Origin of the sequence: Neobacillus rhizophilus (assembly GCF_018343535.1) — a bacterium.
In the GTDB taxonomy this organism is placed as follows: domain Bacteria; phylum Bacillota; class Bacilli; order Bacillales; family Cytobacillaceae; genus Neobacillus; species Neobacillus rhizophilus.
This window is the reverse complement of the sequence record NZ_JAGYPF010000001.1, coordinates 1,326,443-1,441,065: the sequence shown is the minus strand read 5'-3', so window position 1 is coordinate 1,441,065 and position 114,623 is coordinate 1,326,443. Positions and strand designations below refer to the sequence as shown.

The following is a 114,623-nucleotide window of genomic DNA, read 5'->3' as shown; positions in this document are numbered from 1 at the left end:
GCAATAAATGGATGGATAAGTTCATATAATCGTCAAAATTTGGGTACAAAGCAATATTTCTTAGGAAATATTGTCGAACATTGTGAAATTGAAGGAACTTCCTTTAATGAACAAATGCTTAAAGGGAATAATAAAATCGAAATCGATAAGGAGGGAAAAGCATGGGACAAAGCCGTCAATTCGGGCCGGGAAAAAAAGCACCGAATAATGGTGTTTATATTGAAGTTGGGGATACAGGTGATAACGTAGTCAATCCCAAAAAAATAAAGTTAAAAGCCGGCGACAGATTTCCGGAAAACTCAAATGATGACCGTGTATGGACTTACCAGAGAAAGCCATGATTAATATAAATTTGTTGAAAGAGCTGTCCGGACCGGATGGCTCTTTCAAATTTTACTTTTAAATAAAGGATGAATTATAATATAAGTAATAGGTCAAAAAAGGTCAAAGGATGTGAAAACTCATGGATTTAAACCGAATGACGGAGCGGATGCAGAATGGTTTAATGGATGCTCAAAGTATTGCCATTAAATATAACCACCAAGAAATAGATGAGCCCCATTTGTTTTTAGCGCTTTTAAATCAAGATGACAGTCTTGCTGCATCCGTATTGGAAAGGGTCGGGATTTCCGCTAAAAAAGCAGAAGAAAGTTTGCTTAAGGCACTTGCCAAGAAACCACAGGTCACCGGCAGTGGAATTGAACAGGGAAAGCTTTATATCACAGCCAAACTGCAAAAATTATTGGTAAGTGCTGAAGAATACGCGGCAAAATTCGCTGATGAATATCTATCCATCGAGCATATTCTGCTTGCCGCAGCAAACGCGAACGATACGGAAATTAAAACAATTATTCATTCATTTGGCCGCACCTCGGAAGATCTTTTAAAGGTTATAAAAGAAATAAGGGGGAATCAAAGGGTGACAACACAACATCCTGAAGCGGGATATGATGCTTTAAAAAAATACGGGCGGGATCTTGTAGCAGAAGTAAGAGCCGGGAAAATGGACCCTGTCATTGGCAGAGATACAGAAATAAGAAATGTTATCCGCATTCTTTCAAGGAAAACAAAAAATAATCCCGTTCTAATTGGTGAGCCTGGTGTGGGGAAAACCGCCATTGTTGAAGGATTGGCCCAGCGGATTGTTAGAAAAGATGTACCAGAAGGCTTGAAGGATAAGACTATTTTTGCCTTGGATATGAGTTCTCTGATTGCTGGTGCGAAATTTAGAGGTGAATTCGAAGAAAGATTAAAGGCAGTTTTGAATGAAATTAAAAAAAGTGAAGGGCAAATATTGCTATTTATCGATGAAATCCACACGATTGTAGGTGCGGGAAGAACTGATGGAGCGATGGATGCCGGAAATATGTTAAAACCAATGCTGGCCCGGGGTGAGCTACATTGCATCGGGGCAACCACACTTGATGAGCACCGTAAATATATTGAAAAAGACCCTGCACTTGAACGGAGATTTCAGCAGGTCCTTGTTCAAGAACCGGATGTTGAAGATACAATCTCCATCTTGCGGGGGTTAAAGGAACGGTTTGAAGTACATCATGGGGTGAAAATTCACGACCAGGCCTTGGTCGCTGCTACTACCTTATCTGACCGCTATATTACGGACCGCTTTTTGCCTGATAAAGCAATAGACCTTGTCGATGAAGCCTGTGCGATGATTCGGACCGAAATTGACTCGATGCCAACTGAGCTGGATGAAGTGATCCGCCGGGTGATGCAATTGGAAATAGAAGAAGCTGCGTTAACAAAAGAGCAGGATGAGGTTAGTAAACAAAGACTCCGCTCCTTGCAAAAAGAGTTGGCTGATTTGAAGGAACAGACGAATGCTATGAAGGCGAAGTGGCTTGAGGAAAAACAAACCATTAATAAATTACAGGAAAAACGGGAGCAAATTGAAAAACTTCGCCGCGAGCTGGAGCAGGCAGAAGATAAATATGATTTAAACAAGGCAGCAGAACTTCGTCACGGTCTCATCCCAGCTACGGAGAAAGAGCTATTGGCACTTGAAGAAAAAGCTGAAAGTGACGACCGGCTTCTACGTGAAGAAGTAACTGCAGAAGAGATTTCCAATATTGTTTCAAGATGGACAGGGATTCCGCTTTCCAAGCTTGTCGAAGGTGAGCGGGAAAAGCTATTAAGACTGGAATCAATCCTGCATGAACGGGTCATTGGACAGGATGAAGCAGTAAGTTTAACTGCTGACGCTGTTTTGAGGGCACGCGCAGGGATTAAAGACCCGAACAGACCAATTGGTTCATTTTTGTTTTTAGGACCGACTGGAGTTGGTAAAACAGAACTTGCGAAGGCGCTAGCGGAAAGCTTATTCGATAGTGAAGAACATATGATCCGGATTGATATGTCGGAGTATATGGAGAAGCATGCTGTTTCACGTCTTATTGGTGCACCTCCCGGCTACGTAGGTTACGAGGAAGGCGGCCAATTAACGGAAGCAGTCCGTCGAAAACCGTATTCGGTTATATTGATGGATGAAATTGAAAAGGCGCATCCTGAAGTATTCAATATCCTCCTGCAGGCACTTGATGATGGGCGAATTACAGATTCCCAAGGCCGGGTTGTTGACTTTAAAAATACAGTCATTATTATGACATCCAATATTGGGTCACACATTTTACTTGAACGAAATGAAAATGAACAAGAAATCTCAGAAGGAACGAGAGAAAAAGTGTTGAATCTTCTGAGAGCACACTTCCGGCCGGAATTTTTAAATCGTGTAGACGAAACAATTCTCTTTAAGCCATTGTCTATGGACGATATTAAGAATATTGTCGTCAAGCTTTTAAAAGAGCTTAAGGCAAGGTTAAAAGAGAAACAAATCGATATCACGATTGATGATCAAGCGAAGGAATTCATTGCCGCAAATGGCTTTAATCCTGTATACGGGGCAAGACCGCTGAAACGTTATATTCAGCGAAATCTTGAAACAAAGCTTGCCCGTGATATTATTGCAGGAAAAATTCATGATGGGACAAACGTCGAGATTACAGTTGAAGACGGGGAAGTGGCTTTAAAAATCATTTCATAAAAGCCATCGAATTAAAAAAGGTCCTCCCATTGGGGGAGGACCTTTTTTAAAAAGTCTTAGTGTTTTTCAACAGGTTCATTTGGAATAACTGTCGAAATAATGAAAATTAAAATGGTAATTCCTACAGATAAAATGGCACCAAGCTTGAAATCAAATGCCGCACCGGACATCGAGCTGACTACATATGTAAGCATTTCCGTTAAAAGAAAAGCCCAGAAAAAAGTCCAAAAGAAACGCATATTTTTTCACCTGCCTATTTTAGCTAATAGGAAAGAATAAATTTTATCAAATTTATTCTTTCCTAACGCATTAAGTGCAACTACGCCTCTGTCTTCGCCCTTTAGGGCTCGCCAATCGGCGAGTTTTCTATACATCCAATCTTATATTACCACATGATATGAAATTAATGAAAGGGTTTCTTTAAGCTAATAAGAAAATATAAAATTTCCCCAAATTTTATATTTTCTTAACGCATAAATTCAACTACGCCTCTGACTTCGTCCTAACGGACTCGCCAATCGGCGAGTTTCCATTTACAAATAAACGAGTAATAAAAAATAGGCAATGCCCCATTCATCTTTTGTGAAATGACATACATTATCATGAGGAAATATGGAAAAAGGAGTTTTATCTATGGAATGTCGGAGTTTTCAAATGGATTCCCAATGGAACATTATTTATTATCCTGAAAAGCCTACCGGGTTTGGGGTCTTAGTAATCGGAGATGAACGGCATTTTGTGGACGAGAGTAAAAGCTTTTGGACTCAAAATGAAGGAAAGCAAATCATAATCAACGATTTAAAAGAAAAAGGATACACCATTTTTTCCTCAAATCTTTATGGGCGGAACTGGGGCAGTGATAATGCGGTTGAGCTTGCGCAAAGCCTGTATCAACATGTCATTCGAAGTGAAATTCTTAATCAAAAAATTCATATTTTGGCAGAGGGCATGGGCGCGCTAGTTGCTCTAAAATTAATGGAGAAAATGAAAGACAACATCAGATCGGTTATCCTCCTAAATCCTGTGCTTTCTTTAAAATATCATCTCCAGCAAGAAAAAGAACATAAATTTTTTTATAAAAAATTAATCAGGGAATTAGTTGCAGCCTATCAAACAAATCAGCAAGACCTTGAAAGTGCCATTTCTAAAATGGACGATATTGTAAATCTTAATTACGACTGCCCGATACAAATCATCCATATCTTGGCCGGCGGCAGATCCTATAACCAATCGAAACAATATCAGCAGATCCTCGGACCCTCAAAAATAAATCCAACGTTTATTCTTCTGGAAAAAAAGCAACAGCTAGGTAAAATATGTGCCAAATTTCTAAGCAGCCACGAATCGGTCTTGTGACCATCCCTCCTCAAGTGAAATAATTCCTTATTGAAGAGCATAGGATTCAGTAAGGTAGTTTGGGGAGGGTGATGAAATGGACAAGGCTGTCATTTGGGGCGTTTTCGACTTTGTCAATTTTCACGTTTGTAAAACGTTATTAAATAAAGGCATAGAGGTTACTGGTATCCATTTAGAGGATACAGGCAAAATCCCTTATTTAGATGAAAAAAGGCTTGAAGTGGGGAGAAATGCTAATTTTGACGAGTACTCCTTCTCACAATGGAGGAAAAAAATACAGAACCGATCAGCTGAAAACCAACTGTTTATTTTTTCTATTTATGATCTTTACATGCTTCGGCAAGAACATCTATTATTAAATGTGCAAGTTAGAGAAACAATATTGGATTATCTTAAAAAGTATAATAGAAATATAGAGGTACTTTTTATTTTGCCTATGCAAATGTTGGAAACGAACGAGGAAACTGCTGTTTTAGATTTTCAAAGGCAAATAAAAAATCTGGTGGAAAACTTCAAAATTATTTACCTGCCATCTGCTTACGGACCTTGGCAGCCCAACGCTTTTTTTATTCAACAAGCTATTGTTGCGGCCATTACAGATATAGCTATTTCAATTAATGATAGGGAATGGACTGAAGATGCAGTATATGTTGAAGATGCTGCTGAATCTATACTTGAACTGATTGAAGGAGAGGAATCAGGGGCATTTATTGTGGAAAGCGGTCAGGAGAATTATTGGGATAAATGTGTCACTTATTTAAATATTACGGAACAGTGGGAACAGTCCAAAAGGCGGATAGTGCCGCATCTCTCTGACCATTTTGTGGTAAGAGTACCTGTTAAAAAGATAACTGATTTAACTGAATCACTGAACAGACAAAAGCAGCATACTCAGATGCTGTATCTCAATTATTTTGAAAATGATGGACGATAGGCTCCTTTGTACGGGGGAAGCGAAGAAATTTACTTTTCAATTATTTATTGAACAGGTAGAATAATAATTAACAAGATTTACTAAAAGGTTAGTTTAGTTTAGGTTTGAGAGCTAGGCCGCCGTACGAAGGAGTTGCATTCAATGCTTAGCCGCTTCGGCATCATTTTTTTATGCCTTTTTTTACTAAGTGCTTGCGGGGAAACGAAAGCACAAGGCCACCTGCAAAAGGCTGGTTTATTAGTGCCCGATACCGTAAATGATCAAGTGTGGGCCACGAAAGGCTTTAATGGACTGTTAAAGATTCAATCCAAATTTAATATCGATGTATTTTATAAAGAGGGCATGAATTCAGAGGATAAAGTAGAAAAGGCCGTAAAAGAGTTTGATCAAAAAGGGGTCAATCTCATTTTCGGGCACGGGTCGGAATACGCCGAATATTTTAATAAAATTTCAAAGGATTATCCTAATATTCACTTTGTCAGTTTTAATGGTGATGCCAAAACACCCAACACCACCAGCCTGAACTTCAAGGGGCATGCGATGGGCTTTTTTGGGGGGATGGTTGCAGCCCATATGTCAAAGCAGCATAAAGTCGGAGTCTTGGCCGCCTATGAATGGCAGCCGGAAATCGAAGGGTTTTACCAAGGAGCCATGGCGGAGGATAAAAATACCCATGTAAGTATTGAATATGTCGGCAATTGGGATGATGATAATAAATCCATCCAATTAGTTGATCGAATGCTTGATACCGGTGTGGATGTTGTTTATCCTGCCGGGGATGGGTTTAACGTACCCGTGATAGAAAGAGTAAAAGACCGAGGGCAATATGTGATTGGTTATGTTTCTGAACAATCGGATTTTGGAGAATCGACGGTCTTAACCAGCACGATTCAACAGGTTGATAAATTGTACGTTAAGGTTGCCGAACAGTTTAATAACCAGAAACTAAAGTCGGGGAATCTTTCCTTTGATTTTCAAGATGATGTCATTTCATTAGGCAAATACAGCCCTTTAGTAGACAAGGGTTTTATCCATAAAATGGATAAATATATCGAGACCTATAAAAATTCCGGGAATCTCCCCAAATAATGGATAAAGCTGCCTTTTTGGAAGGCAGCTCTATTTTTTTTTCAAAAGCTGTTCGACAAAGGGATAAATTTTTTGAAATAAGGGCTTTAATCCCCGGGCAGATTCCATTAAAGTATCTACATGCCCCATGATCTCCGTGTAATCAATATTCGGCGGCTGATATGGCTGATGTTGCGGGTGCTGGAAAAGATGGTCATGTTGGACCGTCTCCTGGCCCTGACGCCCCCGTCCATGTCCAAACATTAATGCCGTGAATGGATCTTCCTCCCACTCCTCTTCTTTTCCATCATGGTTAGCTAAACTCTCTAGGTCTTCCGCCTTGTCATTACCAAAATCCCTCAGTTCATTCAGTTCCTGATCGTCCACTGCTAATTTGGCTCCCTTCAAAAATAATTCGTTTAGTATTACCTTATGAATAAACCAATAAATGGAATGTACATTAGCGGAGGGATCCAGGAAGAAACTATTGCTAAACAAAGCACTAATTTGATAAAATTAGTACCAAGTCATAATAATTGATATTAAATGTATTTGGATAAATCCAAAGGAGATGGAAATATGCGAGCAGGCATTGTTGGTATTGGAAGATATTTACCGGAGAAAGTGGTAACCAACTTTGATTTAGAGAAAATGATGGACACCTCTGATGAATGGATTCGCACAAGAACAGGTATTGAAGAGCGGAGAATTGCAACGGATGATGTGAATACTTCAGATATGGCCTTTTTTGCGGCTGAAAAAGCGATTAGTGATGCAGGTATACGTGCGGAAGATCTAGATTTAATCTTAGTAGCAACGGTTACTCCGGATACACCTTTTCCATCAGTAGCTTGTAAAATTCAAGAAAGACTAGGTGCTCATAAAGCTGCTGCAATGGATGTCAGTGCAGCATGTGCAGGTTTTATGTATGGAATTGTGACAGCCAAACAATTTATTGAAAGTGAAGTTTATAAAAATGTCCTTGTTGTTGGTGTCGAAAAGCTTTCAAAAATCACCGACTGGAATGATCGCAATACCGCAGTTCTATTCGGGGACGGAGCGGGTGCAGTGATCATCGGACCGGTTTCGGACAATAGGGGAATCCTTTCCTTTGAACTAGGTGCAGACGGAACAGGAGCAAAGCATTTATATCAAGACGAATACATCATTATGAATGGCCGTGAAGTATTTAAGTTTGCGGTAAGGCAAATGGGTGAAAGCTGTATAAATGTTCTTGAAAAAGCAGGTTTAAAGAAAGAAGACGTTGATTTTCTGATTCCTCATCAAGCCAATATCAGGATTATGGAGGCTTCAAGACAAAGATTGGAGCTGCCTGTCGAAAAAATGTCTAAAACAGTTCATAAATACGGAAATACTTCAGCAGCTTCGATTCCAATTTCGATAGTTGAAGAGTTGGAAGCAGGTAAAATAAAAGATGATGATCTAATCGTGATGGTTGGATTTGGCGGCGGCCTAACATGGGGAGCCATTGCCATCCGCTGGGGAAAATAATCGTAAGTTTAGCTAATAATAGAACAAGGTTTATTTATAGGGAAAAGGAAATCCTAAAAAGGAGATGGAAAAATGAATAAACGCAGGGTAGTTGTGACAGGCGTTGGAGCGGTAACACCACTCGGGAATGATGCTGAAACAACTTGGAAAGGCATAATTGAAGGTAAATCAGGAGTCGGGCCGCTTACCCGCTTAAATGCAGATGAATATCCGGCCAAGGTTGCAGCAGAGGTCAAGGATTTTAATGCGGAAACCTTTATTGACAAAAAAGATGCAAGAAAAATGGATCGTTTTACGCATTATGCAGTAGCGAGTGCATTAATGGCTGTAAAGGATGCGAACTTAACAATAAATGAAGAAAACTCTCACCGTGTCGGAGTCTGGATTGGTTCTGGTATCGGCGGCATGGAAACTTTTGAAAATCAATTTGAGATGTTTCAAAAAAGAGGCTACAAGCGGGTCAGCCCGTTCTTTGTTCCTATGATGATTCCTGACATGGCCACAGGCCAGGTTTCCATCACACTTGGTGCAAGAGGTTTTAATTCGTGTACCGTTACCGCTTGTGCGACAGGGACAAATTCCATTGGGGATGCATTTAAAGTCATTCAACGCGGGGATGCAGATGTCATGGTAACAGGTGGTGCAGAGGCTCCGATTACGAGAATGGCGGTAGCAGGCTTCTGTGCAAATACAGCTTTATCGACAAACCCGGATCCAAAAACGGCCAGCCGTCCATTTGATAAAAACCGTGATGGCTTCGTTATTGGCGAGGGTGCCGGAATCGTTATTCTAGAAGAGTTAGAGCATGCGCTCTCCCGCGGAGCAAAAATATATGCGGAGATTGTTGGTTATGGAGCAACCGGAGATGCCTATCATATCACTGCACCGGCGCCAGGAGGAGAAGGCGGTGCCAGGGCAATGAAAATGGCAATTGAAGATGCCGGGTTGAGTCCGGAGGATATCGACTATATCAACGCTCACGGAACAAGTACTGAATATAACGATAAATTTGAAACAATGGCTGTTAAAAATGTTTTTGGAGAACATTCCTATAAGGTAGCCATGAGTTCAACAAAATCGATGACGGGACATTTACTTGGCGCTGCGGGGGCGGTAGAAGCTATTATTACCGTTAGGGCTATTCAAGAGAGCATTCTTCCGCCAACAATGAATTATGAGACACCAGATCCGGAATGTGACTTGGATTATGTTGTCAATGAAGCAAGACCAAAAGAAATCAACGTTGCCATGAGTAACTCATTAGGATTCGGCGGTCACAACGCAACCATTGTCTTTAAAAAATATCAATAATATGAAATGGGGACCGAGAATATCTTGGTCTCTTTTCTTTTTATGTTACAGCGCCTTTCAACCGAGAACCACCCCTAAAAGCCATCATAAACTATAAATTAGAATGAACACTTAAATGGGGTGCAATAATGGGGATCATCAGAACCGATCAATGGCTTGAAAAAGATTTTGATCGTCCAATAAAAATCTGTGAACGGCTGCTCCCATATTTTAAGGGGCAAAAGGCCAATGAAATATATAATCAGCTGCAAAACTTTGGAATGTACCGGCCATCCTGGAAATCCCGAAATAATGTAAGTGAAATGAAGGAATACAACGCCTGGGATAGGGTGGAAGAATTGTTCAATATCTATATAAAGAAATGGTCAGGCCCGAATATACCCATTTTCCTTTTCCCGTTAAATGAAAGGGGAGGGTTATTTATTAGGAGAGATGAGAGGCGGAAGGCAGGGGTATCTTTCCCTGATAAGATGTTCCTTTTTCTTTCCAGCTACGAAGATTTAAAAGAGGTTGAAGCTCTATTTGTACATGAATATCATCATGTCTGCCGGCTTCGTGCACTTAATAAAGATTTTAAAGAATACACCCTTTTGGACTCCCTTATCATTGAGGGCCTTGCGGAATATGCTGTCTATAAACATTGTGGCAAGGAATATTTAGCAAACTGGTGCCGTATGTATACAGATAGGGAAATCTCTTATTTTTGGGATCGTTATATAAAAAAACAGCTAGATATAAGTAAAAATCAAAAACTCCATGATGAACTTCTATATGGCGGGGGAAGATTTCCGTTGCTACTCGGATATGCTGCAGGATATAATATTATCCGAAAATTCTACGAGAAACAAAATTATTCTACAAAACTAAGTTTTACTCAGCCTGCTTCAAAATATTTAAAAGAGAATGTTGATTTTTCCAGGTAGAGCCTGATTTTTCAGGCTTTTCCCATTTCAGTTAATTTAGAATTGACTAATTAAACAAAAAAGTCTTGCAATTGTAATAGCTCTGTAATAAAATTCTATCTAAATATAACTAATTAACAGAATAATACAAAAAGTAAGAAGGTGTAGCATGAGCGCAAATAAATCATCACTCAAAGAGGCACCAATGCTAGAAGTAAAAAATTTAGAAACTGCTTTCGATATTGACGGGACTTTTTATAATGCTGTCGATAATGTTTCATTTAAGGTTAAACCGAGGCAAATTGTCGGAGTTGTCGGTGAATCAGGCTGCGGTAAATCTGTCATGAGTTTGTCAGTCATGCAGCTCCTTCCTAAAGGGATAGGGAAAATCAAGGCAGGTGAAATCGTTTTTGATGGCATAAATCTTGAAAAAATGACTGAAGCACAAATTAATAAAATTCGCGGAAAAGATATTTCAATGATCTTCCAAGAACCAATGACCTCTCTCAACCCTGTTTTTACAATAGGATATCAGCTTGAAGAGGTTCTTTTTAACCATATGAAAATATCAAAAAAAGAAGCTAGGCAGAAATCTATTGCTTTGTTGAAAAGCGTAGGAATCTCCCGCCCGGAAAAAATCGTTGATGAGTATCCGCATCAGCTTTCAGGCGGTATGAGACAACGCGTTATGATTGCAATCGCGATTGCTTGTCAGCCTAAATTGTTAATTGCTGATGAGCCGACTACAGCCCTTGATGTGACGGTTCAGGCACAAATTCTCGAATTATTGAAAAGCATTCAGGAAGTAAATGATATGTCCGTCATTTTAATTACCCACGATTTGGGTGTGGTTGCCGAGATGTGTGACGAAGTCATCGTTATGTATGCCGGCAAAATTGTTGAACGTACTGATGTTGAAACATTGTTCTATAATCCAAAGCATCCTTATACGACTTTACTTTTGGGAGCGGTTCCAAAAATGGAACAAGAGGAAGAAAGACTTAGCTCCATTCAAGGAATCGTACCTTCTTTAACGAATATGCTTAAGGTCGGCTGCCGGTTTGCGAACCGCTGTCCAAAGGCGATGCCAGAATGTCTGACAACAACCCCAATTCTCGCTGAAACCGATTATGGCCATGAAGTTGCCTGCCTGCTCTACGAAACAAGTAAACCAAGAGAAGGGGTGAGGTAATGAGACCTACTTCTGTACATAACCAAGAAGCATTTTCCTCTCAATCTGAAACACTATTACAAATTCAAAATCTAAAAACCTATTATCCTGTTAAAGGTGGTTTTTTTAAACGGACTGTCGGCCATGTCAAAGCGGTTGATAATATTTCCTTTGAGATTAAAAAAGGGGAAACGCTAGGGCTTGTAGGGGAATCCGGCTGTGGAAAATCCACGGCGGGCAGGACCATTTTAAGACTTCTAAAACCAACGGAAGGTAGTATTCTGTTTGACGGAAAAGACATTACGAAAATTTCCGGAAAACATTTAAGGGAAATCCGTCAAGATATGCAGATGGTATTCCAGGATCCCTACGCTTCTTTGAACCCGATGCAAATGGTAGGGGATATTATTGCCGAACCAATCTATAACTTTCACAAAAAAAGCAAATCTGAATTAAAAAATGAAGTAATGGATTTGTTAGAAAAGGTAGGCTTGCCGCCAGATGCCTATTATAAATATGCGCATGAATTTTCTGGTGGACAGCGCCAGCGGATTGGAATTGCCCGAGCCCTTGCGCTGCGGCCAAAATTGATAATAGCGGATGAACCGGTGTCTGCTTTAGACGTATCCGTGCAATCCCAAGTATTAAATCTATTAAAGGATTTACAGGAAGAATTTGACCTGACTTTTCTTTTTATCGCTCACGATTTAAGTGTTGTCAAACATATGAGTGATCGCATTGGGGTTATGTATTTAGGGAATATGGTAGAGATTTCCGATAAAAATAGCCTTTATGCCGAACCCTTGCACCCATATACCCAGGCATTAATTTCCGCAATACCAAATCCGGATCCACGGCATAAGAAGGAGCGGATCATTTTAACTGGAGATGTGCCAAGCCCAATCAATCCTCCTGCAGGCTGTCCATTCCATCCTCGCTGCCCAATGGCAATGGAGGAATGTTCTAAAAGCAAACCTACATTAAAGGAGGTGAAGCCCTCTCACCGAGTAGCTTGCCACCTTTATTAGTAGAAAAGCGGAAGCGCCTTGACGCTGAAGCTGGACATCTACAAAAGCAGTAAAACTTATTAGGGGGGAAACAAATGAAGAAGAGAAGTATGCTCTGGCTTGCAGCTTTAATGCTCGTGTTATCAGCATTTTTAGCTGCATGCTCCGGCGGCGAAAAAGCTGGTACTAAGAAAGAAGAAAACGGAGGAAAATCCGGTGAAACTGCAGGAAAACCTCAGGATGGCGGGACATTAGTTTATGCTTTGGATTCTTCCTTCAAGGGATTATTAAACTACTCTTTCTACGGCGATGCAGTTGATGATGAAATTCTTCAATTATTTGATGAAAACCTAATCGATTATGATGCGCAATTAAAGGCACAGCCATACATCGCTTCTTGGAAAACCGAAGACAATAAAGTGTTTGATTTTGAAATCAAAAAAGGTGTTAAATGGCACAACGGCGATGAATTATCAGTAAAAGACTGGGAATTTGCCCTATATACTATTGCCGACAAAGATTATGAAGGCCCTCGTTTTGATAACGTAAGAAATATCGTAGGTGCTCAAGATTTCCATGATGGAAAAACTGACAAAATTGAAGGTATTAAAGTCACCGATGATTATCATGTCCAAATTACATTTGACAAAGCCCGTGTCAACAACTTGGATAATCTTTGGACATACCCAATGAACCGTACTGCTTTTAAAGGTGTCGCTGTTAAAGATATGATGAGCGCTGAAGCAGTCCGCACTAAACCAGTGGGTCTTGGACCATACAAGGTAACAAAAATCGTTCCAGGTGAATCTGTTGAAATGGAACGATTTAATGACTATTTTGCTGGCAAGCCTCATATCGACAAAATTGTAGTTAAGGTAATTGACCCATCTCTATCCGTTGGCGAACTAAAAAACGGTACACTTGACATGACTTCATTCCACCCAAGCATTATTGATCAAGTTAAAGCTCTAGATAATGTCAATGCAATAACATATCCTGGCGTTAGCTACTATTATGTTGGTTTCCGCTTAGGTACTTGGGATGGCGAGAAAAACGTCATGAATGAACCAAAATACGCTGACAAAAAGCTTCGTGAAGCGATGTTCTATGCAATTAACCGTGAAGAGTGGGTAAAAGCGTTCTTCTTCGGCGTAGGTAAGCCGGTTAACCGTCCTATCCCAACGAACCACTGGATTGCAGCACCAAACGACCAATTAGAGCAGTACAAATATAATCCGAAGAAAGCAAAAGAATTGCTTGATGAAGCAGGTTATAAGGATGTTAACGGTGATGGTTTCCGTGAAGATCCAAACGGTAAGGAATTTGTTGTGAACTTCTCTCACTATGCAACACAAAACCCTACATTTGAAGCCCGTGCGAAAGCAATGGCTCAATATTGGGAAGCAGTTGGCTTAAAAACGAAGGTTTCCATGGTTGATTTCAACTTGTATTATGATCAACTTGAAAAAGCAGATAAGTCTATGGAAGTATTCTTCGGCGGCTGGTCCACTGGGTCCGATCCAGATCCAACTCCACTATGGGGCTCCAAAGCACTTTGGAACTACCCACGCTGGGTAAATGATGAAAGTGACAAGTTACTAGATGAGGCACTTGACATTAATGTTGTTGGAACAGACACCAACAAGCGTAAGGATCTCTATATTCAATGGCAAAAACTATTTATGAAGGATCTGCCTATTTTACCGATTGCTGAATTAGAAGAAACAATGGCAGTTTCTAAGCGTGTTCAAGGCGTTACATTTGACGTATCAGGTAAGAATCGTCCAAATGAATGGTGGATTAAGCAATAATCACAGCAAATAGACATGCATTAAACTATGTAAATGCATTTTCACATGAATATGTAAGCTATTGATATAAATGGGAAGAGGAAGGGGAGACTTAGGGTCTTTCTTTTCTCTCCCGTTTTAATCAACGGGGCATTGCACCACCGTATTTAACATAGTTATAGACAAGGAGAATGCACATGCTGAAGTACTCATTTCGAAGAATTTTGGGCATGATTCCGATGTTATTCCTCATCTCCATCGTCGTTTTTACTTTAGCAAAATTAATGCCGGGTGACGGCATCAGCGGCGAAATCGACCCACGGAATACAGATCCACAATATATCGCTGAGATGAGGGAAAAATTAGGCTATAATGATCCAATGCCTCAGCAATATTTTCGCTGGATCGATAATTTTGTCCAAGGGGATTTTGGCAAGTCAACACGCTTTAAAATTCCTGTAGCAGATGTTATTTCCGAACGCCTTCCTAATACTCTTATGCTTGGCATTACATCCATACTAATAACTTATATTCTCGCTTTTATTATGGGCTCATATGCAGGCCGAAAACCCTATACATTTGGAGATAATTTTATTGGGGGATTAAACTATTTAGGTTTATCTATTCCATCGTTTATTGCCGGTGTATTTGCGATATACTTATTTTCCTTTACTTTAGGATGGTTTCCTTCCAATGGATCGGTTGACATCGGGGTTACCGATGGTACATTGGAATATTGGTTAAGTCGTCTTCATCATGTATTGCTGCCAGCCATTGTACTTGGTTTATTAAGTACAGCAAGTTATACACAATTTTTACGGAACGATATTATTGAAAACAGCCGCAAGGATTTTGTTCGGACAGCACGCGCTAAAGGGACGCCTGAAAGAAAAATTTATAATGTTCATATTTTAAGGAATTCGATTATTCCTTTGATTACCTTTTTGGGATTTGACCTTGTTGCGATTATTAGCGGTGCCATCATTACGGAAACCATTTTTACATATCCGGGTCTTGGACAGCTGTTCCTCCAATCAGTTGGAACAAGGGATTATCCAGTTTTAATGACGTTGACCATGTTGTTCTCGTTCTTAACACTAATCGGAAACCTAATTGCTGATGTTTTATATGGTGTTGTAGACCCGAGAATCAGATTGGATTAAAGGGGGAGAAAAGATGCAAATCGATACACAAAAGGATACCAATATATCGGCAGCACCCCCGAAAAAAAGCTTATCACCATGGGCAATCGCTAGGAAAAAATTCGTTCAGAATAAACTCGCAATGATTAGTTTCATTTTCTTAGTTATTGTTGGGATTATCTCCTTTTTGGCTCCTTATATCACAACGGCTGATATAACGAGAGTAAATATTGCGGACATGTCCTTAGAGCCTTCGAGTAAGCATTGGCTCGGAACGGACAAATCAGGCCGGGATGTGTTTACCAGACTGATATATGGCGGTAGGATTTCGCTATTGGTTGGATTAAGCTGTACGATATTTGTTATTTTTATTGGGACATTAATTGGCTCTGTAGCAGGTTATTTTGGCGGAGCAGTTGATAACCTATTAATGAGATTTACTGATTTTATCCTAAACTTCCCATTTTTGGTTTTTGTCATTGTTATTAATGCCATTTTCTTTGGGAAAGTAAGCGGCTTATGGGTTTTAATCGCTGTAATTAGTTTCCTTTATTGGGGTGGTATTGCTCGGATTGTCAGAAGTAAAATTCTAGCCGAAAAAGAAAACGAATATATTACAGCGGCCATCTCTATTGGTTGTTCACCGGCAAAAGTAATCGTTAAACATCTTTTACCAAACGTATTATCAACTATCATTGTTCAAGCAACCATTACATTTGCTTCGATGATTGTCATTGAATCGGCACTGAGTTACCTTGGATTTGGTGTACCGCAAGAAACGCCAAGCTGGGGCAATATGCTTAATTCTGCGAATGAACCTGATGTCCTTCAGTACAAGCTCTGGATATGGATGCCGCCAGCACTCATCATTACCATGACCATTCTGTCCATCAACTTTATTGGTGAAGGCCTAAAAGACGCTTTTAACCCTAAATCAAGAAGATAAAAATCTACCATTTAGACATGGTAGATTTTTTTATGAGGCTTTATACCTAATAATATGGAAACAACCGGAGCAAAATGTATATAAAGGAATAATTTAACTGTCGCCTGCCCATACTGATTGACAAACAGTTTCTTGAAGTGAGGGATTATACAATGTTATATCTTCATGATGTATGGGTGAATTGGTTTGAAGGAGAAGAAAACGGTTATAATGTCTGCCACTTCCACGAATGGCGCAAGGATGACGGAGTTGAACTACTTGACCAAGTACCGCTGCTAAAAGTGGAGCCAATTCTTTTTAACTATATTGAAAATGATTTATCTGAATTGCCACAGCAGCTTCTAGATGATATTTACCAAAAAGCATACTTGCGAAAAAACCATGAACGGATCCAACTGGATTACTGCTTTGTGGTAACCGATGGGGTAGGCATTCTTGCTGTTGATACGATTGGCTATAATATTCCTATTCGAAAAAGCCGGTTAATTCCAAGACAGGAACAGCTTGTGTACGAAATGATCAGCAATCATGAACCTAAGGAATTTATATTTTATAATCAATCGAGTAAAAAAGACTTCCATATTCTTTCTCCAGAACCTACGTTAATGCTGGGTTTGACAAGAAAAGAGCGGCAGATAAAGCAGCTTCTGTTTATGGCTTTAGATCAGTTGTTTTCATCGAATAATGAAGCTGAGATTCGTTATTGGTTTACTGAGTGGTGCCCAGAACGCTACCAAACAATCCAAGAACTAAATTTTGCTGATGCCTGGGAACAGCTTTATGAAGAAATCAAATTTGGCTGGTCAAAAAAACACGAAATCTTTTGTGAAAATTTAATAAAGGGACAGCCATTTTTTGAAAAGCTATGGGAAATGGAACACGGTCCAAAGGTAAACTAAAAGCCTGACCCAAAAGGAATATATTTCATTCCTTTTGCGGTTCAGGCTTTTTTTGCTAATAGGAAAGTATAAATTTTCAAAAATTTATACTTTCCTGTCGCATAAATTCAACTACGCCTCATGAACGTCCTATCGGACTCGCCAATCGGCGAGTTTTCATTTATTAGCTATTTGCGCTTTCTTCCAAGGCCCATTGCATTTTCCATTTTCTTCAAGGTTTTGCTAGCAACTTTATTTGCTTTCTCTGCACCAAGGTCTAATATTTCGTCTAATTCAGTTGATTCCATTAATTCATAGTATTTATCTTGGATTGGTTTAAATGCCTTAATAACAACATCGGCCAAATCACCCTTAAAGTCCCCATAACCTTTACCATGGTACATCACTTCAAGTTCAGCAATAGTCATATTTCCTAAGATAGAGTATATGGATAAAAGATTTGAAATACCTGGTTTATTTTCTTTATCATACTTAACAATTCCCTCTGAATCGGTCACAGCACTTTTAATTTTCTTTTCAATTTGTTTTGGGTCATCAAGCAATGCAAGGAATGCTTTTTGATTCGGGTCGGATTTGCTCATTTTCCTAGTCGGGTCCTGCAGGGACATAATACGGGCACCGACCTCCGGAATGCGGACTTCAGGCATCGTGAGAATTTCTCTATATTTTTTATTAAATCTTTCGGCAAGATCACGTGTAAGCTCTAAATGTTGTTTTTGGTCTTCACCTACTGGAACAAGTTCAGCATTATACAATAAAATATCTGCGGCCATTAATGGCGGGTAGGTTAATAAACTTGCAGATACAGCCTCTTTACCTGCAGATTTATCCTTAAATTGGGTCATTCTCTCTAGTTCTCCGATATAGGACACACACTGCATCAACCATCCGGCTTGAGCGTGGGCGGGAACTTCTGATTGGATAAACAATGTCGCTTTTTCCGGATCGATTCCCACTGCGATATACAAGGCTGCCAAGCTGCGGATGTTCTTTCTCAAAGTTGCGGGATCTTGCGGGACAGTTATTGCATGCTGGTCGACTATGCAGAAGTAGCAATTATATTCATTCTGCAGCTCAACGAATTGCTTAAGTGCACCAATATAGTTACCAAGTGTGATTGTTCCACTTGGCTGAATTCCCGAAAATATTGTCTTCATAAATAATCCTCCTAAACAAATATATAAAAAAAGCCATTCATCCCCAAAAATAGGGACGAATGGCTCGCGGTACCACCCTAATTACTCAGTATACTGAGTCACTTTAAAACCCTTTAACGCGGGGAACGTCTACTCCTACTTTTCCTTTTATAAGGCTCAGAAAGAAGCTCCAAAGTCCATTCCGTATTTCTTTGTGTTTGTTTCCACCACCCACAAACTCTCTAAAACAAAGGACGATACGTACTACTCTTTTTCATTGCTTATCTAATATATTCGATTATTTCCCATTATAAATGATTTACATATTTCATTTCAAGCTAGTAAAACATAATAAACAACGAGGGCAATCAGCATAAGAATGCCGTTTACAATAGCATAAAAAAGGAAGGGTTTTTTATCAATTGTTACAAGTTGTGATAAACCAGGAATGTCTTCAAATTTCCGTTTATTAGTCTTAAGCGATTGGGTAAAGTTAAACGACTTGGAAATCGCATCATAAAATCCGCTTTGAATTGTGAAAATAAGCAAAAAGGAAAGGAGCAGTGCAAGTGAGATATAAAAAGATATATTGATATAACTAACAATGGAAATTTCACCGTAAAAAATAAACGATAAAATAAAAATGACAATTTGTGTAAACGCTACCAAAAAGACACTTTTATTAGGGACAATTTTCAATTAAATTCCTCCAAAACACTGTATTAGTAGGGTTTTTTAAATGAAAAAACCTTTATAAATATAAATTATAACATAGTAAATTGTAATTCATACGTAAGAATTGTCTCGAAAATGTAAATTAATTTTCAAAAAGTAATGTACAAGAGAATGAAAATATGTATAATAGAGAATGTAGTAATTTTTCAGAATAATAGAAAAGGGAGGTCTACTAGTGAAGAAATCAAAACTTTCACTACTTCTAGTTTTATCGCTAGTACTTAGCATGTTCCTTGCAGCCTGTTCTGGTGGTACTAAGAACGAGGAAAAAAGCAAGGACGAAGGAAAAACCAAAACTACAGAGGAAAAATTAGCGGCAGATCAAACGCTAAATGTTCTTGAGTCAGCCGAAATTCCAACAATGGATAGTGCTAAAAACCAAGACACCATGGGCGGCATCATGTTGAATGCTGTGAATGAAGGTTTATTCCGCTTGGATGAAAACCAAAAGATCGTTCCAGCCGCAGCTGAGAGCATGCCAAAATATAACGAAGATAAAACTGTAATTACAATCAAGTTGAGAAAAGATGCTAAATGGTCTAATGGCGATCCTGTAACCGCACATGACTTCGTATTTGGATGGCAGCGTGCGCTTGACCCAAAAACTGCTTCTGAATATGGTCCATATTTCATGGAAGACAGAATTAAAAATGCTTCTGAAATCATCGCCAAAGGGGAAAAAGCTACTCCTGAAGATATCAAAACTTTAGGTATTAAAGCTTTAGATGACTATACACTTGAAATCGATTTAGTAAGACCGCTTCCATATATTGAATCGTACCTTGCGTTTTATACATTCTTCCCTCAAAACCAAAAGTATGTTGAGGCACAGGGTGATAAATATGCGACAGATGCTGCACACATTCTTTTTAATGGTCCGTTCAAAATGACAAAATGGGACGGCCCGACAGCAACTGAATGGGCGTTAGAGAAAAACGACACCTATTGGAATGCTAAAAATATTACATTAAAGAAAGTTAACTTTAATGTTTCAAAAGACCCGCAAGCTTCTGCAAATGCTTTTGAAGCGGGGGAAGTAGACGTTACGCCTAAGCTTGCTCAAGCTGCTATTCTTTCACAATATCAAGGATCTGAAGAATTGCTTACTTACACAGAACCATCAGTATTCTGGCTAAAAATGAATCAAAAAAATCCTGCATTCCAGAACTTAAATATTCGTAAGGCTATTGCATTAACAGTTGATAAGAATGCCCTTGTTAAAGACGTATTGGCTAACGGTTCTATTGCTGCAGATTACATTGTTCCAAAGGAATTTGCTTTTAATAATGGCAAGGATTTCCGTGATGGCGCAGCCACTTATATGAAAATGAATAAAGAGGAAGCCAAAAAGTTTTGGGAAAAAGGTCTTCAAGAGCTTGGTCAAAAAGAATTAACGTTCACTTATGTAGGTCAAGATACTGAATCTTCTAAGAAAACGGATGCGTTCGTAAAAGACCAATTAGAGAAAACCTTACCTGGTTTAAAAATCAATATTGAAAGTGTTCCGTTCAAAATCCGTATCGACCGTGAAAATAAACAAGATTATGATTTATTATTTGCCGGATGGGGACCTGACTACGCAGACCCTATGACTTATATGGATTTATTCTTAACTGGCGGACAAAATAACCGCATGAGCTATAGCTCTGCAAAATATGATGAGTTGGTCAAAGCAGCCCAAACCACTTTGGGAGCGAAGGCTGATGAGCGCTGGAAAGCTCTTCATGATGCGGAGAAAGTTCTTTTAGAAGACGATGCAGCAATTGTACCGATGTATCAACGTGCAGCTAACATCTTAGTTAACCCGAAAGTAAAAGGTCTTGTTACTCATGCAATGAGCCCAGACATGGATTTCCAACATGTTAAGATTGTTGAAACCAATAAGTAATCATAATTAACCAAATAGGGGAGAGAGTATATTGTCGAAATATACTCTCTTTTCACCTGTATCTAAATTGTCGAAAAACGTCGAATATTTCATTAATAGGAGGTGTAGGCATGGCAAAGTATCTTTTGCAACGAATTGTCTATATGATATTGACCTTATTCATTGTAGCTTCTGTTACTTTTTTCCTCATGAAACTTATACCGGGTACTCCTTTTAATAGTGCGGAAAAATTAACGCCTCAACAGCTTCATATCATGCAAGAAAAGTATGGATTGAATGATCCTGTGCCTATTCAATATGTTCATTATATAGCGAACTTGGTTAAAGGTGATTTAGGAGTCTCCTTTCAATTTGATAATACCCCGGTTACAAAACTTCTTCAAATACGAATTGGTCCATCTGCTGTACTTGGTATTCAGGCAATGATTTTAGGTGCTTTAATAGGAATTGTCTTAGGAGTAGTTGCCGCATTAAAGCAGAATACATGGGTGGACTACGGTTCGACATTTATTGCTGTTGTTGGTAAATCAATCCCATCATTTATTTTTGCGGGATTGCTTCAGTATTACCTAGGAGTCAAACTTGGTTGGTTCCCTGTAATGTTTTGGAAAGGGCCGGAATATACCATTATGCCAACGATTGCTTTGGCGATGTTCCCAATCTCGATTACGGCACGTTTTATGCGGACTGAAATGGTGGAAGTTTTGGGTACAGAATACATTACATTGGCAAAAGCAAAAGGCGCAAGTTATTGGCAGATAAGTGTAAAACACGCTTTAAGAAATGCCTTAATTCCAGTTGTTACAGTTCTTGGCCCCTTAGCAGTAGGGCTTATGACAGGTTCCCTCGTTATTGAAAATATCTTTGGAATACCAGGTATTGGTGAGCAATTTGTTAAAGCGATTATGGTAAACGACTATCCGGTTATTATGGGAACGAATATTTTATTTGCTGCTTTGTTTGTGGTCATAATATTAGTAGTAGATATTCTTTACGGTATAATTGACCCACGTATTCGTATCTCGGGGGGGAAAAGTTAAATGTTAAACAAAGAAACAGCTATTTCGAAGGATATGTTTGCGCCCGCCCATATAGATCCATCTAAAAGTGAGAAAATTTCCAAGCCCAGCTTAAACTTTTGGCAGGATTCTTGGCTAAGGGTCAAAAAAAATAAAGGTGCAGTGCTAAGTTTAGTGATAATTGTCATCGTCATCTTTTTAGCGTTTGTCGGGCCTTTATTGACACCATATAAATTTGATACGCAAAATACAAAGAATAATAACTTACCACCTCGTATACAAGGGTTGGAAAACATCCACTGGCTCCCGTTTGATGGGACATTAAAGCGAAAGAATGGGACGGAGTACAACCCTTATGAGATCCGAGAGGTAAAGGAGTACTATTGGTTTGGTACAGATGGCCTTGGCCGGGATCTCTTTGCACGTCTTTGGAAAGGAACTCAAATATCACTTTTCATCGCTTTTATGGCAGCACTAGTGGACATGCTGATAGGGGTGACCTATGGGGCGATTTCAGGTTACCTAGGTGGGCGCGTAGATAGCGTCATGCAGAGGATAGTGGAAATTATCGTCGGGATTCCTAACCTAATTGTCGTCGTATTAATGATTCTTGTGTTAAAACCGGGTATTGTTCCGATCATTATTGCAATCGCTCTTACCGGTTGGACAAGTATGGCCCGTGTGGTCCGTGCCCAGGTATTAAAATTTAAAAATCAGGAATTTGTTTTGGCTGCCAAAACGTTAGGCGCTTCAAATGGATCTATCATATTTAAACATATGATTCCAAACATGTTTGGCGTCATTATCATAAATACAATGTTCTCTATCCCGAATGCGATTTTCTTCGAAGCATTCCTAAGCTTTATTGGGTTAGGTCTGCAAGAGCCAAATGCGTCCTTGGGGACATTGGTGAATGACGGCTATCATTCAATGATTGCTTTTCCATATCAAATGATTATTCCATCGATCATGATTGCGTTAATTATGGTTTGTTTCAATCTGGTGGCAGATGGTTTACGAGATGCATTCGATCCAAAAATGCGTGATTAGAAGGCGGGTGATTTATAGTGGAGAAAATTTTACAAATAAAAGATTTAAATATTTCATTCCACACCTTTGCTGGGGAAGTTAAAGCAATTCGCGGAGTGAGTTTTGATTTATTTAAAGGGGAAACTCTGGCAATTGTAGGGGAATCTGGTTCTGGTAAGTCTGTTACCACAAAATCCATTATGCGGCTTCTTCCAGAACATAATTCCGAGATAAAAGGAGGCCAGGTCCTTTTTGATGGCAAAGACCTAACCAAATTATCTGATAAGCAAATGCAAAAAATCCGTGGTAAAGACATTTCGATGATTTTCCAAGACCCGATGACATCATTAAACCCTACAATGAAAATCGGAAATCAAATTATGGAACCGCTGATTAAGCACCAAAACATGTCTAAAGGTGCCGCCAGAGAAAGAGCAGTTGAACTTTTAAGGCTGGTTGGTATTCCTAAGCCGGAAATTCGTGTTGATCAATACCCGCATCAGTTTTCGGGCGGGATGAGACAAAGGGTTGTTATAGCTATTGCGTTAGCTTGTAATCCTAAAGTTTTAATCGCAGATGAACCAACAACGGCTTTGGACGTTACAATCCAGGCTCAAATTCTGGAATTAATGAAGGATTTGCAAAAGAAAATTGATACATCAATCATCTTTATTACCCATGACCTTGGCGTTGTAGCTAATGTTGCTGACCGAGTCGCTGTTATGTATGGCGGTAAAATCGTAGAAGTTGGGACTGCTGATGAAATTTTCTATAATCCTAAACACCCATATACATGGGGATTGATTAGCTCCATGCCGGATATGGAAACAAATGATGAGGAATTATACTCAATCCCGGGAACACCGCCTGATTTATTAGATCCGCCAAAGGGTGATGCATTTGCACCCCGTAACCCTTATGTGATGAAAATCGACCTAGAACAGGAGCCGCCATTCTTTAAGGTATCTGACACTCATTATGCAGCCACTTGGCTATTGCATCCGGATGCTCCAAAGGTGGAACCGCCTGAGGCTGTGAAAAGGCGTCAAAGTCAATTCCCTGGTGTAAAGGTGGGAAAATAAATGAGTGAAAGAAAAAAATTATTAGAAATAAAAAATTTAAAACAGTATTTTAATGAAGGCAAACCTAATGAGGTAAAAGCGGTTGATAATGTCTCTTTTGATATTTATAAAGGAGAGGTAATGGGGCTTGTGGGTGAATCAGGCTGCGGTAAATCTACAACAGGCCGGACAATTATTCGTCTATACGATGCCACAGGCGGAGAAGTCCTTTATGATGGTGTTAATGTTCACGGAAATAAATCCAAGAAGGAACTGAAACAATTCAACCGTAAGATGCAAATGATTTTCCAAGATCCATATGCATCATTAAATCCTCGCTTGAAAATTGCGGATGTTATTGCCGAGGGAATCGATATCCACGGGTTAGCTAAATCAAAACAAGAGCGAATGGAAAAGGTATACGAATTGCTTGAAACTGTTGGATTGAACAAGGAACATGCTAATCGTTATCCACATGAATTTTCTGGCGGACAGCGGCAGCGGATTGGGATTGCCCGTGCTCTGGCAGTTCAACCGGAGTTCATTATTGCGGATGAGCCTATTTCAGCATTGGACGTATCGATTCAAGCGCAGGTTGTAAACCTAATGAAAAAGCTCCAGCATGAAAAAGGGTTAACCTATCTGTTCATTGCACATGACTTGTCAATGGTAAAATACATCAGCGACCGTATCGGTGTTATGTATTTTGGGAAAATAGTTGAGCTTGCACCAGCAGATGAACTTTACCGAAACCCGCTTCATCCATACACGCAATCATTATTATCTGCGATTCCTGCTCCTGATCCGATTAGTGAGCGGACACGGAAACGTAAAACATATGATCCGGCAACTCATAATTATCAGGACAATGAGCCGGTTGAATTCCGAGAAGTTACGCCGGGACACTTTGTCCTTTGTTCAGAAACAGAATTTAAACAATATCAAGCACAATCTAAACAATAATAAAAAAAACGACCTCGAATTTCGAGATCGTTTTTTTATTATTTTACTTTTTCTTTCCGCCAACGGTTTTCCAGCCAGTTTGAAATCTGGCACTTTGGTCGACAAATTCGCTGCGGCGTTTTCCGCCAAATACCTTTTCACCAATACCGTTTGTGATGACTCCCATAAAAGCTGTAATCCCGATCACTAACAGTGCAACAACTGTTAAATCAGTTATGTATCCAGCCATGATTGTCCCTCCATTTGATGAATCAAAGAATTGATTTTATTTTATTCACTATACCTATTGTAAAAGAACTTTGCCTTTAAGAAAAGAGAAAAATAAAAAACTATTGAAAAGCTATATTTAAATACTGATATCGTTTTCATCTTGTGATTTTAATTGAGAATGGATTTTTTAGAAAAAATCCTAGCAGGTTATTTGTTATTAAAAAGAGATTTAATTCACAATGCATTACCCTCAGAAAGCATAAATAAAGATACGAACATTTTAGTATGATTAACAAAGAAAAGTAATAAAAAATAAAAAAATAAAAAAATTTTTGAAACTTTTGCAGAAATTATTCGTCTAATATAATAAAGGACCTATAATTTAGGGGGGATTCTGATAGTGATTATTTTTGAAAAAGGGATACCTTTTTTCGATATTGTAGTGTATAATGGGTGATATAAATTCCTTATTTATAATAATTTTAATTTTATAAACTGTAATACATTGGAATTGTGTTAATTTCCCTTATTTCGGATTGATATATGATAGATTTGCAAATAATAGAGGAGTGTGAAACACAGATGGTAACACTATACACCTCACCGAGCTGTACATCATGTCGGAAAGCAAAGTCATGGTTAGAAGAGCATGAGATTCCATATAAGGAAAGAAATATTTTCTCTGAACCTTTATCTATGGAAGAAATCAAAGAAATTCTACGTATGACTGAAGATGGAACGGATGAAATTATTTCAACGAGATCTAAAACCTTTCAAAAGTTAGATGTGAATTTGGATACAATGCCTCTTCAGGATTTATTCAAATTAATTAAAGAAAACCCAGGTTTGCTTCGCCGCCCAATCATCATTGATGAAAAACGTTTGCAAGTTGGATATAATGAAGATGAAATCCGCAGATTCCTGCCTAGAAAGGTCAGAACGTATCAATTGCGAGAAGCACAGCGGATGGTAAATTAATTGAGAGTAAGACCTTTTTTATAAAGGTCTTTTTTTCATTTTTATTGTTTGAAATTTTTATTTAATTTTGTTATTATTAAAGGAATATCTATATTGGAAATTTTCCCTCTGAATGTTGACTGGACTACTGTTCGTATTGGATATTGGGCGGATTTACGGATTTTGTGAAATTGCGCTTTTTTATTTCCCTTATTGGTTCTTTTATCATAAAATGAAAGTACAAGAGTATTTGCTTTTTTATTTAAAGTTTCATTGAATAAACTTTTTTTAAGAGTGAATGCTAAGGGAGTTATCTGCTTGGGGGTATTTAGTCCCTTCAATATGAACAATGGAAGGGAGAGGTTAAAATGGAGATTGAACGTATTAATGAAAATACGGTTAAATTTTATATTTCCTATGGTGATATAGAAGAAAGAGGCTTTGATCGGGAAGAGATTTGGTACAATCGTGAACGAAGTGAAGAACTCTTTTGGGAAATGATGGATGAAGTTCATGGAGAGGAAGAGTTTGTGGTTGAAGGTCCGTTATGGATTCAGGTTCAAGCCTTGGATAAAGGCTTAGAGGTACTTGTGACCAAAGCGCAGCTTTCTAAAGATGGCCAGAAATTTGAACTTCCCATTCCTAATGATAAAATTAAGGATTTACCTGTTGACGATAAGATTGACGAACTTTTAGATCAGCATTTTAATCCAAATTATTCAGATGATGAGGAAGTCCTCCTTGAGGAAGATAATTTGGAGTTTATTCTTGCATTTAGAGATTTTGAAGATGTGATCAGTTTGGCAAAAAGGCCGGGTCTTGATAACTTAGTCACAACGCTATATCACTTTGAAGGAAAGTATTACTTATATACTGAATTCCCGGAAGATGTTTTCGGTGAAGATGAGATTGATGATGTTTTAAGCGTATTGCTGGAATATGGGTATGAAACACAGTTAACGATTCACCGAATTCAGGAGTACGGTAAAGAAATAATTGCTGAGAATGTTTTTGAAGTTATTCGAAACCATTTTAGCTAAAAAAGGTACCGATTTCACAGTTGAAATCGGTATTATTTTAGCTGATAGGAAATTATAAATTCAACTATGCCTCTGTCTTCGTCCTATCGGACTCGCCAATCGGCGAGTTTTCATTTATCTAACTTTAAATATTGGTGTTTCAAAGCAGGTGAGGACACTGAAGAATACGGTTCGGGTTGTCATATTTTTGTTGGTTCTTTCAATTCTTCTTTTTGCATTCAAAAATCAGTTGGAGAGTGGCATTTTAGGGTTCCTAAGTGTAATGATTTCGCTTTCCGTCATCTTTATCGGGTTTGTTATATTTCTGGAAAACCGACATCCTACACAAACCATAACATGGCTGGTTGTTCTTGGAAGCTTTCCGCTGGTGGGGTTTATTTTTTATCTTCTCTTTGGCAGGAATTATCGAAAGGAACGGATGTTTAGAAAAAAGTATTTTCTTGATAAACAGGCTTTTTTAACTATTGAGGGTGAAAATGACCCAAGAAGTGAAGAAAAGCTGCAGTTAATGGGGGAGCATCAAGGCAAATTATTCATGCTCGCTCAAAAACTGGGGAATAGTCCAATATCCTTTGATACAGCAACCAAGGTTTTAACAAACGGTGAGGAAACTTTTTCTCATATAATGGAGGAACTAAAAAGGGCGAGGCACCATATTCATCTGGAATATTATATTATTAGGCATGATCAGATTGGTCAAGAAATAAAGAATATATTAATTGAAAAAGCGAATCAAGGTGTAAAGGTTCGTTTTATGTATGATGCCGTTGGGTCCTGGAAGCTTTCAAAAGCTTATATCAATGATTTAAAGAATGCAGGAATAGAAACTGTTCCATTTGGGCCGGTAAAATTGCCTTTTTTAAATAATAAGTTTAATTTCCGCAACCACCGAAAAATAATTGTCATAGACGGGAATATTGGGTTTGTCGGCGGATTAAATATTGGCGATGAATATCTGGGACGAAATAAGGATATTGGATTCTGGCGGGATACCCATTTGATGCTTCGGGGCGAAGCAGTGCGGACTCTGCAGCTCATTTTTCTTCAGGATTGGTATTATATGACGAATCATAGTTTTCTGACGGCAGAATACTTATCTCCACAAATTGACCATAAAAGCCACGGCGGTGTTCAGTTAATCGCAGGAGGCCCGGATAACGAATGGAGTGTCATCAAGAATATATTTTTCTCCATGATTGGATCGGCAAGAAAATCAGTCTGGATTGCTTCTCCTTACTTTATACCAGATGAGGATATTTTCTCCGCCATTAAAGTAGCCGCCTTAAGTGGAATTGATGTACGGCTTCTAGTTCCAAACCGTCCGGATAAGCGGATTGTCTTTCATGCTTCAAGATCCTATTTTCCTGAGCTTTTAGAGGCAGGAGTAAAGGTGTTTGAATATGAAAGAGGGTTTATGCACAGCAAAATTGTCATTGTTGATGGGGAATTGGCTTCGATAGGAACCTCTAATATGGATATGCGAAGCTTTCATTTGAATTTTGAGGTAAATGCGTTTCTTTTCCGGACGAAAAGTACCCAAAAGCTTGTTGCAGAATACCTAAACGATTTAGAATTTGCAATACAATTAGATTTAAAAACATTCCAACAGCGGCATTTGGGGTATCGGTTGCTAGAATCCACTGCAAGACTGCTCTCACCGTTATTGTGAAAATTTTGTTAAAACTCGTCGAAACCGGCGGGTTTTATTTTTTTTGTAAAGGAATTTTGGCAAGTTTAGTCGAATTGGAGAAGAAAAGAAGGAGGGGGATTCCGATTGTTAACAGCCCAGACGAAAACAGGTAAACAAATTTCGCTTGGAAATTGTTACTCGAAAGAAGCACTTTTAAGCCTTAGAAAATCCGAGGAGTTCATATGTCCTGTCTGTGGGGAAAATGTTTCATTAAAGCTTGGTGAGCAGCGAATATTCCATTTTGCCCATAAAAAAGGAAGCACCTGCTGCGAAGTATACGAAGCAGAGTCCATCAATCATATTGAAGGAAAGCTTCAGTTATATCATTGGCTATGCATGCAAAAAATTCCTTGTATCCTCGAATTTTATGATCGGAAGATGCAACAGCGTCCCGATATCATGTTTGAACATAATGGTCAGAGATTTGCCCTAGAGTTTCAATGCTCCACACTATCAGAAGAGATATTTTGGAAAAGAACAAAAAACTACCTTGAACACCACTATACTCCTCTATGGATTATCTCCAGCCATCACATTCATCAAAAAAACCGCTACATCATTCCTTTTTCAAATTTTCATTACTTATTTTTACGAACGGGCATGGCAGGTCAATTGTATATACCCTGCTATTCTACTGAAAAGAAAGCCTTCCAATTAATTAGTTCTATTACTCCGTATTCCATTAAAAATGCTTTTGCGGAGCAATCATTCAATTCCCTTGATCGTTTGCGACTTGAGGATTTGCTCAATCCTAAGCCCGATGCATGGAAGATTAACCTATTAAAGTGGAAGGAAGCCGCAGAAAATTATCAAATTAGTTGGGTTCTTCATGCAGGTGCCGTAAAAAATCCCTTTCTCCATGAAATTTATCAGCGGAAATTAAATCTCTTTTTATTACCACCAGAAATAGGCCTGCCAGTTCCTCATGCAGTTTACATTCAAACCCCTCCAGTTGTATGGCAAACCTACTTATTCCTTGATTGTCTAGCTGATAAAAATCCTGGAGCATTGATCTCGTATCAGGATATACATTACCAGGTGCAGAAAAGAATCTCAAAAAAAGATATTACGATCCGAACTTTTCCTTTACTAGAAACTATTAATCCGATGATACCGGTCATAGAATATTTCCGGACGCTGATTGAATTGGGCGTTTTAATTCGAAAAGGGGACTGGTTATGCGAAATAAACCGAAAAATCAAGATTCCACAATCAAACCGAGAAAAGGATGAGGCAAAGTCAAAATTTTATCAAAATAATAAATGAAAATAGATGACAGGGCATAATATAGGAGAGGCTTTACTGCTTATAAGCGTAAAGGAGGAAAAATAAAGAAAAAATGGAATATAATAAAGTGGAATTGGATTATCGAATGGAAATGGAGGATCAATCATGACAAATGAAACGGCTGTAAAGTCACTCCCGGCAAGAAGTGAAATTCCAGTTGAAGATACGTGGAAGCTGGAGGATATTTTTGCAAGTGATGAGGGATGGGAAAAAGAATTCCAAGAGGTGAAGGCACAAATTCCGGGAATTAAGCAGTTCGAAGGAAAATTGGGAGAAAGTGCAGAGACGCTTTATAAAGCCCTTCAATTTCAGGACCAGCTTTTTGAAAGAATCGGCAAGCTCTATACATATTCACATATGAGATATGACCAAGATACGACAAACTCTTTTTATCAGGGCTTGGATGATCGAATGAAGAATCTTTATTCTCAAGCAGCGAGCCAATTTGCCTTTATTGTTCCGGAAATTCTAGCAATTGACGAAAGTAAAGTAACTGGTTTTTTAAGTGAAAAAACGGAATTAAAGCTATATGAACATTCTCTTGAAGAAATTAATTTGCAACGGCCGCATGTATTGAGTGCGGAGCAGGAAGCTCTGCTTGCTGAGGCGAGTGAAGTAATGAATGCGTCTAGTAATACATTCGGCATGCTGAATAATGCCGATTTGGAGTTCCCGTCCATTAAGGATGAAAATGGAAACGAGGTTGAAATTACTCATGGCCGTTATATCCGTTTCCTTGAAAGTGAAGACCAGAGGGTTAGGCATGACGCTTTTAAAGGGGTATATCAAACCTATGGCCAGTTTAAAAATACATTCGCAAGTACCTTAGGCGGTAATGTAAAAAAGGATAATTTTAATGCTAGGGTCCGGAACTATGACTCAGCAAGACATTCAGCCCTTGCTGCTAATAATATTCCTGAAACGGTCTATGATAACTTAGTGAATACCGTTAATGAGAATCTGCATCTGCTGCACCGTTATGTAAAGCTCCGCAAACAAGTATTAGGGGTTCAGGAGCTTCATATGTATGATTTGTACACACCACTAGTTAAAGATGTGAAAATGGAAATTAAGTATGAAGAAGCAAAAGACCTTGTTATAAAAGGGCTAGCTCCGTTAGGTGATGAGTATGCCCAGATTCTAAAAGAAGGCTTTGAAAACCGCTGGGTGGATGTCCATGAGAATAAGGGCAAGCGAAGCGGGGCTTACTCCTCAGGAGCATACGGAACGCATCCATATATCCTGATGAACTGGCAGGATAACGTAAACAATTTATTCACCTTAGCACATGAGTTTGGCCACTCTGTACACAGCTTCTATACGCGGAAGAATCAGCCGTTCCCATATGGGGACTATTCGATTTTTGTTGCCGAGGTGGCTTCTACCTGCAATGAGGCGCTGCTGAACGACTATTTGTTAAAAACAATTGATGATGAACAAAAGAGGATTTATCTGTTGAATCATTATTTGGAAGGCTTTAGAGGGACGGTATTCCGTCAGACGATGTTTGCTGAATTCGAGCATTTAATCCACCAGATGGCGCAGAATAATGAGGCATTAACGGCTGAAACATTAACAAAAACCTATTATGAATTAAATAAAAAGTACTTCGGTGAAGAGGATATTGTCATTGATGAGGAAATCGGCCTTGAATGGACCCGCATCCCGCATTTCTATTACAACTATTATGTCTACCAATATGCGACAGGCTTCAGCGCGGCCACAGCACTAAGCAAGCAGATTTTAGAGGAAGGCAAGCCAGCAGTAAAACGGTATATTGAATTCCTCAGTGCAGGAAGCTCCGATTATCCAATCGAAGTATTAAAGAAAGCCGGAGTGGATATGACAAGCTCTGAGCCAATCAAGGATGCCTGCAAGGTGTTTGAAGAAAAACTAGGTGAATTAGAACAACTATTGCTAAAAAAATAAAGAAGGAGGGATGGTATAGTCGCCATCCCTTTCCTAACGAATAATTTCAACTACGCCTCATGAACCGTCCTATCGGACTAGCCAATCGGTGAGTTTTCATTTAAAATCCCTTAAATTTTTTTCTGTCATTGATGGAGATTATGGGGGTTAAGATGGAAAGAAACAATACGGGGATGCTAATTATAATCGGGAAAATTTTCATGAGTGCCAGTACATGTAAAAAAAATGCAAAAATAAAAAAAAGAATCATCAGCGTAATGGAGAACTTTTTCAATTTCTTAATCCATCCTTTTTTAGTAAATATCTTTCCTTTATATTTATGGTCTACTCTATGAATTTATGATATTTTGACAATAATGTGAAATAAAGCACAAACTTATTGTCACCCATCTCAGCCCATGCTATATTTAATACGTGAAGTTGATCACAACAAACATATACCCCTTTGTTTGACCGTGAAAAATTTCTCCCATCCCCTTTGTTCGTATTAAGAGAAATGCCCTGCAGTTGATGGCTGCAGGGCATTTCTGTTATACATTATCATAAGCTATTTAATATACTTCCAAAAGGTCCCGAACTTTGCAGGGATTTGCTGCACCACCTGCTTAAGGAGCAATTTTTTCATTTCCCGTTCAATTTGTGAAATGGTCATATTATATACAAGAGCAATTTCCTTTGAGGCGACAAATTTAAAATTCTTTAAAAATATTTCCAGTGGAGGAAGTGGAGATTTAATCGGTTTTTCTGCGAGCATTTCCTCCAGAATTTGAACATAAACCTCATATGGATATGTTCCTGTTATTTTTATTCCTTCTTCTTCAACGTTCTCATTGAAGAAGACAAGAGTGGGAATTTCGCGAACTTCCATTTCGGAAGTAATTTGCAGGTCGCACTGAAAAGCTTTTGCAGCACTCTCCGAATGCATGTCTTGAAGAAATTCTTGAATTTCAAGTCCTGCTTTATCTGCACACTCTCTTAATACTCCTAAATCTGAAATATTCCTTTTTTCCAAAAATAATACCTCTTGGATTGCGCGGAGGAAGCGAATTCCTGCACGTCTCCCCTGAAGCTCTGCTGCTTTTAACGCAATCGATACATTATAGGGAGCATGTACAGGGTCTTCAAACCCATGATTTCCTTCACAAGATATTATTGACCTGCTCGTTGTTTTCTCCCAAACCTGCGCAAGGTTTTCAACATTTTTTTTTCGGCTTATATTTAAATTCGTCAATTTTCCACTTAGAACATGCTTGATAGAAAAGTAACGTCCATACTCAATCTGAAGCTTTTTCATGATAGGCTCAAGTGACCAGCATTCGGGACAAAGCGGATCAATAAATAAATAAATTTCTATCGGTTTTTTATCGCTGCTATTGATTGGCTGCAAAGAATTTGAGTAATCAAAATTATTCACGATGGCTCACCGGAATTTTCTTGATTGTCAGGTGTATTTATCATGTGCTGGGCAGTTAGATAAAGCCTGTAATAAAATTCATCCCTAATCGGTCCTTCTAAGCCGATTTTATCCATTGCTTTGGTCATGCATGAAAGCCAGGCTTTGGCACGCTTTGGCGTAACCGGAAAGGGCAGATGGCGGGCACGCATCATCGGGTGTCCATGTTCCTCAGAATAAAGTGGAGGGCCGCCTAAATATTGTGTTAAAAATTGCTTTTGTTTATGGGCAATTTCAGAAAAATCATTTGGGAATATAGGAGCAAGGTCAGGATGTTGTGCAACAAGGCCATAAAAAGTGTCCACAAGACGATGGAGCGTTTCTTCTCCAATAACCTCAAATGGTGTTAGTTGATTATTCATCATGTTGACAACTCCTCCTCTCGTCATTATCAAGTTTACATTCATTTTAACAATGCCTAATTTTTATCTCAAATGAATTGCTTCAGAAAAAAGGATATTATTAATGTGTCCAATATGGCTTTTCTTACGAAACTAATTTATAAGTTGTATTTCTGCCTGTAAAAGCGGCGAATTTTGTTTTCTGTTTTTCTAACAGGAATTTGATAATTTTTTAACAGCTGCAAAAAGACTTCCTGCCCCTCCTGAAAGTTTTCAACCTCATATTCTAGTTCAAAATCCTCTTGATTTAGGTAAATATTGTGGTCGAAAACGAGTACGCCTTTCTTAAACGCTGCTTCAGCACGTCTTGTTGCCAAAGATCCGAAATAAACCAATTTACCAAAGGGGATACCCATTTCTTCTATGATCAGCTTTATTTGGCCCAAAGGAAGTCTCCCAAATTGAATTGCTTCTAGAGCTTCCCTTTCGCTAAGTATTTGATTTGTTTCAAGAAGTCCGATTTCTGCAGGCTGCTTTAACGTCATTTCCCAGCTATTCTTTTTTAACCGGATTCTTAAAGCTGAACCCTTATCCTTTAAGGCAAACTCCTTCGTATCGAAGTAATGGTTCTCCTGAAAAAAAATATTTATTTCATCAATTTGAAAATCGGTTAATAATCTTAAATATTCTTCTTTTGTCAGCATGTTTTTAAATTCTATTTCAATATTTTGCGGCATCGTTTGTCTTCCTTTCCGATAAGAATTATTTACATTATCTCATCTTCAGTTGAAACTGCAATCCTTGGGAGAAATGAGGAATTATGTTAAAATAGTGGGTATGGAAGATGGAGGTAAAAAATGAGGAAAAAACTAATAGTCCAAGCGGCAAATGTAATGGAAAATGCACTTGTTTTAGAAGTATCGGAAGCAATAAATGGTTTAGTTCCAGCCGAACAAATCCTGGTGGATTCTGAACATTATTCCTTTATTTATCTAATGGAAGATTCAGATGACTATACATACATCGTGTTTCCGGAACCAATCTGGCCAGACTTGAAGATGGCTGCAGAACTTCCGGTTTGGATTTCCGACGGAAATGAAAAAATAGAACTTCAGCGTTTTAATGAAGAGTTTGATTTTATTATTAACAACATAAAAGGAAATAGCAATTACGGTAAAGAAATGGTTGAAAAAGCAGAATCAGTTTTTCATCCATAATTTGTTCTTGTCGAGGTGGAGTCATGAAGCATTGGGACCAATTTTTAACCCCTTATAAGCAGGCAATTAATGAGCTCAAGATAAAATTAAAGGGAATGAGAGGTCAATTTGAACTCGATTCGACACATTCACCAATTGAATTTGTTACCGGCCGTGTAAAGCCAATTGCCAGTATTTTAGATAAAGCAACTCAAAAAGGAATACCGTTAGATAAACTTGAAGTGGAAATGCAGGATATTGCCGGCCTTCGGATTATGTGTCAGTTTGTGGAGGATATTTATCGGGTCGTTTCGCTGCTCCGAAACCGCAATGATTTTGAAATAGTGGAGGAAAGGGATTATATTTCTCATGAAAAAATCAGTGGATACCGTTCCTATCACGTTGTCATTCAATACCCGGTGCAAACTATTCACGGGGAAAAGAAAATTCTAGCCGAAATACAAATTCGGACCTTGGCCATGAATTTTTGGGCAACCATTGAACACTCCTTAAACTATAAGTATAAAGGTGCCTTTCCTACTGATATAAAAATGCGACTCCAGCGTGCGGCAGAGGCAGCTTTCCGTTTAGATGAGGAAATGTCACTTATTCGGGGTGAAATTAAAGAAGCACAGGCTTTTTTTACGAGAAAGAAGGAAACAGCCCAAGAAGAAAAAAAATGAGCCGCTGTTTATATAGATTATTCCAATACAAGGGGTAAAAAAAATGAAATTTGCGATAACATCTAAAGGGGATCAAAAATCAAATATTCTAATGCATAAAATGAGGACCTATTTGCTGGATTTTGAGTTAAAGTATGATGAAGACCAGCCGGATATCGTCATCTCCGTAGGAGGAGACGGGACGCTCCTATATGCTTTCCACCGTTATAGCAGCCGTTTGGATAAAACGGCATTTGTTGGGATCCATACTGGACACCTCGGTTTTTATGCAGATTGGACCCCTGAGGAAATCGAAAAGCTGGTCATTGCTATTGCAAAGACACCGTTTCAGGTTGTTGAATATCCACTTTTGGAGGTCATTATTCGTTATTCTCATGCGGGTAAGGAATCCAGGTACCTAGCGTTAAATGAATCTACCGTAAAGGGTGTGGAGGGAACGCTGGTCATGGATGTAGAAATACGCGGCCAGCATTTTGAAAGATTTCGTGGAGATGGTCTTTGTATTTCTACCCCTTCAGGCAGTACAGCCTATAATAAAGCGCTAGGCGGAGCCATTATTCACCCGTCCATCCAAGCCCTTCAAGTGGCGGAAATGGCATCCATTAACAACAGGGTTTTCAGAACAGTAGGGTCGCCGCTTATTCTGCCTGCACACCACACATGTATGTTAAAGCCCGTAAATCGGACGGATTTCCAGATTACGATTGATCATTTAACCCTGCTCCATAAGGATGTAAAGTCAATCCAATTCAGGGTTCCGGAGGAAAAAATCCGTTTTGCTAGGTTCCGTCCGTTTCCTTTCTGGAAAAGAGTACATGATTCATTTATTTCGGACTAATTGAAGGAAAACACGGAATGACACAAAATTTTAAACTTCATTGGAGTATTGATCATAATAGTGCCGGATTGCTCATTAAAGAGTTTTTAAAGATGGAAGAAATCTCTCGGACTGCTTTGACGGATATTAAATTCAAGGGCGGGAGAATCCTTGTCAACAGTGAAGATGTAAATGTTAGGTATAAGCTCGTCGAAGGGGATGTACTGACAGTTATATTCCCTTCCGAGAGCCCGAGTTTTCCGGGAGAGAAGCTTCCATTGACGATTCTGTTTGAGGATGAATTTTTGCTTGTTGTAGTTAAACCAGCCGGTATGAGTACAATTCCATCAAGGGAGCATCCTGCCGGGAGCCTGGCAAATGCCCTTCTAGGATATTATCAAAAAACAGGTCTAACCGCCACAGCCCATATTGTAACTCGGCTGGATCGGGATACCTCTGGGATTGTTTTAGTGGCCAAACATCGTCATGTTCATCATTTGTTTAGTTTAATGCAGCGAAAATCTCAAGTGAAACGAACCTATGAAGCATTTGCAGGTGGTTTGTTGTCAGTGGATAGAGGCACGGTAAACGCCCCAATCGGACGTAAAGCGGAAAGCATCATCGAAAGGGAGGTCCGTGAGGATGGACAATATGCTTGTACCCATTACCGAGTCATATCAAGGCATAGGGAATTTACCCAGGTTGAACTGAACCTGGAAACTGGACGGACCCATCAAATCAGGGTCCATATGTCTTATTTGGGTCATCCTTTGCTCGGTGATGATTTGTATGGGGGAGACATCTCGTTAATTGATAGGCAGGCGTTACATTGTAAAGAAATCCACTTCATTCACCCCCTTACCCGGGAGGAAATGATCTTTACGGCACCTTTGCCGGATGATATGAAGAAATTAATAGAGGCTGGTCGTGATTAAAAAGGCCAGCCTTCTTTTAGCTAATAAGAAAGTATAAATTCAACTACGCCTCTGTCTTCGTCCTATCGGACTCCCCAATCGGCGAGTTTTCATTTATTTTATTCAAAATGTTTAAACTTTTCTTCAATGTATGGCATAGTGGAAGGGACGGAGACGACTTCCATTTCCGGATATCTTAACGCTGAAAGTTGGCCGCCAAATACTGCTCCTGTGTCAATATTATACGTTTTATTAATGATTCTTGGTTCCTTCACAGGCGTATGTCCATAAACAATATAAGCTTCCCCATGATACTGTTTAGCCCAGTCTCTTCTGACAGGGGATCCATCCGGGTGCTTTTCACCTGTAATATCTCCGTAAAGGACGAATTTTTTCACTTCATTATTTCTCTTTCCGATTAGTTCTTGTTTAATTCCCGCATGGGCGATTACTAGCTGTTTGTTGTCTAATACTAGATACATTGGAGCCTTTTCATAAAGTTCCATAAATTTTTTACGAATGGACTCTTGGTCTTTCCTATATAATGATTCATATTCCGCAACAGTTGTTTCGAGTCCGTGAGCAATTTGAACTTTGTTGCCAAGGAAAAAGCGATACAGCTTATTGCAATGGTTTCCAGGAGTATAGAAAGCTTTTTTCTGCTCGATGACCAGCTTCCAAACGACTTCAATTACTTTAAGAGAATTTGGCCCTCTGTCGGTTAAATCACCGACAAACCCAAGTATTCTGTTTTCCGAATGGAGGGGAATCCCACTTTTCCAATCGTAACCTAATTTTGCGGTTAACTCCGAGAATTCTGTGAAGCATCCATGGATATCTCCGATAATATCTATTTTCATGATAGTTGCCCCTTTCCAATTCTTATTTTTTGTCGGATTGTCAGCATTTATTACTATTCGTAAGGGAGGAGTATGATGGAACAACACGTCTCCATTATTTCATTATTGATTGTTGTGACAATGGCATTTTTAACTCCAATTCTTTTGCATCGATTTAAATTAAATTTCATTCCAGTTGTTGTTGCGGAAATTATCATGGGCCTCATTATTGGGTCGAGTGGATTCAATATCGTTCATGAAGATATGTGGCTGTCTACCTTGTCAACACTTGGCTTTATTTTTCTTATGTTCTTAAGTGGACTTGAAATTGACTTTACTGCATTTTCAGGTGGGAAAAAACGTGAGACCCTTCCAAACGGGAAAAAAGAACCGAACTCCTTTCTGGTCTCATCCGTTATCTTTGCCGGTGTCTTCATTCTCTCACTCGGTTTATCGTATCTCTTTGTTTTGGCAGGATTTATCGATAATGCTTTTTTAATGACACTGATCATTTCGACGATTTCATTGGGAGTAGTCGTGCCCACCTTAAAAGAAGCCCACTTAATGAAAACGGTGATAGGGCAGATTATCTTATTGGTGGCGGTAATCGCTGATTTAGCTACAATGATTCTTCTTGCCCTCTTTGTGTCCTTGAATGAAGGAGGAGAGGGAGATACATGGCTTCTGCTGATATTATTCGGAGCAGGAGTTATCCTCTATTTTATCGGCAAAAGATTTAAAAATCGCAGTTTTATTGAAACACTGTCAACAGGGACTGTCCAAATCGGCACGAGGGCTGTATTTATGCTGATTATTGTATTGGTGGGATTATCCGAAACTGTCGGGGCCGAAAATATCTTGGGTGCATTTTTGGCAGGTGTTCTCGTTTCTTTATTGGCACCAAACCAAGAGCTGGTTCATAAGCTTGATTCCTTTGGGTACGGTTTTTTAATTCCTATCTTCTTTGTAATGGTAGGTGTAGAACTGGATATTTGGACGTTATTCAGTGAAAAGAAACTGTTGTTATTAATACCGTTATTATTGATAGGGCTTTTATTGTCAAAGCTGATTCCTGTATACCTTTTAAAGATATGGTACGATATGAAAACAGTCATTGCCTCGGGCTTTCTGCTTACCTCCACATTGTCACTTGTGATTGCGGCGGCGACAATCGGAGAACGGATTGGAGTTATATCAGAGCAGATGAAAGGAACACTAATCCTTGTCGCAGTAATCACTTCTATTTTTACGCCGATTGTTTTTAAAAAGTTGTTTCCTCGAGAAGCAGCAGAGGGAAGAAGGGTGTCCATTGCCTTTTTAGGTGCTAACCAGATTACTTTGCCTGTCTCCCGGGAATTAAAGTCCGGACTCTATAATCCCGTCCTATATCATCAAAAAATTGAAAAAGCAGAAAAACCATTTGCTGACTCGGTATTTGAAATAAAGGAAATCCCGGATTATTCGCAGGAGGCCATTGAAAATACAAAAGTATTTGAGTCTGAAATAGTGGTTATTTTAACAGGAAACCAGGAAGTGAATGCAAATCTGGCTATGGCTGCAAAAGAAAAAGGTGTCCAAAGGGTCATTGCTAGGATTGAAAGTCCTGAACTGGAGACTAGATTGCGGGAACAAGGGGTTGAGGTGTTTTCATCTTTTACGTCAACTAAAGCGTTGCTTCGGGCGATGATTGAGTCTCCTACAGTCATAAATATATTGACGAATCAGGAAACAGGGTTATATGAAATTGTCATGAAAAATGAATTATTTGACGGTATGTCATTAAGAAGATTTCCGTTTACCGGGGATGTTATTTTTGTCAGGATTTTCAGAGGAAAGGATTCCATCGTGCCTCATGGAGATACGGAGCTGCAAATGCATGACCGCCTGATTGTCACAGGTTCAAAGGAATATGTGGATGAACTGAAGAGAGAGCTTGAATTTTCAGAACCAGGCAAAAGCTATTATTAGAAAAAGCAAGTACTTTTCATTTATTCAGAATTAGTGTAGAATTAGTACCAAGTACTAATATCAGTTATCATGTAGGAGGATTTTTTTAAAATGAATTTATCTTTAACTGGAAAAACATTTGTCGTAATGGGTGTTGCTAATAAGCGGAGTATCGCTTGGGGGATTGCCCGCTCACTGCATGACGCTGGGGCACGGTTGGTATTTACGTTTGCCGGGGAAAGACTTGAGAGCAGTGTACGGGAATTAGCGGATTCCTTAAATGCAGAGGGAACTTTAGTGCTGCCATGTGATGTGACTAGTGACGAAGCAATTGCTACGTGTTTTGCCGAAATAAAAGAAGCGGTTGGAACTATTCATGGAGTGGCCCATTGTATTGCATTCGCTAATAAGGAAGAATTATCTGGCGAATATATGAATACAACTAGGGACGGCTTCCTGCTGGCACATAATATCAGCTCCTATTCCTTAACGGCAGTAGCGAAGGAAGCACGCGGCCTCATGACAGAAGGCGGCAGCATCGTAACTCTCACATACCTTGGGGGAGAAAGAGCCATCAAAAACTACAATGTTATGGGTGTTGCAAAAGCTTCCCTTGATGCAAGCGTTCGCTATTTAGCTGCAGATCTAGGTAAAGATAATATTCGTGTAAATTCCATTTCTGCCGGTCCAATCCGAACACTATCCGCAAAAGGAATCAGTGAATTTAACATGATTCTAAAGGAAATTGAAGAAAAAGCCCCATTACGGAGAACAACAACGCCGGAGGAAGTAGGCGATACGGCAGTTTTCCTATTCAGCCATCTTTCCCGTGGAATTACAGGGGAAAATATTCACGTAGACTCTGGATATCATATTGTGTAATACAAAAAAGCCCGCAAAATGAACTGCGGGCTTTTTTGTGTTGAAAAAAAGTTAACGACTATAGGCCATTTACATATATATAAAAGTGTAGGATGCCATAAGGGAGGTGCTTTTTATGTCAAATACAAAAAATCAGGGGCCATTTTTCAACATTGGGCAGCCTTTTTCAAGGAATCATACAAACCAAAATATGCAGGAGATTTTTAGAATTAAGATTGATGCTGAGCCGGAAGCGGAAGAGGAAGAGAACCTAAGTACAGAGGAAAATAAAAAAATTGTCACTAATGCTAACAGGGGGGCAGAATCGTTAGATGCAAAAACAGAAAAAAAGAATTCTGCATCTTCTATACCCCCCGAACATAACCGCTCTGCCTTTAAACGGGTTAAACCATTTAAGGAAATGTCGGTAAAGGAAAGGTTGGAATATTTAATTAACTTTCCGAAAGTACTTCCGCCTGTTCCCTGTGTCTTTTATACAAAAGATGAAAAACATTTAGGCTACCTGACCAGTTATGAGGATAATCAAATAACCATTCAATATCATAATAAAATGCAAAAAACATTTTATGCTGATGAAATTACAAATGTCATTATGATTGGAATAAAGAGATAATGAATAGCTTTAAAATACCATATTCTTCTTATAGCTAGACAAAAAAAGGCCAGCCGATTCACCGACTGGCTAATTTATTTAATCGCAAATTCCAAGGTTTACGTCTGCAATACATTGGATTGCACAGAAGCAGCTTAAGTCAACTGTTACACAATCGTTGCTTGCCTTAAAGCAAGTTACTTGGCAATGTTTAGAAAGGTTAATGCAGCATTTGTCATCGCCTCTTACGAAATTGACTGGAACAAAGTTTCCACCGTCTTTTTTGCCAGGAACTAATACGCGAAGTGTAGCACAGCAGTTATCGAACACATCCTCTACGCGGAAATAGATGGAGACGCATGCATTGTAATCGTCATTAAAGAATGCGTGAAATGGTGTGCCATCAGCTGTTTTTAAAACGAATACGCGCGTGTCAACCATTTCTTTTACAGGTGAGACTAATGAACCAAGCGGCTCATTAAAGCAGCTGGTACATGATTGACATTCTGCTTCTTCAACAGCGTTATCTTGGAGCTCTTTAATCGCGCGGACTACTTCGCATACACAGTTGGTGCTTTTGTGATCATTACGAAAATTTCCAGAACCCATTTATTTTTTCCTCCTTAATCCGTTATATATCTTACATTACTAACATATTTCACGAAAGCCTTATGGGTTACGGACAATTGCCTTATTTAACAAAATTAGGCTATTTCCATATACAGACATATGTCCAAAAATGAAAGGGTTTTTCAATATGAAGATAAATTTAATCAACCTGCTCCTTTTAGCGTTGGCAAGCTTTCGGTTTACAAGGTTAATTGTTTTTGATAAAATTACTGAATTTTTACGAAATCCCTTTTTTGATGAGGTAGAGGAAGTAAATCCAGAAGGTGAAGTGGAATTATATTATATTCCCAAAAAATCTGGAATAAGACGATTTATAGGCGAACTGCTGAGTTGTTATTGGTGTACAGGAATATGGTCTTCTGCCATTATTGTAGGTATATCCTATCTCTCCCCTAGATGGGCGGAGCCGATGATACTCATACTAGCCGTTGCAGGTATAGCGGCGATGGTGGAAACAGTTATTCAATATTTAATTGAGAAATAAGGATTTTGCCTGAGACAAGACTTTCGTTTTTTTCATATGATGATTAGTAACTAATGAATTGTATTTGAATGGAGGAAAAAACGTGACAAGGAAAAAGAAGAAATCCCAGACAAATCAGACAACGAAGGTTACACAACCATCAAATGCTATAAAAAAACAGGGATGCGGCTGTGGTAAAAAGACAACATATAAGTAGGAGTGAAAACTGCTGGGTAACTGGCAGTTTTATTTTTTTCTCTTAACTTAGTCATATTTTTAGTCAATGTCGAAAAAACTAATGACAGTCATATTTATAAAAAAGGGATGAAAACCGTTATGCATAATACATATCGATTCATTATATTGATGAGTGTAATCTTACTGGTTTCCTGCAATCAGGATCAAAAAGCAAAAGACAGCCAGCTCGCGCTCGTGAAAACTACAAATCCCCCACCAGTTGTCACTGATGGGCATAAAGGAAATGACCAGGTAGAGAAAATTAAACAAGATGTAAGTTCTTTTCCAGAATTGTATGATGTCGCTGTCGTCAAAGGGAAAAAAGCAATCCTTGTTGCCTATAAGGTAAAGCATTTGCATCGCTTTAAAATGAAAAAGATTGAAAAAAATGTTACCAAAATGCTTGAGAAAAAATATCCAAAAGAGAAATTTACCGTCTCAAGTGACTATAAAATATTTCTGGAAGTCGTACGGCTTGATGAAAAGATGAGGTCCTCGTCTAAGTTTAACCATCGAGATGCAGAAAAACGTTTTAATGAGATCGTTAAAATGACAGAGGATATCAAGTAGGAAAGGGGATTTAATGATGGCGAGCAAACAGAAAAATATGACACCCGAGCAGCAAAAATACCAGCAGCTTCAGCAAAAGCACGAAAAAAAACGGCCAGTTTTAAAAAATTGTATCAGGGCTTTTTTTGTTGGCGGACTGATATGCGCAATCGGCCAGGCCATCAGTTATTTTTACATTTACTTTTTTAATTTTACGGAACAAAGTGTCGGGAATCCAACGGTGGCAACAATGGTGTTTTTCTCCATGCTTTTGACCGGCTTCGGTGTTTATGACCGGCTGGGGCAGTTTGGCGGGGCAGGGAGTGCGGTGCCGGTCACTGGTTTTGGCAATGCCGTCATCTCTGCAGCCATTGAACATCGCACAGAGGGGTTTGTGTTAGGAGTCGGCGGCAATATGTTTAAGCTTGCAGGCTCAGTTCTTCTTTTTGGTGTATTTGCAGCCTTTGTGGTAGCGCTGATTAGAACGGTTTTAAGTATTTGGGGGGTATTGTAATTGCTAAAAGGACATCAATCATGGGTCTTTCAAAATAAACCGATGATATCGGCGACTGGAGTAACAGGAGGCCCCTTTGAGGCTAACGGAAATTTGGCAAATGACTTCGATTTATTGTATGAAGACCTATGGATGGGCCAAGAGTCCTATGAAAAAGCCCATCGAATCTTGCTTGAAGAAGCGATAAAAATCGCACTGGATAAAGCAAATATTGAAAAAGAAAAAATTCAATTTTTAATTGCCGGTGATTTAATTAATCAAATAACGCCGACTAGCTTTACGGCAAGGACTATGCAGATCCCCTATTTCGGGTTATTTGGGGCCTGTTCCACTTCCATGGAAGGCTTAGCGCTAGCCTCATTTATTGTCAATTATCATGGAGCACAAAATGTGGTGACCGGAGCATCTAGCCACAATGCCGCGGTTGAAAAACAGTTTCGCTATCCAACAGAATACGGCAGCCAAAAGCCTCCGACGGCTCAATGGACGGTTACAGGGGCTGGTGTGGGAATCATTCAGCCAAACGAACCGGGGAAGAAAAACCCTGTCACAATATCTGCAACCATTGGAAAGGTAATTGATATGGGTTTAACAGACCCGTTCAATATGGGAGGTGCGATGGCTCCTGCAGCAGCAGATACGATTATGGCCCATTTTCGGGATCTTGACCTTGATCCATCTTATTATGATCTAATTATTACTGGCGACTTGGGGAGAGTCGGCCATGACACGGCTTTTGAATTAATTAATAAAAGCGGCCTTAAGCTTGAAAGAAATCAATTTCAGGATTGCGGGATCCTCATCTATAAGGATGACCAGCCCGTTCAATCCGGAGCAAGCGGAGCAGGATGTTCGGCGACAGTGTTGTATGGACATCTGCTGAATGAAATGAGAAAGGGTACATACAGACGGATTTTGCTTGTTGCTACCGGTGCATTGTTATCCCCGCTCACCTTTCAACAAAATGAATCGATTCCATGTATTGCCCACGCAGTTGGTATAGAAATGAACAATTAAAGGGGTGACGATTATGTTAGCGATGTTTTTTTGGGCCTTTGTCATAGGCGGATTGATTTGTGTCATTGGCCAGCTATTATTTGATGTTGCCAAGCTTACACCAGGACATACATTAAGCTTATTGGTTGTAGCCGGGGCGATTTTGGCGGGATTTGGGTTGTATGAGCCACTTATTAATTTTGCTGGAGCAGGTGCGACCATTCCGATAACCAGCTTTGGAAATGCATTGGTTCACGGAGCGCTTGATGATGCCAACAACCATGGGCTGATAGGCGTGTTAACCGGGATGTTTCAGGTGACCAGTTCTGGTGTATCAGCCGCGATTATTTTTGGATTTATCGGAGCACTTGTGTTTAAGCCGAAAGGGTAAATGCTGATTTTTTTCTTAAATGAATGAATAGCTTATTCGTGCCTATACACTTTTTTAAGTGATTTCATATTGTATTAATGAGATTACTAAAGAGAGGTGAATGAATCGATGTGGGGTTGTGGAGGTTACGGCTACGGCTACGGCGGTGGCTTTGGTTATGGCAGCACCTTCGTACTAATTGTAGTTCTGTTCATCCTATTGATCATTGTAGGTACTAGCTTCTATTAATAGGTAAACGGACAGCAGGAAAGGGATGGCCAATTAAAGGCTATCCTTTTCTTTTTTCACCATTTTTTCATTCCTTCATACAATAAAGTAGTTTATGAAGGAGTGTGAATTTTGATCATGGATAATGGTTTCTTTAAAAATATAGAGAAAAAAACTGGCGTAAATATGAAAGATATTTTTGATTTGGCTAATTCTCTTCAGAATGCCAACTTTAAAGACGAAAAGACAGTCCGTGGAGTCATTCGCAAAGTATCTCAGCTTGCAAACAAGCCGATAAGCAGGGAATTAGAAGATCAGATTTGCAACACCATCATTAAAGATGGAAAAAGTCTTGATTTCAATACCATTTCAAACATGATGAATAAGAAATAAGCAAAAAGGCCGCTTTCCTTATTGGAATTTGGCCTTTTTGCTTAATTTTAAAAGTGGTGCGAGAAATCTGGAACGGTTGACTTTCTTTCCTCTTCGATTGTCCGGAATAGATAAATAAAGACCTTCTTGAGCCCGGGTCATGGCAACATAAAACAGCCTTCTTTCTTCTTCGAGACCGGAAAAGTCACCGTTTCGACTGGTTTCCAAAGCGTATTCGTGCGGGAGGCTGCCGTCGACTGCGCCAAGCAAATATACATATTTATACTCAAGTCCTTTAGCCCTGTGAATGGTGCTTAAGGTGATAGCGTCGCGAAAATGCTTGCTTAAATTTTTTATTTCTTTATTCATTGCTGCCATATGTTCGGCATGTTCTAAAAAACCATCGATCGTGTCAAAGCTTTTCGCCGCCACTTTTAAATCCTTCAAATCATCTGATCCTTTTTCGATTTGATTTGCTTCGTTGCCGCGTTTTTTAAGAAAATCCAGGAAGCCTATCTCCTTTTCAATCTTTTCAATCGCTTTTGCCGGTGTCAAGGTTTTAAGGGCGCGAATTAGCGGAACTGCCTTTTTTAATTTTTTTTCCTGAAAGGCATGGGATGTTTTTAAATGCATCAGTGCCTCAAGGAGACTGCAGTCCTGAAGGATACTAAGTGCTTTCATGTCCTTAAGGGCTGATTGTTTTAAAAATAATAATGGCAAAATTTCGGTCATGCTTTTTGGGTCTTCTTCATTTAAGCTGACCTTTAAAAAGGCTAGGGCGCATCTGACGATATAACGGTCATAAAAGGCTTCAGCGTCCATGTCGATTTTAAAAGGGAGGTTCGAACCTGCCAGCCTTTCAAACACTGCCCTTGAAGCAGCATTGGTCCGATACAAAATCGCAAAATCAGCGGGAGTTGCTCCGTTTGCAATCCGCTCAGAAAGATCAGTGACAATCATAGTGGCTTCTTCCTCTTCGTCAAAAGGGAAAAAAGTATGTGGCATTTCACTGCTAGAAAATTGCGCCTGCATTTTTTTTGCTTTTCTCAATTTATTAGCAGAAATTACTTGATTGGCGGTTGAAACAATCTCATGAGAAGAACGGTAATTTTGTTCAAGAGTTAATGTCTTTGATGAATGGAAGTCCATTTCGAATTCGAGCAGAAAATTTGGGTCGCTTCCTCTGAAGGAGTATATGGCCTGGTCATCGTCACCAACAGCACAAACATTTTGGTGCTTTTTCGATAGTAGTTTAATCAATTCATATTGAACTTTGTTGATGTCCTGGAACTCATCGATTAAAAAATAATGAAATCGGTCTTGATAATACTCCAATATGGCAGGAGTGGTTTTCAACAGCCAATAGCAGCCAATCAGCATGTCATCAAAATCAAACAAACCTTCACGCTTTTTGTAATCCTCATATTTTTTATATAAAATTGCGGTTTTTTCTTCCCATTCTGATGTCGGTCTGACCTCTGCGGGAAGGAGCATCGTATTTTTCCATAGTCCAATCTGCTGCAGTGCTAGATCATAAGCAAATTCCTTTTCGGACAAATCGAGTTCTTTACCGACCTCTTTCAATATTCTATCCCGTTGCCACTCTTTTTTTAATAGCTTGTCAGAGGTCCAACTAGCGGCATCATGAAACATGAGAATCCGGTAAAAGATACTGTGGAACGTGCCGGTTATGAGCTGCTGGATTTTTTCACGCTTCATATTTGGATAAGAAAGAAGACGATTTTTCATTTCAGCTGCTGCTTTGGTGGTGAATGTAACCAACATGATGGTTCGAGGATCGATTTGTTTAGCCTCGAGCATGAACGCTGTCCGGCAAGTCAGCACTCTTGTTTTGCCGCTTCCTGCACCGGCAAGCACTAATAAGGGGCCTTCCGTATCTATTACTGCTTTCGTCTGACTATCATCTAAAATAACTCCATTTGCTGATAGCTGTTGCAAATATGGGGGAAGGCTTTCTGGAGAATTTGTCTGTGTTTGCTTAAACGGAACTTTATATTCGATAGGTTTTGCTGTTTTAAATTTTACAGGAGCAGGATTTTCTTCTGTAATGGTTCTGCCCTGGGGAATTCTAAACCCGTTTCGTTCAATATAGTGATTTTCTGTGTGTGGCTGTAGTCCTGTGTCAAGTCTTTCGGGTACCGGACACCTCTTTTCCGGTAAAGAATGGTGGAAAAAATGGGGGTCACTCAGGATTCCCAGATACAGCTGCACCTTTTCTTTACAAGTAGGACATGATAATTCGCCTCTTTTGCCGGCGATGTAAATAGACTGGAATTCCTCACGATTGAGCTCGTCAATCACAATATTCCGATTTCGATAAACTGCTGTTTTCATTTTTATAACCCTCTATTTTGAAATAAGACATGTTCTATTATATCAAAACCTGGAATGATGGGAAAGAAGTTTTGAAGAATACCAATAAAAAGCACCTGCCAACCTTAATATTGGCAAGTGCATATTTCTATAAATTCTTTACCATTGTTTTGTGTGGAATTCCGGCATCCATGAATTCCTCTGAAACTACCTCGTAGCCCAATTTTTCGTAAAAGGGGATGGCCTGCGTCTGAGCGTTAAGTTTTAGCTTTTGGAAGTCTTTATCCCGGGCATGGGACTCGATTGTCTCCATAATGGCTTTACCGGCACCAATGTTTCTAGCCTCTTTGAGGACACAAATTCGTTCTACCTTTCCAAAGCCCTCAACATTGCGGAATCGTCCGGCACCTACTGGGATGCCTTCATGGTACATCACAAAATGAGTGGCATCCTTTTCGAATTGATCAATTTCCTCGTCAAGGGGGACGTTTTGCTCATCTACAAAAACTGTCTTCCTTATTGTATAGGCATCCTCGAGTTCTTTTGGGTTTTCAACAACTTTTACTGTCACTTAGAACTATTCCTTTCCAAACCGAAATGTTTCAGAAACTGTCCAAGAGCCGTTATCCAGCTGGTAGAGGAGATGGAAACGGTCAATCGTTTCTTCGTGGTCAATTTTTTTCATACGCAGCGACCCGTAAACATCGGAGTGCTCATCATTTGAAAGGTTCTGGCCAATCGTAATATGGGGAACAAATGCGTATTCCGGATTTTGTTCGCTAAATTCTTTATTAACTTCTGCATGTAAGGAAGTTAGTTCTTCTGTCGGCTCAACTTTAAAGTAAATAACATTGTTAACCGGATGAAAAGAACTAACTTTAGTAGTTTTTATGGTGAAAGGCTGCGTATTGCCGGCAATTCTCCGCAGTTTATCGGCAAATTCTTTAACATCTTCCTCAGTTGCTTCAAAGGTATTTTTTAATGTCAAATGTGGTGTAATTAAAGCATAATGCGAATCATAGCGCTTGCGATAAGAATTTGCAAGGTCTTGAAGCTTTTTCGATGGAAAAATAACAACTCCAAATTTCATGGTAGTACCTCCGTTTTAAGTAGTGGGTTCTATCATAAGTCAAGGAATGACAAGGAAAATAGCGAGTAGAAATGGGTACTTTTTATTATAACAAATTTTCTAAATATAATAAATAATTCAAATGGCTTACTAGAACATCATTTTAAGGGCCCGTCGTAAGTCTGGCTGCCAATAGGTCCAAGTGTGATTTCCATTAAATTCTTCATAAAAATAAGTAAAAGGCTTTTTGGAAAGGACTTTTGAAAGCTCCCGATTGGGTGTCAGAAAATCGCTGATTTTTCCATCTGTTGTTTTCACTTCAGTTTCAAGTTTTCCTATGACATGATAAATTTCCAGTGATAACGGCTCTGTATAATGCTTGGCAGCTTCTAAAACAATCTCGTCCACATAGGGAGATTGAAGCAGCACTTTCCCAAACGTATGCGGGTATTGCAATGCAGTCATTAAGGAAACCGCTGCACCCAGCGAGTCCCCAATAAGTGCTCTGGTTGTCCCAACTTGGTACGTTGGGTATTCACTGTCCAAAAAGGGGACTAATTCATGAGCAAGGAAGCGTATGTATTGCCGGTTTTGGTCCCCGGCAGGATGATATTTTCTGCGGCGGTCCTTTACATTCTTATAGGGTACCCCAACAATAATTAAATTTTCCATTTCTTTTATAGAAAGATACTCGTCTGCCACTCGACCAATTCGGCCAAGCTGAAAATAATCACGGCCATCCTGAGCAATCAGCAGCGAGTATTTATATAGCGGTGAGAAATTGGCTGGTTGGTAAATGAGCAGCTGCATTTCTTCTCCAAGTTCATTGCTATAAAATGTTTGTTCTTTAATGGTACCTCTTGGATAATCCATATTGAAAAATCCCCCCGAGTTCAACTGTTTTATAAAAAGAATTTTATCATAATGAAAGTGGAAATGCAGAAATGTGTGTAAGGATAAGGGGGCTAGGTTGAGGATTAATGCAGGTAACGGCTTTTATTATGCTGATCAGGCATGATGGAAAGAATGTTGTCCCGTTTAAAGGTGCGGATTTGTTTCCGCAGCAGGCAGTAAGCGCGAATGTATTCGTCAGTTACCTCTTTAATTATTAATCTTCGCCGGGTAATTTCCTGGTTTTCGGCAAGATAAATCATCTCCAAAGGAATATTTTCTTCGATGGAACGAATAAACAGGCCATCCATTTTAAAACTCCTCCTTTCTATAAATCATTATAACCGAACGTTAGTTCTATAATCAATAAAAAGTGGAATGTGTGTTCTTTGGAGGAATATTTATTAAAAAATTGTATTGACTTTTTTGTTTTTTTTACTATAATAATATTTGTAGCTTAAATATCGATCTGTTAGCTCAGCTGGGAGAGCGCAACCTTGACAGGGTTGAGGTCGGGGGTTCGAACCCCTCACAGGTCATCATCTAAACGAGGCTCAAATCCTTATGTATCAAGGGTTTGAGCTTTTTGTTTGTCTCTTGGGTCTTCCATTTTTGCCCTGTATTTTTATACATTGCACAATGACTGCACAAACGCTGTACGAGAGAGCTGATAGGGCTAGGTGCAGCAAGGCTTCCATTGATTCTTTTCTGTTCATTTTTGTCCATTGTGTCCAAAATAAGTATCCAAGCGCTCGGCTGTTTTCTTCTGCATTTCTTCCTTGTATGTGAGTAAATGTCCAGTGTAATTCCCACTCTGGCATGTCCTAATCGCTCACTCACCACTTTCGGGTTTTCACCCATTCGCATCAGAATGGTGGCATGAGTGTGCCTAAGATTATGAAACGGTATCGCTGGCACCTTTGCTTTTTTATTAATGCCTGAAACTTTCTTAATAAGTTTCTTGGGTTCATGTAGCTGCCTGCTTGCGAAGGAATCACTAAATCCAATGGGTTCAACATCGGTTCTAAAGGCCCAGGTATTGCCTGTTTTGATGACTGACATGATGTTTACTTATACAGAGAATATATAACGAAAGATATTACGTTGGATAGAATCCCGTTATTTGCACAATAAAATAGTTTTGATCGTTAGAAAGACCTAACAACTTTCGGGTATATATTTGTTGTTCAACATACTTAGTATTTAGCACAAAAGAAAAGTCCCTCTTTGACAGAAGAACTTTCACTTATCTTTATCGAATTAAATTGGGTTCTACATGGACATGAACATCGAGTACACCATAATCTTTCATCATGACTTTTTCAACATAGGAAGCTATATCGTGAGCTTCTTTAATACCTAGCGTAGAATTAACAAGAATCACAACATCTATTACTTCATTATTTCCATAGTTTCTTCCTTTAATTTCTTTTACCCCTTTGACGCCATCCAATTGTTTAATGACATCGTGATAAAGCTTAATTTTATCTTCATTGAAACCGTCTGAAAGTTCATGTGATGATTCTCGAAAGATGTCCCAAGCAGTTTTACATATTAATAATCCGACAATAATTGCAGTTATGCTATCCAGCCAAGGCATTTTTAATTGTGAACCCAAAATACCTATTGCTGTTCCTATACTCACCCAAGCATCGGAAATGTTATCTTTTGCAGCAGCCATTACAGATTTGCTATTTATCCTAAGAGCTAATTTCTTGTTATAACGATAAACAAAATACATGACTAGCGCTGAAAAAACACCTACATACGCAGCCATAATATTCGGTGATTCTTTTGTTCCTTGAAACATAGAGGTACTCGCCTCAATTAATACTTGAATACCGACCGCAGCCATAATAAATGAAGCGACCATTGACGCAATTGTTTCGCTCTTCCAATGTCCATATCGATGGTTTTTATCGGGGGGTCTTTGCGAAATCTTGAGTCCAATGAGTACAGTAATAGATGCGATAATATCAGTTGTATTGTTTAGACCATCGGCTTTCAAAGCATCGGAATCACTTATATATCCAATAACTAGTTTTAAGAATGAAAGACATATATATGCAATAATACTAATGATGGCTCCACGTTCACCTAATTTAAGGTCATTATACTTTTCCTGCTCCATTTCAGTTCCTCCCCACAAAGCACTTCACAATGATAACAGCTAAAATATAGGTGGGTCTAGAGCAATCTTTTTGCATTGTTTTATATTAATAAGGGACATGCAATTAAGTTGCACAAGGGAAAAAGTCAATAATGTTTTTCCCTTATTTAAAGTTGGCAGTAATATAAAGTTCTACTTATTTCGTCAACTATTTGTTTTGGAGAATGCGAAAAGCAGTGCGAATTCACTTACAAATTGCACTGCTTTTATATTTTTTATTATTTGGAATATCCAATGCAGGTACTCCAAAAGAGAACGTCTTACTTTAATGATTGTTCTTTAAATAGCTAATAAATAAGGTCTTTTACTTAAAGATGGGATTGCAGGAAAGCCCCCATCTTTTTTTGTTCTTCAATTAACGGAGGTTAGTGGAATAAGAAAGATGAAAATCAATCTCTCATTTATGTCTAATTAGACACAAAATCCGAAAAAAAAGAAGCGTCCTAAGACGCTTCAACGAATAGACGGAAAGTTTCCCCTTGAGCATAATTATTTTATGAAATTCTTATGAAGTAGTTTGGGCAAAAGTCTATTTTGTATTGATACAAAATGCGAAGTTAATAAAGAAGCCCCTCTTAGACATGCCGCAATAATAATGGACAACGTAAAAAAGGAGACATTAAGGCTCAGAAGCAAAATGGTTTAGCAAAGGATATTTTAAGGGGGGGTGTAGTCAACTTTCAGCTTTGGAAAAGGCCTGCTTCTCTTGCGGCGGCAAAACTGATTCTAGCAAATTCAAACGGATCCATTCCTACATTTTCCTAATGCATATACATTAACCGTGGTTTTTCAAAAAGCCAGTGGTTGTGAAAAGCTGTAACAATAAGTCCTCTTCTTCGTAAAGCAGTTAGCATTGGATTCACTTCTTTTTGGCGGAGTACAGTTTCACCCAGGTTAAGACTATTATTTTCAAAGGTTAACATAAATGGCAGTGCTAGTGGGGAACGGGTGGGAAGACCTAAAATAGTTGCTTTAATATCATCTCTAAGACGCATTATAGTACACACAGGAGTGGATGAGATAACCTCTCCACCGATAATATCTGCAAGTTGTTGGCACTTTGAGGCACTTATGCCCATAACATCCCGATGAGCAACATTTGTCTTTCGTTTTCCTGAATGATGCCTAGATGAGTATGAACCCGATTCTAGTAAATCAAAACTTGATCTTTCATCTGAACCTCTAAAGATATTTTGATTACCAAAGTTATCAATTTCTCTTCTACTCACTTAAAACCATCTCCTTGTCCGACCTACTCATTAAACAGCACATTCTGTGATTGTGGAAAGGAATAGATACATGACTATGGTTAAAAAGACTTTTTTACTATTATTATATTAATTGATAACTTGTAATATTTATTTCAATACCTCTAATCACGTAATAGGCGCTTTCCAATGGTATATCCTATTAGGAATGCAGCGGCAGAAGTGTTTCCATAAACTTTAATGGGTATTATTTATGCAGCCGCTTTTCCACGATAAAAATCACGAACCCCAAGCAAAAACGTGAAATATGAGTAGCATGGGGCTTTTAACCATATATTTCAACGCAACACGAAAAGAATACGGTATACGGATTGGAAAGAATCTCGTTCTACTAAAACGGGTATTTGTGCTAGGACATGTGACCAAGCTTTTTTATTCATAAAGAATATCATATTTTTGAAAGTACAAAATTAAGGAGGAATTTTGAATGAACAGAAGGCGTAATAATAATACAAATGTTGATGTGGATACAGATATCGATAATCGATTAAGAAATCGAAGTGAATCAGAGGCTGAAGCAGAGGTACGTAATGTAGATAAAAATACCAATGAGGCTCGTGCAATAATAACTAACTCAGGTAATTCAAGAGTAGATGTTCGTTTAAACAGCAGAAGTAATGCGAAAGCTAATACTGATCAAGAACAAGAAAACGACCTGGACCTGGATCAAAACATTGATATTGATGTTGAAGAAGAGAGACGTAGACGTAGAGAATTTTGATGAAAGTTTTTAACATTTGGTTATGGGATGGAGTTTTTTAGCTTCATCCTTTTATAATAAAGCTTGAAAATAACGATTAAAAGAAAACGCACATGTGCAGGTATTTTTCTTAGATCGTTAATGCGAAAGAGAGCATCTTCATTTTCTACTGTAAAAGCAAATACATAAATTTTTCATATGCATAATATAGGACATGGAGAAGTTTCTTTTAATTGAAGCGCCTTAAAACGCTTTTTTTTTACTTCGCGATTTAAGGGGATAATAAAACATATGATGAGTATCCTAATATTTCCCTTGTTTGATTTAAGTATTACAAAAGGAGTATAGAGCTAATAATAATTTAATTACACCCTACTTGAATTTCAATTAATCCTAACATTTGCAGATGTTAGGATTTTTATTTTGTCTTGGATATGATGGAAAAATAAATATTAAAAAAGCAAACTTTAATCAAAAGCCTGCTTTTTTGGCTCAGCGAATTTTTTTATTATAGCTTTTATAATAAACCCTGCCGCGACCCCGGGTATGACAAACAACATCGGCAGCCAGACTGGTCCAAACAGGACACCAAAGATTTTTAATTTCGAGGAATAAATACAGCCGACCGTGACAAAATAAGCGGCAAATACGAAGGGAAGAAAGGAATATCTTTCACTGCCTCCGCCTCCATCCTTATACGCATCCCACATCGCAAAGAAATATAAGCAAGGATAAAACATCAGCCACTGATAATCAGTTAAAGCAATTGCCTTTTCAATCTCTCCATGAAAGCTTAGCATGATGATGGTATTGAAATTTGCTTGTGTATTCACCAGAATTTCTAAAAAAACAAACAAGAGACCTTTAAGATATTTTTTATTTAATAATTGCCCAAACCCTGGAAGGGCAATGCTCCAAAATAACTTTTCAATTGGATTTGACAAGCCAACTTCCCCTTCCAAGGATATGTCTTTAGGACTAAATGCTTATTTTTAAAGTAAACATATATCGTACTAATCAGTTTGTCCCGGATTATCATGGAATATGACAGACAATTTGGTACGGTTCAATAATTTTTTATTGTTGCTTAGGCTAAAAGGTTTTAAAAAAATTGAATGAATATAACAAGTTTCAACACAATTCTTTTTCTCCTTTTGTTATGATGTAATCGTTTACATAGAAAGGAGGATTTTTTGATGGGGGATATTGCTTATTTTAGGGCTCCGCAAAGTATCGTTTATGGAAAACAGGCATTTAATCGAGTAGGAGAGGAAGCAGCAGGATTAGGGGATAGAGCGTTAATTATTTCAGACAAAGTCATGAATCACCTTGGGTTTGTTGATAAATGTATACAGTTATTAGCAAATCATGGTGTTCAAAGCCATGTATTTCTAGGCGTGGACTCTGAACCGACAGTCAATTATGTTTCTGAAGCACATGAGCAGTTCAGTTTGGAAAAGTGTAATTTACTTATATCTATTGGCGGCGGCAGTTGTATCGATACCGCCAAAGCAGTTGCTGTATTAGAAACAAACGGAGGAGATATTGGAGACTATGCGGGCAGTGCAAAAATTGCCGGAGAGAAACCAATCCCACATATAGCGATACCTACCACTGCAGGGACAGGCTCAGAATCAACTGATGTCACTGTCATTACCGACACCTCCACTAATGTAAAAATTATGGTCAAACAGCCCGCGCTCATGCCAACAGTAGCCATAGTCGATCCGCTTTTAACCGTTTCCTCCCCGCAGCATGTAACCGCCGCAACAGGCGTGGATGCATTAAGCCATGCCATTGAAGCATATCTTTCCAAAAAAGCGAATCCTATGACAGATACGCTGGCATTATCAGCCATGAAACTCATTGTCCGAAATCTTTATCAAGCTTATACGAATGGAGAAAACCTTGAAGCAAGGGAAGCCATGTCGCTCGGAGCCCTTCAGGCAGGAATGGCGTTTTCCAATGCGTCTGTATGTCTCGTACATGGAATGTCGAGGCCGATTGGGGCGCTGTTTCATGTTCCGCATGGGTATTCCAATGCCATGCTGCTTCCGGCTGTACTTGAATTTAGTATGGATTCCTGTATTGACAGGCTATCCGATTTAGGGGATATCTTTGACCCCAATCATTCCAATCGTTCTAAAGAAGAAAGGGCGAAATTTGCAGTGGAATCGGTCAAACAGCTATGTTCTGCTTTAAAAATACCGAATTTAATGGAGTGGGGAATTGACAGACATAAATTTACCGGCACCATCAGTAAAATGGCCAAGGATGCATTAGATAGCGGCAGTCCAGCCAATAATCCAAAAGTCCCCACACAGCAAGAAATTGAACAATTATACCGTATATGTTATGAATATGATTTCTCGATTAAAGAAATAGTATGAATGCTTCATTAAAAGCCATTGTTTTTTGCAATGGCTTTTTTAGCTAATAAGAAATTCAACTACGCCTCATGAACCGTCCTAACGGCCTCGCCAATTGGCGAGTTTTCATTTAATATATAAGAAGGAAAAGACAATGAAAGAAGGAATAGAGTGTGGAATATATAAACATTGCCAATACCGATTTAAAAACTTCTAACATGATTATGGGCAATATGCGGTTAACCTCGTTATCGGTACCAGAGGCAGAAAAGTTAATCCGTACGGCTTTGGAAGAAGGGATCAATTTCTTTGACCATGCCGATATTTACGGAAGAGGTAAATGCGAAGAAATATTTTCTGACGCCATTCAAATGAATTCCAGAATTCGTGAAAACATGATTTTGCAGAGCAAATGCGGGATCCGTTTGCCGGAGGGCATTTTTGATTTTTCAAAGGATCATATCCTGAATTCTGTTGAAGGTATCTTAAAACGTTTAAAAACGGACTATCTTGATATTCTCCTCCTGCATCGCCCTGACCCGCTAATGGAGCCTGAGGAAGTTGCTGAAGCTTTTGAACAGCTTCATACAAGCGGAAAGGTAAAATATTTTGGTGTGTCGAACCACAATCCGTCCCAAATTGAACTGCTGCAAAAATACATACCTTTTAAACTAGTGATTAACCAGCTCCAGTTTAGCATAGCCCATACTCCGATGATTGACTCCGGAATTTCATTAAATATGAAAATTGACCAGGCTATTAATCGTGATAGCAGCATTTTAGAATACTGCCGTTTGAACGATTTAACCATTCAAGCATGGTCCCCATTTCAGCACGGCTTTTTTGAAGGTTCATTCCTTGGGGATTTGGAACGTTTTCCTGAATTGAACAAAACTATTGACGGAATTGCTGAAAAATACAGTGTAACCAACACTGCAATTGCGGTTGCTTGGATTACTCGCCATCCGGCCAACATCCAAGTCGTACTCGGAACGACCAATCCGGGACGATTAAAAGATGCCTGCAAAGGGTCTGAAATCAAATTAACAAGAGAAGAATGGTATCAAATTTATAAAGCTGCGGGGAATATTGTGCCTTAATTTATAATTAGAATAAATCCAACTTTTTATATGTCTTTCAATGCTTTATCATTAAGCGGAAATAAGCTAAGCTAAAAAGACCTGCCCTTACTTTGGGACAGGTCTTTCTCTATTACATTTTCAATGGCGATAGGCACTGCTGGAAAATTACAGCTGCCTTTTCCGGGTTTACTGAAAAGCCCATTTCCTTCATCGTTTCCCCGATTAAAACAACTGCTTTCTCAAGCATTTCATTTGTGGTGTTGCCCATATGGCCGATTCGGAATGCCTTTCCTGCTAAATGCGCAAGCGCACCGGCGACAATGACACCTTTTTCGGCAAGGGCAGCGCGGAAGGCGGCATCGTTCAAGCCTTCTGGGTACAGAATACAGCTAAGAGTAGCGGCAGCTACATCCTCATTGGCTATTGCCTTCATGCCGTATTCGACGAGAGCGGTCCGGACTGCTCGTCCGTAAGCTTTGTGACGTTTATAGCGATTTTCCATCCCTTCGGCAAGCACCAATTTCATTCCCTCGTCGTAGGCGTAAATAAGGTTAACCGGCGGTGTTGCAAAGTATTTGCCAGGATCATTCATAATTGGGATCCAATTATGAATGTCACAATAGTAGGCTGGTACACGCCCGATTTTTTCACGTGCGGCCAATGCCGATTGGTTAAAGGCGACAACTGCCAGTCCTGGAGGAACACCGATTGCTTTCTGCGATCCTGTTAACACAACATCGATTTTATAATCCGGATGGCCGTATGTCTTACTCATGTCTTCTTCCATCGCAGCAGTGGCACAAACACCATCCAGAATAACCAGTCCCCCGTGTTTTTTAATTACGGGAACAAGTGCATCCAAGTTTGCGGCGACACCTGTTGAAGTATCGGCATGGGTAATGGTAACCGCTTTGTAATTCCCGGCAGTTAATTTTTCTTCTACATCCTTTGTCTGAACCTGACTGCCCCATTCTGACTGAATGACGTCAACCTCAATTCCAAACGCCTTTCCTAAATGAATAAAGCGGTCGCCAAAATAGCCTTGACTGATGACCAGTAATTTCTCTCCTCCAGCCACTGTATTTACAATGGCCATTTCCATCGCAAGGGTTCCGGACCCGGAAACTACAAAGACTTCCCCGTCTGTTTTAAACATCTCTCTTGTTTTTTCAATAGCACTCTTAAATATTTTCACAAATCTTGGATCAGTATGACCCCGGGTTTCCTGTGCCAGCGCATCATAAATGGAATCAACGACAGGTGTCGGGCCGGGGATAAGCAGCATCTCTTCGTTACGCATTTTTCGTTCCTCCTAAATAGACTTTTTTTGCTAAAAAGAAAGTGTAAAATTTTCCGAATTTTATACTTTCTTAACGCATAAATTCAACTGCGCCTCATGAACCGTCCTAACGGATTCGCCAATCGACGAGTTTTCATTTAAATGAAAAATAAACCAACATTTACCTCTTCTATATCATTTTCGAAAATCCTTTAATATTTTTATGGATTCTTCCATTATATAAAATGGTATAATATGGTCTGGTTTCCAGAAAGGATGGTGTCGTATGAAAGAATTGGTATTCGCAAAGGGCTATCAAGAAAACGAACTCTTAAGAAAAAGTTTTAATGAATTAGCTTCCTCTATCTTTGGAATTGACTTCGAAGTTTGGTATCAGCACGGCTTCTGGACAGAAAAATATATACCTTATTCGTATATTGAATATGGCAGAGTCGTAGCAAATGTATCAGTAAATCTTGTGGATTTAATCATTGATAACGAAAAAAAACAGTCTGTCCAAATCGGTACGGTTATGACGCATCCCGATTATCGAAATCAAGGTTTGTCCAAAAAACTGATGAATCAGGTTTTGGAAGATTACAAGGATATAGATTTAATGTATTTATTTGCTAATCAATCTGTACTAGATTTTTACCCAAAGTTTGGTTTTAAAGAATATGAAGAACTCCAATTTTCTATGGATCGTTCGTTCGAGGCAAAAAACGAAACCGGCATACGAAAATTAAATGGGAGAAATATTGAAGATTTAGCATTTATTTATAGATTGGCAGCTGACCGGCTATCAGGGTCAGCTGCCTTTGGGACACACGGAACAGAGGAGCTGCTAATGTTTTATTGTTTGATGGTCTTTAACGAAGACCTCTACTATGCCCAGGATGAGCAGGCTGTAGTCATCATGCAGCATGAGGAGGATACGCTTCACCTTTATGATGTTATTAGTAAGGAGAAAGTAGAATTAATAAGTGTCTTAAGTAAACTTGTTAATAAGAATACTGCAAAAGTTGTTTTTCACTTCCAGCCTGAGGATGACAGGCTGCCGCTTAAGACTATGGTTGATAAGTCCAGTAATGTTTTATTTATCAAAAATCTTACAGGCGTTTCATTGCCAAATGGGTTTAAACATCCGCTTACCTCACAGGCCTAAAGCTGATTATTGGCAGAATATTAAAATAGTGATAATATTTTAATATTCAGTTAATGTTTTGTTTATAAATTGTTTTTGAAGGAGACGAGTAGAGATGAGTATGGAAAATTTGAGCGTAGCAAGAAAAGGGTATTTTGGCGAATTCGGAGGCAGTTTTGTTCCAGAGGATTTACAAGGAGTTCTAAACGAATTGGAACAGCAATTTTTAAAATACAAGGATGACCCCGAATTCATTGAAGAATATAAATATTATCTCAGGGAGTACATTGGAAGAGAAAATCCATTAACATTCGCTGAAAATTTAACAAAGCAAATTGGCGGGGCGAAAATCTATTTGAAACGGGAAGATTTAAATCATACCGGGGCCCATAAAATTAATAACGCGATTGGGCAGATTTTGCTGGCTAAACGGATGGGAGCGAAGCGGATTATCGCAGAAACGGGCGCTGGCCAACATGGTGTAGCAACCGCAACCGCCTGTGCCATGTTTGGCATGGAATGTATCATCTATATGGGAAAATTGGACACAGAGCGCCAAGCATTAAATGTTTTCCGTATGGAATTATTGGGGGCAAAGGTGATCCCAGTAACCAAAGGACAGGGGCGTTTAAAGGATGCTGTTGATGAGGCTTTAGGGGACCTTGTCCAAAACTATCAAAATACCTTTTATTTGCTTGGTTCAGCAGTTGGCCCGCATCCATATCCAACCATGGTGAAGCATTTCCAAGCGATTATCAGTGAGGAATCGAAGCGCCAGGTTCTTGAAAAAGAAGGAAAGCTCCCAACAGCGGTAATTGCCTGTGCAGGTGGGGGCAGCAATGCCATCGGTGCATTTGCCCACTATATCGATGAGGAAAATGTCCGGTTAATCGGTGTTGAACCAGCAGAGGCTCCGACCTTGACAGAAGGGGTGCCGGCTGTAATCCACGGTTTTAAATGCTTGACGCTGATCGATGAAAATGGGGAGCCGAAGCCCACCTATTCCATTGCGGCAGGTCTTGACTATCCAGGTGTTGGTCCAGAACACAGCTATTTAAAAGAGAGCGGCAGGGCGGAGTATGTTACAGCAACTGGTCAGGATGCGTTAGAAGCGTTTCAACTTTTATGTAAAACAGAAGGCATAATTCCGGCGCTTGAAAGCTCTCATGCGGTTGCACATGCAGTGAAGCTGGCCAAAGAATTATCATCGGACGATGTGTTAATTGTAAACCTTTCAGGACGTGGGGATAAAGACGTTGAGCAGGTTTTTCAGATGTTAAAAAAATAATGTAATGAAGGATGACCCTTTTTTCGGGTCGTCCTTTTTTTGTCAAAAGTTATTCACAAAAAATTGTTAAAGTTTTGTGAAATACTTCTGATAAATTGCCGAATTTCGACATCTTTCTCTCGTTGACAGTTCCAGAGGTAGATAATTACGGGAGTATTAGTTCATAAATAACAGGATGCATGCCGAAACGTGTCGAGATTATCGCGTTTACAATTTTTCCAAACCTATCAATAATTTAAATTGAATTATATTCCAATAAGTAATTTTTACGGAATTTGCTTGGTGGAATATGACCATTCATTAAATTTTTGAGGAGGATGTGTAATGGTGTATCAGCAAAAGCCTTGGTTGAAATGGTATGATCCTAGAGTGGAAGAACATGTAAGTGTAAAGCATGAGTCCCTGTATGATTTTTTAGAAAGTGCCGTAGATCGTTTTAGCGAAAAACCAGCATTCACTTTTTATGGAAAGGTTTTCAGTTATAAGGAAACAAAATGGATGGTGGAGAGACTCGCGTCTGCATTACATAAAGAAGGCTTTAAAAAAGGCGACCGAGCTGCAATTATGCTTCCTAATTGCCCTCACTATATATTCAGCTTATTTGCCGTTTTCCGTTTAGGCGGGATTGTTGTCCAAATGAACCCAATGTATGTCGAAAGGGAAATCGAATACGTATTGGAGGACTCGGGCGCTAAATATATGATTGTACTGGATTCATTCTATCCTAGGGTTAAAAAGGTTCAGCCGAGCACATCTCTAAAAAGGGTCATAGCAGTGAACTTAACCGGTAACCGCGGCGAGCTTGGCGAAGGAGATTATTATTTTGAAGCAGCACTTCAAGATGATGATGTTAATCTTCCTGAAGTGGAAATAGACCCGCATGAGGATGTCGCGGTGCTGCAATATACTGGTGGAACAACTGGTGTACCGAAAGGCGTTATGCTGACACACTACAATCTTTTAGCGAATTTCAATCAAGTCTGCGATTTTATTTATAATACCTGTGATGATGTTCCAGAATCTTTTAAAATGATTACCGTCCTGCCAATGTTTCACGTCTATGGACTTTCAAGTGTAGCTCTTTGCGGAATTCGCGAAGGCGCTAACCAGATTATCCTGCCTCGCTTTGATTTAAAAGAAGTAATGGAAACCATTAAGCGGGAAAAGCCATTTATCTTTGCTGGAGTTCCTACCATGTATTTTGCATTGAATAGTTTGCCTGAAGCATTAAAGGATTGCGGTTTTTCAGATGTATATTATGCGGGCAGCGGCGGGGCACCGTTACCAGTGGAGCAGGCGAAAGCATTTGAAAACATTACTGGTTCAACCCTCCGTGATGGCTACGGGCTTTCTGAAGCATCACCAACGATTGCATTCAATCCGCCGTTTTTGCCAAGAAAGTATGGAAGTATCGGCATACCGGTACCAAGTACATTTGTTAGAATTGTCCGGGAGATTGAAGACGGCGAATATGTGGATGTTCCTGTAGGTGAATCAGGAGAATTAATTGTTAAAGGGCCTCAGGTCATGAAAGGATATTGGAACCGTCCGAAAGATACGGAAGATGTAATCAAGGATGGCTGGCTGTTCACTGGTGATATTGCAAAAATGGATGAAGAGGGCTATCTTTATATTCTTGACCGGAAGAAGGACATGATTATTGCCAGCGGTTACAATGTTTATCCGCGCGAGGTGGAAGAAGTCCTCTATAAGCTGGAGGGTGTAGAAGAGGCGATTGTGATCGGTGTCCCTGATAGCTATCGTGGGGAAACGGTGAAGGCGTTTATTAAACTTAAAGATGGCTGTGGAATTTCTGTAGAAGAGATTATTGCGTTTGCAAAAGCCAACCTGGCACCTTATAAGGCTCCTAAAGAGGTAGAAATACTAGCGGAATTGCCAAAATCATCAGTTGGAAAGCTGCTTAGAAGAGTTTTGCGGGATGAAGAGATTGCAAAAGTGAAGGCTTAATATCTTTAAATTCAATTTGCTTGTAGGAATAAAGTTTAATAGTTTTAGCTGCACAGAAAAACGCCCAGTCTAATCGATAGGGCATTTTTCTGTATTATTGCTTTTTTAGAAATTCCAGTACCTTTTGATTAACAAGCTCAGTGGCTTCGGTAACATAGATATGTCCTGTGCCTTTAATGGTCAGGAATTCGGCATTTTCGATATTCTCTGCCAGGGTAACGCCATTTTCATATGGGACTAAACGGTCTTCATCGCCGTGAATAACTAGAGTTGGTACCTTAAGTTGTTCGAGTTCACTGTAAGTGTCGTGAGCAAGGCATGCTTGGAGCTGAAGCATATATGCGTATGGAAGAATCGGCCTTTCAACTCTTACTTTAATATCCTCTGCGACGAGATTGCGCTGATTTTCAATAAATGATTGGCTGTATAGAATGGGGGCAGTGGCCCAAGCCATTTCCTCAGGAGTCGCAGTGGACGAAGCTCTAGACAGCATAAGCATAGAGACATCCGCCCCTGGCTGAACATGATTTGTACCGCCGGAAGTGGTACACCCAAGGATAAGGGATTTAATCCGCTCCGGATATTTTATCGCCAGCCTTTGGGCAATCATCCCGCCCATGGAAATACCATAAACATGTGCGGCTTCAACTCCTGCCGCATCGAGGACGGCTCTTGCATCCTCTGCCATCAATTCAATAGAATACGGGGTAGTTGGCTTATCGCTTAAGCCAACACCGCGATTATCAAAAATAATTACTTTATAGTGTTCCGATAGAGCTGGCATAGTTCTATACCATGACCTGGAATCAAGGGATAACCCCATAATCAATAAAAGCGGCTCTCCTTCACCATGAACCTCATAATAAAGATCAATTCCATTTGCATTCGTAATCGGCACGCAAGCACAACTCCTTTAATCATAATATTAAAATATATGACCATAACTCTAAGGACATGTCTAAAAAATCGCTTATCCATTTTAAAAAAGAACTGACCGCATAATCATTAAACTGTCTACCCAACACAGACAAATGTCTTTTGTGGAGGCTGACACTAAGTATGCTATTCACCTCAAAATGAAAGCGTTTTCTTAAAATAGTGTCTTAAAGGAAGTTTTGGCGGGGATAACGGTGGGGATGGGGTGGAGGATGAGAAAATTTCCAACATTTTTCGACACAAATAGTATTGTTTTTGGAAGGGGGTTCAGAATAAGCACTTATTATTTAGGTATTGATTGTAAATTATGTGGTGTTCGTTCTGGAAGTTTGAAATTTTTTGCGGAATTTTGTCGATAAGCATTGGTTTACAAATCTAAACTTTCCTTCAATAATTAAAATTATATTAATATTCTAACAAATATTATTAAAGTTATTATCAAGAGGAGGCATCGTGTTTTATGGTTTATCAGCAAAAGCCATGGCTTAATGTTTATGATTCAAGACTGGAAGAGCATCTTAGAATTGACTATAATTCTCTTTATCATTTTTTTGAGGAAGCAGTAAATCGTTATAATACCAAACCGGCAATGACTTTTTTGGGGAAAGTGACTAGTTTCAATGATACCAAACTGATTATTGACCAGTTTGCCTCTGCCTTACATAGAGCAGGATTTGCTAAAGGCGATCGTTTAGCAATCATGCTGCCAAATTCCCCTCATTACATATTTACATTATTCGGGACTTTTCGCCTTGGAGGGATCAATGTCCAAGTAAATCCCATGTATGTTGAAAGAGAGATAGAGCATGTTTTAAATGACTCCGGTTCAGAGTACATGGTGGTCCTCGATGCGCTTTACCCAAAAGTAAAAAAAATCCAGTCAAATACTTCGTTAAAAAAGGTGATTGTTGTTAATTTTGGCGGTGCCAAAATTGATCTTGCAGATGGTGATGTTTATTTCGATGAATTCCTTGATAAGGAGGCCAGTCTTCCAGAGGTGGACATTGACCGTGATGAAGATGTCGCTGTGCTTCAATATACCGGTGGAACAACCGGTCTCTCCAAAGGGGTAATGCTTACCCATACGAATCTTTTAGCCAATTTAACACAGGTTTGTGATTTTGCTTATAAAACATGTGATGACAAACCAGAAGATTTTAAAATCATAACCGTATTGCCGATGTTCCATGTCTATGGATTATCAAGTGTTGCGCTTTGCGGAATCAGAGAAGGTGCTAACCAAATTATCCTACCGCGCTTTGATCCAAAGGAAGTAATGGAGATAGTCAAACGTGAAAAACCATTCCAATTCTCAGGTGTTCCAACCATGTTCTTTGCATTAAACAGCCAAGAGGGACTAGAGGATGCAGGTTTTGATTCACTATACTACGTAAACTGCGGTGGTGCTCCACTTCCAATAGAAGCGGCCAAAGTGTTCGAAAAAAGGACAGGGAAACAACTGCGTGATGGATACGGTTTATCTGAAGCAGCACCAACAGTCATCTTTAGTCCTCCATTTGTGCCAAGAAAGCACGGAAGCATCGGCATTCCAGTTCAAAGTACAGTTGCCAGAATCGTTCACGAAACAGAAGATGGCTTTGTCGATGCACCAGTTGGTGAGGCTGGGGAGATAATCATCAAAGGGCCGCAAGTTATGAAAGGTTACTGGAATCGACCTGAAGATACGAAAGCAGTAATAAAGGATGGCTGGCTGTTTACTGGCGATATGGCAAAAATGGACGAAGATGGATATTTTTATATTGTTGACCGTAAGAAAGATATGATTATTGCAAGCGGCTTCAATGTTTATCCAACCGAAATTGAAGGGGTTCTCTATCAGCTGGAAGAAATCGAAGAAGTGGTCGTAGTGGGCGTCCCGGATCCTTACCGCGGCGAAACCGTAAAGGCTTATGTAAAGCTAAAAGAGGGTTATTCTATTAGCGAAGAAGAAATCAAACAGTTTGGTAAGGAAAACCTAGCACCATATAAGGCGCCAAAGGATGTAGAAATCCTTCCGGAGCTGCCAAAATCTTCAGTTGGGAAACTGCTAAGAAGAGTATTAAGAGACCAAGAGAAACAAAAAGTAAAAGCCTAATAGTCAACTAGGAGGAATTTAAGATGAGTTTGCAAGATTTATTCAGTTTACAAGGAAAAACGGCGATTGTTACAGGCGGTGGCAGAGGCTTAGGACAGCAAATTGCCACTGTGTATGCAGAAGCAGGTGCTAATGTTGTGGTTTGTTCAAGAGATGTTGAAGCATGTCAGCAATTAAGCGATGCCCTTAAGGAAAAAGGCGTTCGCTCACTTGCATTTAAATGTGATGTATCAAATCCTGAAGATATCCAGCATGTTGTGGATGAAACGCTAAAAGAATTTGGCTCAATTGATATCTTGGTTAATAACAGCGGAACAAGCTGGGGAGCCCCTGCGCTTGAAATGCCAGCAGATAAATGGGATAAGGTAATGGATATCAACCTGAAAGCAGTATTTTTATTTTCTCAGGCTGTTGGAAAAATTATGGTCGAGCAGCGCTCCGGAAAAATCATTAATATTGCTTCGATTGCCGGTATGGGCGGTCAGAAACCAGAAGTTATGGATGCCATTGGTTATTCTGTCAGCAAGGGTGCAGTTATTACATTAACGAAAGATTTAGCAGTAAAATTGGCACCGCATAATGTCCATGTGAATGCCATTGCGCCAGGGTTTTTCCCAACAAAAATGACCAAAGCTATATTGGGCTATTCTGGTGAAAGTATTCTTGATCGTACACCTGCAGGACGTTTTGGTTCCGATGAAGATATGAAGGGGCCGGCGCTATTTTTAGCATCATCAGCATCAGATTATGTATTTGGTCATGTACTGGTTGTTGATGGTGGAACGACTGCAAGTGTGGAATAAGTCCGCAAGCACTTTTTAAAATTTTTCTGAATTTTTAAGAGATAGCCTTGTAGGGTTCCGGTAAATATGTTTAGATTGACATATTAGTACATATGTTAAGAAGAACATACCAACCGGTTAGTAAGAGGGAATCAAATGGAAACCACGCACCATGATGAAGTTGCTTTTTCCAAAGAACTCGAAGCAAAAATAAATAAAAGAATCCATGAACTCACTAATAGCCGGGGCTTTACCCTAGCATGGGGGAGGGCAATGGATGCCCATTTGGCTCGGTTAAAAATTCACAAAAAATTAACAACTAGATGGTTAAAACGATTAGACATTCCCAATAAAGATGAAGTAGCAGAGCTTTCAATAAGATTGGTTGATTGTGTGGAGAAAATCGACCTGCTCGACGACACGATCTATAGTTTTAAAAAACGGCAGCAAATAAATTTAACTCATTTAAAAATGGTACGACAATCATGGGAAGAACTGCTGGTTGTTTTGCGGACGGAAGAAAAAGAATTAAAAGCAGGTAATCTTACATCGCTTGAAAAGGAATTAATAGAACTAAAGCGATTATTTCAAATAGAATTCGAAATGGAGGAATAACCAATGTCTGAGAAAAATGAAAAAGAGTTAGAGGTTGAGGTTAATGTTGAAAATCAATTGTCAAGCCTTGAGCTAATTTGGAAGATTGGCTTTGATGAATTAGATGCATGGGCCAATCGTTTTAATAAACGCGATGAGCTATTCCTGTCAGCGGTTAAAAACTATGTAGAAAGTGTTAAACGCAATCAGGATAATCTAAAAGCCGTCACTGAGCAATTTAACCGGGAAGTCAAGGAATGGGAAAAAGCTGCGCGTGAAGAATTACTTGTGACAACCACCACTTTGCAGCATTTCTTCCCTGTTAAATCTTATGAAGAAATCAATAAAGTTGTAGATGACATCCAACAAAAAACAGCAGCTCTACTGTTAACTCCGGTAAAGGCATTAACCGGCGGTCAGGCACTCGACAAGTATCTGGATGCCGTTGCGCAATATCTGGCTTTCAGGAAAAAAGCACGTGAAAAATATATTGATAGTGTAAAGAAAACTACTAATGTATTATATGAAAATCAAAAAATATTTGTTGATTTATTCTCAAAACAATTAAAAGCAGCTATTTTCCCTTTTCAAAAATTCATGAAAAACGCGGTTGAATCAACAAAATCATAACGAGGTGAATGTTAATGTCGGAGAAAAAATACGATCCTTATGAATCCTTTCATAAATTAAGTCTTTTGTGGGAAAAGCAAATCAATGATTTTATCTACCTGTGGACAAATAACAATGAGTTTGTCAAAATGTCCAATTTCGGAACTGAAGTGCAAACCCGTTATCTGGAGCAATTGAAAAAAAATCAAGAAGCCTTCGCAAGTGTCCTAAATTTACCGACGAAGAGCGACGTTACAAATGTGGCAAACTTAACGATTCAAGCAGAAGAGAAAATGGAGGCACTTGAAGAGCAAATTTGGGATTTACAGGATTCTGTAAAATCACAGAGTAAAGAGATTGCAAGTGTCGTAGAAGTCTCTCAGGAAATCATTAAACTGACAAAACAGCTAAAACAGGAATTGGTTAAGTCAAAAAAAGAACTGGCCGATACAAAGAGCCTGCACGCTGAACTTCAGGAAATGAAATTTGAACTATTGAAGTTAAGTAACTTTAAAGAAGAACTTGACGCTATTAAGGGTCTGATTGAAAAGGAAAAAACGGAGCAACCTGTGTTATCTAGTGCAGGATCATCTAAATAATTTTAAAGGGAGGGAAACTTAACTGTGGCGATAGAGACACCTTTTAAGAATTTGATTCCAGAATTGAATTATGAGAAAGAAACGAATCGTTGGAAGAATGTTGTAAAAGCTTTAACTGGACCGGCGCCGAAAATGGGACACTCGCCAAGGAACGAAGTATGGCGGAAAAATAAATCGGTATTATGGCATTATCCTGCTAAACAAAAAAAATATGAAATTCCATTATTTTTTGTTTACTCCTTATTTAATAAGCCATATATTTTAGATGTTGCTCCCAAGACCAGCGTGATCGAGGGTCTCACAAATTTAGGCTATGAGGTGTATTTGTTAGATTGGGGTACACCAGGCTATGAGGACAAAAAAATTGGTCTCGATACTTATATCGACAAGTATTTAAGAACTGCGGTCAAGCGTGCAATCCGCCATTCAGGTGCGGATGAAATTACCGTGGTCGGCTATTGCCTTGGCGGAACGATTGCTTCCATTTATGCGTCAATTGCTGATGAGCCGATTAAAAATTTAATTGTTGCAACTGTGCCAATTGATTTCAAACCGGCTATCGGTCCGGATAAATGGACAGAAGGCTTTAGAAACGGAGATATTAACATAGACAGCTTTATTGATGTTTATGGCAACATCCCGCCTAAAATGGTCGAAGGCATGTTCAGGGCAATGCAAGCACCTGTTTATTTTACTAACTACACAATGCTGCTTTCGAGGGCACATGACCAGCGTTATGTTGATAAATGGCAGCGTATGAACAAATGGACAGTTGATCAGGTTCCATTTGCAGGCGAAGCCTACCGTCAATTAGCTAATGAGCTTTTTAAACAAAATAAGCTTGTTAAAGGTGAGTTAGTTATTGGCAATAAAAAGGCGGACTTAAAAAATATTAAAGCCAATTTATATGTTATTTCTGGTTCTAGAGACCATTTAATCCTGGAAGATCAAAGTAAACCAATCATGGACCTAGTTTCCAGCGAGGATAAAACGTATGTTGTTGTGGAAACCGGGCATGTAGGCTTGGCGCTTTCTGGATTATTTGGAAAAATTGTAGATCAATGGGCATCCAGCCGTTCCAATCCCCTATAACAAAGAAATAGGAATATAGTACGGTACAAGGGCATATATAGTATATAGTGTTGCATAAAAGAGGAAGGAATAATTTCCTTCCCCTTAACTTGCAGCCTGGTGTTTATTCAAAAAATTGCGAAGCACTTCATTAAATGCATCTTTTGCTTCAAGTTTAGCAACATGGCCGGTATTTCTAAAAACCACAAACTCGGAGTGGCGGATTTGTTTATGCATTAAATATTGAATCCAGACAGGTGTTACGGAATCATATTGTCCGCCAATAATAAGGGTCGGCACCTCGATTTTTGGAAGGAGTGTTAAATTATTGACCTTAAGACACGCTTCCATGGCTTTAAAATAATATTCCTTGTTCGGACGGTAAAATTCGTAAAATTGTTCAAAATTCTCATTCGACCAAGTATACAGGCAAACCTTTGCTGCAGTTTCCCTAGTAATGTCTGGAGTTTTATTTGCTGCCCGTGCCTTTCTATAGGCTAAAAATAATTTCCCGAAATTTTTCGGGGCATAATGGAACGTGCTGACCAGCATTAAGGAACGGCATACTTCTGGTGCCTGACGGTAAATCTCTTGTGCAACCATACCGCCCATGGATAAACCGCATATGTGTGCGCTTTCAAAGCCTAGCCCTTTTATAAGACTTATACAATCGGCTGCGAAATTTTTTATTGAAATCTCACCAGGCTTTTGATATTCACCGTGTCCTCGTAAATCAGGAATAATTAAGTCATATTGATCTGCTAATTCAAACTGATGTAACCAACCTTCTTTTACCTCCCCAAGTCCATGAATAAAAACTAAAGGCTCACCGGCACCGAGTCGTAAATAAGGAATTTCATGGGTGACTTTAAAAAAATTACGCAAATTGCATTCCTCCCTGTGAATTTTAATAACCTTTGTTTCCTTCATTTCTATAATATATACATTTATAATATTCTGATTATTTTATTATATAATTGGTGTTGACAAAATATAACACATAGGTGTAAATTACATATATAGACTAGCAATGAAATTACATAAAGAAAATGCCAGATTTAAGCGATTGGACTAAAAATGAAAAAGGAGGAAGAAACATGAGCACAACAAAGAAAAATGGCCAAGCTGAAGAATCTCTTCAGACCAACCAATTAGTTGACACACTTTGGAATCAATATGAACAATCCTTAGACCGTGCCAGAAAGATTCGTGAAAACAGGGAAGATGCTTATTTAAATGCAGTTAAAGAGGTAGTAAAGTTTAATCAAGAATTCAGATTTTCGCTTGGAAATCTATACCGTACTTTTAGAAACACCAATAGTGAATTAGTCAAGGGTGTTTCAAACGGACTTGTAAAAGAAGCAGAAGCAAAAAAAGTTGTTCGCCCAGAATTAAAAGAACAAATTGAAGAAGTAAATGGCCGGATTGAACAATTGGTAGCAGCTCCGATAGCTGCCGGCCTTGATTTGGTTGCCCGCACCGAAAATAGTTTTATTGAGAATAGTGAAAAATATGTTGAGTACTCAAGAGCGCGCAGAGGCAGCTGGCAGCAAGTTACAGATGGTTATGTAAAAGCCGCAAGAAAAAGCCATCAACAAGTGGTTAATCGCCTTGAAGAAAGTGTAAAAGTATTTGTAAATGCAAAATAATGATTTTAAACACTGCTGTTCATTTGGATAGCGGTGTTTTTATTTTTTATTCGTTGGCTTTAAAGCTGTTTTGTTTTCATAAAATAAAGAGTATAAAGAGGAAAATTTAATCATTTTCGGCTATGATAGAAAGTAAAGGATTTCAGGAAAAAAGAGGTTCAGCTATGCTAAAGAGTTTACTGACATTCCAAAAAGCGAACGGGATTGCACCGTATATTTGGACTGTTCTTTGTATTTTGCCATTTTATTTTATATTTCAGGCTCCAACAACACTGCAAATCGTTGTTGGGATCGCGCTGACATTGGCGTTCTTTATTTTCTATCGGATTGCCTTTATTTCCAAAGGCTGGCTTGTATATGTTTGGACAATGATTTTGATTGCGATTTCCATAACTGCAACCAGCCTTTTCAGCTATGTATATTTCGCTTTTTTTCTTGCTTACTTTCTAGGAAATATCAAGGATCGGGTTGCTTTCTTTACATTGTACTTTATCCATTTGCTAAGTACTTCCGCTTCCATCAATTACAGCATTGTCATCCATGAAAAATTGTTTTTGCAGCAACTCCCGTTTGTCATCATTATTTGGATTAGCGTCATTCTCCTTCCATTTAGTATCCATAACCGCAAGGAGAGAGGGCAGCTTGAAGAAAAACTCGAGGATGCCAACAAACGGATTTCTGAACTGATTAAACTTGAGGAGCGGGAACGGATTGCCCGCGATCTTCATGACACACTGGGGCAAAAGCTTTCCATGATTGGGCTAAAGTCTGATTTAGCAAGAAAGTTAATCTCGAAGGACCCCGATCAGGCCCGAAACGAACTAAAAGATGTTCAAGCTACGGCACGAACTGCATTAAGTGAAGTGAGAAAAATGGTTTCCTCCATGCGGGGAATTCGTTTAAAGGATGAAATTCAGCGTATTAAACAAATGCTTGCAGCCGCTCAAATCGGTCTGGAATGCAGCGGAGAATTTATTTTAACAAATGTCACGCCATTTACTGAGAATATTTTAAGCATGTGCTTAAAAGAAGCGATTAATAATGTTGTGAAACACAGCGGGGCTAGCAGTTGTTTAATCTCTATTGAGCAAACGTGGAAAGAAGTCGTGATGACGATACATGATAATGGTTCATTTAAAACTGTCAAGGGGAAAATTTCTGATGGCCATGGTTTGAGAGGGATGCAGGAAAGGCTGGAATTTATCAACGGCAGTTTAGAGCTATTGACAAGCAATGGTACTGCTATAATTATTAAAGTCCCAGTAGACTTAAAACCTCGCCAGGATAGGAGAGTTGGAAATGATTAGGATTGTCATCGCCGAAGATCAACAAATGCTTCTCGGTGCATTTGGGTCATTACTTAATTTGGAAGAGGACATGGAGGTAGTGGGGAAGGCCACCAACGGAGAAGATGCCGTTACTCTTGTCAAGAATCTAAGTCCTGATGTCTGTATTATGGATATTGAGATGCCCGGCAAAAGCGGACTTGAGGCCGCAGAGGAAATTAAGGGTCTAAGCTGCAAGGTGATCATTTTGACAACCTTTGCCAGATCAGGGTATTTTCAGCGGGCTTTAAAGGCAGGGGTGAGCGGATATCTTTTAAAGGATAGCCCAAGTGAAGAATTGGCAAGTTCCATCCGAAGTGTTGTGGCAGGAAGACGAATCTATGCGCCAGAATTAATGGACGATGTGTACGCCGAAGAAAATCCATTAACAGACCGGGAACGAGAGGTATTAGAACTAGTAGCAGACGGCAAAAACACAAAAGAAATAGCGGAAGAGCTTAGCATCAAAACAGGGACGGTCCGGAATTACATCTCCATTATTCTCGATAAACTGGAGGTAAAAAACCGGATTGAAGCCATAACCCAATCAAAGGAGAAAGGCTGGTTTAAATAGGTTTTCCAGCTAGCTTGTTTTTATTAATCGAAACGGGTGCCGATATAAGGCATCTTTTTTTTACCAATTTTTTATTTAACCAAATCAGCCAATAATTTTCATTTCTTAACTTTTTTACAAAGGGAACATTAATATTGAACAAAGTTCTGAGGAGGGAAATAAATTTGAATATAAAGAGGATCATTAGCTTTTCCTTCATCCTGTTCATGTTTTTGTTTAGTGTTCCTTTTGTATCTGCAGCACCAACAGATACAGAACTAAACCAGTATTTGCAGGAAATTGGTTGGACGAAGCAAGAACTTCAGGATTATCTTGATTTTTATGAAATTCCCTTGGATGAATTTGCTTCAATTGATGAACTTCGTGAGTTCCTCGGGACACCTATCAATGAACAAAATTTACAGGAACTATTAACGAAGTATCACCTGTCCCAGAAAGAACTGGATGATTTGTTGAATCATTTTGGTGATTCTCTGGGGGAGTATAAGTTCATAGAGGATTTGGATTCTGCATTAGACTTTTATGTCAATCATGATAAGTATATGGCTGATATAGAAAGTGAATTAAACGAAATTGGGATTACTGAAGAAGAATCTGAGAAGTTTTTTAATTATCTTGGGCAGGTAGAAGAGAAAAACAGATATCAGCTGGACCAAATGGATTTGTATGACTCTCTTTTGGAAAAATTTGTAGGTCTTGATGATACCACCGACCTTACAGAAGAACAGCTGGATGAATTGGTGCAAATACTCACTGAAACCATTGAAACTTATGAAATCAAGGTTCAATTTAAAGTCAACAATCAGAATATCTCCTTAAAAGAACTGCTTAAAATGAAGGAAGCACCTGATAATTTGTATGTCGGTCTATCCAGTATTGCAGGTGAACATTTGATTGACTTTACAATTCCAGGGTCATATTTCCAAACTGGAGAAACAATTGACCAGGGAGAACTAATGATTCATTTGGGGGAAATCTCCAATGAGTTTATTGATCATCTTCATGATGAAAAATACCAAAATGCAGATAACCGATATAAATAAGGAATAACCCGCCAGTATCTCCAACCTGGCGGGTTTATTTTGCATAATTCATAAGTATTTCAGCTAGACGCAGTTGTTTGGAATTTGCCAATGTAGTTTTTTATATATTCGAATACCTCCATGGGACGTTCCTCTGGCAGAGCATGGCCGGTTTCTTTTAAGATAATCAATTCCGAGTTTGCTAGGTCCTTGTTTAATTTCTCCCCAATTTTTAAAGGCACTGATTTATCCTGGTCACCCCAGATTAATAAGCATGGTGTTTTGATTTGTTTTAAAATTTCCGATGGAAGATCGCCTTCGCGGTCGCGAATCATCCGTGTTAACGCAACAAATATTTCATCCTGTAAAAAGGGCTGCAGATAGCCATTTATCATCTCTTCATTAATAATGGAATGGTTATAAAGGGCCTCCTGAAGGTTTTTCTCTACCCCGGTTCTGGCAAACCAATACTTTACGAAGCGATGAAAGTAAGGCAGGTAGCTGGTAAGAATGAGCGGAAGTTTCGCGCGTTTTAAATAGGCTGAGCTGCAGAGTAAAATTGCCTTGTCGGCAAGCTCCTGTTTTAGGTGAAGAATATTTAAAACAATTTGTCCACCCATAGAATGGCCGATAAAAGTCATTTTTTTTAAGCCCAGTGATTCGATAAGTTGTATGACGGTATCGGCTAAATTTTTATAGGAGTAGATATATCGGCTGCATTTTGCACTTTTCCCAAAAGGGGGAAGATCAATAGATAACACCTGATACTCATTTTTTAATAACGAAATTAAATGACGATAGGTGAAGGTGGAAGAAAGAAAACCGTGCAATAAAACGAAGGTCCTTTCTGCGTTTGGATTAGGATAAAATTCATAATAAACATTAATGTTATTTAGCGGCTTATACCCTGCTACAACATTCTGCTCCATCATCCTTCCTCCCAATTAATAAAAATAGATGAAATTAATATTCCCCCTTTTATTAATCCATACAACAATAAATTAAAATAACTCCTTTTTTAATTCCTAAATTTTTAAAAATTTCCAAAATAAAGTGTTTGAATTTTTAGAAAACTAACTGTATAATAAGAAAAAGCTCAAGGAGTTGATTTCCATGGAAAAGAAGTTACTTAATTCCCCGCAACATTCGGATGAAAACACTGATTCTGTCCTTGCTGAGATGTTTTTAAACAACGCCCTGCTTGAATTTAAAAGGGAGAAGATCCGGAAGGAAATCGACCAAACGTTACAAGATGGGAACAAGGAATTATTTCTTCAATTGACAGAAGAATTGAAGAAAATTAACTAGTTCCGAACAACCAACTATCTATTATGACAAATTTAAAAAAAGAAGAGGCTGGGACAAAACCCCCTCTAGAACCGAAAAAGCCTGTGAAATTTTACGAGCAGTAAAATTTCACAGGCTTTAATTTTTTTCATAACAAAAAGGACATCTTCTGATAAAATTTAAGTACCCCTACCAAAATCAAATCAGAAAGAAGTGTCCTTATGTTTAAAGATTATAACATGAATCAACTGATTTTACCTTTAGATTTAGAAGTTAAATTACAAGAAAATGATATTGCTTTCTCAATTCACCATTTAGTAGAGAGTATTCCTGCAGGAGTCTTCGACTCTTTCCTACGACATACCGGTTGTCCTGCTCATCACCCACGCATGATGCTTAAGATTATTTTATGTGGTTACACGCAATCTGCCTTTTCAGGCAGAAAAATTGAGGGTCTGGTGAAAGATAGTATCCGTATGATGTGGCTAGCTCAGGGCTATGAACCAAGTTACCGTACAATCAATCGTTACCGTGTACATCCAGAAATGAAAGAATTGATTCGTCAATGTTTTGTTCAGTTTCGCTGCCAACTTGTGCAGGAAAAGCTAATCGATCAAGAAGCGATTTTTATTGATGGTACAAAAATCGAAGCGAACGCTAATAAATTCACATTTGTATGGAAGAAATCCGTTGAAAAATATAATACGAATTTGGTGGAGAAGTCTAATCAGATTTATAATGAGTTGCTTGAAAAACAAATTATCCCTGAAATAACACGAGAAAATAACGAACAACTTTCAATGGAAGAACTATCTCAAATCACTAAAAAGCTAGAGGAAGTCATCGAAGAATATACGGAACAAATTGAGAATTCTAGTGATGTCAATGAACGCAAAAAGTTGCGTAGCGAACGAAAAACACCTAAACAAATCGCGAAACAGATCTCTAATTTGATTGAACGAAAGCAGAGATATCAAAAAGATTTCGAGATCTTTGGCAAACGGAATAGTTATTCGAAAACAGACCCCGATGCGACATTCATGCGAATGAAGGATGATTATATGAAAAACGGGCAATTAAAGCCTGGTTATAATCTTCAAATAGCGTCTGAAGGACAATATACACTTGCCTACGGTATTTTTTCTAATCCAACGGATACAAAAACACTTACGCCATTTCTCAATCAAATTGAGCAATATTTTTCATTGCCTGAACATATCGTCGCAGATGCAGGATATGGCAGCGAACAAAATTACGATGACATACTAACAAAGCGCAAACGTACACCGCTGATTACATACGGTCACTACTTAAATGAACAAAAGAAAAAATCTAAAAAGGATCCTTTTAAAACGAGCAATTGGTTCTATGATGAAGAAATCGATGCCTATACCTGTCCGAACGGAAAACAAGTAAGGTTTCAATATCATTCGAATAGAACAGATAAATCAGGGTTCCAGCGCACGTTTAAAATTTATGAATGTGAAGACTGTACGAATTGTCCACTTCGAGTAAACTGTACGAAGGCGCAAGAAGGAAAGAACCGTAAGCTTATGATAAATGAGAAGTGGGAAAAACAAAAAGAATATATAAGAGAGAAGCTTTCAGATGAAAAAACTGGTGCTATTTATCGTCAACGTAAAATTGACGTGGAACCAATTTTTGGATTTCTGAAGGCTAATTTAGGTTTCACTCGATTTTCTGTACGTGGAAAATCGAAAGTTGAAAACGACATCGGCTTTGCATTAATGGCCGTAAACTTAAGAAAATATGCGGCAAGATCGTAAGATCTTGTCCACTTAGATTAGAGATAAAATAAAAAACGTGAAATCACCGCTGCGATTTCACGTTTTTTATTTATAGAAACTAGTTATGTCCCAGCCTCTTCTTGGCCGTTCTGACGGGAATTTCATTTGGACCCTGAACCCTTTTTTTGTATGATAAAGAAAAGGAATCGGGGGCGGTTAGTAGTGAAAGAGAAAATTATCGAGGAATTAAAAAAAATCGAAGAACAATATGCCGTAAAAATTTGCTATGCTGTTGAGTCAGGCAGCAGGTCCTGGGGATTTCCTTCAAAAGACAGCGACTATGATGTTAGGTTTATTTATGTCCCCAAAAAAGAATGGTATCTTTCCATTGAAGAAAAGCGGGATGTTATAGAACTGCCAATAAATAATCTCTTGGATATAAATGGATGGGAGCTTCGTAAAGCACTCAGGCTTTTTAAAAAATCAAACCCGCCCCTAATGGAATGGCTTCATTCGGGAATTGTCTATTATCAGGCCTATTCTTTGGTGGATAAAATGATGGCCATCCAAAACCAGGTGTTCCGGCCGCAGTCGGCCCTTTATCATTACCTGAATATGGCCAAGGGGAATTACCGTGACTATCTTCAAGCAGATGAAGTGAAAATTAAGAAATACTTTTATGTGCTGAGGCCAGTTTTAGCCTGTAAATGGATTGAAAAATATAATAGTGTCCCACCTATTGAATTCCAGGCATTAGTGGCGGACCTGATTATGGACGGCCCTCTTAAAAATGAAATCAATACATTGCTTGACAGGAAAATACGCGGCGATGAACTTAACTTCGAGCCAAAGGTTGTTATTATTAATGAATTTTTGGAGAATGAAATAAATCGTATTGAAGATTACGCAAAGAAAACGTCTTTTCCAAAACAAGATATTTCCCCAATACTGGATGAACTATTTAGGGACATACTTGACGAGGTATGGCCATGATTACCAAAAAATATGTTAAAATATATAAAAATATTATTTTCCGAAAGATTTTGAAAAAATAAAGAATGAGGGGAATTCTATGAATATCGTTGCATCCGAGAAACTTCAAAAAATGTCATCGAGTATTTTTCAAGAGGTGGCCGATCAAAAGCAAAAGGCATTAAAAAATGGAATTGATGTCATCGATTTAAGTGTCGGAAGCCCGGATTTTGCACCGCCAGCTTTTGTGGTCGAGGCATTAGCAGAAGCGGCAATGGACCGAAGTAAATATGGTTACACTTTAAAAGGGATTCCTGAATTTAATGAAGCGGTCAGTTATTTTTATAAACAGCGTTACGGTGTAGAACTTAATCCAGCATCTGAAGTTATTCAGCTAATGGGTTCGCAGGATGGACTTGCTCATTTAGCGATGGCGGTTATTAACCCTGGCGATTATGTTCTGGTACCTGATCCTGGATATCCAATCTATGAGGCAAGTGTGACGATTGCGGGCGGAAATATTTATCCAATGCCGTTATTGGAGGAAAACAGGTTTCTACCTCAACTAGATGAAATTCCTTTAGTGGTTCTAAAGAAAACCAAATTGATGATTATCAGTTATCCAGGTAATCCGGTTACCGCTCTCGCTGACAGAAGCTTTTTCCAAGAGGTGGTCCGTTTTGCCAAAAAGCATGATATCCTAGTTTTGCATGATTTTGCCTATTCTGAGTTAATTTTTGATAACAATCCGCAAATTAGTTTCATGTCTATGCCGGGAGCAAAGGAGGTCGGGATTGAGTTTAATTCACTTTCCAAAACATTTAATATGGCAGGCTGCCGGATTGGCTATGCGGTAGGGAATGAACAAGCTCTTGCCATCTTAGCTTCTTTAAAATCTCATATCGATTATGGTGTGTTTTATCCAATCCAAAAAGCAGCCATAACTGCTTTGACTTCGGATTTCTCATTTTTGCAATCTCAAGTGAGAGAATATGAGAAACGCCGTGATGCATTGATATCAGGCCTATCAAAAGGCGGGTGGCAGGCGGCAAAATCTCCGGCGACAATGTTTGTTTGGGCAAAAATCCCATCAGGATGGACATCCCGTCGCTTTGCCTTTGAACTGATTGACAGTAAAGGAGTTGCGGTTATTCCTGGAGATGCGTTTGGAAAGCTTGGTGAAGGCTATGTCCGGATTGCCTTGGTTCAGCCTTCGGAACGGCTCTCCGAGGCGGCAGAGCGAATTCAAGAATTCCTCAGGGAAACTCAAGTTTAATTCTTCTATTTAAACCTTTCTAAACATATATCTTTAACAAAAGGCCTTCACACGAACTGAAGGTCTTTTACTTTGAAGGGGAGAGGGAGATTATGCCTAGCGGAATGCATCAGGTCGAACTAGATTTGCCAATTGATGTGATTTGGGACTTTGTAAAGGATATGGACAATTGGGCACCGCTTGTGCCCAACTATATTCAACACGAAAAGCTAAATGAGCATAGGTCCACATGGGAGTTTAAAAGCGATATTGGCATAATCAAGAAAAAAATCAGTTTAATAATTGATATTAATGAATGGAAAGAACCAATAAGAGTCAGCTTTGCCTTAAAAGGCAAAAGTGAAAAATATTCTGGCGAAGGATTTTTCGAAGCGAAGGCAATAAACGTAAAAAGAACAAGATTAACAGGCTTTCTTGAAGTGAACGTTATTGGGAAGATGGCCGGAGCGTTGAACTCAAAACTGGAAACCGCTCTCCCAGAAGCGGTGAAAGAAATGGCGGAGGCTATTTCGGAAAAGCTTGTGGAAGTAAAATCTGTTTAATAGGTGCATCGATATCGACAAACTAGAAATTCGCCATATGTAAAAGTTAAGGTAATCTTAAGCTTAGCATGGTATGTTAGTCCCAAATCCACTATCAATCAGATAGTAGACAGGGGGATTAGCTTATGTTAAGCACAGGGCATAAAAGAAGTATAAATTTATTTCTTGTTACCGCTATGGCCGGTATGAGTTTGGGCTATTTTACACCTGTTGTTTATGCCGAAACGACTGAAACAACCCAACAAACCCAGACGGCAAGTCCATTGACAAAACTGGAAATCGACGGAGTAAAGCTCGACAAGGAGTTTTCAGCAGATGTAAAAGAATACTCCGCTTCCGTTGTAAATGAAGTTGAAACGATTAAAATGCTGGTAGAAGGGAATGAATCAGCCTCTGCCATCACCATTAATGGTCAATCTGTTCTTAGCGGGACACCTGCTGTTTTTTCACTTCAGTCTGGTGAGAATATTTTACAAATTATCATCTATGATGCCAATCATGCAGAAGCTACTTACTCAGTTCATGTAACTAGGTCCGCAAAGGTTGAACCGGTTACTCCTGCCGCTGTTGCAAATTCGTCAGACACGGCTGTAGGCAATGTTTCACAAACAACCTCTTTGCCCGGCACTAATTCCAGTTTTCAGGCAAGCCTAATACGTACCAATGCTAATAATGCTTCTCAATCTTCAACACAGTCCATGAGCGAAACAACTCAAACTGTTAGTAAGGCGAAATTGTCTTCACTAAAGGTCTCTGAAGGCACTTGGGATAGTTCGTTTTCATCCGATGATTATACATATCATATTGCTGTTCCAAGTGATGCAACAGCCGTGACTATCCATCCAACTGCTGCAAACCAAGGAGCCTCAATTAAGATTGAAGGAGGTACCACTAAAACAATCCAACTGGACAATGATAATAAAACAATTTTATCAGTAGTCGTGACCTATAGTGATAACGATCGGAAAACTTATGTACTTGTATTTGACAAATAACGTGACTAACATACCCTTCATATATAAATTCAAAATATGGAGGGTATGTTTTTTAAGTCCCGTTCAAAATAATCCACCAAAAAATAGCTCAATAAAAGAAAGTGGAACAACATTAATCCACTCTCTTTCTATCCCTTTTGTTTTCCAATAAATTTGTATTATTTGGGGGATTTAAGGAATAAATAAAATCTTCTTTTGGATTAAGACTTTGAAGTCTATCAACTGCTTCTTCAAACTCGAAATTGCTCATTTGTTTAGTGGCAAGTAATGAACAAAGTATCGCAAATGCAATTGGGGTTGTATCAACATGTACATCAACATGTACATCAACGTCAGAGTTTCCACTTTGCTCAATTGAATTTAATCCTTCGTTCCTTATTTTAATATTGTCTATTTGTGAGGCGCGTGATCTTAAGTTATTTTTGTTTTCAATTGAATCTCTTTGTGAATTACGTCCCTTTTGATTTACCCAATTTTGAGGAATATTTTGTCTTTGTGAACTTTTTCTATTCATGTTTTCACCTATTCTTCTTAAGGATGGGGTTTAATAACCCCACCCTCCAATATATATATTAGAATTCAAGATCAAAGTCAGTATTTTGATCTAAATCATTTTCCTGATCTTGATCGGATCTTACACGTGCATTGCTTCTGCTATTCAAAGTAACATCCACTCTTGCATTTCCGGAGTTAGTTAATTCAGCACGGGCAACGTTCGTATTTTTATCAACGTTCCGAACTTCTGCTTCGGCTTCCGACTCCGTTCTGTTTCGAACCTCATTATCCAAATCAGTATCGATATCTACGTTAACATTAGTATTATTTCGACGATTTTGCCTATTTACATTTCGATTTCTTCTTCTTCCTGCCATTTGATATTCCTCCCTAATTTAAATCAGCACTTGAAATTAAGCCATCGTTCCAGATGTTCGTAATCTTTAAATATACGAGGGCAGCTTTTAATTAAAATAATTGTTTTAACTACAACCTGCCATTTACCGATCAAAATCAATATCAAAATCATTATTAATATCTTGATCGTTTTCTTGTTCTTGGTCTGTTCTTACCCGTGCATTACTTCTGTTATTCAACCTTACATTAACGCGAGAATTTCCGGAATTGTTAAGAATTGCACGCGCGACATTGGTGTTGTTGTCAGTATTACGGACCTCAGCCTCAGCTTCAGACTCCGTTCTGTTACGAATATCATTATCAATATCAGTATCAATATCAGTATTTACATCAATGTTTTCGCGATTCCGATTTCTTGAACTCATAATTTCCCCTCCTTACCCCTGTACTTGATTTACATATTATTCATTAGTTAGAAAAAGGCTTAGTCATTTTACCGAGGACAAATACCTGTTTTGTTTTTCCAAACAGTATTCCTTACATTCCAAATATGGAAAATACGATGAAGAAGTAATTTAGTGGAAAGGTAGAACCTATCAATTTGCAAAAAGAATTAATATAGAATAAAAAAGCAGCCATTTGTGAAATTTTACGAAATATCACAAATGGCATCCATTCAGAAGAGGCCGGCCTCTAATGCTGCGTCAAAGCTTTTTTGAGCAAACACAAACGGATCGCCGACATTTTCCCAGTGCATATACATTAATCTTGGACTATCAAACAACCAATGATTGTGTACAGCTGTTACAATAAGTCCTCTTCTGCGCAATGCTGTCATGAATCGTTATATTTCTTTTTGAAGAATTACTGTTTCACCAAGATTTAGCGTTCTTCCATTTTGATTATTTTCAAAGGAAAGTGCAAATGGCAGAGCTAAGGGAGATTGAGTGCGGCGGCCTAAAATTGTTGCATTAATATCACGAAGGCGCTGAACCACACAAACTGGTGCTGCAGTAATAACTTCTCCTCCGATAATGTTTGTCAGCTGGTTGACATGTTGAAGTTTTCATTGCCTGACCACCAGTACGTTTAACATTTTGGTTTCTCCTTGTTGTTTGACGATGATGCGAACTTAATTGATTGGGGACATTTGAAGTTCTTAAGAAGTTTTGATTGCCTCTGTTATCAAAAAAATCATTATTCACAATAACAACCTCCTTGTCCATCTGAATCACTAATCAGTTTATTCTTTGTTTTGCTAGACGAATGGACGAATTGATATGGACAAGCACCCTTTTTATTAGATTTAGAACATATTTTCTTCTAATAATTGTTTTGTGATGGTATATCCAATTAGATAAGCTGTTGAAGATGTATTTCCATCAACTGTAAACGGTATAATTGAGGCATCCGAAACAATTAAGTTATTGACACCGTGAACTCTTCCGAAACGGTCCACCACACCGCCATTATTTAACGGTGCCATTCGCAGTGAGCTTTATTGATGGTGATTATGACCAAAGTTTTCCTTAATAAAGTTTTCAATTTCTTTATCATTTTCAATTGTGTCAAGAGTCGGATTGATAAGTTTATAGGCATGGTCAATTTTTGAAAGTTTATCGGCTATATCACGAATGTAAATCTTATAAATCGCCTTTATAGTTTCCAAGTCAAAGCTGTTATTAAGAAACCCTTCATCTGCTAGCACGATCTTAAGGGGGGCGTTATTTTGTAGTTTAATAGATCCCCGGCTCCTAGGTTGAATAAAAAGTATGATGATATTCAATTTTCCACCTGCAACTGTTCCAATCAGCTGTACACTGCGGCGGTTACTATTTTTTGATAGAGGATGCGGCAGAAAAGCACCGCTGTGCCCAGTGCCAACAATAATATAGTCAAATATATTTTTTGACCGGCTTTTCATATGAAATAAGAGGAGAAAGAAATAGGGAAGATGACTAGAATGTAAAATGATTCGATTTATAGAAAGAAACTTTTTTATTGCTGTAAAAGGCAAAATTTTTTTAACAAAATTCAGAAGATATGGTATATTAATAAATAAAAATTTTAGTACTTTATTTGATTAAAGGGAAGGTGAGAGAATGGCAGCAGATTTGATGAAAAAAGACAGCAGTCTTCCGTTGCGTCGCGATGTTAAACTACTTGGCAAAATGTTAGGTGAGATTCTGGTGAACCACGGTGGCGAGGAGCTATATGAGAAAGTCGAAAAAATAAGACTTATGGCTAAATCACTTAGGATTCACTTTGACGAAGAAATTTATTCAGCATTAAAACAGGAAATCGTTACCTTGACACCGCCAATGCGCAAGCAGGTAATCCGAGCATTTTCTATGTATTTCCATTTAATAAATGTTGCTGAGCAAAACCATCGAATCCGCAGGCGCAGGCAATATCAGCTTCAAAGTGACAACATCGTCCAGCCTGCTTCAATTGAAAGTGCAATCCTTTCACTGAAAGAAAATAACATTAACATGCAAACTATTCAAAACGTGCTGCAAAGCATATCACTTGAGCTTGTTATTACGGCACATCCAACAGAGGCAACAAAGCGTTCCATTCTTGAAATACAACAGCGGATTGCCGAAATTCTAAAAAATCTTGATCATCCGCTTCTTTCAGGCAGGGAACAAAAAAAGCTCGAAGAAAGTTTGTTTAATGAAGTCGCTATTCTTTGGCAGACCGATGAATTGCGGGAAAATAAACCAACCGTAATGGATGAGGTTAGAAATGGGCTGTATTATTTTGATCAGACATTATTTGAAGTCCTCCCTGATATCCATCAAGAGGTTTCAGATAGTCTCGAGAAATATTATCCTGAAACCTCCTGGGATGTTCCAAATTTCTTGAGGTTCGGGTCATGGATTGGCGGGGATCGGGATGGTAACCCGAACGTGACCCATGATGTGACCTGGGAAACATTGGACCGGCAAAGGCGTCTTGTCTTGAAAAAATATAAAAATGTTTTAGTAGATTTAATGAAACGCTACAGCCATTCCACCTCAAGGGTAAAGGTCAGCGAAGATCTGCTGAAATATATTGATGAAAAAGAAGATTTCTATTTGACAGAAGATAAAAAATGGCCGGTCCAAGCGGAGGTATACCGTCGCGCTTTCGCCATTATAATTGAGCGGGTGAAGCAGACTGGGAAATCTGAACTAGGCTACAGCAGTGCGGAAGAATTGCTGGAAGATCTGTTTTTAATTAATAGAAGCTTAAAGCAGCATCACCCTGCCCGCCACGAACTCGGGAACATTGAAAAACTGATTCGTCAGGTCCAGCTGTTTGGTTTCCATTTAGCCACACTTGATATTAGAAATCATAGCGGGGAGCATGAGGCCGCAATAACTGAGATACTTGGAAAAGTAGGCATCACTGAAAACTATGCAGCACTAAGCGAAACAGAAAAATTAGAAATATTGCAAAGGATTCTCCTTGATCCTCGGCCGCTCCTTTTATTACATGAAGATTACTCCACGGAAACACAGGAAATGATTAAAGTATTTCAGATGATTAAAAACGCTCATGAAGAATTTGGACAAAGAGCAATTACAGTATATCTGGTAAGCATGACTAAATCACCGAGTGATTTATTGGAGGTTTTAGTTTTAGCCAAAGAAGCTGGACTCTATCGTCTTCATGCGGACGGGACGTTGACAAGCCATTTAAATGTTGCTCCGCTATTGGAGACCATTGATGATCTAACAGCCGGTTCACTTATTATGGAAGAACTTTTCAATATGCCAGTTTACCGCAATCATTTGCAGAGCTTGCGGAATCAGCAGGAAATTATGCTCGGCTATTCTGATGGCAGCAAAGACGGCGGCACGCTGACGGCGAACTGGAAGCTTTATAAGGCACAGGTTGAAATTCATGAAATGGCGAAAAAATATCAAATCAGCCTGAAATTCTTCCATGGGCGCGGCGGTTCATTTGGCCGCGGCGGCGGTCCTTTAAACAAAAGCCTTTTATCACAACCGGCTGAAACAATTGGTGACGGCGTGAAAATTACCGAGCAGGGAGAGGTTTTATCTTCTCGATACCTGCTTGAGGATATTGCCTATAGAAGCTTGGAACAAGCTGTATCGACCCTGATTCTTGCCGCAGCGCATGTTACGGAAGAAGGAGAAATGCGGGAGGCGTCATGGGAAAAAGCAATTGAAGAAATATCAAATGCTGCTCTTGCTAAATATCAATCTCTTGTGTTTGAGGATCCCGATTTTCTAACCTATTTTCAATCTGCAACACCACTAAGGGAAGTGGGTGCATTAAACATCGGCTCAAGACCAATGAGCCGCAAAAACCAAGGACGCTTTGAAGACCTGCGAGCGATTCCATGGGTTTTTGCCTGGACCCAGAGCAGACAACTCCTTCCGGGGTGGTATGCGGCAGGATCAGGTCTGGAAGCTTTTGCATCAGGCAGTGAGCAGAACTTAAAGCTGCTAAAGGAAATGTATCTGAAGTGGCCTTTCTTCCAATCAACGATTGATAACTTGCAAATGGCTCTTATGAAGGCTGATATTACAACTGCTAAAGAATATTTAACACTTGTTGAAGATAAAACGATTGCTGAAAGAATTTTTACGAATATATTCGAGGAATATGAGAAAACAAGAGCGATTCTTTTGAAAATTACGGGGGATCAAGAATTACTTGACCATACTCCTAACATAAAAGAATCTGTGTTCCGCCGCAATCCGTATGTCGACCCGCTTAATTTCCTTCAGGTCGAATTAATAAAAGAACTTAGAAAACAGGACGAGCCTGACGCTGCTGTTTTGACGGAAGTTCTCTTGACCATTAGCGGTATCTCCGCCGGTTTGCGTAATACAGGTTGATCTTTAGCCACAAACCTATTTTAGGGTTTGTGGCTTTTTTGAATTTTTTGTGAACTTTTGTAAAATGAATGGCTGTTCATTCATTTTGTCGCAAAATTCGACAAAATCGAAAAAAGTCACGTGCTATATTTATGCAGAGGGGAAAAGGAGTGATTCCATAATTCATTTTACCGGAGGGATGTCTACATGGCAGTAAAAGAAAAAGTTGTGCAGGAGAAACATCAGGTTTATGCAATGATCGATGAATTAGCCAATAACGGAGCGAAAGCACTGAATGAATTCCGCTGTTATAATCAGGAAATGGTGGACGAAATTGTTAAACAGATGGCTCTTGCTGCACTTGAAAACCACAAGTATTTGGCCAAGCTTGCAGTAAAAGAAACACAAAGAGGGGTTTACGAGGACAAAGTTTTTAAAAACATGTTTGCCACCGAAATGATTTACAACAACATCAGGGATATGAAAACGGTGGGTGTCATTGCCGAAAATGATAATGATGGGATGGTCGAAATGGCCGAGCCGGTTGGTGTCATTGCCGGTGTTATCCCCATCACCAATCCGACATCGACAGTCATTTTTAAATCGTTGATTTCACTTAAAACAAGGAATCCAATCATCTTTGCATTTCCACGATATGCTCAAAAATGCTGTACAATAACAGCCCAACTGCTTAGCGAAGCGGCTGAAAAGGCTGGCGCACCAAAGAATTGCATCCAGTGGATTGAGGTACCTTCTCATGAAACATTTCAGGCCCTAATGAAACATCCGCAGATATCGCTCATCCTTGCAACCGGCGGCCCGAATCTAGTGAAGGCAGCCTACAGCTCAGGAAAGCCTGCACTAGGCGTTGGTGCCGGAAATGTACCTTGTTATATTGAAAAATCGGCCAACATTAAACGTGCAGTCAATGACTTAATTTTGTCAAAGACCTTTGACAACGGTATGATTTGTGCTTCCGAACAAGCCCTAATCATTGATCAAGAAATTTATGATGAAGTAAGACAGGAATTGATCGCCAATCACTGCTATTTTCTCAATGGGGAAGAAAAGCAATTGCTCGAACGCGCCGCAATTGATCCGAAAACAAAAGAGCTTAACCCAATGATTGTCGGTCTTCCTGCTTATATGATTGCAAAAATGGCTGGAATCAATGTGCCGCTCAATACAAAGATTCTAATTGCCGAGTTAGATGGTGTAGGGCCGCAGTATCCACTATCCTGTGAAAAATTAAGTCCGATTTTAGCGTGCTACAAGGTAAATAGTTTTGCAGAAGGACTTCTTGTTGCTGAAGAGACACTTGAATATGGCGGTCTTGGGCATTCGGCAGCGATTCATACTTCCAATCAGGATGTGATTGATACATTTTCGCAAAGAATGAAAGCTGGCAGGATTATTGTCAATACACCATCCACACACGGGGCAATCGGCGACATCTATAATACATCATTACCGTCCTTAACTATCGGATGCGGAACATATGGAGGGAATTCTGTGTCACAGAATGTGGGAGCAGCAAATTTACTCAATATCAAAAAAGTAGCCAAAAGAAGAACTATGACTCAGTGGTTTAAAGTTCCATCACAGATTTACTTTGAGAAGAATTCGGTTCAAACACTTGCAGCCGTTCCCGGTATTTCAAAAGCATTTATTGTGACCAGCACAAGCCCGCTAAAGAATGGCTATGTCGAAAAAGTGCAGTATTATTTAAAAAAGAATCCGAACAATGTTCTTTGTGATATTTTCTGGGAGATTGAACAGGACCCAAGTATTGAAACGGTAATGGCCGGTGCAGAACGGATGAAAAAGTTCCAGCCTGATTGTATAATCGCCCTTGGCGGAGGTTCGGTCATGGATGCAGCCAAAGCCATGTGGCTGTTTTATGAACACCCAGACACAGATTTCAAGAGCCTGACGCATAAATTCTTTGATCCAAGCAAGCGAGTGGTTAAATTCCCGGCTCTACGAACTAAGGCGAATTTTATTGCGATCCCAACCACATCCGGCACAGGATCCGAGGTAACATCCGCCTCCGTTATTTCAGATAAAAAGACAAATATCAAATATCCAATGGTTGATGCGCAGCTGACACCAGATGTTGCCATTGTCGATCCACAGTTTGTCATGACTGTTCCTAAACATGTAACTGCGGATACGGGCATGGATGTATTAACACACGCGATTGAAGCCTATGTATCGGTTCTAGCCAATGATTATACGGATGGACTTGCAATGAAGGCTATTCAGTTGGTCTTTGAATTTCTGCCTAAGGCATACAGGGATGGAAGCGATGAACTTGCCCGTGAAAAAATGCATAATGCGGCCACGATTGCCGGTATGGCATTTGGCAATGCTTTCTTAGGCATTAATCACAGTCTTGCTCATGTCATTGGTGCGGAATTTAATATTCCTCATGGACGGGCAAATGCCATCATGCTGCCGCATGTCATCCGCTTTAACGCGATGAAGCCCAATAAATTAATGACTTTCCCTAAATATGAACACTTTATTGCGGATGTACGTTATGCGGAAATTGCCAAAATGCTTGGCCTGCCTGCAAGCACAACCGAAGAGGGAGTGAAAAGCTTAATCGCAGCAATCGTTGAACTTGCTGAGGAATTGGATATACCAATGAGCATCGAAGCGTCTGGTGTTAGGAAAGATGAATTTGAAAGCAAATTATCAGAACTTGCTGAACGGGCATTTGATGATCAGGATACAATTGCCAATCCAAAAATGCCTCTAGTAACTGAATTAGCACAAATCTATCTTCAAGCATACAAAGGTGTCTAAATAAAGTCAGTCTATGGAGGGAGAAAAAATTGTCGGAGGAAATGGAGCAAAAACAGGAAACCAAAACAGTAGGTGAAGAACATATTCAACTTGAGGTCAGCGGTTTAGACCTGCTCTGGCGTGCAACTTTTAGGAAAATGGATGAATGGGCAAAACGTGCTGAATTCGAAGATGAGGTATTTTTGAAGAGGGCTAAGCTATTTGCACATAGTGTAGGACGAAGCCAAGCAGATATGAAAGAAATCACTGATAAATTTACAAAGGAATTTGCACAATGGGAAAAAACAGCACGCGATGAATTTTTTATGTCAACAACCACTCTGGCACACTTTTTCCCGATTAAGTCTTTTAAAGAAATAAATGAGCAACTCGAGCGCATTCATCAAAAAACACTGTCACTTCTTAACAGGCCATGCCAATTTATAACTAATACGGACGCAGCAGATAAATATTTTGCAATGATAGAACAGTATATTTCGCTAAGAAAAAAGGCAAGAAGCCGATACCTTACAACTATAAAACAGGCTGGAAATCTAGTCTATGAAAATCAAAAAGTGTTTGTAAACTTATTTTCCAAACAAGTCAGTACGTTTGTCTTTCCGCTAAACAAATATCTGGAGAGAAGTACGATTAGAAAATTTTAATACAAGGAGTGAGGCGGCATGTCTAAAGAAAAAACCTATGATCTATTTGCAGGTTATAAACTGCTAAGTGAAATGTGGGAAAAACAATTAATGGATCTTTTATTTAAGGCGACTGACAACAAAGAATTTGTCCGCACGGCAAATATAGGACTTGACCTGCATTCGCGATATATGGAAAGGGTGCGAAAAAATCAGGAGTTTATCGCTGCATTAATGAATATTCCAACCAAGAAGGATGTCGCAAACGCGGCAAAAATGTCGATTCAGGCTGAAGAAAAATTTGATAGTTTAGAAGAACAGGTATGGAATTTGCAAGACGGTTTGGCAAGCTTTAGTAAAGAAAATTTGACCTTCCTTCAAGAAATAATCAACACTATCAATCAAATGAAAGCTGAATCACTGAAAACAAAAGCAGAGCTGGCAGAAACGAAAAAAATTAAGACAGATCTTCAAGATTTACGGCAGGGTTTGGTTGATATCAAAATCCTCCAGGTGAACCTCCAAGAAATGTGCAAGGAGCTTGAGGGACTAAAGGTAATTCAAGCAGAACTTAAAGATTCTCTCACCCATCAAGAACCGCCAAAAACGGATCGCGGTTTGGAGGAACTAAGGCAGGAGATTGCGCAATTGGCTGAAATAAAAAGCGAAATTGCCTCATTAAAGGAATTAATGGGAAAAGAGAAAGAAAGAAAACAAAAAAAGGAACCGGAAAAAGAGCTGGTCCTGCCAGGGGCCAGCACTACAAAATAACGTGAAGGGGGTATTGGTAAATGAGTGCTAGAGTTTCGACAAAAAGTTTTTTACCGCTTTTAAATATCGAGAAGGAAACGAAACGATGGAATCAGCTTTATAAAGTCATGACTGAGCCAAAGCCGGATATCATCCCTACACCGAGAAAATGTGTATGGAAAAAAAATAAAACTACTTTATGGTATCATCCTGCAAAGGAAAAGAAGCATGCCGTACCAGTATTTCTTGTATATTCGCTTTTGAACAAAGTGTACATTTTGGATGTAGGAGAAGGCAGCAGCGTGGTTGGCGGTTTAACGGAAAGAGGATACGATGTTTACCTGCTGGATTGGGGTACTCCGGGCCTGGAAGATGCTGATCTTACTTTAGAAAACTATATTATTGATTATTTGGAAAACGCACTAAAACGAGCGATAAGACATTCTGGTGCAAAAGAAATGTCCTTAATGGGATATTGTTTAGGCGGGACAATGGCCGCTATTCTTGCCTCTATTACAAGTCTGCCAATTAAGAATTTAGTACTAGCCGCAGTCCCGATTGATTTTAGCATAGGGACTGTACCGCAAAAATGGCTGGATGGGATTCAAAATGGTGAGCTAAGCTTTGACCGCTTTGCCAATGCTTATCAAACCCTTCCATCCGAGTTCCTTTACTTGATGTTTAAGCTGATCACACCGTTAAACGCGGCCACAATGGCCAACCTATATACCCGCGCTCATGATGAGATATATGTTGAAAAGTGGCGCCGGATGGATAAGTGGACGAAGGATGCTCAGGCATTTACGGGTGCCGCCTTTAAGCAATTTTTTAATGATTTTTATAAAGAAAACAAATTATTAAAAGGTGAATTAGTGATGGATGGAAGGAAAGTAGATTTGAAGAATATTAAATGCCCGTTGTTTGTGTTCTCTTGTTCCCGCGATACATTAATTGCTGAAAAGCAAAGTCTGCCGATCATGGACCTTGTTTCAAGTGAAGATAAGACATATGAAGTATATGAAGGCGGCCATGTTTCTCTCGTGCTCACAGGGGTTTTCGCAGAAATAATGGACCCATGGTTATCCACTCGTTCACATGATTTACAAGAAATCCGTTCATAATTTCCAAGGACGAGAATAAATTTATTAACGGGAAGAACGGAGTGGGGGCCCCATCCTTCCCGCTAATATAAATTATCCGGCATTTCGATGCTGGTTGAGGAATTCACGCAAGAGAAGGTTAAACCGGTCTTTTGCTTCGAGTTTGGCAAGATGGCCGGTATTCCTCATAATAATGAATTTAGAGTTTGGTATTAACTTATGCATCCATGCCTGTATCCAAACCGGCAATACAGAATCATACTGTCCGCCGATTATAAGGGTTGGCACTTCAATTGTTGGCAGTAATGATAAATTATTCACTTCTAGGCAAGCTTTCAATGATTCAATAAAAATCTCATGTTTAGGTCGAAAAAGTTGGTTGAATTGTTCAACAGTTTCCTTATCCCAGGAATACAGGGCCATTCGGGCTAAATATTCTGATTCCTTCCCGGCAGAAGCGACTTTTTGAAACTTTGCTTTTCGATTTTCGAATAGTAGGCGTTTGAGTTTATTTGGAAAGTAGTGGAATGTACTTACTAGCATGAGAGAACGGCAGATTGAGGGCGACTGGCGGTAGATTTCCTGTGCAACGGCTCCACCCATTGATAATCCAACAATGTGAGCGTTTTCAATTTTTAACTCCTTTAATAGGCTGATAATGTCTGCAGCAAAATTCTGAATCGTGATTCCATAGGTCTTGGTACACTCCCCGTGGCCTCTTAGGTCTGGAATAATTAATTCATATTCATCGGCAAATTCAAATTGGTGCTGCCACCCCTCCTTTATCTCACCAAGACCATGAATAAACACTAATGGCTCGCCTTTACCTAAATGTAAATAAGGAACACCCAATTTGCTAACCTTTGCTTTTTCCATTTTACACCACCTTTCATTTTTAATAGTTTATATCCAAGTTGGTAAAATTGTAAACAGGTTTACTCAGCTTTTAGTAATATTTATTGACAAGATTGACAAAATATTACTGATAGGTGTAAAATACATATAGGTGAGGTGATAAAGACATGGTAAACCAAGATAATCAATCAGTCAATCCATCAAAAAATTTTGTGCTGCCATTTATTTTATTGCTTCTTAGCAGGGTTTCTCTGCATGGGTATGAATTGAGTCAAAAGCTGGAGTCATTTGGCTTTAAAACTTTGGATCAAGGAAACCTGTACAGAATGTTAAGACAATTAGAAAAAGAGGATTTGGTTTCATCTGAATGGGATACTACTGGTGCAGGTCCAGCCAAAAGAAGGTATTCCATTACAAAAGCTGGTATTACATACTTAAAAGGATATGCCAATCAACTAGAAACGTATCAATCACTCCTCGATCAATTTTTCAAAATGTATACCAGTGTCCTTGAGCTCTATATTCCTTCTTTCCAAAAGAAGGATGCAATAGAGAAAGTAAATAATCGTAAGAGGAGGAAGGACGATGGCGCAGAAGAAGATCGAAGCGATTCCTGAAGTCGACGTAAAAACAGTTCCACAAGCTGCGGAGGAATCTATTGCTGAAGTTTCGTTTGTGAACACTTTTTGGGAACAATATGAGCTTTCCCAGGAACGGGCACGGAAGCTAAGGGAGAGCCGGGAGGATGCCTACCTTAATTCTGTAAAGGAAGTCATCAAGTTCAATAAGCAATATAGAAAATCCGTCGCGAAATTATATGACCAGGCAAGAAAAACAAACAAAGAAATGGTATCTGAGGTTGCCCAACAAGTTAATTTTCGTAAAGAGGATGCAAAGGATGAGGCAGTGCCAAATAACGATCGGGAAGAGCTTAAAAAGCAGCTTAGCGAGGTTTCCAGCCAATTAGAGATATTGGCTTTGACCCCAGTTAAAACCTTTTTCCAATTTGTCGAACAAATGGAAGACAATTTTGTGAAAAATACTGAAGCAGGCATTGGCTTTGCTCGCGAGCGCAGAAATGCGTGGCTGCAAGTTAGAAAGGAATACGTTAAATTGGCACGTAATACCCATCTTGATTTAGTTGAACGCGGGAAGAATAGTTTGAAAGAGCTTGTTAAATCGAATTAACTACTAGCATATCGCAGCAAAGGATTATCACAGAATGTGTATATACTTGAATTAAAGCCGCACTCTCTATTTTACAGGGAGATGTGGCTTTTTTACTTTAAGCCCAATTTCTTTCTAAGAATGGGCTTTTCCTTTTTTACAAATCTGGGTAATAGGGATAAGTGTCTATTGCACATTTTTATCTAGGTGAATAGGATATATGGAATTCAAAAAAGGAGGTAATGTTAAATGACTGGTGTAGCAGGTGGCTACGGAGCAGGATTTGCCCTAATCGTGGTTCTGTTCATTTTATTAATCATTGTAGGGGCTTCTTGGGTTATATAAAAATATAAGGAGGTAAAAAGTATGTTTGGATATGGCGGTTTTGGCGGCTACGGCTATGGCGGCTGTGGCTACGGCGGCTTTGGCTATGGCTGTGGTGGCTTCACTTTAATCGTGGTGTTATTTATCCTCTTGATTATTGTAGGAGCAGCTTGCTACTATTAAGAAAATGAATGGGTAATTAGCCCAAAAAACCCGCTCGGTTTCCCAAGCGGGTTTTGCCTGTTAGCTAAAAGGAAAGTATAAATTCAACTACGCCTCTGTCCTCGTCCTATCGGACTCGCCAATCGGCAAGTTTTCATTTATCCAGCTACATTCATATTCGCACAAACGATTTCTTCGACTTCATGCCCTTCCAAAGTTTCTTTTTTTAATAAGGCATCCACCAATTGTAAATACTGCACTTGATGGCTTTCGATTAATTTTTCTGCTTTCTCTATACCCTCTGCAAACAGTTCTTGCATTTTGATTTCTTTATCCGGTTTACTAAAGGTTAACGTAAAGCCGTCCTGAAGCATTCCAATTTCAACCATTTGTTCAATAATATGTTTAGCCTGTTGCACATCACCGGATACACCGATACTGTGTTCACCTAGAAACATCCTTTCGGCGGTACCGCCGGCTAATATCATGGCAACTCGGTCAAGCAGGTCGCTTGTTGTAGATAAATTTAATTCTTTTGGAATTGGTGCTACATACCCCAAGGCTTCACCCCGTGGAATAATTGTCGCTTTTCTGACTGAACCCGGTTTTGTTACAGAAGCAACAAGGGCGTGCCCGGCTTCGTGGATGGCTACCCGCCGCTTTGTCTCATGATCCTGCAACGACCGTGAAGTACTTCCTAAAATGGTTCGGTCAAGAGCATAATCTAGGTCCTGTTTTTGAATCATATCACGCCCATTACGGACTGCATGACGGCTTGCTGATTCAAATAATGAAAACAGCTCTGCTCCGGAAAACCCGGAAGTACTTTCCGCTAAATCATCTAATGACGTAAGGACATTTTTGGCAATCGCTTTTCCTTTTGAATGAATTTCAATGATTTCCCTGCGACCTTTTGTATCAGGCAGAGGAACATGGAATGAGAAATCAATCCTCCCGGGACGCAAGAATGCTTCATCAAGCATATCTTTTCTGTTTGTAGCGGCAATAAATAAAATGCCGTCATTGGAATGGCCGCCGTCAAGCTGGACAAGAAGTTCAGTTAATGTTTTTTCTCCTTCTTCGCCGCCATGGGCTTTACGTCTGCCGGCAAGGGCATCTACTTCATCGATAAAAATGACAGCAGGACGCTGTTTTCTGGCCGCCTGAAACAATGAGCGGACACGGCTTGCACCGACGCCGACAAATAATTCATTAAACGCCGACCCGCTGGCAGAGAAAAACGAAGCATTCAGCTCATGGGCGATTGCTTGCGCAAGCAAGGTTTTTCCGGTTCCAGGAGGTCCGTATAACAGGATTCCTTTCGGCGGTTTAATCCCAAGCTTTAACGCTCTTTCCTTATCCTTTAAAGTTGTTAAAGTTTGCAATATCTCTTCTTTCATTTCATCGCCTAGACCGCCTACATCCTTTAAACTGATGTTTGGCAGAGGGCGGGCCTTTGCGACGCTGTTTTTCATGGAATTTCCTAAGCCGATGCCGCCCTTTCTTTTTTGGACAGTGTAGACAGCACCTCCTAATAAAAGAAGGACTCCAGCCATGATCCATTTACCATAGCGGCTGCTAGATGAAAAGGAATATTTGATATTATATTTCTCAACCAGTTTATCCACCATTTGGCTATTAGGGGGAACTTGGGAAACATATTCAGATTTTCCTGCTTTTATAAAGAGACTTCCATCGGATTGTTCAGTTAGGGTGACTGTTTTTCCGTTTTGCTCTTGAATAATTGTTTCTACAGACGAAAACGGAATAGATACTTGGTTAGTAGTTGATTGAACGAACCAAATAATTCCGCCAATCACTATAATAAATGCAGCGAACAGCGGAAAGAATTTTTTTGAAACTGTTTTTTTGCTTTGATTCATGGGCTATTCCTCCTTTAACAGAAGTACAACCTCTATTATAAAGGGATTTCCAATAAAATGGATGTGGGAATCGATGGAAGCTGATCGAAGAAAAAACACTTCCCATAAAAAACAGGAAGTGCTGCTCAAAATTAGGATAATAGCCGAAGATGGGGAATAATGGGTGTGAGAACGCTTTGCGCTAGAACACCGATGCTGACGCCAATGCTCGATGCCTTTTTCCATTTAAATACATGAACCTCTTCAGCTTTACCTTCATATAAAAATACAAGCTGCTCAGCTTCTTCGGCAATCCCGATTTTTTTAAAGGGAATCTTGTTTTGTTCCAGCACGATTTCAAATGCCTTTTGCAATAAATTTAATGTTTGTCGATCAAATTTTGTAATTTCCATAAATCCTCCCAAAATCATCAATTATGTATATATTTATTATAGTCATTATTTCAGCCCGATTAAAGAAAATCTCAATTGTCTATTATTGAAATATTGCAAAGTAAACGTTTGAGCGATAAGATTGAAGTTATGGAAAAAACTTAGGCTGTTAAAAGAGAGGAAGACATAATGGGAAACGATTTTAAAAAAGAAGTATTATCGCGCCGTACATTTGCGATTATCTCGCATCCGGATGCGGGTAAAACAACCTTAACGGAAAAATTGCTATTGTTTGGCGGCGCAATCCGCGATGCCGGAACAGTAAAGGCAAAGAAGACAGGAAAATTTGCCACTAGTGACTGGATGGAAATTGAAAAGCAACGGGGAATTTCTGTTACCTCCAGTGTCATGCAATTTGATTATAGCGGTTTTCGCGTCAATATTTTAGATACTCCTGGACACCAGGATTTTAGTGAAGATACGTATAGGACCTTAATGGCAGTTGACAGTGCCGTGATGATTGTGGATTCGGCGAAAGGAATCGAGGATCAGACCATTAAGCTTTTCAAGGTTTGCCGGATGCGGGGAATTCCTATTTTTACGTTTATTAATAAACTTGACCGCCAAGGAAAACCACCGCTAGAACTTCTGGCAGAACTGGAAGAAGTTCTGGGAATTGAATCCTACCCTATGAATTGGCCAATTGGAATGGGAAAAGAGTTCTTGGGAATTTACGACAGATATTATAATCGGGTAGAACAATTCCGGGTTGATGAAGATGCACGCTATATTCCCTTAAATGATGATGGAGAAATTGATGGTGATCACAAGCTGAAATCTTCAGGTCTTTATGAGCAGACACTAGAGGAAATCATGCTGTTAAATGAAGCGGGAAATGATTTTTCTGCTGAAAAAGTGGCAGCAGGAAGCCTGACACCTGTGTTCTTCGGAAGTGCATTGACGAATTTCGGGGTCCAGACATTTCTAGAGACTTACCTGCAATTTGCGCCGCCTCCTAAGGCGAGAAATTCATCTATTGGGGAAATTGATCCGCTTTCCGACCAATTTTCCGGTTTTATTTTTAAAATTCAAGCGAATATGAATCCCGCACACCGGGACCGGATTGCTTTCGTACGAATTTGTTCTGGAAAATTTGAAAGAGGAATGACGGTAAACGTTCCACGGCTTGATAAGCAATTAAAGCTTTCTCAATCCACTTCCTTTATGGCAGAAGAACGAAATACAGTGGAAGAAGCAGTCAGTGGAGATATCATCGGTTTATATGATACGGGAACTTACCAAATCGGCGATACGCTTACCACGGGTAAGAACAATTTTCAATATGAGAGGCTTCCGCAGTTTACCCCGGAGCTTTACGTCAGGGTATCTGCCAAGAACGTTATGAAGCAGAAGTCCTTTTATAAAGGGCTGCATCAGCTTGTTCAGGAAGGTGCTATACAGCTCTTTAAAACCGTTAAAACAGACGAGTATTTATTAGGGGCTGTAGGTCAGCTGCAGTTTGAAGTATTCGAGCACAGAATGAGGAATGAATACAATGCCGAGGTTTTAATGGAACGAATGGGTTCAAAAATTGCCCGCTGGATTGATCAGGACGAGGTTGATGAAAATCTGTCTAGCACAAGAAGCCTTCTCGTGAAGGATCGTTATGAGCATTATGTATTTTTATTTGAGAACGATTTTGCATTACGGTGGTTCCAGGAGAAAAATCCGAATGTAAAGCTTTATAATCCAATGGACCAGCATGAATAAAATCCAAAAAATTAAGGCTGCCTCGGACGAGGCAGCCTTAATTTTTTTATTGTCCAGCTGCAAAAGGGATACTTCGTCAGCATAGGCTTCGCTTTTCTTATTGGGAAAATTTTTTAAAAACCCCCATAAAGAGTATTTCCATATACGTAACATTTATTTAATAAGACATGAACAATAACAAATAAACGAAGGCTCGTGGGCTAAATGCAGTCTTTTCCTATGCTTAACCCCATAAAGACCAAAGCTTGTTCTTATGTTATAATTGGTCGAATAAGAGGTGAGCAAATGCTAGGTTTATTGTTTATGGCTAAAAAGAATAAAAGAACATTAGAAGATACAGTTGCCTTGATTCAGCAAGGTGATAAGTCATTGCTGAATGAACTCATCCAGGCCTATAAACCATTTATCGCTAAAACTGTTTCTTCAGTATGCCGCCGGTATATCTATGAATCCGATGATGAATTTAGCATTGGCCTTATTGCTTTTAATGAGGCGATTGAAAAATATTCAAAAGACCGTGGCAGCTCTTTATTAAGCTTTTCAGAAGTGATTATTAAAAGACGAGTTATTGACTACATCCGAAAGCAAACAAAAAATCAGCACATCAGTATTGATATAACGAATTCCCTCCAAGATGAGGAATTACCTGGAACGGCAATAGTCAATGAGCTTTCCCTTGATGAATATCAGAAAAAGACTGACGAACAGCTAAGAAAAGAGGAAATTATTCATTTTCAATCATTATTAGCTTCATTTGATTTAACCTTTAGCGATTTGGTGGAGAATTCCCCGAAGCATGCAGATGCCAGGAAAAATGCAATCATCGCGGCAAAAAAATTGGTTGACAATGAAGAATTATTTAAATCATTACGCGAAAAGAAGCGGCTGCCTATTAATCAGCTTGAAAAAATGGTAAATGTCTCTAGAAAAACCTTAGAAAGAAATCGCAAATATATTATTGCCATTGCTTTAATTTTATCAAGTGATTATGTGTATATGAAGGATTATATAAAGGGGGTGCTTGATACATGAAAAAGGGAATAATAATGGAAATGGATGATTTTTTTCTCACGCTTTTAACCCCTGAAGGTGAGTTCTTACGGGCTAAGAGACTAAAACAATCCTATTCAATTGGAGAGGAAATAACTTTTTATCCCGTTGAAAGCAAGAATCAATTAAAATATCTATCGTCCATAAAGAAAGTTGCCAAAATGAAAACCGTTTGGGCTGCAGCGGCTGCAATTTTACTATTTTCCGGTTCATTTATTCCAATGTATCAAAATAATAAAGCTTATGCCTATATGTCAATTGATGTGAATCCGAGTATTGAACTAGGAATAAATAAAAAGATGCAGGTTGTGGAATTGACAGGCTATAATCCTGAAGGTAAAAAGATTATTTCCCATTTGGATGATTGGAAGAAACAAGATGTTACGAAGGTGACTGAAGAAATTTTGTCGGAAATAGGTAAAGAAGGGTATTTCAAAACGAATAAGCATGTTATTATTTCAACCGTTCCGACCGGTCATATGGAAAAGAAGGAAGAGCAAAAGCTTGAAACTGATATTAAAGAGATTACCAAAGCTGTTTCCGAGCAGCAGCTAGCATATACTGTTTTATCAGGCACTGAAAAGGATCTTGAAACTGCTCACGAAAAAGGTGTCACTGCTGGTAAATACAAGGCAATAAATAATCCGGTGGCAAAAGAGAAAGTGGAGAATAGTTGGAAAAAGTACAAAAATCATAATAATCCTACTGGTCCGGAAGCAAATGCACCGCCAGGGCAATTAAAGAAACAAATGGAGGAAAATGTTACTCAGGAACCTCCTGCCGTTGATAATACTCCGCAGGCGACCGTAGGCCAATCTCCAGTCGAAGATAAAATCCCACCTGGACAGGCAAAAAAGATGGATGATAACCAACAAAAGCAAAATCCGGGGCAGGCCAAGAAGCAAGCCAATCAACAGGAAATTTCACATGGAAATTCACAAGGAAATTCACATGGAAATTCACATGGAAATTCACAAGGAAATTCACAGGGAAATTCACAGGGAAATCCCAATCCCAAAGGCAAATACCATCATTCAGACAACCAAAATTAAACAAAGAAACAAATAAAAAGAGGCGCTCCATAAGAGCTGCCTCTTTGCCATTTTTATGAAATTATTCACGTCCTGATAATTGTGCCTGTGCCTGCTGGACAAGTCTTTTAGTTATTTCCCCACCGACCGAACCATTGGCTCTAGAAACGGTATCGGATCCCAAATGTACTCCGAATTCTTGGGCTATTTCATATTTAACTTGATCAAGGTATTGTTCAATCCCAGGCACTAATAATTTATTTCTGCTGTTAGCCATATTTTTCACTCCTTATTCTATCCAGAGATTTATTTCTCTGTAAGGGTAGTATTGATTGCTTTGACTTTATTCATAAGTGGAAATGTTTATCGAATCTGGTTAGCTTTTCAATCTGTCCCTTTGCTTACATCCTTGGTGGGATGCATAAAAGGATATGCTTGCGGCTTTCTTTTGCTTTCTAGCAGTTCCCGATTTTCTGCTGTGTTCCAGCCGATATCGTTTGTCGGGTGCACCCACGCATCACCCGACATTATGGCTGGGTCCGTATCCTCTGACCAATTTTCTAGTGGAGAATTTTCTGAGGCATATAAGCTATCTCCAATGACTACTCCGTGCTCATTAACAAATGGCGCTTCCATTTTTATTCCTGTTCCTTCAAAGCTTGGTGCATTTATTTGATGCGGCAAAGTTTCATCGATACTTACTTTCTGTTCAATTTTCTTCCTATTATCTTTTTTCATCCAGCATTCCCCCTGTTTTCATTTATTATTTGCGTAAACCTTTTTTTTATTTATGAAAAATAAGGAAACGAATGATTCCACAAAAATTGCTTAAAACTATCTATGTAACATGAATTTTAAGGAGGTTTTCCAAGATGGCTAAGAGGAAGGCTGAATTTGATGCAGTGGAAAAGTACACCAAAACACCAAAGAAGAATGTCCAGGAAAGTGAATTTTCCGCTGAATTTACCGATAACAATAATGCAATCAGATTTCAAAACCGCAATTCAAAGCTAGGAAAAAAGGGAAGAAGTTAAAATGAAAGGCCGTCGCAAGACCCCGCCAAGAATACCTACAGAGGAATTTAGTGTAGAATTTGGTGATGTAAACGGTATTCCATTGGTTGAAAAAATAAAAAACAGATTTAAGAAAAAACGTACCTAAAAAAGAAAAATAAGCCGGGAGCACCGGCTTATTTTAGATTTTAAAAGGAAATAAGATTGTCTCTAGGTTGGTAGGGTCAAAATACGCCAATAAACCTGAGGACTGGTGGTCTATTTCACCGTTTAGAAAATACTTTGTCAAGTCAAAAGACAAAAGTTCCAGCATGGTATGCTTATAAAGTTCTTTTTCATCAAGCTCAAGTTTGAGAAATTCCGGTCCTAAAAGCTGCGGAGTCTCGGAAATTCGTTTGTAGATTTTCGAACGTTCGCTTTTTTCCAGCCCTGCTTCCCACCAAGGTTTTCTCGGTTTGTATTTATGATGTTTTAAATAATCATATTTCATTAAACCGGAAATAACATCAAGGTTCGGAACCGCCCTCTTGACTAAAAATGAATGTAATCGCCGAAAAAGATCCTCCAACTGATGGCCGATTCTTGACCAGCCCTGTTCATCCCAGTAGGAACCAAAATCCTGAAAGAAATCGAACGGTGAAGGGAAAACATGTGTCACCAGGTATTCAACTGTGTGATCCATACGGTGGTCATTCCAATATTTCTCTAACACATCTTCCACTTGCTTTATTTTAACAATATCGTCAAACGATAGAACATTGTTGCTTAAAATCTCATATGGGGAATGATCCATATATACATAATCATGTTCTGCAGCACGTATACGTACCCCTGTTCCGCGCAGCATTTTTAAAAACCCTAACTGCAGTTCTTCCGGCCTCATTTCAAACACATCGTTGAAGGTCTTCCGGAAGGAGGCATAATCTTCTTCAGGCAGTCCCGCAATAAGATCAAGATGCTGATCGATTTTCCCCCCATCTTTCACCATCGTCACTGTTCTTTTCAGTTTTTCAAAATTTTGCTTTCTTCTCACAAGCTCATTTGTATAGTCATTCGTTGACTGTACACCAATTTCGAAACGGAAAAGTCCTTTTGGTGCCTCTTGGTTAAGAAATTCAATGACTTCCGGCCGCATAATATCGGCAGTAATTTCAAATTGGAACACAGTTCCGGGAAGATGTTCATCAATAAGGAAACGGAACATTTCCATTGCATAGCTTCTGCTAATATTAAAGGTCCGGTCAACAAATTTAATTGTTTTTGCACCGTTTGCCATTAAATAGCGAATATCCTCTTTAATTCGTTCCCGGTCAAAATAGCGGACACCGACTTCGATGGAAGATAGGCAAAATTGACAGCTGAACGGACAGCCTCGGCTTGTTTCGATATAAGTAACCCGTTTCCCCAACTGGGGAATATCCTCAGGAAAGCGGAATGGAGAAGGTAATTCTTTTAAATCAAGCTTATTTCTCTGTGGTGTGCTGGCTAAGTTTCCATTGTCACGATATGCAACTCCATGGACATTTTCGATATTTTTGTTTGTATTAAGCTCCGTCAGCAATTGTTTAAAGGTTTGTTCCCCTTCGCCCATTACGATAAAGTCGATTTCTGAATGTTTTTCCATCCATTCACGTGTGTCGTAGGAAACCTCAGGGCCTCCTAATACAATGATGAGGGAAGGGTCAATTTTCTTAAGCATATTGACGACCTTAAGGGTCTCTTCAATATTCCAAATATAACAGCTAAAACCGATAACATCCGGCTTTTGCTGGTGTAGATCTGAGACAATGTTCATCACCGGATCTTTGATGGTGTATTCCTTTAATATGATATCAAATTCAGGCGCTGCATATGCCTTTAAGAACCTGATGGCCAGATTGGTATGAATGTATTTTGCGTTAAGTGTGGAACAAATGACTTTCATAAAAAAGCTCCTTTTTTAGCTAATAAGAAAGTATAAACTTTCTGTCGAAAGCTTTATACTTTCTTAACGCATAAGTGCAACTACGCCTCATGAACCACCCTTAGGGGCTCGCCAATCGGCGAGTTTTCTTTATAATAAAACAAAATATTATTATAGCTTATTTTAGCCGAAAAGGACAGGGGACAAACCGGTGCCACTTTAGCTTATGCTAAGTTGATTATCAATTGCAATTACTCTGTTATAATACAACGTGAAACCTGTTATATAATTGAAAACAATGAAGATGCTTTGTAAATAAAGAATTTTTTCGATGGATTAAAATGTGTTTTAAAAAAAATGTTTGGATGTTTGATTTTTGTCACAGATTTAAAAAATAATATGGCCTACAATAGCGGTGAGATAAGTTAATTATTTATGTCTTTTTCGGGTAGTTTTATTGAACAAAGAAGGAGAGGGACATTATGTCTATTTTACCGCAAAAAAATGAGCTGGGTTTTTTTGAAATCCGTCTCGAATCAATCGGTGGTCTTGGAGCAAATCTTGCCGGAAAAATGCTGGCGGAAGCAGGGGTATTAGGGCTTGGTTTAAATGGCTCCAACTTTTCGTCGTATGGCTCGGAGAAAAAAGGAACTCCGGTTAAAAGCTTTATCCGCTTTTGTGAACCTAGGGTTGAAATTCGTGACCACAGTCCGATTGAGCAGCCTCATATTGTGGGCGTTTTCCACGAAGCATTGTATAAAACGATTAATGTGGTCAGCGGTTTAAATGCTGACGGTATCGTCTTAGTCAACTCATCAAGGGATTTCGATGATGTGAAACAGGACTTAAAACTGGAATATGGAACATTAGCGATTGTAGATGCTTTAACTATTGCCGTCGAGGAAAAAACGAAAGTAAATACAGCGATGCTCGGGGCGTTATTCCGCATATGTGATTTTTTGGATCCGGACGCCATGAGAAAAGTTATCCGGAAGACATTCGAGAAAAAATACCCGCACTTTGTCGAACCGAATCTGCGTACGTTTGACCGCGGCTATAGTGAAGTTGAATTTAAAACATACCATGTTCCGGAGGATGCCCAAGGTAAAGCCTTTACCCGCCCGCTTCCGCAGCTAGGCTATATGACCCAAGAGCTTGGTGGTGTTATCACCACTCAGGCAAATAGTATATTAAAAGATTTGAGCGGCTCAAGACAAGGCTTCTTGCCAAAGTTTGAACGCGATAAGTGTATAGACTGTGCGGCCTGCGATAACGTTTGTCCAGATTTCTGTTTCGTCTGGGAAGAGGGAGCGGACAAACGCGGCAGAGAGCAAATGTTTCTTAAGGGAATTGACTATCAATATTGCAAGGGCTGCTTAAAATGTGTGGAAGCATGTCCGACAAGTGCTTTATCGGATCTTCGAGAAATGATCGGATACGCAGACGCAAATCGTGTGAAGCAAAACTTTCCTTATGCAGAAGGAGGGAATTTATAATGGCTATTTTAGAGGAAAAATTAACAGCGCAGGTTGGAGCCGAGCAGATTTCGACCTTTGAATCCGGCAATGAAATGGCTGCGATGGCGGCAGCGCAAATCAACTATCATATCATGGGTTATTTCCCGATTACTCCATCTACAGAGGTGGCACAATTTTTAGATCAAATGAAAGCCCGCGGCGAGCATGATATTAAGTTGATTCCGGCAGATGGCGAGCATGGCTCGGCCGGTATTTGCTATGGTGCTGCCGCCACTGGGGCGCGCGTCTTCAATGCAACAAGTGCTAACGGCTTTTTATATATGATTGAACAGCTTCCAGTTCAGGCAGGCACACGATTCCCGATGGTCATGAATCTTGTCACTCGGGCTGTCAGTGGTCCGCTTGATATCCGCGGGGACCACTCAGATCTTTACTTTGGTCTAAATACCGGTTGGGTTATTTTAACGGCAAGAACTCCGCAAGCGGTCTATGACATGAATATTATGGCATTGAAAATTGCCGAACACTCCAAAGTCCGGCTCCCTGTCATTGTTGCATATGATGGATTCTGGACCTCCCACCAAAAACGGAGAGTTCAATACTTCAAGGACCGCCGGGTAGTCCAGCAATTTGTCGGCGAATGCCCGACTGATTACAATTTTATTAGAGATCCGCAAAAACCGGTAACGATCGGTGCCCACATGAACGGCGAAGATTTGATGAACAATCACTTCCAGCAATCCGAAGCTATGTACAATGCTGGAGAGGTATTCAGGGAAGTGTCTGCCGAATATGCAAAACTTTCAGGAAGAGAATATTCTGTTTTGGACTTATACAAAATGGAGGACGCTGAAGTTGCGTTATTCCTATTAAACTCTGCAGCCGAATCGGCAAAGGATGTTGTCGACCAGCTACGCGCCCAAGGAATTAAAGCCGGGGTAATCAGTCCAAATATTATTCGTCCATTCCCGGTTAAAGAAATCCGTGAAGCTCTTAAAAATGTGAAAGCATTATTAGTTGGTGAGCGTGCTGATTCCTATGGTGCACATGGTCCAAACTTAACGCATGAGGTCAAGTCTGCCCTGCAGGATGACAAGAATAATCAAACTATCGTGTTAAGCCGTGTATTCGGAATGGGCGGTAAGGATTTCTATGCAAATGATGCCCAAGAATTCTTTAATATGGCGATTGATGCGATGGAGAAAGGCTATGCAGAAAAACCATTTGATTATTTTGGGCATGTACCGGGAAATCCGGAAAAAATCCTGAAGCCTGTCATCACTCCGCAGCAGGGTGATGCCTATAAATCTGGTTTAATTGAAGTAAAAATGGATGAAGAAACAAATAAATTAAAAGTGAAAATCCCGCCACTGCGGATGCTGACAAATAAGCCGAAAAGAATTGCTTCCGGTCATGGCGCCTGCCCGGGCTGCGGCATATTCGGCGGACTGGAGTTGTTCTTTAAAGGGATTGAAGGGGATATTGTCACTCTATTCCAAACTGGCTGTGCCTACGTTACAACAACTGCCTATCCATATAGCTCGCATAAGCAGACGATGATGCATAACCTGTTCCAGAATGGTGCAGCAACCCTTTCAGGTACTGTTGAGGCCTTCATGGAATTAAAGCGGCGCGGGGAAATTCAAGTGTCTGATGATGCAACATTCGTGATGATTACCGGTGACGGCGGAATGGATATCGGTATGGGATCGGCAATTGGGACGGCACTTCGCGGCCATAAGCTGATTATGCTCGAATACGATAATGAAGGCTATATGAATACCGGGTCACAAATGTCTTATTCAACACCGCTTGGCCATATGACAAGTACTTCTGGTGTGGGAAAAACACAGCAAGGGAAAAGTTTCCACCACAAAGATACAGTACAAATTATGGCTGCGACAAATATCCCTTATGTATTTACTGGTTCAGAAGCATTCCCACAGGATTTGGTTAAAAAAGGTGCGAAAGCCCAGTGGTACGCACAAAATGTCGGACCAGTATACGGAAAACTTTTAATAACCTGTCCATTAAACTGGAAATCCGAGGACCGTTATGGAACAAAAATTCTTGAAGAGGCCGTCAACTCCTGTTTCTTCCCACTGTATGAAGTAGAACAGGGTGTTACCGCTATTACCTATAACCCAGAAGAAAAGAAAAAGCGCGTTCCGGTAACAGAATGGTTTAAATATATGGGGAAAACGAAACATCTCCTCAAAGAAGAAAACAAACATCTAGTAGACGAATTCGAAAGAGAAGTAGAAAAAAGGTGGCAGCGCCTTAAAGCAAAGCATGAAAATCCATGGCTATAAAAATAGAAAAACGCAAAGCAAATTAGCTTTACGCCAAATTGTCGAGAAAGGATATTTTTCTCGACAATTTTTTGTGCTTTTCCAGAATCAACTATCGATATTTTTGATTGCCCCTGCTAATCAACAGACCTCTTCGACAGCATGACTCAAAGCAATTTAGCTTTGCGTTTTTCTTTTTATAGGAAGAAATAAAAAATATTGGCAGAAAAAAGGAATTAACAAGTTTTGTATAGAATATAAGTTTTTAAATTAACGCTGAACTTTGGTTGATAGCGGGGTGGCCGTTTAGTGGAAATTAAATTGGAACAGGATGGTACTTTACCGAGCAAGCCTGATGTAGTGTTTTCAAAAAATGCAAAATTGCAAAAGCACGAACAAAGATATAAACGCATTTTTGAAGATTCCATTGATGGACTCATCCTTTGGGATTACCAATATCGCATAGTAGATGTAAATTTTACAGCAGAAAAGCTATTTGGTCTTCCAAAGGAAAAATTAATAGGTAGATTGTTTTTTGAGCCATTTAGCAAGCTTGAAAAACAAACGCTAGAAATAAAGAAACATATTAAGCAGGTAATTGAAAAGGGGTATCATACATCCATTATTGTTTTTGAGATGATTTCCGGCAAAAATAGGCATATCGAAATCAGTTCAAAATTAGACATTATGGCGGACTTGAATTTTACTGCCTTAAAGGATATTACTGAAAAGATGGATATGCAGGAACAGCTTAGGAAATCAGAAACGTTAAAGGTTATAGGCGAGCTTGCGGCTGGAATTGCCCACGAAATCAGAAATCCGATGACAGCTTTAAAAGGCTTTATCCAGCTACTTGAAGGTAGCATCAAACAAGAACATTCCATGTACTATGAAGTGATAACTAGTGAGCTAGAGCGGATTGATACCATCATTAACGAATTTTTACTATTGGCTAAACCCCAGGAAATCCGTTTTCAGGAGAAGAATCTGAATCAAATAATGAGGGAAACCTTAGACATTTTACACGCCCAGGCTGTTTTACATAATGTTCAATTCTCAACAAGATTTGATGAAACGCTTGCGCCGATTTTTTGTGAACCCAATCAGTTGAAAAAAGTTTTTATTAATTTAATCAAAAATGCGATCGAAGTCATGCCAGACGGCGGGACAATTACGGTTACTATAGAGGCCTTTGAAAATAATCAAGCTCTGATTTCAATCCAGGATGAAGGGATAGGAATATCCAAAGAGAAATTACAAAGGCTGGGGGAAGCTTTTTTCACAACCAAAGAAAGAGGCACAGGACTTGGGTTAATGGTCAGCTATAAAATTATTGAGGAGCATAAAGGCTCAATACGGATTGAAAGCGAAGTAGGAAAAGGGACTACATTCTATATCACCCTGCCGCTGCTTTAAAACTTAAAAAGTATGATTGCAGTCTCCCAAATTGTCGAGAAAGGTTATCTTTCTCGGCAATTTTTTATTTTATCTAAATTGATAGTCTATGCAACTAGGGCTGTTGATTTCCGCTCCGGGCACTCGCTTTCCGCGGGGAGGTCCTGGAGCCTCCTCGGCGCTTTAGCGCCTGTGGGGTCTCCAGTGACCTCTATATCCCGCAGGAGTCGAGTGCCCTACGCTCCAATCAACAGGGAGACAAATTAATCTAAATTATTGCCACACACTTTTTCGAACCTTGCTAAGTGTATCGCCTTTATGAGAGACATTCCCTCAATGATTCCATCGATTTTGTCCTTCATTGGTCTTCTGGCAAGATAATAGAAGCTTCATCTTGTGAGTTGAAGTTTTAATTTAATACACCTGTTGATTGGCGCGGAAGGCACGAAGACTCCTGCGGGAGTATGGGGCAGGGGAGACCCCGCAGGAGCTTTAGCGACGAGGAGGCTCCCCGGCACACCCGCGGAAAGCGAAGTGCCTGGAGCGCCAATCAGCAGACCTGTTGAAAGGGCCAATATATTAATAATATTATAATAAACTATCGCGGAATATCACTAAAGAAATAGAGCGAAATGAAAGGCTATCGAAAAGTTTTTCGACAGCCTCTTATTTTCTGTGAAAAATTATTTGTAATAATCTGGTCTTCGGTCTTCAAAGATTGGAATTTGCTTACGGATTTCTCCAACAAGCTTTAAATCAATCTCTGCGGTTAAAATCTCCTCATCTGCGCCCGCTTCGGCGATAATCTCACCCCATGGATCAATGACGAGTGAATGTCCGGCAAATTGATTATTCGGATCGCTTCCGGAACGGTTACAGGCAATCACAAAACATTGGTTTTCGATTGCTCTCGCAATTAATAGATTTCTCCAATGTGATAATCTTGGAGCAGGCCATTCCGCCACTACAAACAGTGCTTCCGCCCCTTCAGATGTATGGGCACGAATCCATTCCGGGAAGCGGATATCATAGCAAATGACTCCGGCAAATGCGTGGTTATCAAGCTTAAACAGGCCTTTTTCACTACCCGCTTCCAAATAAAGGTGCTCATCCATCAGCTTGAATAAATGAAGTTTACTATATTCGGAACTAAGTTCGCCCTCACGGTTTATGATGAGAAGGGTATTTTTCACTCCCTGGTCGTCCTGATTGGCGACAGACCCGCCGACAAAGTTAACATTGTACTTTTTGGCAGCATTTTTTAAAAATTCTATTGTTTGAAGCGCTCCCTTATCAGCGATTGTATCAAGGCGGGTCAAATCATAGCCTGTTGTCCACAGCTCGGGCAGTACAATGATATCCGGCTGTTCGCTAATAGCTGTTTCGATTAGTTTTTCTGCATTCTGATAGTTTTTTTCGGGATTGCCAAAGGCAATATCCATCTGCAAACAAGCAATCTTTAATTTCATTATTCTCTCTCCCTTATGAAATTTCGGAATTTTTCCTTTACAAGCCGTTATAAAAGTTATATCATTTGTGACTAGAATTTCAACCTTAAAATTAAGAAAATAGCAGGTGAGAACATGAAGCATTTTCCTCAATCGGAAATATTGAATAGTCTTCCAAAGCAATTTTTTGCATCACTCGTAAAAAAGGCAGGTGAATACATAGAACGGGGATTTGATGTGATCAATTTAGGCCAGGGGAATCCTGACCAGCCGACACCAGGGCATATCGTTGTTAAGCTTCAGGAGGCAGCGGCAAACCCTATAAACCATAAATATTCTCCATTTCAGGGATTTCCTTATTTAAAAAAAGCGGTCGCAGATTTTTATTTTCGGGAATATGGTGTAGAACTCAACCCCGAAAAGGAAGTCGCAATCCTTTTTGGCGGCAAAGCGGGTTTGGTGGAGATTCCCCAATGTTTGTTAAACCCTGGGGATACCGTTTTGGTTCCTGATCCAGGATATCCTGACTATTGGTCCGGGGTCGCACTGGCTAAAGCCGAAATGGTCACCATGCCTTTGAAAGAAGAAAATCGTTTCCTTCCTAACTATAGCGAACTAAGGACAGAGGACCTTGAGAAGGCAAAATTAATGTTCCTAAACTATCCTAATAATCCGACCGGGGCTGTAGCTGACCTAGAATTTTTTGAAGAGACTGTAAGGCTTGCAAATGACCATGATATTTGTATTGTACACGACTTTGCCTATGGAGGCATCGGGTTCGATGGTGTAAAACCACCAAGCTTCCTCCAGGCACAGGGTGCCAAGGATGTCGGCATTGAAATATACACACTCTCCAAAACTTATAATATGGCAGGCTGGCGCGTTGCTTTTGCAGTAGGAAATGAAAGTGTGATTTCTGCACTAGAGCTCATTCAGGATCACTTATATGTCAGTTTGTTTGGTGCTGTCCAGGAGGCAGCGGCAGAAGCGCTGACAGGCCCTCAGGACTGCGTGAAGGAATTAAATGAGATGTATGAGCAAAGACGAAATTGCCTCATTGACGGCCTCTGTTCGATAGGCTGGGACGTGACTGCGCCAAAGGGATCTTTCTTTGCTTGGCTAAAAGTGCCGAATGGTTTTTCTTCTGAAGAATTTTCCAACATTTTGTTGGAAAAGGCTCAAGTAGTAGCAGCACCGGGAGTTGGTTTTGGTTCGTATGGTGAAGGATATGTCCGAATCGGCCTGCTGACCTCAGAAGAGCGCCTTGCAGAAGCAGTCAAACGGATCAGTGAGTTAGAGATATTTAAAAAAAGCTAAAAATATAAAGTTACAAAGCTGGCTTAGATTTTTTTGAGCCAGCTTTTTTATATTAGATTCAGGGACTTTTGTACTAAAAAAATATTTTAAAAAAATGTACAATCCTTCCACAAAAGTGAATGCGCTTTCATTATTGGAACAAAGCGGTTTTCTTTAATAATTCCAATCCGTAACTAACGATTTGGAAATTTATGTCGAAATTTCAAGGAAACGAGCAAATAAACTGTCGAAAATAGAAAGTTTTAGAATGTTTTGTCTACTTTTGCGAATGTATTTACAATTGAAGAAATTCTTGTCATAATTCATCAAGTAGTCTAATTTTTTAGCGAATTACAGTAAGTGTGTAAGAGGTAGGAGGATAACATTGTACGAGTATAGTAATACCACTAGTCACAGTCCGAGCCATAGTCAAATGATTGAAAAGATAAAAGCAAAACGAGAACTTATGATAAAAAGTGCAAATACATTGGGATTTACAAGTGAACAAACCATTAAATACAGTCAAGAACTGGACGAGTTAATCAATGAGTATCACCGAATGATGGGACAAGCCTCCAAACCACCCGAAGAAATCAAATTCGCCTTAAAGCAAATGATCATGATTTGGCCCAAAGTATTAGTCTAACTAAAAGGTATCTTATCACTGTTCTAATGAAAACTACTTTAGTAAGTATCTAACTGTAAAATGCCCAGAAACCTCAAAATAAAGGCCTTCCGTTACATTTAATTATTGTAGCAGAAGGCCCATTCTTTTTAGTGCCTCCTTTAAAAACAAATTTTTCAGAGAGAAAAATATTTTCTACATGTATAGACAGTGCTGTGATTTTTATCATTGTCTATATCTCAATATTTCATATAGTTAAATTAGTACTATTTTCTATCTAAAATACCCACACCATGATGAACTTCACCCGTGCTTGCTGCACATGCAGCAAATTTTCTCTTATATGAATTTTCCAGCTTTTTTCATTCAATTAAAGAAATCTATTAATTTTGGGTAATATGCTTAAATTGCGATTCATATATCGTTAATAAAAGCATTTTTAATAACCAACCAGAAAGTCAAACGCTTTCATCATTTTTAGCTTATTTGGAGGAGGGAAGTCCTACATGCACATTGTCGTATGTGTCAAACAAGTACCCGATACAAAAATCATCAAAATCAATCCAAAAACAAATACACTCGACCGCAGGAGTGCCCCGGCTATTTTGAACCCATATGATGCCCATGCGGTTCAAGAAGCTGTTAAAATCAAAGAAAAAACTGGCGGGACCATCTCGGTTTTATCAATGGGACCTCCGCAGGCAACTGCTGTCATTAAGAAAAGCGTTGAAATAGGCGCAGATCAGGGGTATTTAATATCGGATCGTGCTTTTGCCGGTGCCGATACTCTTGCTACCAGTTACGCCTTATCAAAGGCGTTAGAAAGAATTGCCAAGGAACTCCCGATTGACATGATTATTTGTGGAAAGCATGCCATTGATGGAGATACCGGCCAGGTTGGCCCTGGTATCGCACGGAGATTAGATATTCCTCCTGTTACAAATGTGATTGAGGTAACAGAAGTGAATGAGCGTGAGAAAACGGTCTTAATTAAACGGAAATTAACCAACGGATACGAACTGGTCCAGTCGGAAATGCCTTGTCTATTAACAGTTGAAAAAGAAATCAATGATATCGAGTATTCACCAATGCCGAACATGATTAGTGCTGCAAGATATGAACCGATTATTTGGGCAGTGGATGATCTTGAAAATGTTGACCGCTCACAGCTTGGACTAAAAGGGTCACCTACGGTTGTCGGTAAGATGTTCACACCTCCACGGCCTGAAGGCGGGAAAAAGCTAGATGGGTCCGCCGATGAGCAGGTAAGTCAGCTAATGGATATTCTGATGGAGAAAAAAGACCTGTTTACATTACAGTCAACTAAATAATGTTAATAAATTTTAGGGTATAGAGCAGGAGGGGTCTTAAATGAATCTTGACGATTACCGTGGAGTCTGGGTATTCATTGAACAAAATGACGGTAAAATTGAAGATGTTTCACTAGAATTGCTGGGTGCCGGCAAGAAGCTGGCAGATAAGCTTGAGGTTCCATTAGGGGGATTCTTGCTGGGCAATCAAATAAGGCCATTAGCCAATCAGGTTATTTCTTATGGGGCTGACGAGGTCTACCTAATTGACCATCCAGTTTTGAAGGATTATCGTACAGAATCTTATATGAGCGGTGTTATGCTGCTAGCGCAAAAATATATGCCGGAAATTATTCTTTACGGTGCAACACCCAACGGAAAGGACTTGGCAAGTGCTGTTGCAACTGATTTAGTTACAGGATTAACAGCAGATACGACGATGCTGGATGTGGACGTAGATAATAGATTGCTAGAAGCAAGCCGGCCGGCATTCGGCGGTAATATTATGGCAACGATTCTCTGTAAGAAGCATCGCCCGCAAATGGCAACAGTAAGACCTAAAGTAATGAAGGCACT

General features: G+C 39.3%; 116 protein-coding genes, 1 tRNA gene, 2 pseudogenes and 1 other annotated feature (1 of these 120 cut by a window edge). Of the genes and pseudogenes, 82 read left to right on the top strand and 37 right to left on the bottom strand.

Going from position 1 to position 114,623, the window contains the following annotated elements; translation table 11 throughout:
* Positions 1–161 precede the first annotated feature (161 nt).
* Together KHA99_RS06785 and clpB are read left to right on the top strand one after the other, a co-directional pair.
* Entirely contained in the window at positions 162–341 is a 180-nt protein-coding gene (locus KHA99_RS06785) for a YjzC family protein (RefSeq protein WP_213116628.1), read from the top strand.
* Between the two features lie 122 nt (positions 342–463).
* Positions 464–3,061: an ATP-dependent chaperone ClpB gene (gene clpB, locus KHA99_RS06780; protein ID WP_213116627.1), complete on the top strand. Its 2,598-nt coding sequence runs from the start codon at positions 464–466 to the stop codon at positions 3,059–3,061.
* Positions 3,062–3,117: 56 nt separating this feature from the next.
* Here clpB and KHA99_RS06775 read toward each other — a convergent pair whose 3' ends face one another.
* Positions 3,118–3,300, bottom strand: a complete 183-nt coding sequence (locus KHA99_RS06775; protein WP_213116626.1) for a YjzD family protein — start codon at positions 3,298–3,300, stop codon at positions 3,118–3,120.
* A 394-nt stretch (positions 3,301–3,694) separates the two neighbouring features.
* On the opposite strand from KHA99_RS06775, the gene KHA99_RS06770 reads away from it, so the two are divergent.
* The 3 genes from KHA99_RS06770 (at position 3,695) to KHA99_RS06760 (ending at position 6,440) form a co-directional block, all read left to right on the top strand.
* Entirely contained in the window at positions 3,695–4,417 is a 723-nt protein-coding gene (locus KHA99_RS06770; RefSeq protein WP_213116625.1) for an alpha/beta fold hydrolase, read from the top strand.
* Between the two features lie 76 nt (positions 4,418–4,493).
* Entirely contained in the window at positions 4,494–5,351 is an 858-nt protein-coding gene (locus KHA99_RS06765) for a Rossmann-fold NAD(P)-binding domain-containing protein (RefSeq protein ID WP_213116624.1), read from the top strand.
* Between the two features lie 141 nt (positions 5,352–5,492).
* Entirely contained in the window at positions 5,493–6,440 is a 948-nt protein-coding gene (locus KHA99_RS06760) for a BMP family ABC transporter substrate-binding protein (RefSeq protein WP_213116623.1), read from the top strand.
* Positions 6,441–6,470: 30 nt separating this feature from the next.
* On the opposite strand, the gene KHA99_RS06755 is transcribed toward KHA99_RS06760, so the two are convergent.
* Positions 6,471–6,806: a hypothetical protein gene (locus KHA99_RS06755; RefSeq protein ID WP_213116622.1), complete on the bottom strand. Its 336-nt coding sequence runs from the start codon at positions 6,804–6,806 to the stop codon at positions 6,471–6,473.
* A 192-nt stretch (positions 6,807–6,998) separates the two neighbouring features.
* Between KHA99_RS06755 and KHA99_RS06750 the strand changes: the two genes are divergently transcribed.
* From KHA99_RS06750 to KHA99_RS06710, 9 genes are all read left to right on the top strand, one after another.
* Positions 6,999–7,931, top strand: a complete 933-nt coding sequence (locus KHA99_RS06750) for a beta-ketoacyl-ACP synthase III (RefSeq protein ID WP_213116621.1) — start codon at positions 6,999–7,001, stop codon at positions 7,929–7,931.
* A gap of 72 nt (positions 7,932–8,003) precedes the next feature.
* Positions 8,004–9,242 carry a beta-ketoacyl-ACP synthase II gene (fabF, locus tag KHA99_RS06745; protein ID WP_213116620.1) on the top strand — a complete coding sequence of 413 codons (1,239 nt, stop codon included), beginning with the start codon at positions 8,004–8,006 and terminating at the stop codon, positions 9,240–9,242.
* 128 nt (positions 9,243–9,370) lie between these two features.
* Positions 9,371–10,165, top strand: coding sequence for a DUF2268 domain-containing putative Zn-dependent protease (locus KHA99_RS06740; RefSeq protein WP_213116619.1), 795 nt, complete (start codon positions 9,371–9,373; stop codon positions 10,163–10,165).
* Positions 10,166–10,313: 148 nt separating this feature from the next.
* A complete protein-coding gene (locus KHA99_RS06735; RefSeq protein ID WP_213116618.1) occupies positions 10,314–11,336 on the top strand; it encodes an ABC transporter ATP-binding protein in 1,023 nt (340 codons plus the stop codon).
* Complete coding sequence (locus tag KHA99_RS06730; RefSeq protein ID WP_213116617.1) at positions 11,336–12,343, top strand: ABC transporter ATP-binding protein; 1,008 nt, start codon at positions 11,336–11,338, stop codon at positions 12,341–12,343. The genes KHA99_RS06735 and KHA99_RS06730 overlap by 1 nt, the downstream gene beginning before the upstream one ends.
* A gap of 74 nt (positions 12,344–12,417) precedes the next feature.
* Entirely contained in the window at positions 12,418–14,133 is a 1,716-nt protein-coding gene (gene opp4A, locus KHA99_RS06725) for an oligopeptide ABC transporter substrate-binding protein (RefSeq protein WP_213116616.1), read from the top strand.
* 176 nt (positions 14,134–14,309) lie between these two features.
* Positions 14,310–15,275 carry an oligopeptide ABC transporter permease gene (opp4B, locus tag KHA99_RS06720; protein ID WP_213116615.1) on the top strand — a complete coding sequence of 322 codons (966 nt, stop codon included), beginning with the start codon at positions 14,310–14,312 and terminating at the stop codon, positions 15,273–15,275.
* A gap of 13 nt (positions 15,276–15,288) precedes the next feature.
* A complete protein-coding gene (opp4C, locus tag KHA99_RS06715; RefSeq protein ID WP_213116614.1) occupies positions 15,289–16,200 on the top strand; it encodes an oligopeptide ABC transporter permease in 912 nt (303 codons plus the stop codon).
* A gap of 152 nt (positions 16,201–16,352) precedes the next feature.
* Positions 16,353–17,099, top strand: coding sequence for a YjbA family protein (locus KHA99_RS06710; RefSeq protein WP_213116613.1), 747 nt, complete (start codon positions 16,353–16,355; stop codon positions 17,097–17,099).
* 167 nt (positions 17,100–17,266) lie between these two features.
* Here KHA99_RS06710 and trpS read toward each other — a convergent pair whose 3' ends face one another.
* Positions 17,267–18,256, bottom strand: coding sequence for a tryptophan--tRNA ligase (trpS, locus tag KHA99_RS06705; protein ID WP_213116612.1), 990 nt, complete (start codon positions 18,254–18,256; stop codon positions 17,267–17,269).
* 48 nt (positions 18,257–18,304) lie between these two features.
* Positions 18,305–18,522, bottom strand: a binding site (T-box leader).
* A gap of 46 nt (positions 18,523–18,568) precedes the next feature.
* Complete coding sequence (locus tag KHA99_RS06700; protein WP_213116611.1) at positions 18,569–18,934, bottom strand: DUF3899 domain-containing protein; 366 nt, start codon at positions 18,932–18,934, stop codon at positions 18,569–18,571.
* Between the two features lie 211 nt (positions 18,935–19,145).
* On the opposite strand from KHA99_RS06700, the gene KHA99_RS06695 reads away from it, so the two are divergent.
* From KHA99_RS06695 to KHA99_RS06675, 5 genes are all read left to right on the top strand, one after another.
* Positions 19,146–20,858, top strand: coding sequence for a peptide ABC transporter substrate-binding protein (locus KHA99_RS06695; protein WP_213116610.1), 1,713 nt, complete (start codon positions 19,146–19,148; stop codon positions 20,856–20,858).
* 110 nt (positions 20,859–20,968) lie between these two features.
* Positions 20,969–21,898, top strand: a complete 930-nt coding sequence (opp3b, locus tag KHA99_RS06690) for an oligopeptide ABC transporter permease (protein ID WP_213116609.1) — start codon at positions 20,969–20,971, stop codon at positions 21,896–21,898.
* Entirely contained in the window at positions 21,899–22,927 is a 1,029-nt protein-coding gene (gene opp3C / locus KHA99_RS06685) for an oligopeptide ABC transporter permease (RefSeq protein ID WP_213116608.1), read from the top strand.
* A gap of 17 nt (positions 22,928–22,944) precedes the next feature.
* Positions 22,945–23,988 (top strand): ABC transporter ATP-binding protein, encoded by a 1,044-nt coding sequence (locus KHA99_RS06680; RefSeq protein ID WP_213116607.1) that lies wholly within the window; start codon positions 22,945–22,947, stop codon positions 23,986–23,988.
* Positions 23,989–24,930, top strand: coding sequence for an ABC transporter ATP-binding protein (locus tag KHA99_RS06675; RefSeq protein WP_213116606.1), 942 nt, complete (start codon positions 23,989–23,991; stop codon positions 24,928–24,930). It begins immediately after the preceding gene.
* A 43-nt stretch (positions 24,931–24,973) separates the two neighbouring features.
* On the opposite strand, the gene KHA99_RS06670 is transcribed toward KHA99_RS06675, so the two are convergent.
* Entirely contained in the window at positions 24,974–25,159 is a 186-nt protein-coding gene (locus KHA99_RS06670) for a hypothetical protein (RefSeq protein WP_213116605.1), read from the bottom strand.
* Between the two features lie 563 nt (positions 25,160–25,722).
* On the opposite strand from KHA99_RS06670, the gene spxA reads away from it, so the two are divergent.
* The 5 genes from spxA to pepF all read left to right on the top strand — a co-directional run bounded on the left by spxA (position 25,723) and on the right by pepF (position 32,043).
* A complete protein-coding gene (gene spxA / locus KHA99_RS06665; protein ID WP_042455300.1) occupies positions 25,723–26,118 on the top strand; it encodes a transcriptional regulator SpxA in 396 nt (131 codons plus the stop codon).
* A gap of 347 nt (positions 26,119–26,465) precedes the next feature.
* Positions 26,466–27,137 carry an adaptor protein MecA gene (gene mecA / locus KHA99_RS06660; protein ID WP_213116604.1) on the top strand — a complete coding sequence of 224 codons (672 nt, stop codon included), beginning with the start codon at positions 26,466–26,468 and terminating at the stop codon, positions 27,135–27,137.
* Positions 27,138–27,294: 157 nt separating this feature from the next.
* Entirely contained in the window at positions 27,295–28,806 is a 1,512-nt protein-coding gene (cls, locus tag KHA99_RS06655) for a cardiolipin synthase (protein ID WP_213116928.1), read from the top strand.
* A 105-nt stretch (positions 28,807–28,911) separates the two neighbouring features.
* Complete coding sequence (locus KHA99_RS06650) at positions 28,912–30,093, top strand: competence protein CoiA (RefSeq protein WP_213116603.1); 1,182 nt, start codon at positions 28,912–28,914, stop codon at positions 30,091–30,093.
* A gap of 126 nt (positions 30,094–30,219) precedes the next feature.
* Complete coding sequence (pepF, locus tag KHA99_RS06645; protein ID WP_213116602.1) at positions 30,220–32,043, top strand: oligoendopeptidase F; 1,824 nt, start codon at positions 30,220–30,222, stop codon at positions 32,041–32,043.
* A 100-nt stretch (positions 32,044–32,143) separates the two neighbouring features.
* Here pepF and KHA99_RS31680 read toward each other — a convergent pair whose 3' ends face one another.
* The 4 genes from KHA99_RS31680 to KHA99_RS06630 all read right to left on the bottom strand — a co-directional run bounded on the left by KHA99_RS31680 (position 32,144) and on the right by KHA99_RS06630 (position 34,574).
* On the bottom strand, positions 32,144–32,293 hold the full coding sequence (locus tag KHA99_RS31680) for a hypothetical protein (protein ID WP_504740122.1): 150 nt from the start codon (positions 32,291–32,293) through the stop codon (positions 32,144–32,146).
* 297 nt (positions 32,294–32,590) lie between these two features.
* A complete protein-coding gene (locus tag KHA99_RS06640) occupies positions 32,591–33,457 on the bottom strand; it encodes a ClpXP adapter SpxH family protein (protein WP_213116601.1) in 867 nt (288 codons plus the stop codon).
* Positions 33,454–33,861, bottom strand: a complete 408-nt coding sequence (locus tag KHA99_RS06635) for a globin domain-containing protein (RefSeq protein ID WP_213116600.1) — start codon at positions 33,859–33,861, stop codon at positions 33,454–33,456. The genes KHA99_RS06640 and KHA99_RS06635 overlap by 4 nt, the downstream gene beginning before the upstream one ends.
* 134 nt (positions 33,862–33,995) lie before the next feature.
* Positions 33,996–34,574: a CYTH domain-containing protein gene (locus tag KHA99_RS06630; RefSeq protein ID WP_213116599.1), complete on the bottom strand. Its 579-nt coding sequence runs from the start codon at positions 34,572–34,574 to the stop codon at positions 33,996–33,998.
* Between the two features lie 120 nt (positions 34,575–34,694).
* Between KHA99_RS06630 and KHA99_RS06625 the strand changes: the two genes are divergently transcribed.
* The 4 genes from KHA99_RS06625 to KHA99_RS06610 are packed head-to-tail and all read left to right on the top strand — an operon-like array spanning position 34,695 to position 37,468.
* The gene (locus KHA99_RS06625; protein WP_213116598.1) at positions 34,695–35,054 is read left to right on the top strand and encodes a UPF0738 family protein; all 360 of its coding nucleotides are present in this window, start codon (positions 34,695–34,697) and stop codon (positions 35,052–35,054) included.
* A gap of 23 nt (positions 35,055–35,077) precedes the next feature.
* Positions 35,078–35,716: a GTP diphosphokinase gene (gene yjbM / locus KHA99_RS06620; RefSeq protein ID WP_213116597.1), complete on the top strand. Its 639-nt coding sequence runs from the start codon at positions 35,078–35,080 to the stop codon at positions 35,714–35,716.
* A gap of 43 nt (positions 35,717–35,759) precedes the next feature.
* On the top strand, positions 35,760–36,554 hold the full coding sequence (locus KHA99_RS06615) for an NAD kinase (RefSeq protein ID WP_213116596.1): 795 nt from the start codon (positions 35,760–35,762) through the stop codon (positions 36,552–36,554).
* 17 nt (positions 36,555–36,571) lie between these two features.
* The gene (locus KHA99_RS06610) at positions 36,572–37,468 is read left to right on the top strand and encodes an RluA family pseudouridine synthase (protein WP_213116595.1); all 897 of its coding nucleotides are present in this window, start codon (positions 36,572–36,574) and stop codon (positions 37,466–37,468) included.
* A gap of 98 nt (positions 37,469–37,566) precedes the next feature.
* Here the strand turns inward: KHA99_RS06610 and prpE are convergent, their stop codons facing one another.
* Positions 37,567–38,307, bottom strand: coding sequence for a bis(5'-nucleosyl)-tetraphosphatase PrpE (gene prpE, locus KHA99_RS06605; protein WP_213116594.1), 741 nt, complete (start codon positions 38,305–38,307; stop codon positions 37,567–37,569).
* A 75-nt stretch (positions 38,308–38,382) separates the two neighbouring features.
* On the opposite strand from prpE, the gene KHA99_RS06600 reads away from it, so the two are divergent.
* The 3 genes from KHA99_RS06600 (at position 38,383) to KHA99_RS06590 (ending at position 41,728) form a co-directional block, all read left to right on the top strand.
* Positions 38,383–40,254, top strand: coding sequence for a monovalent cation:proton antiporter family protein (locus KHA99_RS06600; protein ID WP_213116593.1), 1,872 nt, complete (start codon positions 38,383–38,385; stop codon positions 40,252–40,254).
* Between the two features lie 90 nt (positions 40,255–40,344).
* On the top strand, positions 40,345–41,115 hold the full coding sequence (gene fabI, locus KHA99_RS06595) for an enoyl-ACP reductase FabI (RefSeq protein ID WP_213116592.1): 771 nt from the start codon (positions 40,345–40,347) through the stop codon (positions 41,113–41,115).
* Between the two features lie 115 nt (positions 41,116–41,230).
* The gene (locus KHA99_RS06590) at positions 41,231–41,728 is read left to right on the top strand and encodes a CotO family spore coat protein (protein ID WP_213116591.1); all 498 of its coding nucleotides are present in this window, start codon (positions 41,231–41,233) and stop codon (positions 41,726–41,728) included.
* A gap of 78 nt (positions 41,729–41,806) precedes the next feature.
* Here the strand turns inward: KHA99_RS06590 and KHA99_RS06585 are convergent, their stop codons facing one another.
* Positions 41,807–42,316 carry a CotY/CotZ family spore coat protein gene (locus tag KHA99_RS06585; RefSeq protein ID WP_213116590.1) on the bottom strand — a complete coding sequence of 170 codons (510 nt, stop codon included), beginning with the start codon at positions 42,314–42,316 and terminating at the stop codon, positions 41,807–41,809.
* A gap of 148 nt (positions 42,317–42,464) precedes the next feature.
* Here KHA99_RS06585 and KHA99_RS06580 point away from each other — a divergent pair, with 148 nt between their 5' ends.
* From KHA99_RS06580 to spoVIF, 7 genes are all read left to right on the top strand, one after another.
* Positions 42,465–42,821, top strand: coding sequence for a DUF1360 domain-containing protein (locus KHA99_RS06580; RefSeq protein WP_213116589.1), 357 nt, complete (start codon positions 42,465–42,467; stop codon positions 42,819–42,821).
* Between the two features lie 315 nt (positions 42,822–43,136).
* Positions 43,137–43,607, top strand: coding sequence for a YhcN/YlaJ family sporulation lipoprotein (locus KHA99_RS06575; RefSeq protein ID WP_249366443.1), 471 nt, complete (start codon positions 43,137–43,139; stop codon positions 43,605–43,607).
* Positions 43,608–43,620: 13 nt separating this feature from the next.
* On the top strand, positions 43,621–44,100 hold the full coding sequence (gene spoVAC / locus KHA99_RS06570) for a stage V sporulation protein AC (protein WP_213116588.1): 480 nt from the start codon (positions 43,621–43,623) through the stop codon (positions 44,098–44,100).
* Positions 44,101–45,117, top strand: coding sequence for a stage V sporulation protein AD (gene spoVAD, locus KHA99_RS06565; protein WP_213116587.1), 1,017 nt, complete (start codon positions 44,101–44,103; stop codon positions 45,115–45,117).
* A 13-nt stretch (positions 45,118–45,130) separates the two neighbouring features.
* Positions 45,131–45,487 (top strand): stage V sporulation protein AE, encoded by a 357-nt coding sequence (spoVAE, locus tag KHA99_RS06560; RefSeq protein ID WP_213116586.1) that lies wholly within the window; start codon positions 45,131–45,133, stop codon positions 45,485–45,487.
* A gap of 108 nt (positions 45,488–45,595) precedes the next feature.
* Entirely contained in the window at positions 45,596–45,715 is a 120-nt protein-coding gene (locus KHA99_RS06555; protein ID WP_213116585.1) for a YjcZ family sporulation protein, read from the top strand.
* Positions 45,716–45,832: 117 nt separating this feature from the next.
* Complete coding sequence (gene spoVIF, locus KHA99_RS06550) at positions 45,833–46,087, top strand: sporulation-specific transcription regulator SpoVIF (protein WP_213116926.1); 255 nt, start codon at positions 45,833–45,835, stop codon at positions 46,085–46,087.
* An 18-nt stretch (positions 46,088–46,105) separates the two neighbouring features.
* On the opposite strand, the gene KHA99_RS06545 is transcribed toward spoVIF, so the two are convergent.
* The 5 genes from KHA99_RS06545 to KHA99_RS06525 form a co-directional block, all read right to left on the bottom strand.
* Positions 46,106–48,421: an ATP-dependent helicase gene (locus KHA99_RS06545; protein ID WP_213116584.1), complete on the bottom strand. Its 2,316-nt coding sequence runs from the start codon at positions 48,419–48,421 to the stop codon at positions 46,106–46,108.
* 127 nt (positions 48,422–48,548) lie between these two features.
* Positions 48,549–48,971, bottom strand: a complete 423-nt coding sequence (locus KHA99_RS06540; protein ID WP_213116583.1) for a GNAT family N-acetyltransferase — start codon at positions 48,969–48,971, stop codon at positions 48,549–48,551.
* 6 nt (positions 48,972–48,977) lie between these two features.
* On the bottom strand, positions 48,978–49,490 hold the full coding sequence (locus KHA99_RS06535; RefSeq protein ID WP_213116582.1) for a YjcG family protein: 513 nt from the start codon (positions 49,488–49,490) through the stop codon (positions 48,978–48,980).
* A 129-nt stretch (positions 49,491–49,619) separates the two neighbouring features.
* Positions 49,620–50,342, bottom strand: a complete 723-nt coding sequence (locus KHA99_RS06530) for an alpha/beta hydrolase (RefSeq protein ID WP_213116581.1) — start codon at positions 50,340–50,342, stop codon at positions 49,620–49,622.
* 104 nt (positions 50,343–50,446) lie between these two features.
* Entirely contained in the window at positions 50,447–50,671 is a 225-nt protein-coding gene (locus tag KHA99_RS06525) for a hypothetical protein (RefSeq protein WP_213116580.1), read from the bottom strand.
* A 155-nt stretch (positions 50,672–50,826) separates the two neighbouring features.
* Here KHA99_RS06525 and KHA99_RS06520 point away from each other — a divergent pair.
* Positions 50,827–50,899, top strand: a tRNA-Val gene (locus KHA99_RS06520).
* A 4-nt stretch (positions 50,900–50,903) separates the two neighbouring features.
* Here KHA99_RS06520 and KHA99_RS31155 read toward each other — a convergent pair.
* From KHA99_RS31155 to KHA99_RS06505, 3 genes are all read right to left on the bottom strand, one after another.
* Positions 50,904–51,422, bottom strand: a complete 519-nt coding sequence (locus KHA99_RS31155; RefSeq protein WP_261363768.1) for a tyrosine-type recombinase/integrase — start codon at positions 51,420–51,422, stop codon at positions 50,904–50,906.
* Positions 51,423–51,612: 190 nt separating this feature from the next.
* Positions 51,613–52,491, bottom strand: a complete 879-nt coding sequence (locus KHA99_RS06510; protein WP_213116579.1) for a cation diffusion facilitator family transporter — start codon at positions 52,489–52,491, stop codon at positions 51,613–51,615.
* Positions 52,492–53,291: 800 nt separating this feature from the next.
* Positions 53,292–53,759 (bottom strand): DUF1259 domain-containing protein, encoded by a 468-nt coding sequence (locus KHA99_RS06505; RefSeq protein WP_284037502.1) that lies wholly within the window; start codon positions 53,757–53,759, stop codon positions 53,292–53,294.
* Positions 53,760–54,225: 466 nt separating this feature from the next.
* On the opposite strand from KHA99_RS06505, the gene KHA99_RS06500 reads away from it, so the two are divergent.
* Positions 54,226–54,519, top strand: a complete 294-nt coding sequence (locus tag KHA99_RS06500; protein ID WP_213116578.1) for a hypothetical protein — start codon at positions 54,226–54,228, stop codon at positions 54,517–54,519.
* Positions 54,520–54,965: 446 nt separating this feature from the next.
* On the opposite strand, the gene KHA99_RS06495 is transcribed toward KHA99_RS06500, so the two are convergent.
* Positions 54,966–55,442: a hypothetical protein gene (locus KHA99_RS06495; RefSeq protein WP_213116577.1), complete on the bottom strand. Its 477-nt coding sequence runs from the start codon at positions 55,440–55,442 to the stop codon at positions 54,966–54,968.
* Between the two features lie 252 nt (positions 55,443–55,694).
* Between KHA99_RS06495 and KHA99_RS06490 the strand changes: the two genes are divergently transcribed.
* Positions 55,695–56,888 (top strand): iron-containing alcohol dehydrogenase, encoded by a 1,194-nt coding sequence (locus KHA99_RS06490; protein WP_213116576.1) that lies wholly within the window; start codon positions 55,695–55,697, stop codon positions 56,886–56,888.
* Positions 56,889–57,040: 152 nt separating this feature from the next.
* Positions 57,041–57,967 (top strand): aldo/keto reductase, encoded by a 927-nt coding sequence (locus KHA99_RS06485; RefSeq protein ID WP_213116575.1) that lies wholly within the window; start codon positions 57,041–57,043, stop codon positions 57,965–57,967.
* 112 nt (positions 57,968–58,079) lie between these two features.
* Here the strand turns inward: KHA99_RS06485 and KHA99_RS06480 are convergent, their stop codons facing one another.
* Complete coding sequence (locus KHA99_RS06480) at positions 58,080–59,249, bottom strand: pyridoxal-phosphate-dependent aminotransferase family protein (protein ID WP_213116574.1); 1,170 nt, start codon at positions 59,247–59,249, stop codon at positions 58,080–58,082.
* A gap of 265 nt (positions 59,250–59,514) precedes the next feature.
* On the opposite strand from KHA99_RS06480, the gene KHA99_RS06475 reads away from it, so the two are divergent.
* From KHA99_RS06475 to KHA99_RS06465, 3 genes are all read left to right on the top strand, one after another.
* Positions 59,515–60,393, top strand: a complete 879-nt coding sequence (locus KHA99_RS06475) for a GNAT family N-acetyltransferase (protein WP_213116573.1) — start codon at positions 59,515–59,517, stop codon at positions 60,391–60,393.
* 100 nt (positions 60,394–60,493) lie between these two features.
* Positions 60,494–61,660, top strand: a complete 1,167-nt coding sequence (gene trpB / locus KHA99_RS06470; protein WP_213116924.1) for a tryptophan synthase subunit beta — start codon at positions 60,494–60,496, stop codon at positions 61,658–61,660.
* Between the two features lie 324 nt (positions 61,661–61,984).
* Positions 61,985–63,628 (top strand): long-chain-fatty-acid--CoA ligase, encoded by a 1,644-nt coding sequence (locus tag KHA99_RS06465; RefSeq protein WP_213116572.1) that lies wholly within the window; start codon positions 61,985–61,987, stop codon positions 63,626–63,628.
* Between the two features lie 94 nt (positions 63,629–63,722).
* Here the strand turns inward: KHA99_RS06465 and KHA99_RS06460 are convergent, their stop codons facing one another.
* Complete coding sequence (locus KHA99_RS06460; protein ID WP_213116571.1) at positions 63,723–64,526, bottom strand: alpha/beta fold hydrolase; 804 nt, start codon at positions 64,524–64,526, stop codon at positions 63,723–63,725.
* A gap of 498 nt (positions 64,527–65,024) precedes the next feature.
* On the opposite strand from KHA99_RS06460, the gene KHA99_RS06455 reads away from it, so the two are divergent.
* The 6 genes from KHA99_RS06455 (at position 65,025) to KHA99_RS06430 (ending at position 70,335) form a co-directional block, all read left to right on the top strand.
* Positions 65,025–66,659: a long-chain-fatty-acid--CoA ligase gene (locus tag KHA99_RS06455; protein WP_213116570.1), complete on the top strand. Its 1,635-nt coding sequence runs from the start codon at positions 65,025–65,027 to the stop codon at positions 66,657–66,659.
* Between the two features lie 23 nt (positions 66,660–66,682).
* Positions 66,683–67,462 carry an SDR family oxidoreductase gene (locus KHA99_RS06450; RefSeq protein WP_213116569.1) on the top strand — a complete coding sequence of 260 codons (780 nt, stop codon included), beginning with the start codon at positions 66,683–66,685 and terminating at the stop codon, positions 67,460–67,462.
* 135 nt (positions 67,463–67,597) lie between these two features.
* Complete coding sequence (locus KHA99_RS06445) at positions 67,598–68,056, top strand: hypothetical protein (protein ID WP_213116568.1); 459 nt, start codon at positions 67,598–67,600, stop codon at positions 68,054–68,056.
* A gap of 3 nt (positions 68,057–68,059) precedes the next feature.
* Entirely contained in the window at positions 68,060–68,665 is a 606-nt protein-coding gene (locus KHA99_RS06440; RefSeq protein ID WP_213116567.1) for a hypothetical protein, read from the top strand.
* Between the two features lie 14 nt (positions 68,666–68,679).
* The gene (locus tag KHA99_RS06435; protein ID WP_249366442.1) at positions 68,680–69,243 is read left to right on the top strand and encodes a polyhydroxyalkanoate biosynthesis repressor PhaR; all 564 of its coding nucleotides are present in this window, start codon (positions 68,680–68,682) and stop codon (positions 69,241–69,243) included.
* Positions 69,244–69,267: 24 nt separating this feature from the next.
* Positions 69,268–70,335, top strand: a complete 1,068-nt coding sequence (locus KHA99_RS06430) for an alpha/beta fold hydrolase (protein WP_213116565.1) — start codon at positions 69,268–69,270, stop codon at positions 70,333–70,335.
* An 84-nt stretch (positions 70,336–70,419) separates the two neighbouring features.
* Here KHA99_RS06430 and KHA99_RS06425 read toward each other — a convergent pair whose 3' ends face one another.
* Positions 70,420–71,199 (bottom strand): alpha/beta fold hydrolase, encoded by a 780-nt coding sequence (locus KHA99_RS06425; RefSeq protein WP_213116564.1) that lies wholly within the window; start codon positions 71,197–71,199, stop codon positions 70,420–70,422.
* A 212-nt stretch (positions 71,200–71,411) separates the two neighbouring features.
* Here KHA99_RS06425 and phaP (KHA99_RS06420) point away from each other — a divergent pair, with 212 nt between their 5' ends.
* The 4 genes from phaP (KHA99_RS06420) (at position 71,412) to KHA99_RS06405 (ending at position 74,905) form a co-directional block, all read left to right on the top strand.
* Positions 71,412–71,963 carry a polyhydroxyalkanoic acid inclusion protein PhaP gene (gene phaP, locus KHA99_RS06420; protein WP_213116563.1) on the top strand — a complete coding sequence of 184 codons (552 nt, stop codon included), beginning with the start codon at positions 71,412–71,414 and terminating at the stop codon, positions 71,961–71,963.
* 164 nt (positions 71,964–72,127) lie between these two features.
* Positions 72,128–73,270 carry a sensor histidine kinase gene (locus KHA99_RS06415; protein ID WP_213116562.1) on the top strand — a complete coding sequence of 381 codons (1,143 nt, stop codon included), beginning with the start codon at positions 72,128–72,130 and terminating at the stop codon, positions 73,268–73,270.
* Positions 73,263–73,862 carry a response regulator transcription factor gene (locus KHA99_RS06410; RefSeq protein ID WP_213116561.1) on the top strand — a complete coding sequence of 200 codons (600 nt, stop codon included), beginning with the start codon at positions 73,263–73,265 and terminating at the stop codon, positions 73,860–73,862. Before KHA99_RS06415 ends, KHA99_RS06410 begins: the two co-directional genes overlap by 8 nt.
* Before the next feature lie 164 nt (positions 73,863–74,026).
* The gene (locus tag KHA99_RS06405) at positions 74,027–74,905 is read left to right on the top strand and encodes a processed acidic surface protein (protein ID WP_213116560.1); all 879 of its coding nucleotides are present in this window, start codon (positions 74,027–74,029) and stop codon (positions 74,903–74,905) included.
* A 59-nt stretch (positions 74,906–74,964) separates the two neighbouring features.
* Here the strand turns inward: KHA99_RS06405 and KHA99_RS06400 are convergent, their stop codons facing one another.
* The gene (locus KHA99_RS06400) at positions 74,965–75,813 is read right to left on the bottom strand and encodes an alpha/beta fold hydrolase (RefSeq protein WP_213116559.1); all 849 of its coding nucleotides are present in this window, start codon (positions 75,811–75,813) and stop codon (positions 74,965–74,967) included.
* 184 nt (positions 75,814–75,997) lie between these two features.
* On the opposite strand from KHA99_RS06400, the gene KHA99_RS06395 reads away from it, so the two are divergent.
* The 6 genes and pseudogenes from KHA99_RS06395 (at position 75,998) to KHA99_RS06370 (ending at position 81,704) form a co-directional block, all read left to right on the top strand.
* Positions 75,998–76,192: an IDEAL domain-containing protein gene (locus KHA99_RS06395; protein WP_213116558.1), complete on the top strand. Its 195-nt coding sequence runs from the start codon at positions 75,998–76,000 to the stop codon at positions 76,190–76,192.
* A 200-nt stretch (positions 76,193–76,392) separates the two neighbouring features.
* Positions 76,393–77,949, top strand: a pseudogene (locus KHA99_RS06390) (IS1182 family transposase); the annotation flags it as partial.
* Between the two features lie 192 nt (positions 77,950–78,141).
* Entirely contained in the window at positions 78,142–78,912 is a 771-nt protein-coding gene (locus tag KHA99_RS06385; RefSeq protein WP_213116556.1) for a nucleotidyltransferase domain-containing protein, read from the top strand.
* Positions 78,913–78,991: 79 nt separating this feature from the next.
* Entirely contained in the window at positions 78,992–80,167 is a 1,176-nt protein-coding gene (locus KHA99_RS06380) for an LL-diaminopimelate aminotransferase (protein WP_213116555.1), read from the top strand.
* Between the two features lie 92 nt (positions 80,168–80,259).
* Positions 80,260–80,709, top strand: coding sequence for an SRPBCC family protein (locus KHA99_RS06375; RefSeq protein WP_213116554.1), 450 nt, complete (start codon positions 80,260–80,262; stop codon positions 80,707–80,709).
* Between the two features lie 125 nt (positions 80,710–80,834).
* Complete coding sequence (locus tag KHA99_RS06370) at positions 80,835–81,704, top strand: cadherin-like beta sandwich domain-containing protein (protein ID WP_213116553.1); 870 nt, start codon at positions 80,835–80,837, stop codon at positions 81,702–81,704.
* 112 nt (positions 81,705–81,816) lie between these two features.
* Here KHA99_RS06370 and KHA99_RS30680 read toward each other — a convergent pair whose 3' ends face one another.
* The 6 genes and pseudogenes from KHA99_RS30680 to KHA99_RS30670 all read right to left on the bottom strand — a co-directional run bounded on the left by KHA99_RS30680 (position 81,817) and on the right by KHA99_RS30670 (position 84,342).
* Positions 81,817–82,098: a hypothetical protein gene (locus KHA99_RS30680; protein ID WP_284037916.1), complete on the bottom strand. Its 282-nt coding sequence runs from the start codon at positions 82,096–82,098 to the stop codon at positions 81,817–81,819.
* Between the two features lie 178 nt (positions 82,099–82,276).
* Entirely contained in the window at positions 82,277–82,576 is a 300-nt protein-coding gene (locus tag KHA99_RS06360) for a hypothetical protein (protein ID WP_213116552.1), read from the bottom strand.
* 123 nt (positions 82,577–82,699) lie between these two features.
* Positions 82,700–82,981: a hypothetical protein gene (locus tag KHA99_RS06355; protein ID WP_213116551.1), complete on the bottom strand. Its 282-nt coding sequence runs from the start codon at positions 82,979–82,981 to the stop codon at positions 82,700–82,702.
* Positions 82,982–83,232: 251 nt separating this feature from the next.
* Positions 83,233–83,601, bottom strand: a pseudogene (locus KHA99_RS06350) (DUF1259 domain-containing protein).
* A 261-nt stretch (positions 83,602–83,862) separates the two neighbouring features.
* On the bottom strand, positions 83,863–84,042 hold the full coding sequence (locus tag KHA99_RS30675; protein ID WP_249366439.1) for a GMC oxidoreductase: 180 nt from the start codon (positions 84,040–84,042) through the stop codon (positions 83,863–83,865).
* A 12-nt stretch (positions 84,043–84,054) separates the two neighbouring features.
* A complete protein-coding gene (locus KHA99_RS30670; RefSeq protein ID WP_249366438.1) occupies positions 84,055–84,342 on the bottom strand; it encodes a GMC oxidoreductase in 288 nt (95 codons plus the stop codon).
* 316 nt (positions 84,343–84,658) lie between these two features.
* Here KHA99_RS30670 and ppc point away from each other — a divergent pair, with 316 nt between their 5' ends.
* The 5 genes from ppc (at position 84,659) to KHA99_RS06320 (ending at position 92,696) form a co-directional block, all read left to right on the top strand.
* On the top strand, positions 84,659–87,412 hold the full coding sequence (gene ppc / locus KHA99_RS06340) for a phosphoenolpyruvate carboxylase (protein ID WP_213116550.1): 2,754 nt from the start codon (positions 84,659–84,661) through the stop codon (positions 87,410–87,412).
* 186 nt (positions 87,413–87,598) lie between these two features.
* Positions 87,599–90,202, top strand: coding sequence for a bifunctional acetaldehyde-CoA/alcohol dehydrogenase (adhE, locus tag KHA99_RS06335; RefSeq protein ID WP_213116549.1), 2,604 nt, complete (start codon positions 87,599–87,601; stop codon positions 90,200–90,202).
* Positions 90,203–90,243: 41 nt separating this feature from the next.
* Positions 90,244–90,846, top strand: a complete 603-nt coding sequence (locus KHA99_RS06330) for a hypothetical protein (protein WP_213116548.1) — start codon at positions 90,244–90,246, stop codon at positions 90,844–90,846.
* An 18-nt stretch (positions 90,847–90,864) separates the two neighbouring features.
* Positions 90,865–91,596 (top strand): hypothetical protein, encoded by a 732-nt coding sequence (locus KHA99_RS06325; RefSeq protein WP_213116547.1) that lies wholly within the window; start codon positions 90,865–90,867, stop codon positions 91,594–91,596.
* A 20-nt stretch (positions 91,597–91,616) separates the two neighbouring features.
* Positions 91,617–92,696, top strand: a complete 1,080-nt coding sequence (locus tag KHA99_RS06320; RefSeq protein WP_213116546.1) for an alpha/beta fold hydrolase — start codon at positions 91,617–91,619, stop codon at positions 92,694–92,696.
* A gap of 72 nt (positions 92,697–92,768) precedes the next feature.
* Here the strand turns inward: KHA99_RS06320 and KHA99_RS06315 are convergent, their stop codons facing one another.
* Positions 92,769–93,551: an alpha/beta fold hydrolase gene (locus KHA99_RS06315; RefSeq protein WP_213116545.1), complete on the bottom strand. Its 783-nt coding sequence runs from the start codon at positions 93,549–93,551 to the stop codon at positions 92,769–92,771.
* Between the two features lie 146 nt (positions 93,552–93,697).
* On the opposite strand from KHA99_RS06315, the gene phaQ reads away from it, so the two are divergent.
* The 4 genes from phaQ (at position 93,698) to yjcZ (ending at position 95,204) form a co-directional block, all read left to right on the top strand.
* On the top strand, positions 93,698–94,147 hold the full coding sequence (phaQ, locus tag KHA99_RS06310; RefSeq protein ID WP_213116544.1) for a poly-beta-hydroxybutyrate-responsive repressor: 450 nt from the start codon (positions 93,698–93,700) through the stop codon (positions 94,145–94,147).
* The gene (gene phaP, locus KHA99_RS06305) at positions 94,116–94,718 is read left to right on the top strand and encodes a polyhydroxyalkanoic acid inclusion protein PhaP (protein ID WP_213116543.1); all 603 of its coding nucleotides are present in this window, start codon (positions 94,116–94,118) and stop codon (positions 94,716–94,718) included. Before phaQ ends, phaP (KHA99_RS06305) begins: the two co-directional genes overlap by 32 nt.
* A 228-nt stretch (positions 94,719–94,946) precedes the next feature.
* Positions 94,947–95,042: a YjcZ family sporulation protein gene (locus tag KHA99_RS06300; RefSeq protein ID WP_213116542.1), complete on the top strand. Its 96-nt coding sequence runs from the start codon at positions 94,947–94,949 to the stop codon at positions 95,040–95,042.
* A 21-nt stretch (positions 95,043–95,063) separates the two neighbouring features.
* Positions 95,064–95,204 (top strand): sporulation protein YjcZ, encoded by a 141-nt coding sequence (gene yjcZ / locus KHA99_RS06295; RefSeq protein ID WP_213116541.1) that lies wholly within the window; start codon positions 95,064–95,066, stop codon positions 95,202–95,204.
* Between the two features lie 137 nt (positions 95,205–95,341).
* Here yjcZ and KHA99_RS06290 read toward each other — a convergent pair whose 3' ends face one another.
* Entirely contained in the window at positions 95,342–97,066 is a 1,725-nt protein-coding gene (locus KHA99_RS06290; protein ID WP_213116540.1) for an AAA family ATPase, read from the bottom strand.
* Positions 97,067–97,197: 131 nt separating this feature from the next.
* Positions 97,198–97,458, bottom strand: coding sequence for a hypothetical protein (locus tag KHA99_RS06285; protein WP_213116539.1), 261 nt, complete (start codon positions 97,456–97,458; stop codon positions 97,198–97,200).
* 168 nt (positions 97,459–97,626) lie between these two features.
* Between KHA99_RS06285 and KHA99_RS06280 the strand changes: the two genes are divergently transcribed.
* The 3 genes from KHA99_RS06280 to KHA99_RS06270 all read left to right on the top strand — a co-directional run bounded on the left by KHA99_RS06280 (position 97,627) and on the right by KHA99_RS06270 (position 101,309).
* Positions 97,627–99,207 carry a peptide chain release factor 3 gene (locus KHA99_RS06280; protein ID WP_213116538.1) on the top strand — a complete coding sequence of 527 codons (1,581 nt, stop codon included), beginning with the start codon at positions 97,627–97,629 and terminating at the stop codon, positions 99,205–99,207.
* Positions 99,208–99,492: 285 nt separating this feature from the next.
* Positions 99,493–100,239, top strand: coding sequence for an RNA polymerase sigma factor SigI (gene sigI / locus KHA99_RS06275; protein WP_213116537.1), 747 nt, complete (start codon positions 99,493–99,495; stop codon positions 100,237–100,239).
* Positions 100,236–101,309: an anti-sigma factor domain-containing protein gene (locus KHA99_RS06270; RefSeq protein WP_213116536.1), complete on the top strand. Its 1,074-nt coding sequence runs from the start codon at positions 100,236–100,238 to the stop codon at positions 101,307–101,309. The genes sigI and KHA99_RS06270 overlap by 4 nt, the downstream gene beginning before the upstream one ends.
* 61 nt (positions 101,310–101,370) lie before the next feature.
* Here the strand turns inward: KHA99_RS06270 and KHA99_RS06265 are convergent, their stop codons facing one another.
* Both KHA99_RS06265 and KHA99_RS06260 read right to left on the bottom strand, forming a co-directional pair.
* On the bottom strand, positions 101,371–101,565 hold the full coding sequence (locus KHA99_RS06265; RefSeq protein ID WP_213116535.1) for an alpha/beta-type small acid-soluble spore protein: 195 nt from the start codon (positions 101,563–101,565) through the stop codon (positions 101,371–101,373).
* Positions 101,566–101,672: 107 nt separating this feature from the next.
* On the bottom strand, positions 101,673–102,026 hold the full coding sequence (locus KHA99_RS06260) for a DUF3905 domain-containing protein (RefSeq protein ID WP_213116534.1): 354 nt from the start codon (positions 102,024–102,026) through the stop codon (positions 101,673–101,675).
* Positions 102,027–102,160: 134 nt separating this feature from the next.
* Here KHA99_RS06260 and ykzP point away from each other — a divergent pair, with 134 nt between their 5' ends.
* Together ykzP and ykzE are read left to right on the top strand one after the other, a co-directional pair.
* Entirely contained in the window at positions 102,161–102,322 is a 162-nt protein-coding gene (ykzP, locus tag KHA99_RS06255; protein ID WP_213116533.1) for a protein YkzP, read from the top strand.
* Between the two features lies 1 nt (position 102,323).
* Entirely contained in the window at positions 102,324–102,449 is a 126-nt protein-coding gene (gene ykzE, locus KHA99_RS31150) for a protein YkzE (protein WP_261363767.1), read from the top strand.
* A 33-nt stretch (positions 102,450–102,482) separates the two neighbouring features.
* On the opposite strand, the gene KHA99_RS06250 is transcribed toward ykzE, so the two are convergent.
* Positions 102,483–104,225, bottom strand: coding sequence for a B12-binding domain-containing radical SAM protein (locus tag KHA99_RS06250; RefSeq protein WP_213116532.1), 1,743 nt, complete (start codon positions 104,223–104,225; stop codon positions 102,483–102,485).
* Between the two features lie 461 nt (positions 104,226–104,686).
* Here KHA99_RS06250 and KHA99_RS06245 point away from each other — a divergent pair, with 461 nt between their 5' ends.
* The 3 genes from KHA99_RS06245 (at position 104,687) to KHA99_RS06235 (ending at position 109,389) form a co-directional block, all read left to right on the top strand.
* On the top strand, positions 104,687–105,700 hold the full coding sequence (locus KHA99_RS06245; protein WP_213116531.1) for a 2-oxoacid:acceptor oxidoreductase family protein: 1,014 nt from the start codon (positions 104,687–104,689) through the stop codon (positions 105,698–105,700).
* The gene (locus tag KHA99_RS06240) at positions 105,700–107,994 is read left to right on the top strand and encodes a thiamine pyrophosphate-dependent enzyme (RefSeq protein ID WP_213116530.1); all 2,295 of its coding nucleotides are present in this window, start codon (positions 105,700–105,702) and stop codon (positions 107,992–107,994) included. The genes KHA99_RS06245 and KHA99_RS06240 overlap by 1 nt, the downstream gene beginning before the upstream one ends.
* Before the next feature lie 288 nt (positions 107,995–108,282).
* Complete coding sequence (locus tag KHA99_RS06235; protein WP_213116529.1) at positions 108,283–109,389, top strand: PAS domain-containing sensor histidine kinase; 1,107 nt, start codon at positions 108,283–108,285, stop codon at positions 109,387–109,389.
* A 662-nt stretch (positions 109,390–110,051) separates the two neighbouring features.
* Here KHA99_RS06235 and KHA99_RS06230 read toward each other — a convergent pair.
* Positions 110,052–110,960 carry a carbon-nitrogen family hydrolase gene (locus KHA99_RS06230; protein ID WP_372447572.1) on the bottom strand — a complete coding sequence of 303 codons (909 nt, stop codon included), beginning with the start codon at positions 110,958–110,960 and terminating at the stop codon, positions 110,052–110,054.
* Between KHA99_RS06230 and KHA99_RS06225 the strand changes: the two genes are divergently transcribed.
* The 4 genes from KHA99_RS06225 to KHA99_RS06210 all read left to right on the top strand — a co-directional run.
* Positions 110,952–112,133, top strand: a complete 1,182-nt coding sequence (locus KHA99_RS06225; protein WP_213116527.1) for a pyridoxal phosphate-dependent aminotransferase — start codon at positions 110,952–110,954, stop codon at positions 112,131–112,133. The two genes, KHA99_RS06230 and KHA99_RS06225, sit on opposite strands and share 9 nt — an antisense overlap.
* Positions 112,134–112,497: 364 nt before the next feature.
* Positions 112,498–112,758, top strand: coding sequence for an aspartyl-phosphate phosphatase Spo0E family protein (locus KHA99_RS06220; RefSeq protein WP_249366437.1), 261 nt, complete (start codon positions 112,498–112,500; stop codon positions 112,756–112,758).
* A gap of 485 nt (positions 112,759–113,243) precedes the next feature.
* Positions 113,244–114,068: an electron transfer flavoprotein subunit beta/FixA family protein gene (locus KHA99_RS06215; RefSeq protein WP_213116526.1), complete on the top strand. Its 825-nt coding sequence runs from the start codon at positions 113,244–113,246 to the stop codon at positions 114,066–114,068.
* Between the two features lie 40 nt (positions 114,069–114,108).
* Positions 114,109–114,623, top strand: the 5' portion of a protein-coding gene (locus KHA99_RS06210; protein ID WP_213116525.1) for an electron transfer flavoprotein subunit alpha/FixB family protein. The gene runs 517 nt beyond the window's last position; 515 of the gene's 1,032 nt are visible here — the first part of the coding sequence; it begins with the start codon at positions 114,109–114,111; its stop codon lies beyond the right edge, outside the window.

What these genes read in the sequence shown, in the direction of transcription:
- KHA99_RS06785 (WP_213116628.1), top strand. Translation starts at nt 162, where the DNA reads ATGGGACAAAGCCGTCAATTCGGGCCGGGAAAAAAAGCACCGAATAAT.
- clpB (WP_213116627.1), top strand. Translation starts at nt 464, where the DNA reads ATGGATTTAAACCGAATGACGGAGCGGATGCAGAATGGTTTAATGGAT.
- KHA99_RS06775 (WP_213116626.1), bottom strand. Translation starts at nt 3,300, where the DNA reads ATGCGTTTCTTTTGGACTTTTTTCTGGGCTTTTCTTTTAACGGAAATG.
- KHA99_RS06770 (WP_213116625.1), top strand. Translation starts at nt 3,695, where the DNA reads ATGGAATGTCGGAGTTTTCAAATGGATTCCCAATGGAACATTATTTAT.
- KHA99_RS06765 (WP_213116624.1), top strand. Translation starts at nt 4,494, where the DNA reads ATGGACAAGGCTGTCATTTGGGGCGTTTTCGACTTTGTCAATTTTCAC.
- KHA99_RS06760 (WP_213116623.1), top strand. Translation starts at nt 5,493, where the DNA reads ATGCTTAGCCGCTTCGGCATCATTTTTTTATGCCTTTTTTTACTAAGT.
- KHA99_RS06750 (WP_213116621.1), top strand. Translation starts at nt 6,999, where the DNA reads ATGCGAGCAGGCATTGTTGGTATTGGAAGATATTTACCGGAGAAAGTG.
- fabF (WP_213116620.1), top strand. Translation starts at nt 8,004, where the DNA reads ATGAATAAACGCAGGGTAGTTGTGACAGGCGTTGGAGCGGTAACACCA.
- KHA99_RS06740 (WP_213116619.1), top strand. Translation starts at nt 9,371, where the DNA reads ATGGGGATCATCAGAACCGATCAATGGCTTGAAAAAGATTTTGATCGT.
- KHA99_RS06735 (WP_213116618.1), top strand. Translation starts at nt 10,314, where the DNA reads ATGAGCGCAAATAAATCATCACTCAAAGAGGCACCAATGCTAGAAGTA.
- KHA99_RS06730 (WP_213116617.1), top strand. Translation starts at nt 11,336, where the DNA reads ATGAGACCTACTTCTGTACATAACCAAGAAGCATTTTCCTCTCAATCT.
- opp4A (WP_213116616.1), top strand. Translation starts at nt 12,418, where the DNA reads ATGAAGAAGAGAAGTATGCTCTGGCTTGCAGCTTTAATGCTCGTGTTA.
- opp4B (WP_213116615.1), top strand. Translation starts at nt 14,310, where the DNA reads ATGCTGAAGTACTCATTTCGAAGAATTTTGGGCATGATTCCGATGTTA.
- opp4C (WP_213116614.1), top strand. Translation starts at nt 15,289, where the DNA reads ATGCAAATCGATACACAAAAGGATACCAATATATCGGCAGCACCCCCG.
- KHA99_RS06710 (WP_213116613.1), top strand. Translation starts at nt 16,353, where the DNA reads ATGTTATATCTTCATGATGTATGGGTGAATTGGTTTGAAGGAGAAGAA.
- trpS (WP_213116612.1), bottom strand. Translation starts at nt 18,256, where the DNA reads ATGAAGACAATATTTTCGGGAATTCAGCCAAGTGGAACAATCACACTT.
- opp3b (WP_213116609.1), top strand. Translation starts at nt 20,969, where the DNA reads ATGGCAAAGTATCTTTTGCAACGAATTGTCTATATGATATTGACCTTA.
- opp3C (WP_213116608.1), top strand. Translation starts at nt 21,899, where the DNA reads ATGTTAAACAAAGAAACAGCTATTTCGAAGGATATGTTTGCGCCCGCC.
- KHA99_RS06675 (WP_213116606.1), top strand. Translation starts at nt 23,989, where the DNA reads ATGAGTGAAAGAAAAAAATTATTAGAAATAAAAAATTTAAAACAGTAT.
- KHA99_RS06670 (WP_213116605.1), bottom strand. Translation starts at nt 25,159, where the DNA reads ATGGCTGGATACATAACTGATTTAACAGTTGTTGCACTGTTAGTGATC.
- spxA (WP_042455300.1), top strand. Translation starts at nt 25,723, where the DNA reads ATGGTAACACTATACACCTCACCGAGCTGTACATCATGTCGGAAAGCA.
- mecA (WP_213116604.1), top strand. Translation starts at nt 26,466, where the DNA reads ATGGAGATTGAACGTATTAATGAAAATACGGTTAAATTTTATATTTCC.
- pepF (WP_213116602.1), top strand. Translation starts at nt 30,220, where the DNA reads ATGACAAATGAAACGGCTGTAAAGTCACTCCCGGCAAGAAGTGAAATT.
- KHA99_RS31680 (WP_504740122.1), bottom strand. Translation starts at nt 32,293, where the DNA reads ATGATTCTTTTTTTTATTTTTGCATTTTTTTTACATGTACTGGCACTC.
- KHA99_RS06635 (WP_213116600.1), bottom strand. Translation starts at nt 33,861, where the DNA reads ATGATGAATAATCAACTAACACCATTTGAGGTTATTGGAGAAGAAACG.
- KHA99_RS06630 (WP_213116599.1), bottom strand. Translation starts at nt 34,574, where the DNA reads ATGCCGCAAAATATTGAAATAGAATTTAAAAACATGCTGACAAAAGAA.
- KHA99_RS06625 (WP_213116598.1), top strand. Translation starts at nt 34,695, where the DNA reads ATGAGGAAAAAACTAATAGTCCAAGCGGCAAATGTAATGGAAAATGCA.
- yjbM (WP_213116597.1), top strand. Translation starts at nt 35,078, where the DNA reads ATGAAGCATTGGGACCAATTTTTAACCCCTTATAAGCAGGCAATTAAT.
- KHA99_RS06615 (WP_213116596.1), top strand. Translation starts at nt 35,760, where the DNA reads ATGAAATTTGCGATAACATCTAAAGGGGATCAAAAATCAAATATTCTA.
- KHA99_RS06610 (WP_213116595.1), top strand. Translation starts at nt 36,572, where the DNA reads ATGACACAAAATTTTAAACTTCATTGGAGTATTGATCATAATAGTGCC.
- prpE (WP_213116594.1), bottom strand. Translation starts at nt 38,307, where the DNA reads ATGAAAATAGATATTATCGGAGATATCCATGGATGCTTCACAGAATTC.
- KHA99_RS06600 (WP_213116593.1), top strand. Translation starts at nt 38,383, where the DNA reads ATGGAACAACACGTCTCCATTATTTCATTATTGATTGTTGTGACAATG.
- fabI (WP_213116592.1), top strand. Translation starts at nt 40,345, where the DNA reads ATGAATTTATCTTTAACTGGAAAAACATTTGTCGTAATGGGTGTTGCT.
- KHA99_RS06590 (WP_213116591.1), top strand. Translation starts at nt 41,231, where the DNA reads ATGTCAAATACAAAAAATCAGGGGCCATTTTTCAACATTGGGCAGCCT.
- KHA99_RS06585 (WP_213116590.1), bottom strand. Translation starts at nt 42,316, where the DNA reads ATGGGTTCTGGAAATTTTCGTAATGATCACAAAAGCACCAACTGTGTA.
- KHA99_RS06580 (WP_213116589.1), top strand. Translation starts at nt 42,465, where the DNA reads ATGAAGATAAATTTAATCAACCTGCTCCTTTTAGCGTTGGCAAGCTTT.
- KHA99_RS06575 (WP_249366443.1), top strand. Translation starts at nt 43,137, where the DNA reads ATGCATAATACATATCGATTCATTATATTGATGAGTGTAATCTTACTG.
- spoVAC (WP_213116588.1), top strand. Translation starts at nt 43,621, where the DNA reads ATGATGGCGAGCAAACAGAAAAATATGACACCCGAGCAGCAAAAATAC.
- spoVAE (WP_213116586.1), top strand. Translation starts at nt 45,131, where the DNA reads ATGTTAGCGATGTTTTTTTGGGCCTTTGTCATAGGCGGATTGATTTGT.
- KHA99_RS06555 (WP_213116585.1), top strand. Translation starts at nt 45,596, where the DNA reads ATGTGGGGTTGTGGAGGTTACGGCTACGGCTACGGCGGTGGCTTTGGT.
- spoVIF (WP_213116926.1), top strand. Translation starts at nt 45,833, where the DNA reads ATGGATAATGGTTTCTTTAAAAATATAGAGAAAAAAACTGGCGTAAAT.
- KHA99_RS06545 (WP_213116584.1), bottom strand. Translation starts at nt 48,421, where the DNA reads ATGAAAACAGCAGTTTATCGAAATCGGAATATTGTGATTGACGAGCTC.
- KHA99_RS06535 (WP_213116582.1), bottom strand. Translation starts at nt 49,490, where the DNA reads ATGAAATTTGGAGTTGTTATTTTTCCATCGAAAAAGCTTCAAGACCTT.
- KHA99_RS06530 (WP_213116581.1), bottom strand. Translation starts at nt 50,342, where the DNA reads ATGGATTATCCAAGAGGTACCATTAAAGAACAAACATTTTATAGCAAT.
- KHA99_RS06525 (WP_213116580.1), bottom strand. Translation starts at nt 50,671, where the DNA reads ATGGATGGCCTGTTTATTCGTTCCATCGAAGAAAATATTCCTTTGGAG.
- KHA99_RS31155 (WP_261363768.1), bottom strand. Translation starts at nt 51,422, where the DNA reads ATGTCAGTCATCAAAACAGGCAATACCTGGGCCTTTAGAACCGATGTT.
- KHA99_RS06510 (WP_213116579.1), bottom strand. Translation starts at nt 52,491, where the DNA reads ATGGAGCAGGAAAAGTATAATGACCTTAAATTAGGTGAACGTGGAGCC.
- KHA99_RS06500 (WP_213116578.1), top strand. Translation starts at nt 54,226, where the DNA reads ATGAACAGAAGGCGTAATAATAATACAAATGTTGATGTGGATACAGAT.
- KHA99_RS06490 (WP_213116576.1), top strand. Translation starts at nt 55,695, where the DNA reads ATGGGGGATATTGCTTATTTTAGGGCTCCGCAAAGTATCGTTTATGGA.
- KHA99_RS06480 (WP_213116574.1), bottom strand. Translation starts at nt 59,249, where the DNA reads ATGCGTAACGAAGAGATGCTGCTTATCCCCGGCCCGACACCTGTCGTT.
- KHA99_RS06475 (WP_213116573.1), top strand. Translation starts at nt 59,515, where the DNA reads ATGAAAGAATTGGTATTCGCAAAGGGCTATCAAGAAAACGAACTCTTA.
- trpB (WP_213116924.1), top strand. Translation starts at nt 60,494, where the DNA reads ATGGAAAATTTGAGCGTAGCAAGAAAAGGGTATTTTGGCGAATTCGGA.
- KHA99_RS06465 (WP_213116572.1), top strand. Translation starts at nt 61,985, where the DNA reads ATGGTGTATCAGCAAAAGCCTTGGTTGAAATGGTATGATCCTAGAGTG.
- KHA99_RS06455 (WP_213116570.1), top strand. Translation starts at nt 65,025, where the DNA reads ATGGTTTATCAGCAAAAGCCATGGCTTAATGTTTATGATTCAAGACTG.
- KHA99_RS06450 (WP_213116569.1), top strand. Translation starts at nt 66,683, where the DNA reads ATGAGTTTGCAAGATTTATTCAGTTTACAAGGAAAAACGGCGATTGTT.
- KHA99_RS06445 (WP_213116568.1), top strand. Translation starts at nt 67,598, where the DNA reads ATGGAAACCACGCACCATGATGAAGTTGCTTTTTCCAAAGAACTCGAA.
- KHA99_RS06440 (WP_213116567.1), top strand. Translation starts at nt 68,060, where the DNA reads ATGTCTGAGAAAAATGAAAAAGAGTTAGAGGTTGAGGTTAATGTTGAA.
- KHA99_RS06435 (WP_249366442.1), top strand. Translation starts at nt 68,680, where the DNA reads ATGTCGGAGAAAAAATACGATCCTTATGAATCCTTTCATAAATTAAGT.
- phaP (WP_213116563.1), top strand. Translation starts at nt 71,412, where the DNA reads ATGAGCACAACAAAGAAAAATGGCCAAGCTGAAGAATCTCTTCAGACC.
- KHA99_RS06415 (WP_213116562.1), top strand. Translation starts at nt 72,128, where the DNA reads ATGCTAAAGAGTTTACTGACATTCCAAAAAGCGAACGGGATTGCACCG.
- KHA99_RS06410 (WP_213116561.1), top strand. Translation starts at nt 73,263, where the DNA reads ATGATTAGGATTGTCATCGCCGAAGATCAACAAATGCTTCTCGGTGCA.
- KHA99_RS06400 (WP_213116559.1), bottom strand. Translation starts at nt 75,813, where the DNA reads ATGGAGCAGAATGTTGTAGCAGGGTATAAGCCGCTAAATAACATTAAT.
- KHA99_RS06395 (WP_213116558.1), top strand. Translation starts at nt 75,998, where the DNA reads ATGGAAAAGAAGTTACTTAATTCCCCGCAACATTCGGATGAAAACACT.
- KHA99_RS06380 (WP_213116555.1), top strand. Translation starts at nt 78,992, where the DNA reads ATGAATATCGTTGCATCCGAGAAACTTCAAAAAATGTCATCGAGTATT.
- KHA99_RS06375 (WP_213116554.1), top strand. Translation starts at nt 80,260, where the DNA reads ATGCCTAGCGGAATGCATCAGGTCGAACTAGATTTGCCAATTGATGTG.
- KHA99_RS06370 (WP_213116553.1), top strand. Translation starts at nt 80,835, where the DNA reads ATGTTAAGCACAGGGCATAAAAGAAGTATAAATTTATTTCTTGTTACC.
- KHA99_RS06360 (WP_213116552.1), bottom strand. Translation starts at nt 82,576, where the DNA reads ATGGCAGGAAGAAGAAGAAATCGAAATGTAAATAGGCAAAATCGTCGA.
- KHA99_RS06355 (WP_213116551.1), bottom strand. Translation starts at nt 82,981, where the DNA reads ATGAGTTCAAGAAATCGGAATCGCGAAAACATTGATGTAAATACTGAT.
- KHA99_RS30675 (WP_249366439.1), bottom strand. Translation starts at nt 84,042, where the DNA reads ATGGCACCGTTAAATAATGGCGGTGTGGTGGACCGTTTCGGAAGAGTT.
- ppc (WP_213116550.1), top strand. Translation starts at nt 84,659, where the DNA reads ATGGCAGCAGATTTGATGAAAAAAGACAGCAGTCTTCCGTTGCGTCGC.
- adhE (WP_213116549.1), top strand. Translation starts at nt 87,599, where the DNA reads ATGGCAGTAAAAGAAAAAGTTGTGCAGGAGAAACATCAGGTTTATGCA.
- KHA99_RS06330 (WP_213116548.1), top strand. Translation starts at nt 90,244, where the DNA reads ATGGAGCAAAAACAGGAAACCAAAACAGTAGGTGAAGAACATATTCAA.
- KHA99_RS06325 (WP_213116547.1), top strand. Translation starts at nt 90,865, where the DNA reads ATGTCTAAAGAAAAAACCTATGATCTATTTGCAGGTTATAAACTGCTA.
- KHA99_RS06320 (WP_213116546.1), top strand. Translation starts at nt 91,617, where the DNA reads ATGAGTGCTAGAGTTTCGACAAAAAGTTTTTTACCGCTTTTAAATATC.
- KHA99_RS06315 (WP_213116545.1), bottom strand. Translation starts at nt 93,551, where the DNA reads ATGGAAAAAGCAAAGGTTAGCAAATTGGGTGTTCCTTATTTACATTTA.
- phaQ (WP_213116544.1), top strand. Translation starts at nt 93,698, where the DNA reads ATGGTAAACCAAGATAATCAATCAGTCAATCCATCAAAAAATTTTGTG.
- phaP (WP_213116543.1), top strand. Translation starts at nt 94,116, where the DNA reads ATGGCGCAGAAGAAGATCGAAGCGATTCCTGAAGTCGACGTAAAAACA.
- KHA99_RS06300 (WP_213116542.1), top strand. Translation starts at nt 94,947, where the DNA reads ATGACTGGTGTAGCAGGTGGCTACGGAGCAGGATTTGCCCTAATCGTG.
- yjcZ (WP_213116541.1), top strand. Translation starts at nt 95,064, where the DNA reads ATGTTTGGATATGGCGGTTTTGGCGGCTACGGCTATGGCGGCTGTGGC.
- KHA99_RS06290 (WP_213116540.1), bottom strand. Translation starts at nt 97,066, where the DNA reads ATGAATCAAAGCAAAAAAACAGTTTCAAAAAAATTCTTTCCGCTGTTC.
- KHA99_RS06285 (WP_213116539.1), bottom strand. Translation starts at nt 97,458, where the DNA reads ATGGAAATTACAAAATTTGATCGACAAACATTAAATTTATTGCAAAAG.
- KHA99_RS06280 (WP_213116538.1), top strand. Translation starts at nt 97,627, where the DNA reads ATGGGAAACGATTTTAAAAAAGAAGTATTATCGCGCCGTACATTTGCG.
- sigI (WP_213116537.1), top strand. Translation starts at nt 99,493, where the DNA reads ATGCTAGGTTTATTGTTTATGGCTAAAAAGAATAAAAGAACATTAGAA.
- KHA99_RS06270 (WP_213116536.1), top strand. Translation starts at nt 100,236, where the DNA reads ATGAAAAAGGGAATAATAATGGAAATGGATGATTTTTTTCTCACGCTT.
- KHA99_RS06265 (WP_213116535.1), bottom strand. Translation starts at nt 101,565, where the DNA reads ATGGCTAACAGCAGAAATAAATTATTAGTGCCTGGGATTGAACAATAC.
- KHA99_RS06260 (WP_213116534.1), bottom strand. Translation starts at nt 102,026, where the DNA reads ATGAAAAAAGATAATAGGAAGAAAATTGAACAGAAAGTAAGTATCGAT.
- ykzP (WP_213116533.1), top strand. Translation starts at nt 102,161, where the DNA reads ATGGCTAAGAGGAAGGCTGAATTTGATGCAGTGGAAAAGTACACCAAA.
- ykzE (WP_261363767.1), top strand. Translation starts at nt 102,324, where the DNA reads ATGAAAGGCCGTCGCAAGACCCCGCCAAGAATACCTACAGAGGAATTT.
- KHA99_RS06250 (WP_213116532.1), bottom strand. Translation starts at nt 104,225, where the DNA reads ATGAAAGTCATTTGTTCCACACTTAACGCAAAATACATTCATACCAAT.
- KHA99_RS06245 (WP_213116531.1), top strand. Translation starts at nt 104,687, where the DNA reads ATGTCTATTTTACCGCAAAAAAATGAGCTGGGTTTTTTTGAAATCCGT.
- KHA99_RS06240 (WP_213116530.1), top strand. Translation starts at nt 105,700, where the DNA reads ATGGCTATTTTAGAGGAAAAATTAACAGCGCAGGTTGGAGCCGAGCAG.
- KHA99_RS06225 (WP_213116527.1), top strand. Translation starts at nt 110,952, where the DNA reads ATGAAGCATTTTCCTCAATCGGAAATATTGAATAGTCTTCCAAAGCAA.
- KHA99_RS06230 (WP_372447572.1), bottom strand. Translation starts at nt 110,960, where the DNA reads ATGCTTCATGTTCTCACCTGCTATTTTCTTAATTTTAAGGTTGAAATT.
- KHA99_RS06215 (WP_213116526.1), top strand. Translation starts at nt 113,244, where the DNA reads ATGCACATTGTCGTATGTGTCAAACAAGTACCCGATACAAAAATCATC.